At 43.5% G+C, this 95,430-nt stretch carries 84 protein-coding genes and 1 pseudogene (1 of these 85 cut by a window edge); 26 read left to right on the top strand and 59 right to left on the bottom strand.

From position 1 onward, the window contains the following. From NSA57_RS06140 to NSA57_RS06100, 9 genes and pseudogenes are all read left to right on the top strand, one after another. Window positions 1-509 (top strand): HNH endonuclease (locus tag NSA57_RS06140; protein WP_306814050.1); only part of this gene is annotated, 509 nt, incomplete at its 5' end. Window positions 510-626: 117 nt separating this feature from the next. Next, window positions 627-737, top strand: a pseudogene (locus NSA57_RS19930) (peptidase P60); the annotation flags it as partial. A gap of 16 nt (window positions 738-753) precedes the next feature. Beyond that, a complete protein-coding gene (locus NSA57_RS06130) occupies window positions 754-1,656 on the top strand; it encodes a conjugal transfer protein (protein WP_195659740.1) in 903 nt (300 codons plus the stop codon). Between the two features lie 200 nt (window positions 1,657-1,856). Beyond that, window positions 1,857-2,678, top strand: coding sequence for a MerR family transcriptional regulator (locus NSA57_RS06125; protein ID WP_195659741.1), 822 nt, complete (start codon window positions 1,857-1,859; stop codon window positions 2,676-2,678). A gap of 80 nt (window positions 2,679-2,758) precedes the next feature. After that, complete coding sequence (locus NSA57_RS06120) at window positions 2,759-3,742, top strand: serine hydrolase domain-containing protein (protein ID WP_195659742.1); 984 nt, start codon at window positions 2,759-2,761, stop codon at window positions 3,740-3,742. A 35-nt stretch (window positions 3,743-3,777) separates the two neighbouring features. Then, window positions 3,778-4,014 carry a hypothetical protein gene (locus NSA57_RS06115; RefSeq protein ID WP_195659743.1) on the top strand — a complete coding sequence of 79 codons (237 nt, stop codon included), beginning with the start codon at window positions 3,778-3,780 and terminating at the stop codon, window positions 4,012-4,014. Beyond that, the gene (locus NSA57_RS06110) at window positions 4,011-4,925 is read left to right on the top strand and encodes a helix-turn-helix transcriptional regulator (RefSeq protein ID WP_217740939.1); all 915 of its coding nucleotides are present in this window, start codon (window positions 4,011-4,013) and stop codon (window positions 4,923-4,925) included. Before NSA57_RS06115 ends, NSA57_RS06110 begins: the two co-directional genes overlap by 4 nt. 70 nt (window positions 4,926-4,995) lie before the next feature. Beyond that, complete coding sequence (locus NSA57_RS06105) at window positions 4,996-5,610, top strand: DJ-1/PfpI family protein (protein ID WP_076627786.1); 615 nt, start codon at window positions 4,996-4,998, stop codon at window positions 5,608-5,610. Between the two features lie 16 nt (window positions 5,611-5,626). Then, a complete protein-coding gene (locus tag NSA57_RS06100; RefSeq protein WP_195659744.1) occupies window positions 5,627-5,812 on the top strand; it encodes a cysteine-rich KTR domain-containing protein in 186 nt (61 codons plus the stop codon). Window positions 5,813-5,913: 101 nt separating this feature from the next. Here the strand turns inward: NSA57_RS06100 and NSA57_RS06095 are convergent, their stop codons facing one another. Continuing rightward, window positions 5,914-6,273, bottom strand: coding sequence for a helix-turn-helix transcriptional regulator (locus NSA57_RS06095; RefSeq protein ID WP_195659745.1), 360 nt, complete (start codon window positions 6,271-6,273; stop codon window positions 5,914-5,916). A 520-nt stretch (window positions 6,274-6,793) separates the two neighbouring features. Between NSA57_RS06095 and NSA57_RS06090 the strand changes: the two genes are divergently transcribed. From NSA57_RS06090 to NSA57_RS06070, 5 genes are all read left to right on the top strand, one after another. Beyond that, window positions 6,794-7,213 (top strand): RNA polymerase sigma factor, encoded by a 420-nt coding sequence (locus NSA57_RS06090; protein ID WP_195659746.1) that lies wholly within the window; start codon window positions 6,794-6,796, stop codon window positions 7,211-7,213. After that, the gene (locus NSA57_RS06085; protein WP_195659747.1) at window positions 7,210-7,443 is read left to right on the top strand and encodes a helix-turn-helix domain-containing protein; all 234 of its coding nucleotides are present in this window, start codon (window positions 7,210-7,212) and stop codon (window positions 7,441-7,443) included. The genes NSA57_RS06090 and NSA57_RS06085 overlap by 4 nt, the downstream gene beginning before the upstream one ends. Window positions 7,444-7,900: 457 nt before the next feature. Then, window positions 7,901-8,095 carry a hypothetical protein gene (locus NSA57_RS06080; RefSeq protein WP_004614488.1) on the top strand — a complete coding sequence of 65 codons (195 nt, stop codon included), beginning with the start codon at window positions 7,901-7,903 and terminating at the stop codon, window positions 8,093-8,095. 104 nt (window positions 8,096-8,199) lie between these two features. Then, window positions 8,200-9,420, top strand: a complete 1,221-nt coding sequence (locus tag NSA57_RS06075) for a tyrosine-type recombinase/integrase (RefSeq protein ID WP_195659748.1) — start codon at window positions 8,200-8,202, stop codon at window positions 9,418-9,420. Window positions 9,421-9,705: 285 nt separating this feature from the next. Next, window positions 9,706-10,158, top strand: a complete 453-nt coding sequence (locus NSA57_RS06070; protein WP_147599424.1) for an Hsp20/alpha crystallin family protein — start codon at window positions 9,706-9,708, stop codon at window positions 10,156-10,158. Window positions 10,159-10,214: 56 nt separating this feature from the next. Here NSA57_RS06070 and NSA57_RS06065 read toward each other — a convergent pair whose 3' ends face one another. Genes NSA57_RS06065 through NSA57_RS06050 form a run of 4 tightly spaced genes read right to left on the bottom strand, consistent with a single transcriptional unit; the run spans window position 10,215 to window position 15,707 of the window. After that, the gene (locus NSA57_RS06065) at window positions 10,215-11,282 is read right to left on the bottom strand and encodes a galactose ABC transporter substrate-binding protein (RefSeq protein ID WP_257464320.1); all 1,068 of its coding nucleotides are present in this window, start codon (window positions 11,280-11,282) and stop codon (window positions 10,215-10,217) included. A gap of 19 nt (window positions 11,283-11,301) precedes the next feature. Next, window positions 11,302-12,264: a sugar ABC transporter substrate-binding protein gene (locus NSA57_RS06060; RefSeq protein ID WP_257464319.1), complete on the bottom strand. Its 963-nt coding sequence runs from the start codon at window positions 12,262-12,264 to the stop codon at window positions 11,302-11,304. Then, window positions 12,261-14,063 carry a sensor histidine kinase gene (locus tag NSA57_RS06055; protein ID WP_257464318.1) on the bottom strand — a complete coding sequence of 601 codons (1,803 nt, stop codon included), beginning with the start codon at window positions 14,061-14,063 and terminating at the stop codon, window positions 12,261-12,263. Before NSA57_RS06055 ends, NSA57_RS06060 begins: the two co-directional genes overlap by 4 nt. A gap of 21 nt (window positions 14,064-14,084) precedes the next feature. After that, window positions 14,085-15,707: a response regulator gene (locus NSA57_RS06050; protein ID WP_257464317.1), complete on the bottom strand. Its 1,623-nt coding sequence runs from the start codon at window positions 15,705-15,707 to the stop codon at window positions 14,085-14,087. A 252-nt stretch (window positions 15,708-15,959) separates the two neighbouring features. Between NSA57_RS06050 and NSA57_RS06045 the strand changes: the two genes are divergently transcribed. The 3 genes from NSA57_RS06045 to NSA57_RS06035 are packed head-to-tail and all read left to right on the top strand — an operon-like array spanning window position 15,960 to window position 18,626. Next, window positions 15,960-17,126, top strand: a complete 1,167-nt coding sequence (locus NSA57_RS06045) for a trans-sulfuration enzyme family protein (RefSeq protein WP_147599417.1) — start codon at window positions 15,960-15,962, stop codon at window positions 17,124-17,126. A 16-nt stretch (window positions 17,127-17,142) separates the two neighbouring features. Continuing rightward, complete coding sequence (locus tag NSA57_RS06040; protein WP_257464316.1) at window positions 17,143-17,865, top strand: Na+/H+ antiporter NhaC family protein; 723 nt, start codon at window positions 17,143-17,145, stop codon at window positions 17,863-17,865. 2 nt (window positions 17,866-17,867) lie between these two features. Further along, a complete protein-coding gene (locus NSA57_RS06035; protein WP_257464315.1) occupies window positions 17,868-18,626 on the top strand; it encodes a Na+/H+ antiporter NhaC family protein in 759 nt (252 codons plus the stop codon). A 136-nt stretch (window positions 18,627-18,762) separates the two neighbouring features. Here the strand turns inward: NSA57_RS06035 and NSA57_RS06030 are convergent, their stop codons facing one another. Continuing rightward, complete coding sequence (locus tag NSA57_RS06030) at window positions 18,763-19,467, bottom strand: FadR/GntR family transcriptional regulator (protein ID WP_173753113.1); 705 nt, start codon at window positions 19,465-19,467, stop codon at window positions 18,763-18,765. Window positions 19,468-19,493: 26 nt separating this feature from the next. Then, window positions 19,494-20,561 carry a substrate-binding domain-containing protein gene (locus NSA57_RS06025; RefSeq protein ID WP_147599411.1) on the bottom strand — a complete coding sequence of 356 codons (1,068 nt, stop codon included), beginning with the start codon at window positions 20,559-20,561 and terminating at the stop codon, window positions 19,494-19,496. A 432-nt stretch (window positions 20,562-20,993) separates the two neighbouring features. Here NSA57_RS06025 and NSA57_RS06020 point away from each other — a divergent pair, with 432 nt between their 5' ends. Further along, complete coding sequence (locus NSA57_RS06020) at window positions 20,994-22,136, top strand: DUF4317 domain-containing protein (RefSeq protein ID WP_257464314.1); 1,143 nt, start codon at window positions 20,994-20,996, stop codon at window positions 22,134-22,136. A 69-nt stretch (window positions 22,137-22,205) separates the two neighbouring features. On the opposite strand, the gene NSA57_RS06015 is transcribed toward NSA57_RS06020, so the two are convergent. From NSA57_RS06015 to NSA57_RS05945, 15 genes are all read right to left on the bottom strand, one after another. Next, the gene (locus NSA57_RS06015; protein ID WP_178709469.1) at window positions 22,206-23,498 is read right to left on the bottom strand and encodes an FKBP-type peptidylprolyl isomerase; all 1,293 of its coding nucleotides are present in this window, start codon (window positions 23,496-23,498) and stop codon (window positions 22,206-22,208) included. Window positions 23,499-23,568: 70 nt separating this feature from the next. Continuing rightward, window positions 23,569-24,348, bottom strand: a complete 780-nt coding sequence (locus tag NSA57_RS06010; protein ID WP_257464313.1) for a hypothetical protein — start codon at window positions 24,346-24,348, stop codon at window positions 23,569-23,571. Next, window positions 24,338-24,790: a DUF4869 domain-containing protein gene (locus NSA57_RS06005; RefSeq protein WP_257464312.1), complete on the bottom strand. Its 453-nt coding sequence runs from the start codon at window positions 24,788-24,790 to the stop codon at window positions 24,338-24,340. The genes NSA57_RS06010 and NSA57_RS06005 overlap by 11 nt, the downstream gene beginning before the upstream one ends. A 52-nt stretch (window positions 24,791-24,842) precedes the next feature. After that, on the bottom strand, window positions 24,843-28,160 hold the full coding sequence (gene mfd, locus NSA57_RS06000; RefSeq protein WP_257464311.1) for a transcription-repair coupling factor: 3,318 nt from the start codon (window positions 28,158-28,160) through the stop codon (window positions 24,843-24,845). Beyond that, a complete protein-coding gene (gene pth, locus NSA57_RS05995) occupies window positions 28,157-28,735 on the bottom strand; it encodes an aminoacyl-tRNA hydrolase (protein ID WP_257464310.1) in 579 nt (192 codons plus the stop codon). The genes mfd and pth overlap by 4 nt, the downstream gene beginning before the upstream one ends. Before the next feature lie 10 nt (window positions 28,736-28,745). After that, window positions 28,746-29,696, bottom strand: coding sequence for a TIGR03943 family putative permease subunit (locus NSA57_RS05990; RefSeq protein WP_147599401.1), 951 nt, complete (start codon window positions 29,694-29,696; stop codon window positions 28,746-28,748). A gap of 19 nt (window positions 29,697-29,715) precedes the next feature. Next, window positions 29,716-30,885, bottom strand: coding sequence for a CobW family GTP-binding protein (locus tag NSA57_RS05985; RefSeq protein WP_257464309.1), 1,170 nt, complete (start codon window positions 30,883-30,885; stop codon window positions 29,716-29,718). A 136-nt stretch (window positions 30,886-31,021) separates the two neighbouring features. Continuing rightward, window positions 31,022-31,255 carry a hypothetical protein gene (locus NSA57_RS05980; RefSeq protein ID WP_022068010.1) on the bottom strand — a complete coding sequence of 78 codons (234 nt, stop codon included), beginning with the start codon at window positions 31,253-31,255 and terminating at the stop codon, window positions 31,022-31,024. Window positions 31,256-31,460: 205 nt separating this feature from the next. Beyond that, entirely contained in the window at window positions 31,461-33,347 is a 1,887-nt protein-coding gene (gene glgB / locus NSA57_RS05975; RefSeq protein ID WP_022068009.1) for a 1,4-alpha-glucan branching protein GlgB, read from the bottom strand. A gap of 28 nt (window positions 33,348-33,375) precedes the next feature. Then, entirely contained in the window at window positions 33,376-34,728 is a 1,353-nt protein-coding gene (locus NSA57_RS05970; protein WP_257464327.1) for an alpha-amylase family glycosyl hydrolase, read from the bottom strand. Continuing rightward, window positions 34,728-35,057, bottom strand: a complete 330-nt coding sequence (locus NSA57_RS05965; protein ID WP_022068006.1) for a nucleotidyltransferase family protein — start codon at window positions 35,055-35,057, stop codon at window positions 34,728-34,730. The genes NSA57_RS05970 and NSA57_RS05965 overlap by 1 nt, the downstream gene beginning before the upstream one ends. A 342-nt stretch (window positions 35,058-35,399) precedes the next feature. Further along, on the bottom strand, window positions 35,400-36,770 hold the full coding sequence (locus NSA57_RS05960) for a polysaccharide deacetylase family protein (RefSeq protein ID WP_257464308.1): 1,371 nt from the start codon (window positions 36,768-36,770) through the stop codon (window positions 35,400-35,402). Window positions 36,771-37,002: 232 nt separating this feature from the next. Next, the gene (tig, locus tag NSA57_RS05955; RefSeq protein WP_257464307.1) at window positions 37,003-38,289 is read right to left on the bottom strand and encodes a trigger factor; all 1,287 of its coding nucleotides are present in this window, start codon (window positions 38,287-38,289) and stop codon (window positions 37,003-37,005) included. A gap of 39 nt (window positions 38,290-38,328) precedes the next feature. Beyond that, window positions 38,329-39,690, bottom strand: coding sequence for a polysaccharide deacetylase family protein (locus NSA57_RS05950; RefSeq protein ID WP_257464306.1), 1,362 nt, complete (start codon window positions 39,688-39,690; stop codon window positions 38,329-38,331). A 101-nt stretch (window positions 39,691-39,791) separates the two neighbouring features. After that, entirely contained in the window at window positions 39,792-41,309 is a 1,518-nt protein-coding gene (locus tag NSA57_RS05945) for a polysaccharide deacetylase family protein (RefSeq protein WP_257464305.1), read from the bottom strand. 498 nt (window positions 41,310-41,807) lie between these two features. Between NSA57_RS05945 and NSA57_RS05940 the strand changes: the two genes are divergently transcribed. Further along, entirely contained in the window at window positions 41,808-42,257 is a 450-nt protein-coding gene (locus tag NSA57_RS05940; protein ID WP_257464303.1) for a hypothetical protein, read from the top strand. A gap of 50 nt (window positions 42,258-42,307) precedes the next feature. Here the strand turns inward: NSA57_RS05940 and NSA57_RS05935 are convergent, their stop codons facing one another. The 9 genes from NSA57_RS05935 to NSA57_RS05895 form a co-directional block, all read right to left on the bottom strand. Then, entirely contained in the window at window positions 42,308-42,754 is a 447-nt protein-coding gene (locus tag NSA57_RS05935; RefSeq protein ID WP_257464302.1) for a YwiB family protein, read from the bottom strand. A gap of 9 nt (window positions 42,755-42,763) precedes the next feature. After that, a complete protein-coding gene (murI, locus tag NSA57_RS05930; protein WP_257464301.1) occupies window positions 42,764-43,585 on the bottom strand; it encodes a glutamate racemase in 822 nt (273 codons plus the stop codon). 71 nt (window positions 43,586-43,656) lie between these two features. Then, window positions 43,657-43,872, bottom strand: coding sequence for a hypothetical protein (locus NSA57_RS05925; RefSeq protein WP_138270418.1), 216 nt, complete (start codon window positions 43,870-43,872; stop codon window positions 43,657-43,659). Window positions 43,873-44,002: 130 nt separating this feature from the next. Continuing rightward, complete coding sequence (locus tag NSA57_RS05920; RefSeq protein WP_147599385.1) at window positions 44,003-45,676, bottom strand: GerAB/ArcD/ProY family transporter; 1,674 nt, start codon at window positions 45,674-45,676, stop codon at window positions 44,003-44,005. Continuing rightward, window positions 45,673-47,160, bottom strand: coding sequence for a spore germination protein (locus tag NSA57_RS05915; protein ID WP_257464300.1), 1,488 nt, complete (start codon window positions 47,158-47,160; stop codon window positions 45,673-45,675). The genes NSA57_RS05920 and NSA57_RS05915 overlap by 4 nt, the downstream gene beginning before the upstream one ends. Before the next feature lie 123 nt (window positions 47,161-47,283). Then, a complete protein-coding gene (locus NSA57_RS05910; protein WP_147599381.1) occupies window positions 47,284-47,985 on the bottom strand; it encodes a GntR family transcriptional regulator in 702 nt (233 codons plus the stop codon). 53 nt (window positions 47,986-48,038) lie between these two features. Beyond that, window positions 48,039-48,902, bottom strand: a complete 864-nt coding sequence (gene ispE, locus NSA57_RS05905; RefSeq protein ID WP_257464299.1) for a 4-(cytidine 5'-diphospho)-2-C-methyl-D-erythritol kinase — start codon at window positions 48,900-48,902, stop codon at window positions 48,039-48,041. A gap of 148 nt (window positions 48,903-49,050) precedes the next feature. Further along, window positions 49,051-50,607 (bottom strand): DUF3794 and LysM peptidoglycan-binding domain-containing protein, encoded by a 1,557-nt coding sequence (locus tag NSA57_RS05900; RefSeq protein ID WP_257464298.1) that lies wholly within the window; start codon window positions 50,605-50,607, stop codon window positions 49,051-49,053. Between the two features lie 19 nt (window positions 50,608-50,626). Beyond that, a complete protein-coding gene (locus NSA57_RS05895; RefSeq protein ID WP_257464297.1) occupies window positions 50,627-51,031 on the bottom strand; it encodes a protease complex subunit PrcB family protein in 405 nt (134 codons plus the stop codon). A gap of 143 nt (window positions 51,032-51,174) precedes the next feature. Here NSA57_RS05895 and NSA57_RS05890 point away from each other — a divergent pair, with 143 nt between their 5' ends. Continuing rightward, a complete protein-coding gene (locus NSA57_RS05890) occupies window positions 51,175-51,915 on the top strand; it encodes a lysophospholipid acyltransferase family protein (RefSeq protein WP_173753389.1) in 741 nt (246 codons plus the stop codon). A gap of 85 nt (window positions 51,916-52,000) precedes the next feature. Next, the gene (locus NSA57_RS05885) at window positions 52,001-53,146 is read left to right on the top strand and encodes an aldo/keto reductase (protein ID WP_257464296.1); all 1,146 of its coding nucleotides are present in this window, start codon (window positions 52,001-52,003) and stop codon (window positions 53,144-53,146) included. 138 nt (window positions 53,147-53,284) lie between these two features. On the opposite strand, the gene NSA57_RS05880 is transcribed toward NSA57_RS05885, so the two are convergent. From NSA57_RS05880 to NSA57_RS05870, 3 genes are all read right to left on the bottom strand, one after another. After that, window positions 53,285-53,977: an HNH endonuclease gene (locus tag NSA57_RS05880; RefSeq protein ID WP_257464295.1), complete on the bottom strand. Its 693-nt coding sequence runs from the start codon at window positions 53,975-53,977 to the stop codon at window positions 53,285-53,287. Further along, window positions 53,974-55,206 carry an AAA family ATPase gene (locus NSA57_RS05875; RefSeq protein WP_257464294.1) on the bottom strand — a complete coding sequence of 411 codons (1,233 nt, stop codon included), beginning with the start codon at window positions 55,204-55,206 and terminating at the stop codon, window positions 53,974-53,976. The genes NSA57_RS05880 and NSA57_RS05875 overlap by 4 nt, the downstream gene beginning before the upstream one ends. Window positions 55,207-55,291: 85 nt before the next feature. Continuing rightward, window positions 55,292-55,819 carry a spore maturation protein gene (locus NSA57_RS05870; protein WP_138270409.1) on the bottom strand — a complete coding sequence of 176 codons (528 nt, stop codon included), beginning with the start codon at window positions 55,817-55,819 and terminating at the stop codon, window positions 55,292-55,294. A gap of 187 nt (window positions 55,820-56,006) precedes the next feature. Here NSA57_RS05870 and NSA57_RS05865 point away from each other — a divergent pair, with 187 nt between their 5' ends. Both NSA57_RS05865 and NSA57_RS05860 read left to right on the top strand, forming a co-directional pair. Further along, on the top strand, window positions 56,007-56,636 hold the full coding sequence (locus tag NSA57_RS05865) for a DUF2975 domain-containing protein (protein ID WP_257464293.1): 630 nt from the start codon (window positions 56,007-56,009) through the stop codon (window positions 56,634-56,636). Between the two features lie 12 nt (window positions 56,637-56,648). After that, window positions 56,649-56,864, top strand: coding sequence for a helix-turn-helix domain-containing protein (locus NSA57_RS05860; protein ID WP_022067135.1), 216 nt, complete (start codon window positions 56,649-56,651; stop codon window positions 56,862-56,864). 175 nt (window positions 56,865-57,039) lie between these two features. Here the strand turns inward: NSA57_RS05860 and NSA57_RS05855 are convergent, their stop codons facing one another. The 18 genes from NSA57_RS05855 to NSA57_RS05770 form a co-directional block, all read right to left on the bottom strand. Next, window positions 57,040-58,368, bottom strand: a complete 1,329-nt coding sequence (locus NSA57_RS05855; RefSeq protein ID WP_147599355.1) for an MATE family efflux transporter — start codon at window positions 58,366-58,368, stop codon at window positions 57,040-57,042. A 196-nt stretch (window positions 58,369-58,564) separates the two neighbouring features. Beyond that, window positions 58,565-59,875, bottom strand: a complete 1,311-nt coding sequence (locus tag NSA57_RS05850) for a nickel pincer cofactor-dependent isomerase, group 22 (RefSeq protein ID WP_257464292.1) — start codon at window positions 59,873-59,875, stop codon at window positions 58,565-58,567. Next, a complete protein-coding gene (locus NSA57_RS05845) occupies window positions 59,872-60,249 on the bottom strand; it encodes a DUF1667 domain-containing protein (protein ID WP_257464291.1) in 378 nt (125 codons plus the stop codon). Before NSA57_RS05845 ends, NSA57_RS05850 begins: the two co-directional genes overlap by 4 nt. After that, the gene (locus NSA57_RS05840; protein ID WP_257464290.1) at window positions 60,243-61,478 is read right to left on the bottom strand and encodes an NAD(P)/FAD-dependent oxidoreductase; all 1,236 of its coding nucleotides are present in this window, start codon (window positions 61,476-61,478) and stop codon (window positions 60,243-60,245) included. Before NSA57_RS05840 ends, NSA57_RS05845 begins: the two co-directional genes overlap by 7 nt. Further along, a complete protein-coding gene (locus NSA57_RS05835) occupies window positions 61,475-62,932 on the bottom strand; it encodes an NAD(P)/FAD-dependent oxidoreductase (RefSeq protein ID WP_257464289.1) in 1,458 nt (485 codons plus the stop codon). Before NSA57_RS05835 ends, NSA57_RS05840 begins: the two co-directional genes overlap by 4 nt. A gap of 203 nt (window positions 62,933-63,135) precedes the next feature. After that, window positions 63,136-63,747: a nucleoside recognition protein gene (locus NSA57_RS05830; RefSeq protein WP_147599346.1), complete on the bottom strand. Its 612-nt coding sequence runs from the start codon at window positions 63,745-63,747 to the stop codon at window positions 63,136-63,138. A gap of 241 nt (window positions 63,748-63,988) precedes the next feature. Beyond that, on the bottom strand, window positions 63,989-66,445 hold the full coding sequence (locus tag NSA57_RS05825) for a glycogen/starch/alpha-glucan phosphorylase (RefSeq protein ID WP_257464288.1): 2,457 nt from the start codon (window positions 66,443-66,445) through the stop codon (window positions 63,989-63,991). Further along, window positions 66,442-69,612 carry an isoleucine--tRNA ligase gene (gene ileS, locus NSA57_RS05820; protein WP_257464287.1) on the bottom strand — a complete coding sequence of 1,057 codons (3,171 nt, stop codon included), beginning with the start codon at window positions 69,610-69,612 and terminating at the stop codon, window positions 66,442-66,444. The genes NSA57_RS05825 and ileS overlap by 4 nt, the downstream gene beginning before the upstream one ends. Window positions 69,613-70,065: 453 nt before the next feature. Then, window positions 70,066-70,881 (bottom strand): ATP-binding protein, encoded by an 816-nt coding sequence (locus NSA57_RS05815; protein ID WP_257464286.1) that lies wholly within the window; start codon window positions 70,879-70,881, stop codon window positions 70,066-70,068. Between the two features lie 150 nt (window positions 70,882-71,031). Continuing rightward, entirely contained in the window at window positions 71,032-71,316 is a 285-nt protein-coding gene (locus NSA57_RS05810; protein ID WP_257464285.1) for an AlbA family DNA-binding domain-containing protein, read from the bottom strand. A gap of 155 nt (window positions 71,317-71,471) precedes the next feature. After that, complete coding sequence (locus NSA57_RS05805) at window positions 71,472-72,950, bottom strand: C69 family dipeptidase (RefSeq protein ID WP_173752513.1); 1,479 nt, start codon at window positions 72,948-72,950, stop codon at window positions 71,472-71,474. A gap of 202 nt (window positions 72,951-73,152) precedes the next feature. Then, entirely contained in the window at window positions 73,153-74,325 is a 1,173-nt protein-coding gene (gene mmsB, locus NSA57_RS05800) for a multiple monosaccharide ABC transporter permease (RefSeq protein ID WP_173752514.1), read from the bottom strand. Between the two features lie 3 nt (window positions 74,326-74,328). Then, window positions 74,329-75,867 (bottom strand): multiple monosaccharide ABC transporter ATP-binding protein, encoded by a 1,539-nt coding sequence (mmsA, locus tag NSA57_RS05795; RefSeq protein ID WP_173752515.1) that lies wholly within the window; start codon window positions 75,865-75,867, stop codon window positions 74,329-74,331. A gap of 66 nt (window positions 75,868-75,933) precedes the next feature. After that, the gene (gene chvE, locus NSA57_RS05790) at window positions 75,934-77,007 is read right to left on the bottom strand and encodes a multiple monosaccharide ABC transporter substrate-binding protein (RefSeq protein WP_257464284.1); all 1,074 of its coding nucleotides are present in this window, start codon (window positions 77,005-77,007) and stop codon (window positions 75,934-75,936) included. A 183-nt stretch (window positions 77,008-77,190) separates the two neighbouring features. Further along, a complete protein-coding gene (locus NSA57_RS05785) occupies window positions 77,191-78,246 on the bottom strand; it encodes a substrate-binding domain-containing protein (protein WP_257464283.1) in 1,056 nt (351 codons plus the stop codon). Window positions 78,247-78,250: 4 nt separating this feature from the next. After that, entirely contained in the window at window positions 78,251-79,846 is a 1,596-nt protein-coding gene (locus NSA57_RS05780; protein WP_173752518.1) for a helix-turn-helix domain-containing protein, read from the bottom strand. Next, window positions 79,847-81,349, bottom strand: a complete 1,503-nt coding sequence (locus NSA57_RS05775) for a sensor histidine kinase (RefSeq protein WP_330671303.1) — start codon at window positions 81,347-81,349, stop codon at window positions 79,847-79,849. Window positions 81,350-81,352: 3 nt separating this feature from the next. Continuing rightward, window positions 81,353-82,378 carry a sugar ABC transporter substrate-binding protein gene (locus NSA57_RS05770; protein ID WP_173752519.1) on the bottom strand — a complete coding sequence of 342 codons (1,026 nt, stop codon included), beginning with the start codon at window positions 82,376-82,378 and terminating at the stop codon, window positions 81,353-81,355. A gap of 328 nt (window positions 82,379-82,706) precedes the next feature. On the opposite strand from NSA57_RS05770, the gene NSA57_RS05765 reads away from it, so the two are divergent. Beyond that, on the top strand, window positions 82,707-83,966 hold the full coding sequence (locus tag NSA57_RS05765; RefSeq protein ID WP_178709834.1) for a D-alanyl-D-alanine carboxypeptidase family protein: 1,260 nt from the start codon (window positions 82,707-82,709) through the stop codon (window positions 83,964-83,966). On the opposite strand, the gene NSA57_RS05760 is transcribed toward NSA57_RS05765, so the two are convergent. The 3 genes from NSA57_RS05760 to NSA57_RS05750 all read right to left on the bottom strand — a co-directional run bounded on the left by NSA57_RS05760 (window position 83,960) and on the right by NSA57_RS05750 (window position 87,576). Beyond that, complete coding sequence (locus tag NSA57_RS05760) at window positions 83,960-84,904, bottom strand: 3'-5' exonuclease (protein WP_173752521.1); 945 nt, start codon at window positions 84,902-84,904, stop codon at window positions 83,960-83,962. The genes NSA57_RS05765 and NSA57_RS05760 overlap by 7 nt on opposite strands. A 39-nt stretch (window positions 84,905-84,943) precedes the next feature. Further along, a complete protein-coding gene (locus NSA57_RS05755; protein ID WP_257464282.1) occupies window positions 84,944-85,894 on the bottom strand; it encodes a nucleoside hydrolase in 951 nt (316 codons plus the stop codon). Window positions 85,895-86,082: 188 nt separating this feature from the next. Next, the gene (locus NSA57_RS05750; protein WP_257464281.1) at window positions 86,083-87,576 is read right to left on the bottom strand and encodes a S1C family serine protease; all 1,494 of its coding nucleotides are present in this window, start codon (window positions 87,574-87,576) and stop codon (window positions 86,083-86,085) included. 421 nt (window positions 87,577-87,997) lie between these two features. Here NSA57_RS05750 and NSA57_RS05745 point away from each other — a divergent pair, with 421 nt between their 5' ends. Further along, entirely contained in the window at window positions 87,998-88,417 is a 420-nt protein-coding gene (locus NSA57_RS05745) for a 4Fe-4S binding protein (RefSeq protein ID WP_330671302.1), read from the top strand. Window positions 88,418-88,480: 63 nt separating this feature from the next. On the opposite strand, the gene NSA57_RS05740 is transcribed toward NSA57_RS05745, so the two are convergent. Next, window positions 88,481-91,780 carry a YhgE/Pip domain-containing protein gene (locus NSA57_RS05740; protein ID WP_257464280.1) on the bottom strand — a complete coding sequence of 1,100 codons (3,300 nt, stop codon included), beginning with the start codon at window positions 91,778-91,780 and terminating at the stop codon, window positions 88,481-88,483. A 358-nt stretch (window positions 91,781-92,138) separates the two neighbouring features. Here NSA57_RS05740 and NSA57_RS05735 point away from each other — a divergent pair, with 358 nt between their 5' ends. After that, a complete protein-coding gene (locus NSA57_RS05735) occupies window positions 92,139-92,720 on the top strand; it encodes a TetR-like C-terminal domain-containing protein (RefSeq protein WP_257464279.1) in 582 nt (193 codons plus the stop codon). A 163-nt stretch (window positions 92,721-92,883) separates the two neighbouring features. On the opposite strand, the gene NSA57_RS05730 is transcribed toward NSA57_RS05735, so the two are convergent. The 3 genes in view from NSA57_RS05730 to treC are tightly spaced (at most 13 nt apart) and all read right to left on the bottom strand, a layout consistent with a single transcriptional unit that may run on beyond the window. Further along, window positions 92,884-93,960: a glycoside hydrolase family 30 protein gene (locus tag NSA57_RS05730; protein ID WP_257464324.1), complete on the bottom strand. Its 1,077-nt coding sequence runs from the start codon at window positions 93,958-93,960 to the stop codon at window positions 92,884-92,886. Then, on the bottom strand, window positions 93,888-94,220 hold the full coding sequence (locus tag NSA57_RS05725; protein WP_257464278.1) for a hypothetical protein: 333 nt from the start codon (window positions 94,218-94,220) through the stop codon (window positions 93,888-93,890). The genes NSA57_RS05730 and NSA57_RS05725 overlap by 73 nt, the downstream gene beginning before the upstream one ends. A 13-nt stretch (window positions 94,221-94,233) precedes the next feature. After that, on the bottom strand, window positions 94,234-95,430 hold the 3' portion of the coding sequence (gene treC / locus NSA57_RS05720; RefSeq protein ID WP_257464277.1) for an alpha,alpha-phosphotrehalase. It continues 441 nt past the right edge of the window; 1,197 of the gene's 1,638 nt are visible here — the last part of the coding sequence; its start codon lies beyond the right edge, outside the window; its stop codon occupies window positions 94,234-94,236.

The following is a 95,430-nucleotide window of genomic DNA, read 5'->3' as shown; positions in this document are numbered from 1 at the left end:
CTATTTATAATGCAGAATTAAGAGGTATCTGTAATTATTATGGGTTGGCAAGCAATTTTAACAAGCTAATCTATTTCAATTATCTTATGGAATATAGCTGTTTGAAAACACTTGCAGGAAAGCACCGTTCCAAAGTTTCTAAAATTAGAGCTATGTATAAAGACGGTACAGGCAAATGGGCTATTCCTTATGAAACTAAAACAGTAATAAAGAAAATGTATTTTGCGAATTATGCTGACTGCAAAGGAAAGAAGTTTACTGATATTGTTCCACAAACAGCTAAAAATTATTCCCATGACGTAACAACATTAGAAAGCCGATTAAAGGCGAAGATATGTGAAGTATGTGGGTGTACGGAAAGTGACAGATACGAAATTCATCATGTAAACAAGGTTAAAAACCTTAAAGGAAAATCAGAATGGGAAAAGATAATGATAGCCAAAAGACGGAAAACAATCGTGGTATGCCACAAGTGTCACATGGCTATACATCATGGCGAAAAGAAATAACCTGTAACGGAGCAAAGATGGAGAGCCGTGTGCATTGAGAAATGCAAGCACGGTTCGGGGAGAGGACTGCACAAACCTACCCTAGAAATAAGGAAAGGCGGTGCTTTCCTACTCTACTATGTGGGAAATAACCAGATGTACCATGCAGGCGACCCGATAGGGTATGCAGACCTCAATAGTAGTTACTGGCAACAGCACTTAATCGGTGCAGGACGAGTAAAACAATAGAAAGGACTTAGAAACTATGTTTAAGAAGAATAAGAAACAGACAGAAAATGTCAAAGAAAAAAAGGTGCGTACTGTCAAGGTAGGCACACATAAGAAAACCGTGATTGCATTGTGGGTGGTGCTTATCGCAAGCGTGAGTTTTGGGGTGTATAAGAATTTTACGGCTATCGACCAGCACACGACCCATGAAAAAGAAGTCATTGAGCTTCGCTTGCAGGACACCAACGGGATAGAAAATTTCGTGAAGAACTTTGCAAAGTCCTATTACACATGGAGTAACAGCAAAGAAGCTATCGAAGCAAGGACGCAGGCAATCAGCGGTTATCTGACAAAGGAATTGCAGGACTTGAATGTGGATACCATTAGAACGGATATACCGACCAGCTCCACGGTTACAGATGTGATTGTTTGGAATATCGAACAGTCGGGAACAGACACTTTTTCTGCTACCTACGAAGTAGATCAGCAGATAAAAGAGGGAGAACAGACAACAGCGGTCAAGGCAACCTATACTGTAAAAGTCCATGTGGACGCTGACGGGGATATGGTAATCGTTCAGAGCCCTACCCTTGCACCAGCAATCGAAAAATCAGACTTTGAGCCAAAGACGCCAGAAACAGACGCAAGCGTGGACGCTGATACCGTGAACGACGCTACCGCTTTTCTGGAAACATTTTTTAAGCTGTACCCGACAGCCACAGAAAAAGAGCTTGCCTATTATGTATCGGGAAATGTGCTTGAACCTATCGGCAGGGACTACCTTTATTCTGAATTGGTAAACCCAGTATTTACAAAGGACGGGGACAATGTGAAAGTCAAGGTAGCTGTGAAATTCCTTGATAATCAGACAAAGGCGACGCAGGTATCGCAGTATGAACTTGTGCTACATAAGGATAGCAACTGGAAGATTGTAAGATAACAAGTTGAGTAAAGGCTTGCACGTTACTTTTTTAGTGGCATACAAGCCTTTTTATGAAACTAAAAAATAGTTGGAAATTCATTTCTTATCGTGTTATTTTAGGTGTAAGTGGGGGAATAGCATATAGAATTATCACATTGACTTTACCCTTACGGCAAGGTGTACTATAAGTGTGGAAGTAAGTTGAAAGGAGGAGATTTATGTTATCTATAGGTGAATTTTCAAAGATATGTAAAGTTTCTACAAAAACACTTCGTTATTATGATGAAATCGGACTTATAAAACCCAGTAAAATCAATCAAGAGAACGGTTATAGATATTATTCCATTGAGCAATTAGAAACTATGTTATTTATTAACCGTCTAAAACAATATAATTTTTCTTTGGAAGAAATTAGAGCGATTATTACATCGGAAGAAATACCAAATGAAAAATTATCCATAGAACTTTATAAGAAAAAGGTAGAATTAGAAAAACAAATACAGATATATTCGCAAATTGCAGAACGGTTAAATGAAGATATAGCAGTTTTGAAACAAGGAAAATCAATCATGTCTTATTTGAATAAGATTGATGTACAACTTGTTGAATTACCAGTTATGTATTTGGTTTCTATTCGTAAAATGGTTTATAAGTTTGAAATGGAAGAACAATACGCTTATTGTTTTAATTCAATATTAAGGAAAATTCAATATGACAAATTAACCGTCACTGCTCCGCCTATGGTACTTTTTCATAGCGATGAGTTTACTCCTTTGGGATTAGATACAGAATTTGCTATTCCAGTAAAGCAATTTGTTACGGGAACAAGAGATTTTTGTCCGGGACTATGTTTAAAAACAACTCTACATGGCGGATATTCTAATTTGCCATCTATTTATACGAAACAATGTAAATGGGCAGAACAGAATGGTTATGAAAACAATGGTCCCCTTTATGAAGTTTATATTACTGACCCAACACAAACTTCAAATGAAGATAACCTAGTAACTGAAATTTATTATCCGGTAAAAAAGAAATGAGCAAATATATATCAAAGACTTAAATTTTGTGGATGGATATTTCATATATGATAACGCGAAATGGAGATGAGATTGATACTATGAATAGAAAAGAACTACACGATTTTATTGAAGAAAAACAGCCTAATATCTGTCAAATATCATGCTATAAAGACGGTAAAGAAGTTTATTCTGATGAATGGAATAATTATAAAAAAATAGATACTTGCCATGTTATGTCTGCAACCAAAAGTATTGTGGCATTACTTGTAGGAATAGCACTTGATAAAGAGTTTATAAAAAGCATAGACCAACATGTACTAGACTTTTTCCCCGAATATAAAATTAAAAGGGGGGAAAAAACAATTCAACAAGTTACAATCAAGCATTTACTGACTATGACTGCACCTTATAAGTATAAGTATGAACCGTGGACTAAAATTTGTTCAAGTGATGATTGGACGGTTTCAGCTTTAGATTTTCTGGGTGGAAGAAAAGGATTGACTGGACAATTCAAATACTCAACTTTAGGCATACATATACTAACTGGTATTATATCAAAAACGAGTGGTATAAAAGTTGTTGACTTTGCAAATAAGTTTTTATTTGAACCTATTGGAGTAGAAAAACATATAAATTATTTAGCGGAAACTGCCGAAGAACATAAACATTTTACTATATCTAAAGAACCGCAAAAAAATATATGGTTTTGCGACCCAAAAGGAATAGGTACGGCTGGATATGGTTTATGCTTTTCTGCAATAGATATGGCGAAAATCGGACAACTTTGTTTAGATAAAGGTGTTCATAATGGAAAACAAATTGTATCATCTAAATGGATTGAAGAAATAACAAAACCAAATTATAAATGCGGAGAAGAATTTAGAAATATGTCTTATGGGTATCTTTGGTGGATTGTAGATGAAAATAAGCGTATATATGCAGCCATAGGAAATAGTGGGAATGTTATCTATGTAAATCCGTTGAAAAACATAGTAATAGCAGTTACTTCATATTTTAAACCAACAATATTTGACCGCATAGATTTTATACAAAAGTACATTGAGCCGTTTATTTCAATTTAATTATTTCAATACTCATTATTAGGAGGGAGTTGTAAATGACAAGGCTAAGAAAACGGGAAATAAAAAAGGCTTTGAAAACAGGTGCAAAAGCAGGTGGTATGTCGCTAGTTGATATTCGGACTAATATTGAAACAACGATTGATGAAGCTATGAACAGCACCGATCCAGAGGTACACGAAAATTTCAAAAAGTATTTTGGAAACAAGCGTCCTACACCAGAGGAATATATTTATATAATTACAAAGAAAACAGTTAAAGGGCTGAAAGTATGAAAATAGAACGTCTGATAGGAATAATCTTTTATTTAATAAATAGAGAGTGCGTAACAACAAATGAATTAGCACAAAAGTTTGAAGTATCTCGCAGAACGATTTTACGAGATATTGATACACTAACTCTTGCCGGTATTCCGATTTATTCTGAATTAGGTGTAAATGGTGGCTATATAATAAATAAAGATTTTAAGATTGATGAAAAAATTATTGACAGCAACAATAAAGAATATATTTTGCTTGCTTTAAATAGTCTAAGAACTGTTTACGGAAATAAAAAAGTCATTGAAACTTACGAAAAAATGAAGCATCTCTATAATGATGTGAATATCAATGCACTTCCAGATGTTGATTTCTCTGTTGTAACTGAAAGTCCACAAATTATGAGGTGCGTAGACTTAATCAATAAAGCAACAAAAGAACAGCGAACTATAAAATTTACATATACTAATTCAGCAGGAAATACAAAAAAAGTTTTTCTAAACCCATTACATACATATTATAGGTGGTATTCCTGGTATGTTTTTGGATATGATACCTTTAAAAATGATTATCGTATGTTCAAAGTGGTAAGAATGAAAAATATTTCTTTAACAAAAGAACTTTTTCAAACAAAAGATAATATAGCTGACCTTTTATCTGATTTTGAAAAAAGACGCAATCAGACAAATATTATGGTTACTCTATCTTATAAACAAGAAATAGACACTTTAGTTAATGAATACTTTAAAGGGAAAATTGTTGAAACTGTCAACGACTGTTTTATAAGAGAAATTGAGATTAAAGAAAATGATTTTATGACATTCTCAATCCTTTTGGGACTTTGCGATAAAGTAAAAATATTATCCCCTCAAAAATACAAAGAAAAGGTATTAGCTCATATCAGCAAAATAAAGAAAAATTTCACTTAATAGTGACATACATTTGTCACTATTCCTGCTATATAATTTTCTCATATCGAAAATATGAGGAGATGTGAAAATGAAAAAAGTATATGTATATTTATTAGACGACATGGCAGAATGCGAAATTGGTTATATTTTACAAGCGTTCAGTATGGAAAAATTATTAAAAAATGGAACTAAAGAATTTGAAGTAAAGACAGTTGGTTTTAATAAAGAACCCGTCTTAACTTTAGGTGGATTAACAATTGTTCCAGATTATACTATATCAGAAGTTGATTTCAACGCTAGTACAGCTCTACTTTTACCGGGTTCTTCTACTTGGGGAAGTAAAGAAAATCAAGAAATATTGGAAAAAGCACAAGAATGTTTAAACAAAAATATTTTAGTAGGTGCTATTTGTGGGGCAACACTCGCACTTGCTGATTATGGTATATTAGATAAATTTAAACACACAAGTAATTCTCTGGAGTATCTAAATTTCTTTTCAAAAAACTATGCAGGACAGAGCTCGTATGTTTGTTCTAATTCCGTTTTAGACAGAAACTTAGTGACAGCAAGTTCGGCAGGTTCATTAGAATGGACGAAAAATATTCTAAAGAGCCTTAATGTATATTCTGACAAGAAAATTACTGCTTTTTACAATTATTACTCGACAGGAAACGTAAAATACTATGATGAACTTTTAAAATAAAGGTGGTGTTTCTGTAATGAAACAATCATGGGAATTATGCCCCATTTGCAATAGTAAGACACGCACAAAGGTACGAAAAGATACGGAATTGATAAATTTCCCATTGTTCTGTCCAAAGTGCAAAATGGAAACTTTAATCAATATAAAGCATGGAAAAGTAACTATTATCAAAGAGCCAGACGCTAAGACGCAGAGCCGATAATTTGTAGGTTATTGTAACTTATAGATTGTCGGTTCTTATTTGCTACCTGCGGAGCAGATCAGCAAATAGATAATGCAAAAAAGGGGAAAACAAGAAGCTGATTACTTCTTGCTCTCCCTGCTTTTCAAGATACCGTCAATCGTACCTTGAATGATTTTTAATTCGCTATCACTCAATAAATCAAGAGATGTTTCTATTTGACGGCGAGCTGTGCTTTTTACAACTTTCTCTGTTGGATAGAAATATTCATCAACCGATATATTGAACATGGTAACTAAATCATGGAATAATTGAAAACTTGGGTGTGAACCAACATTTTCAATATCTGCGATATGCCGTTCCCCATAGAACACTTTATCGCCTAAATCATTACGAGAAAGCCCTGCTCTCTCACGGGCTTCTCTGATTGCCAGTCCTAAAGGTCTGAAATCAAAAGTCTGTGTTTCTTTTGCTTTTCTCATTTTAAATCACCTAGCATGAGTTTATACTTCATGCTGTATATTTAGAATGTGTTAAAATTGCATATAGTATGCAGTAATAATTCAAAAGCTGTTATCGTGTGCGGTAAATAAAAAAAACCGTTCCCAGATAATATACTTTTGTGCGTCTTGAAAAATAACGGGACGGTTTTGGATATAACCAGAACTGTCCTTTTTTATTGGGAGTATATAAGGTATGGCTCTGGTTAAAGGGGGCTATACCATGATTGCATACGGAAGAACGCTTCGTCGTTCTCAACTGGATAAATATTTCAGTCCGCTATTACAATCATTATACCCTTTATATGAATTAAAATTTCATATCACTAGCATTTATAAAACAGTCCATTTGTGTAATTACACATTGTCGGGCTGTTTTTGTTTTTCAGAAAAATTTTTTTGAAAATCTTGGTAGTTTGCCACCTCTCTTGGTAGTTAGGGTGCGGAAAGGGGGAAATAAACAAAAGTTTATTTCAATCCAGCACGGAAAGGAGGTGAGCAAATGAAAACATCTTCTTTCAAACAAGCCATTGAAGCACAGTTTGATTGCCTTTCAAAAAAAGTGATTAAACGTGCAGTAAAGAAAGGCTACCGTGATATGAAAAGACGTGAGAAGCACGAATGTTTATTTTCAGATATTCCAGATTATGAACAATCACGTTTTGGAGAATTGGATAAATACGAAAGTGATTATACTGTATTTAACATCTTAGGCATTGAAGTATGGATTGAGGACGACCAGTTAAGCGAAGCCCTTAAAACATTGACAGAGAAGAAACGCAACATTATTTTGTTGTCCTACTTTATGGATATGTCGGACAGTGAAATCAGCGAATTTATTAAAATTCCCCGTTCTAACGTCCAGTATCACAGAACAAAAACACTTGAAGCAATGAGAAAAATTATGGAGGAACGCAAATGAAAAAATATGAACATCTGCCTTTTGAGATTATTTTATCAGCAACAGAGGGCGACCCAGAAGCGATTGAAACAGTTATGAAATTTTATGACGGCTACATTTCCAAACTGTGCCTGCGTAAATTGTATGACGAATACGGTAATGTCTGCATGGTGGTGGACGCTGAATTAAAAAACAGAGTTCAGATAGCGTTACTTGATATGCTGATGAATTTTGAAATTGTAGTGATGTAATACATACAAGTGAAGTCTGGCACGTCCCCCTTTCCTGCCACTTCACTTGCCATTCTATTAAAATCAAATTTAAAAATTGATTTTAATAGGCTGGATAGCCGATAGTTCTTTGACAACTGAATAAAGCAGACAGATACGTTTGTGAGATAGTGAGCCACGGGGACTGTACGCCATAACCTTTTCAAAAGAAAGCGAGCGACCCACGCAGTGATCCGAGAGCGACTATTGGAAAAGTCGTTTTGCCACGACCTATCCTCACAGAATAATGATACGTCCGCATGGTGCGGTTCTGCCCACAAGAATGGGAATTGTTGAGATACTAACGGAGCTTTCCAAAGCCGTCTGCCTGCTTATGTAACTTATAAAATAGACACACAGTAAAGGGGGTGTTACATTATGACTAATGATACTGATGTGTTAAATGATGTAATGTTCCAGCGAGGTAAGGTGTTGGAATATGAATAAAACGAAGATAAGAGCAACGGAACAGCCGATTGCTGTTGATATAGAGGGACTGTCTGCTATGTTATCTTGTGGTCGTGCTACTGCAAGAAAAATAGGAGAACAGGCAGGAGCAAAAATTGTGATAGGTCGCAGGGTTCTTTATTCCATAGAAAAGGTTAAGAAATACTTGCTATATTTGGAAGAATAGAGCGATTTTCTATTTATGTTCTCTGGCGTGTGTAGTATAATAAGAAAGGACAAAGCACGCTGTGAGAACAAGAAAAGAGGCTTTTTCAGAAAGGAATGGTTCTCATGGCAATTAGTAGAAAAGACCCAAAAGGAAGAAAATTAAGAGAGGGCGAAAACTGGCGTAATGACGGAAGATACAGTTATCGTTATACAGATGTAAGAACAGGCAAGAGATTGACAGTCTATGCACAAGATTTACCAGAGCTTCGGGAGAAAGAGAAGCAGATTGCAAAAGATATGGAAGATAACATACTGACAGACGGAGCAATCAAAAAAATGACGCTCAACACGTTATTTGAGCGTTATATGGCAACTCGTGAGCTGGCTGATACTACAAGAGTTAGTTATGTTCGTGCTTGGGAAAACAGAGTAAAAGACGAGATTGGAAATATTAAAGTTGTTCAGCTTTTACCCTCACATATCAAAGCGTATTATGCGAAACTTTCCAAAGCTGGATATGCTTATTCTACAATCAAGTATATTCACAACCTGCTTTATCCTGCATTAGAAATGGCTGTTGATGATGATATTATCCGAAAGAACCCTGCAAAGAGTTCCATTAGCGATTATGGAAAACCAGCAGAGGAAAAAGAAGCCTTAACTGTTTCTCAACAAGAAAAGTTTATGGAGTTTGTAAAACAGAGCAATGTCTATAACACATATTATCCCATGTTTACCATAATGATTGGTACGGGGTTAAGGTGTGGGGAGTTGATTGGTCTTACATGGAAAGATATAAACATCAAGGCAAAAACGGTTAATGTAGACCACCAGCTCATATATAAGAATTTAGGCGATGGTTGCAAGTTCCATATCTCAACACCAAAAACGGAGTCGGGTATTCGTATTATACCTATGACACAAGAAGTTGCAAAAGCCTTTGAGGAACAAAGTAAAATCAATTTCATGCTTGCAAAGGATAAGAGCATTGAGGTGGACGGGTATTCGGGGTTTGTCTTTACAGCGAAATCGGGCAGACCGCTTATGCCGAATGGCGTAAATAGTGTTTTATATAACATTGTAGACGCATATAACAAAACCGAAGTAGAGAGAGCAAAAAAAGAGCATAGGAAAGCAGAGCTGTTACCAAAGTTTTCAGCTCATGTAATGCGTCACACAGCTTGTACCAGAATGGCAGAGTGCCGTATGGACGTAAAAGTTCTTCAATATATTATGGGACACGCTCATATAGATGTAACAATGGAAGTGTACAACCATATTGGAGAGCTGACAAGGATTGAAAATGAGATTGCAAGACTAGATAGTATGGTGTTAAATGCTTGACACCACAAAAAGAAAAATTGGTGTCAAATTGGTGTCAAAACAGAAAAAATCACAATTTCAAAAGAAATAAGATACTGCAAACCATTGATTTTAAAGGGTTTGCAAAAAAATAACAAAAATATTAGCACTCACCTCTTGACTCTGCTAACAATAAGTGTTATATTACATATAGAACAAAGGAAAGGAAATAAAAAGATACAAAACCTGCATCTTTAATTTCCTGAAACCTCCCGGTTCCGTAATAACACATATTAACATAGATAATAAAAAAAGGAGAGATGACTTATGTTAATGCCTAGTATTTTTGGAGAAAACTTATTTGATGATGACTGGATGAACTTTGGATTCAATGACAACTTCTGGGGAAAGAAAAATCCATTATATGGAAAACATGCTCAGAACATGATGAAAACAGACATCCGTGAAAAAGACGACAGCTATGAACTTGATGTTGATCTGCCAGGCTTTAAAAAAGATGAAATCAAAGTTCAGCTGAAAGACGGCTATCTTACCTTATCCGCTGCCAAAGGTCTTGACAAAGACCAGCAGGATAAACAGGGCAATTACATCCGCAGAGAGCGTTATGCAGGCACTATGAGCAGAAGCTTCTTTGTAGGAGAGGATGTTGCCCAGGAAGATATCCATGCCAAATATGAGGACGGCATCCTGAGGCTTTCTGTACCAAAGAAAGCGCCGAAAAAAATAGAAAACACCGGCTATATTTCAATTGAAGGCTGATGCTTTCATCTTCTCTTTATTCTCCGGGGTCTTTCAGACCCCGGTTTTTATATACCTTATTCTGACTGGCGGCTCTGTATCTCACTTACATTCTCAGCCGTTACTTTCTGATAGGGAAGACGAATATATTTTCCATCCTGAAGCGTATATTCAGGACTGAGATCCTTTTTCAGAATAAGAGAGCCCGCCAGCTCCAGCATTCCCCGGGCCTGTCCTTTTGCATCATTCAGAACAGTGCCAAGAAGCTCTCCCTTTTCTACGGCCTTCAGCCCTACATCTGTTCCGTCAACTCCCAAAATCACCGGCCAGTCGTCTGACTGACTGTCCATTCCCCGGGCCTTAAGAGCATCGGCAGCCCCTAGCGCCATATCGTCGTTATTGGCAAGTATCACTTCAATTTCAGATCCATAAGAATTAAGAAACGGTGTCATTTTAGTGGATGCCTGATCCCTGTTCCAGTTGGCAATCTCATCATCAAGCTTTTCTACTGTGTATCCGCTTTCTGTAATTTTATTGATTACAGACATACTGCGTACCATGGAATCATTATGTCCTGCCTCGCCTTCCAGCATCACATATTGAAGAATGCCGTCCCCGTTTGTGTCAATAGATACAAAATCCTGTTCGCATTGTTCTACCAGGATTTCTCCCTGAAGCTGCCCGGATTCAAAAGCATCTGCCCCTACATAATAAAGCTCCTCCCAGCGTTCCAGATCTTCTTCCACCAGCTCTCTGTTAAAAAATATCACTGGAACATGATTACTTTTTGCTTTTTCAATAATGATGGAAGCGTCCGTTCTGTCAACCAGATTAATGCATGCAAGATCACATCCTTCTTCAATAAAATTTTCCATTTGATCATTTTGAGTAAACTGACTCTGATCTGCATTCTGAATATTCAAAGTAATGGAAATTCCCCAGTCCTTTTCCTTTTCTCTGGCATATGACTGAAGCTGGGAAATGATTTCTGACATAAATGTATCATATTGATCGTACACACTGACACCGATCTTTATGCTCTGCGGCTGTATTTCCGCAGTCTTTTTGCTGCCCGAACATCCGCTGAAAACTACTGTCATACAGCATATTCCTGCCAGGACCCATGTTCTTTTTTCCCTGTTCACTTTCCCTTCCTCCTACGGATCAGATATCCGAGAACAGCAAACGTTCATTTTCATCTTCATACAGAGATTTCTTTGTTACTGTTCTGTATCTGATGCTGGTATTTTTCTCTATCCACTCTTTTTTCTTATTTTCTACCAGGCAGGTAAGCCCCTGATATCCCATGTTAAATTCATTTTGATAAACCAGCATGGAAATATCTTCGTTATCCAGAGCATTTACCGTCTGAGCAGTGTTTCCTGTCCCATATATCCTGCAGATATTTCTATTTTCCCCCCGGGTCTGACTGCTCTCTTTCCACAATGCAGCTGCCCGTTCTGTTGTACTTTTATCCAGAGTTACCAGATAGGAAATCTGGTCAAAAAGACTGGCGCTGAACTCTCCGCCAAGACTGCTTATCAGCACACTCTGTTCTGCCTGCTCCAGTGTATCTTTCAGGCCTTTATAGCGCAGGCTCACACTGTCCCTCTGCATATTTTCTGTTATGATCGTTACCTTCCTGGGGTTTCCTGTCTGTTCCATATCCTGAAGAACAGCCTCCCCCAAGGCCTTTCCCATAGCATAATCATCAGACCGGATCACAGGAAAAGAATCTCCTGCGCCTGTTTCCACAAAAATAATCGGAATAGAAATCATCATATTTTCCAGGACTTCCTGAATCTCCCGGCTGTTTACAGCAGCCATTAAAATACCTGAACTTTTTCCGCGGATCTCCTTATTTACTTCCTTTATCTGATCTTCTGCCGTATCATTTTCTGAAAGATAAATATAATTTACATCTACGTTCAGATCTTCTTCTGCCTGCATGATTCCCTGAATAAGAGTTCCCCATTCATCCTCTGTATTCTGATAAAGAATCACTGAATAAACATCCGAAGACTCTTTTTTCCGGGCAAAAACCCCGTAGTAATACAGGCCGCCCAGCGCGGTCACAGCAGCCAAAAGGAGCGCCAGACTTTTCCACTGAAACCGTTTCTTTTTCATTGTCTGTCCCCCTTCTCCACACTGGAAGCCTCTTCTGTTTCGGGAAGATGAATACGCACGGTTGTTCCTTCATCCGGCTCACTTTCAATTTCCAGTCCGTACTCTGTTCCAAAATAAAGCTGAATACGCTGATGTACATTTTTCAGCCCTATGCCCGATCCTCTGCTCCGGGTTTCAGATTCCTCTGTCAGAAGTCCGGCCACCTGCTCTTCCGGCATTCCCGGACCATTATCCTCAACTTCTATAAAAAGCTCCTGATCCTTTGTATAAGCCCTGATATAAATTTCTCCCTCGCCGTCCATATATTCCATACCATAATAGATTGCATTTTCGATCAGCGGCTGAATGATCAGCTTAATTGTTCTGTACTTTTCAATCCCTTCTTCAACCTCAAAAAAGGAAGTGAATTTGTTCTTATATCTGTACTTCTGGATATCCAGATAGCTTCCTGCATGCTGCAGTTCTTCCCCTACTGTAATGATATTTCTTCCTCTGGAAAGGCTGATCCGGAACAGCTTTCCAAGAGCATGAACCATAAATACAGCGTCCTGATAGCGTTCGCTTTCTATCATCCACATAATAGAATCCAGGGTATTATAAAGAAAATGAGGATTGATCTGAGACTGAAGGGCATCCAACTCGCTTTTTCGCTTTTCTTCCTGCTCCTTTACAATATCATCCGTCAGTTTCCGCAGCTGATCTACCATAGAACGGATGGTCTTTCCCAGATGCTGAATTTCCGAAGAACCTCCAATATAAATTTCAGGTTTCTGATCCACCCCGATAGCTTTCAGAGAATTTTCCAGTTTTTTCAGAGGTTTGACAATTCGTACAGCCACAAACCGATTGGCAAATATCATCAGACATACAGCCAGGATAATAATGATCACAGCCATAATTTCCGTTCTGTTAAAATCCTTAAACAGCCTGTCTGTGGGTGTCACGCTGACAATTTTCCAGCCGGTATAGCCTACGGTTTTTACCACAACTGTCCGGTCTTCGCCCAGAAACCTTTCTTCATATACACCGTCCTCATAGTGACTGGCTACTTTATTATTTTCTTTCAACATATTGGAAAAAATAAGGTTCTGTTTGGGATGATAAATAATCTCACCATCACTGTTAATAAGATAAACATACCCCATATCCTGGCTGTTGATCTCTGTAAAAAGCTGACGTATTCCGCTGAAATTCATGTCAACCAGCAGAATCCCACCGGATATTTTGCCTTCTGTGGTAAGCTCAACTCCCCTGCTTAAAGACACTACCCAATAATAGCGTCCATTGCTGTTTTCAAAAATATTCTGCACATGAAGCTCTGAAAAATGAAGATTCTCCATTTTATTCTGGGCGCTGGTAAACCAGCTCTGCTGTGTGACATCTACATTATTTTTTACGTTTCCCACAGGCACTGCCCCCAGCAGCTCACCATTCTCCGAAAAACATGCAATGCTTACAAGACTGTCTTTATTTACCTCATAAAGAAGGTTCAGTTCATGAGAAATATCGTCTTTGCTCATGTCTACTTTTTTGATCACATTATAGTACATGGCGTCAGAAATACGCATCATGCTCCGGAGATAATTATTCAGATTGATCTCAACCTGATTTACAAGCTGACGGGTATCATTCAGCATCATTTCCTTTGCTGCTCTGCCATAACTCTGATAAAGAAAAACGCCAATAAATACCATTCCTATGAGAGCGACCAGGGTAAAAGAAGCTGAGATCACAAACTGCAGATCCCGGCGTTTTATATAGCCAACAAGCTGATTCCATTTATTTTTTATGTACTTCATAAGCTGATAACTCTTTTGACCTTAATCTGTATTTTTCTCCTTTTCGCACATTTCTGCCCTGTATTTTGACGGGGAAATTCCATACTGCTTTTTAAATACATAGCTGAAATAATTGGGCTCCATATACCCCACTCTGGACGCAATGATATATGTTTTATCCTCTGTTGTACGAAGAAGCTCCAGCGCATGTTCCAGGCGTATCTTTGTCAGATAAGCAACAAAGCTCATGCCCACTTCTCTTTTAAATATCGTAGAAAAATAAGCTGCGCTTACATTCAGACAACGGCACAGACTGTCCGCCGAAAGGTCGCTTTCTTTATAATGTTCCTCAATATATGCCTTTGCCTGCTCCGTAAGTCTTGCTGCCGAATCCCGCCTTTCATGCCTGAGGACATGCCGCAGATTGGTGCACACTTCCTGAAGCCATCCCTCCAGTTCATCCACTGTTACCATCCTGTAAAGCTCCTGCCATGAGCCTGCATGTTCCCCGAAAATCTGATTGGGATGAAGTTTATACGCGCGCCCGATCTTCATAAGCTCAGACAAAAGTTCCATAAAAAGAAGCTGATACTGTCCCGGAGAGATCGGTTCCTTCCGGATACTGTCCATAATCTGAGCAATGGCTGCATTTGTTTCGTCCCTGTTTCCCAGCTTCACTGCATGAACCAGGTTCTGAAACTCATGCTCTGTGACAAGGATATTTTCTTCCGAGCAGGGCTCAATATCATTGATATAAAGCACCTGGCCGCTTCCCAGAATACTTCTGTATTCCATGGCGTTTACTGCCTCTTCATAAGAAGTATGCAGAGCGTCTGTATTGGCGCAGATCTGTCCCACAGCAGCTGTCACAGATGACTTCAGAACACGGAAGCCCATTTTGCAGATCTGGTCCAGATGATAGAGAACCTGATCGATTTCTTCTCTTTCATCCAGCATAAAAATAACAATTACCTGATCCAGAAAAGCCGTACTGAAAAACCGGGTTCTGTTCTTCAGATAATCCTGAACCATATCCTTTAAGGACAGCGTAAACAGCTGTGCCGGCTGCGGCTGCTCTTCTCTTGGATTTACATCCATATACAGTGCAGCTACCACATAAAAAGGAGAATCCAGACATATTTCATAGGTTTCCATCATAGCTCTGGCCCGTTCTCCTGCAATCCGTCCTTCCAGGATCCCCATAACAAGCTGCTCCCGCATGGCAGGAAGACTTTTTCGATAATACTCTGACAGCCTGTTCAGATTCCTGTATTCATCATACTCCTGATCCAGCTTTTTCCGGACTTTTGAAAACGCAGCCTCCATATCTCCTGCGCTGATCGGCTTCAGAAGATATTCTTCTGCTTCCAGGTGAACCGCTTCTCTGGCAAACTCGAAATCATCAAACCCGGAATAAATGATCACTTTCATATTCCGGTAGCTCTGCTTCAGATTTTTGCACAAAGTAAGTCCGTCCATATAAGGCATTTTAATATCTGTCATAACCACATCTATATGAAGCTGCTCTGCCATTTCCAGGGCTTCCTGACCATTTTCTGCGGTTCCCGCCAGACAGAATCCCAGCGCTTCCCAGTCGATTTTTTTCTTCATTGCCTGAAGAACGTCAGCCTCATCATCCACCAGCAAAACATTATATAATTCCATAAAATTTCCTCCACATTATAAAAATATTATACCATGGTAAGCCTGTTTTATAAACGGATTTTTGAGTGCGGCAAAATCTCTTCCTGGATTCCTTCACCTTAAAAACGCACAAATTTTATCATTGGTTTTTGTATCTTTTTTACAAAAATCAAAAATATTTTTTTCAAATATTGACAAAAAATTGAACAAAGTCCATAATATGCTTATAAATTGGTTCAACCAATGAACCATTGTACCAAAGGAGGAAGCACAATGACAGATAACCAGGATTTACTGGCAATGACTCATCTTGGAGAAGATCCCTCCAAATACATGAAATCTGTGACACCGCCGATTTTTATGAACTCCCTTCATGTATTTGATTCTGTGGAGGATTACTTCTCTGTGGACATTTTCAAAGATGAGTATTACTACGGAAGGGCGTCTAATCCAACCGTAACTATTCTTGAAAAGAAGCTTGCCGCGCTGGAACACGGAACCAGAGCCGTTGTTTTTTCTGCAGGAATGGCTGCCTGCGCCGCGGCAATCCTCGCTGTATGCAAAACCGGAAGCCATGTGATCTGTATGAAGGCAAGCTACGGACCTGTACAGCATCTTCTCAATGATTTCCTGAAAGAAAAAATGGAGATCAGCGTAACCTATGTTGACGGAACTGATCTGAAAGATTTTGAAAATGCAATCCGTCCGGAAACAGATCTGATCATTCTGGAAAGCCCGTCTACCCTTATTTTTTCAGTTGTAGATCTTGAGGGAGTTGCAAAGCTTGCTCATGCACACGGCATTAAAACCTATATCGACAACACCTATTCCACTCCTGTTTTTCAGAAGCCTCTTGATATGGGAATCGATATTGTTATGCACACTATGACAAAATATATCGGGGGACACAGCGATCTGATCGGCGGAGTTCTGATCTCCAGGGACGATGAATTCATGAAAAAAATCATGGTTCAGAGAGATTGGTTCGGAGGTGTACTGGGACCTATGGAAGCATGGCTTGCAATCCGCGGTCTGCGTACCCTGGATGTGAGAATGCAGAGACATTATGAAACTGCTATGAAAGTAGCTGAATTCCTGGAAAATCATCCAAAGGTAAAACATGTATACTATACAGGATTAAAATCTCATCCTCAATATGAGCTTGCACGTAAGCAGCAAAAAGGAGAATGCGGTCTGATGAGTATTGAAATTGACGGCTCCGCAGAGGATACCGCAAGATTTGTAGACAGTCTGAAGATCTTTGAGCGCGGCTGTTCCTGGGGTGGCTTTGAAAGTCTTGCTATTGCCTATACTTATAACTGGAGTGAAGAAGAACAGGCTTTTCATAACCTGAACAGAAGCATTGTAAGACTTCACTGTGGACTGGAGGGAGCTGAAAATCTGATCGCAGATCTTTCACAGGCTCTTGATAAAATCTGATTGAGAGGACTTAATTATGGGAGAGAATACCAACGGAAAAACTAAAAAAACACCGGGGCTCGGACTTGCGCTTCTGCCGCTGGCGTTCATGTTTGTAGTATTGTTTTTGGGGTTAATTATTTTCAGCATAGATATTAAGATCTTACTTCTTATCTGTGCGGCTTTTACCATTGTTTTATGTCTCTTTCTGGGGTATACCTGGAAGGATGTGGAAAATGAAATTGTAGATAAGCTGGCAAAGGCTTTTCCTGCTATCATGATTCTGATCACTGTAGGACTGATGATCGGCGCGTGGATCGTCAGCGGAACTATCCCGTTCCTGGTTTATATCGGACTTCAGATCATTAATCCGAAATTTATCATTGTAACCTCTTTCCTTGTGACAGTGATTCTTTCTGTCAGCACAGGAACCTCCTGGGGCGCTGCCGGAACTGTAGGAGCAGCTCTCATGAGCGTGGCTGCCGGCATGGGCGCTCCTCTTCCGGCAGTAGCAGGCGCCATTGTTGCAGGCGCTTATTTTGGAGATAAAATGTCTCCGCTCTCCGACAGCACCAATATGTCCGCCATTGCCAGCGGAACAAACCTTTATAAACACATCGGGCATATGTTCTACACAACAATCCCCGGTTTTGTCATCAGCTGCGTGGTTTATGTGATTGCCGGAATTTCTTTTGCCGGAAGCGGAGAAATCTCACAGGTTGACTCTATCATCACCACTTGGCAGAGCTTTTTGACCTGAGTATGCCGGTAGGCCTTCTGCTGCTTGTACCGCCTGTAATTGTTGTTGCAGGCTCCCTCTTAAAGAAGCCTACCATTCCTGTTATGATGATCTCCTCTGCCGTAGCAGTAGTGATCGCAATGACAGTTCAGGATTTTTCCTTCCAGACCTGCGCAACAAGTATGGTAAGTGGATTCAAAATGGAAATGTTTACAGATCCGTCTCTGAATCTTGCAGGAATTGTCCAAGAAGTTCCAAACCTTCTCCAGAGAGGCGGTATGGCTTCCATGATGAACACAGCGCTGATGGCATTCTGTGCTTTTGGATTTATCGGAGCGCTTACTGTTTCCGGATGTCTGGATGTGATCCTCAGCCACATCATGAAGCACATTCATGGTACCGGACAGCTTATTACTGTTACTGCTCTTCTGGGCGTGATCATTATCACTGTAATCGGAGAGGCCTCTGTTACCTTCCTGATGATCGGAGGACTGTTCCGGGAAGAATATATTAAACGTGGTCTTGAAACAAAGAATCTTTCCCGTACACTGGAAGACAGTATCACCGTTGTGGAACCGCTGGTTCCCTGGTCACTGGCAGGCGTTTACATGACCTCCACTCTGGGAGTTCCTACCGCGCAGTATGCTCCATGGGCATGTCTGTGTTACACAGGTGTTATTTTTGCCATTATCTGGGGCTTCACCGGATTTGGTATTGCCAAAATTAAAAAAGGCGGAGATAACTACGACGAATATGTGGAACTGACAGGAAAAGAATTATAAAATAAACAGACAGGAACCGACATTGATATCAAATAGGTTCCTGTCTGTTTTTATAACCTGCTGTTTTTCCAGAATCTGTTCCGGTAAACGATTCTGTCTAAAACCAGCACACTTCCTATATAGTACTCCTGTCCAACTATTTCTGTCTGGAATGATCGATCAGACTAAATCCATGCTCCAGGATTTCATCAACAGCTGCCAGAGCCGCCGCAGAATTAGAATTAAAAATCGCTTCTGCAAGCTGAAAATGCTGCGGGATCGTTGCAAGCCACACAGAATCATTTTCACCATCAGCATTCTCCCGCTGTACAAAACGCCTGTCACGGATTCCCTGGATCACCTGATGCACAGCCTTATTTCTTCCCATTTCATAAAGCTCTGTATGAAAGCTGTAATCCAGCGTGTGGCTGTAGATATTTCGGGAATACTTTTCCATAAGCTCAGACGCAATAGAAACGAGCTTTTCTTTTTCTTCCCTGGTTCCTCTGCTGATTGCATTCAGAACCGCCTGATGATCCAGAATCGTCTGAAGTTCCTGAAGCTCTTCTGTGGTACATTCTGTTAAACGGACAGAAATGGCGCTGTGTTCTCCATACGGATCCTTTACAAAAACTCCACTTCCTGTTTTTACATAAATAAGTCCTCTGTCTTCCAGAATACGCAGACCCTCTCTCACAGAATTACGGCTTGTCTGAAGCATTGCCGCCATATCCCGTTCAGAGGGAAGCTTATCATCCGGCTGCAGATTATTCATTTTTATGTAACTGTAAACAGCATCCGAAATTTTAAGATAAAGAGAATCCTTTTCAACGGGTTTCAATAAAATATCGTTTTTTTTCATATTCTCCTCTTTTTCACCTAATTGCATTATGAATTAACAAGTTCCAGAATCTCTTCTGCATTCTCCTGTGTCACCTTTATGTAATCAATCAGAGTAACAGGCTCTGTTTCCTCGCCCTTCAGAAACTTAACAGCAAGCTCTGCCGCCCCGTAGGACTGGCTGAAATAGTCATTAAAAACCGTGCCTGTAAATTCTCCGTCAACAACGCTCTGAACTGCTTCTTCCAGGGCATCCACCCCTGTCAGGTAAATATCCTCTCCTACTGTTCTGTCTGCCTCCCGGATTGCTTCTAATGCGCCCAGAGCCATAGCGTCGTTATTGCAGAATACCACTTCTATATCATTTCCAAACTCGTCAAGGGCTTCCTCCATGATCTTCTGTCCCTGTGACTGGCTCCAGTCTCCTGTCTGAGCCAGAAGCTCCCTGGTTTCCACTCCTGCTTCTTCCAGAGCCTTAACAGAATACGCTGTTCTGTATTGAGTATCTATATTTTCCGGCTCCCCCTGTATCATAATATAGGAGACTTCTCCATCGCCGTTAATATCGCCCTGATTCTCTGTTACCGCAATTTCCTCTCCCTGAAAAATACCGGACTGCCTTGCATCTGCGCCAATATAAGCGGCCTGGATTCCTTCCTGCTCCCATCTTTCCATTTCCAGAGAATCCGGCTGACGGTTTATATAAACAACGGGAATTCCCTCTTCACTGCAAAGCTCTGTGATCTGTGGAGCCGCAGATGCGTGCACCAGATTCAGGATCATCACATCTGCCTGATCTTCAATAAATCCTTCCACCTGCTCTGTCTGCCTGTCCTGGTCATTTTTTCCATCTTCAATCAGGATATTTTCTTCTTTAAAGCCCAGTTCTTCTGTCAGATAACGTACAAGCTCTGTCCGATACAAAGTCATAAAGGTATCTTCAAACTGATAAATGGAAATCCCGATCTTTGTATTTTCTGTATCTATGCCCTCCATATCCGGCTTTTGCACAGCGGTCTCTTCCGTTTTCTCTGCAGCCAGAATCAGATCTGTTCCTGTAAATGCTGATGTAGCCGTCACCGTCAAGAACACCGCTGCCAGTATCTTACGTTTCATTTCATTTTCCTCCCTCAAAGCACCCGGAACTTTGTTTCCCGGTATCTTTATTTTAACAGTATTGCTGTCAAAAATACATATGTTTTTTAGCGTTCCCGGGATTTTGGTATTCCGGACTGCAAGAGTAAATTCCGCCTTTTCCAGGACATGGGGACAAAAGCTTCCTGTCCCGGTAAATTACTTGCAGAAGAAAAACCCGTGTGTTATATTAAAACAGAAAGAACAGAAGACATCTGTCTTTATCATGATACTGTATTTGCAGCCGTTTCTATTTCTGTAGCGGCTGCTTACATTTTTCTGAAAAACTTTTATCATACAGAACTGTGAATGGTGTCAACAAACACAAAACACGCCCTGGTGTAAAGTTCTGGCTACGTTACCGGGCACAAGATACCAACCTGAATACACACATACAAAGGAGATTCCCAGCCTATGAACAAAAAAGAAATATCTGAAATAAAAAAACAGTTTACCCCTGACTGCTGCTGTATCACCCGTATCTGCGGCTGTTATGTAGACGGGGAAAAAAACAAAAAAACAGAGCTGAAAGAAGCTTTCCTTTCTCTTTCTGAAGAGGAAGCTTTTAAATACTTTGAAATTTTCAAAAAAACTCTTTCCGGCACCATCGGAAAAAATCTGATCAATATGGAATTTCCCCTGGAACAGGAAAAAGAAGGAGGAACCCAGGAATTCCTTCTGAAGCTCCGGGGAAGCAAGCTTCAGGATCCTGCACTTCTGGAGGAATTTTATGATAAGATCATCCAGTTCTACGATTATGGGGAAAACTACTACATTATATTGATCCATGCAGTTTACGATATTCCCGGCAAGTCCTCTGACGGCATGGAAATGTTTGATGCCTCTGACGAGATCTACGACCATATTCTCTGCAGCATCTGTCCGGTAAAACTTTCCAAGGCAGGACTTTGCTACAATGCGGAAACAAACAATATCGAGGACCGCATCCGGGACTGGATCGTGGAAATGCCTGATCTTGGCTTTCTGTTTCCTGTATTTAATGACAGAAGTACAGATATCCACGGGCTTCTCTATTATTCAAAAAATGCAGAACAGCTGAGAAGTACCTTTGTGGACGAGCTTTTCGGCTGCGTTACTCCTCTGTCTGCAGGAGGCCAGCGGGATTCCTTTAATGCCCTTGTAGAGGAGACCCTTGGCGAAGACTGCGCCTATGACACAGTTATAAATATCCATGAAAAATTAAATGAGTGGGTAGAAACACAAAAGGATGCTCCGGAACCGGCTGTACTGACAAAGCCGGAAGTGAAGCGGCTCTTTGAGGAATGTGGTGTGGAAGATGAAAAGCTGGAAGCCTTTGATTCCTGCTATGAGGCCACTGCCGGAGAAAATGCATCTCTCATGGCTTCCAATATTACCAACACCCGGCGGATGGAGATCAAAACCCCTGATGTGGTGATCCATGTGGACCCGGACCGTGCAGAGCTTGTGGAAACAAAGATCATTGACGGCAGAAAATGTCTTGTGATCCCCATGGAAGGGGATGTGGAGATTAACGGAATCCATGTGTCTTTTAAAGAAGACCCTACTCTTCATTAATTTTCTCCGTAAAAAAGGATATCACAAAAGGCTGTCTGCCAATCGTGATATCCTTTTTCTAAAATCGTGTTACTTTTCTGCCTCTTCAGTTGGCTCAGGAGTAACTGTTGTCTTTACAGTATCTTCTGTCCCCTCTTCTTCAGCTTTCTCTGTTTCAGTTTCCTCTGCGTCACTTTCCGGCGCTTCTGTTGGTTCCTCTGCGATTTCCTCAGTTTCTTCTTCCGCAGGCTCAAGAACCTGATCCTCTGCCGGGGTTTCCTCAGAAGCATCTTCTGCTTCCGGTGTTTCTGAAGGCTCGGCAGTTGTACCGATCACAAATTTATGGTTGTCCTTCAGTTCCAGAGTTTTCAGAACCTTTTTATCCTCTGTGATCTCAGCTTCTTCTAACCATTTATCTGTTGTTTCTGTATAGAATTCAGTCTGTTTCTCATCAAGAATGGACGTTTTTTTATTCTCAGTAGCTTCCGGATCATTTACTTTGTTCAGTCTTACAACATAAAAAGCAGTGTCTGTTTCAATTACATCCTGAGCAAGCTCTCCGTCTTTGAGAGTTCTCAGCACGGAAATAACCTCTTCCGGGTAGCCGGAGGATGTGAGATCAGCTTCGCCTTCTTCCTTATCCTCTTTCTTTTCGTTTGTATCAAAGGTTCCTTCCAGAGCATTGTAGTCCTCACTGACAGCTTTTACTGTTTCGTCAAAATCAGCTTCCGGATCCTTTTTCATTTCATCAAGGATTTTCTCAGCGTCTTTCTTTTTCGCCTCAATGTCTTTTTCTTCCAGATCGGCAGTGCTGATGCTTACATAGGTAAAGGATGACTGCTGGGCTTCCTCATCCGGGATCTCTGTGTCCACTTCAGCTATAATGGCATCGTGCATTCTCATCTGATAGGTACGCAGCTCCAGATATGTTTTTATCTGATCCTCTGTAACAGAAAGAGTCTCGATAGTCTCCTTGCTGTTGGCTTTCATAAACTGTGATGCAGCCTCTGCAATGGCTTTCTGATCGTCCTCAGTTACTTCAACCTTGTAATCAGCTGCCTTTTCTTTCAGAAGATACAGAGTCTCCAGATCCTTCAGAGAATCCTTAACTGCCTGTTCTCCGTAGGTTCCGCCTTCTTCTGCCTCAGATTCCCAGATAGAATATCCGCCCTGTCCGCCCATAAGGCTTGCGTACATTGCTTCCGCCTGAGCCTGACTCTGACGGACCATAATGCTTAATACTCCCATGGGAATATCGGTTTCGTTTACTGTGGCAACTGTCTGAGTTCCATCTAATTTCTTTTCACCGCAGCCGGCAAGCATTCCCATAGTCATTACGCCTGCAAGCACGGCAACGGCTGCTCGTTTTGATCTTTCTTTCATATTTTCCTCCATTGTAGCCTGACTTCATTGCTACAAGTATAATCTTTTTTCACCCTGAGAGCAAGGAGAATCACAAAATTCCATGATTTTTCACACATTTTGCACAGATTCCCTTTCTAATCTCCTCCGGAAACCATCCTGTAATTCTTCTGTTATCCTCAGAGCCGAAAAACTCCAGACATTTTTCTATCATAGCTCCAAATGCTGCTCCGTCTGCAATAACAAGAATATCTCCTTCTCCCATTCTGCGGACGGTATTGATTATATTGCCATTACCATTTGCACTGATAACCTGCCTTTCCTTAAAAACCTTCGAGAAAAATTGGTATCCTGAATTACTATCCTCGGTCACAATATTTTTTAAAAGATTGTTTCCTGCTTCCGGATAATTACTGTACAGTTCCTTTAGCTCATGATAGGATTCCTTTATATCAGTCCTTTTTCCATCTGTTATAATTTCATAAATCTCATGAATACTGTAAGGAAGCACAGTAATAGGAGCTCTTGTAACTATTACAAAATAGTTCCCTGAATGCTTTACAAAATCGGCAAACTCTTTTCCAAACACAAAATTGTTATTTTCCTCAATAAAAATCACTGTGTTTTTTAAAGGAAACAGGTCATCCTGCCAGTCACGTCCAACCTCACGTCTAAGATAAACATAATAATCAACATCTGCAGACACTGAGTATCCTGATTCTCTTCCCACTCTCAGATATTCATAAAGAATGTGAAGAAGAGTAGTTTTTCCTGTAGCACTGTCTCCTTTAATTACAGTAATATTTCTTTTTATAGTAAAATCAAAAATGGCTTTCCTGCTTTTAGCGCAAAAGTGATAACTACCATTCATCCAGCATTCCCTCCGCTTCAAGGAGTCCTCTTACATATTCACTTCTGTTATGGACAATCCTGCCTGTATTCATAATCTGAATCTCAAACTCTCCTTCAAACCTCATAATATGTCTTAAAAAAACAGTCAAATCTTTTTTCTCTGCAATCTTTAAGACCCACTTTGCACAATTATTGCCACAATTAGACATATTGTAAATGAAGGAGTCATCCTTCAGCATCAGAATCAGAACTTTAACTCCTCCTGATAATTCCCTGGGAGTAATTGCTCCCAGAACCGGGCTCTCAATAATATGAGGTGTTAAAACTTCTGAATGGTCAACATCTCTGATCATTTCCTTTACAAGATCATCCTCCAGCCATTCATCTTCATACACATTATCAAAGTACGCCGGAGCATCATTCAAATATTCAATTCCTGTGTTATACCATATTTTCAACATATTTTCAGATCTGCCTTTCCGATGTCACAAACTGTTACTGTTCACAGATTCCCTACTCCTCCACCAGGCGGTTCAGCTCTGTAAGGAAATCTGTCAGAGCTTCCAGCGGTCTTCCCTGAGGTGTATAGATAAATTTCGGTTCCTGCTCTGCCTTAAACTGCAGGCCTCTTCTGTATTTCTGCATAAGAGCCGGGATTCCTGCCGGATCTATATGCGCTTTTTCGTAAAGAGTGATCCTCATGTCGCTTCCAAGCTGCTTGATCTCTGTTACATAAGAGCGATGGGCCAGAGCCTTCATTCTTGCAATGGCAAGGAGGTTCAGCACTGCCTTCGGCATTTCCCCGAAGCGGTCCAGAAGCTCTTCCAGCATATCGTCATAATCCTGCTGACTTTCGATTCCTGCGATTCTCTTATAAATATCCAGCTTCTGATATTCGTTGCTGATATAGGTATCCGGAATAAAAGCGTCTATGGTAAGGTCAATGGTAGTTTCAAAGTCCTCCATTGTATGAATGCCCTTGGCTTCCTTGACAGCCTCACTGAGCATCTTGCAGTAAAGGTCATAGCCAACTGCATTCATATGTCCGTGCTGCTCTGCGCCCAGAAGGTTTCCTGCGCCACGAAGCTCAAGGTCGCGCATGGCAATCTTAAATCCGCTTCCCAGATCTGTATATTCCCGGATGGCAGAAAGCCTTTTTTCTGCAGTTTCCTTCAGCATGGTGTTTTTCCGGTACATAAGAAAAGCATAAGCGGTTCTGTTTGACCTTCCGATCCGTCCCCTTAGCTGATAAAGCTGAGAAAGTCCATACCGGTCTGAATCATGGATGATCATGGTATTCACATTGGAAATATCAAGGCCTGTCTCAATAATGGTTGTGGAAACCAGTACGTCAATGTCTCCGTTGATAAATGCAAACATTACGTTTTCCAGTTCCCGCTCGCTCATCTGCCCATGGGCAAAATCCACTCTGGCATCAGGCAGAAGTCTGGACAGTCTCAGGGCAACCTCTGCAATATCATTGACGCGGTTATATACATAATATACCTGGCCGCCCCTGCGAAGCTCACGGTTTACCGCTTCTCTTACTGTTTCCTCATCATACTCCATAACATAAGTCTGAATGGGGACACGATCCATAGGCGGCTCTTCCAGAACGCTCATGTCGCGGATTCCGATCAGGCTCATATGAAGAGTTCTTGGAATCGGCGTGGCAGTCAGAGTCAGAACATCAATATCCTTTTTCAGCTGTTTGATCTTTTCCTTGTGGACAACGCCGAAGCGCTGCTCCTCATCAATGATCAGAAGCCCCAGGTTCTTAAACTCCACATCCTTTGAAAGGACTCTGTGAGTTCCCACAATAATGTCAACCTGGCCTTTTTTCAGATCACTGATCGTTTTTTGCTGCTGGGCTGCAGTGCGGAACCGGCACAGGAGATCCACTCTTACCGGAAACTCTTTCATTCTCTGGACAAAGGTATTATAAACCTGCTGTGCAAGGATCGTGGTTGGCACAAGGTAAATTACCTGGCGGCTTTCCTGAACAGCCTTAAAGGCGGCGCGGAGAGCAACCTCCGTCTTTCCGTAGCCTACGTCGCCGCACACAAGGCGGTCCATGATCTTGGTGCTTTCCATGTCTTTTTTTGTATCCTCAATGGCAGCAAGCTGATCCTCTGTCTCCTCATAGGGGAACATTTCCTCAAACTCTCTCTGCCACACTGTATCCGGACCGCACACATAGCCTTCTTTTTCCTGACGCACTGCATAAAGCTCCACCAGCTCCTTTGCAATGTTCTGAACAGCGCCCTTTACTTTTGATTTTGTCTTTTTCCACTCCTGGCCTCCCAGCTTGTTCAGCCTTGGAGTTCTTGCAGCCTCTGCCCCGGAATATTTCTGAAGAGCGTCCAGCTGAGTGGCAAGAATATAAAGGTTGCTTCCTCCACGGTACTCGATCTTGATATAATCCTTTACGATCCTGTCTACCTCAACCTTTTCAATTCCCTTATAAATTCCAAGTCCGTGCTTTTCATGGACAACAAAATCCCCGATGGACAGCTCAGAAAAGTCCTGGATCCTCTGACCGTTATAGTTTTTCTTTTTTTTACGCGGCTTCTGCTCTTTGCCGAAAATATCAGTTTCTGTAATAACCGCAAACTTTACAAGAGGATACTCGAAGCCTTTTCTGGCATGGCCGTAAACCACCATGATCTCTCCGGGATTGAGGATACGCTCGCCGTCCTGTCCATAAAAGGCGTTCATCCCCTGATCCTGAAGATCCTTTGCCAGACGCTCTGCCCTTGTGCGGGAGCCTGACATAAGAATGATCTGATAGCCCTGATTTTTGTACTGCTGAAGATCCTTTACAAGAAGCTCAAAGCTGCTCTGATAAGAGCTCATGGATTTTACGGTCAGATTGTGCTTTCCGGTAATGTTCCACCCTGCTTTTTGGGGCTCCAGAGCAGAAAGTGAAACACAGTTGCGTTTATTCAGCTTATGGCAGACCTCTTCCCAGGAACACATCCAGCCCTCAGAAAGATTCTGCTCTCCTTTTTCCTGACGGTTGCGGCAGCTCTGACGGAATTCCTCCTCCACCGCCTTTGCATTTTCGGAAAGACGGTTCGGCTCGTCCAGAAATATCATTGTCTTTTCCCGGTCAAAATAGTCAGGAAAAGTCAGACCGCTTTTTTCTGTCTGCTGTTCCGCCGCCGGATAAATGGTAATCTCTTCCAGATTTTCCAGAGATCTCTGGCTCTGAGTATCAAAGCTTCGGATTGAATCGATCTCATCCCCCCACAGCTCGATTCTCCAGGGATTTTCTTCTGTCAGAGAATAAATATCAATGATCCCGCCTCTCACCGAGAACTGTCCCGGCATCTCAACCTGTCCCACACGCTCGTAGCCCATGCTTACAAGAGAAGTCTTTAATTTATCAATGTCAAGCTGGCTGTCATTGCGGAAATAGAGAAGCTGCTTCCGGATTTCCTCCAGAGGAGCGAGAAAGTCCATACATCCGTCCACACTTGTAACCACTGTGATCTCTTCTGAAGTAAGAAGAGCCCGGATCACCTGCATCCTCTGCCGTATCAGCAGATTTCCGTGGATATCCGCCTGAAAAAACAGAAGATCTCTTGCCGGATAATAATAAACATTTTTGTCATAAAAACGATAGTCCTCATAAATCTGCTTTGCGCTGCGCTCGTCCTCAGAAATGATCAGATGACATGGAAAAAGCCCGGAAAGCCCATATATCATATGTGCTTTCTGGGACTCCATACAGCCGCTGACAGCCAGGACGCCACGGTTATCTTTTGCCTGTTCCCGTATTTGTTCCATCTCTGCAAGATTCTGCAGAGGCTGCAAAAATGCTTTCATACGACCCCCGTCTTTTTGTTAAACTCATTCATTGCCGCATCTGTTCCTCTGGAAAGAATCATTTCCACAGCCTTACAGGCTCTTTCCTGCGCCTCGTCCACCAGTTTGCGCTCCTGTGTGGAAAACCTTCCCAGTACATGATCTGCCAGATCCCAGCCCTGAGGCTTGGCTCCTACGCCCACCTTGATACGCACAAACTTCTGCGTTCCAAGCTGTCTGATCAGATCTTTGATCCCGTTGTGTCCGCCTGCGCTTCCCTGCTTGCGGATTCTTAGCTGTCCCGGCTCCAGATCAATATCGTCATAAATAACGATCATCTCTGTTTCCGAATCAATTTTAAAATAATTTGCCATATCCCGCACCGGGCCGCCGCTTAAATTCATATAAGAAAGTGGTTTCATCAGAAGTACCTGCTCTCCCCCGATGATTCCCTTTCCGTACATGGCATTGAACTTGACGCCGCCCTGGGGAATCCTGTGTTCCTCCACCAGACGGTCGATCACATCAAAGCCCATGTTGTGCCGGGTGGCTTCATACTGCCTTCCTGGATTTCCCAGACCAACTACTAAATACATGCCGCTCTCCTTAATTAAAATATACCATTTCTTCTTCCAGAGGTTCACATGGCTCTACAAAATCTGCGTAAAGCACGATTCCCTCTCCCTGATATTCCATACGGTTTTCAATTCCCACTTTTGCAGTGACTTCTACCCACTGACCCTGCTGAAGCTTCGGCGCAAAAGCGCTTTTGCACACATAACCAAGGAAAGTTGTATCGTCTGCACAGCAGGTCATTGCCGTACGGCCCGGAACAAAGAATTTACTTCCCATTCCTCTGGGCTTCATTACTCTTGCCTTAAACTTCACAGTTTTATTTACATAAGTTTCCGGATGATCCATAGCGTCCACAAACCAGATTCCATAATCCTCCGGCAAAATATCGATCACAGGAGCATTGACATCAAAAGGCATCTCATCCTGGAAAATATCGTCAAGCTCGCCTTCCTCGTCCTCAAAAATAACTTCCGCTCTCTGATTTGCCACCTTGATCCCTCTTCTGTAGGTTGCAAGAGGATCCTCTTTTTTGCAGCGGTTAAACACAACCATATCGCTGTTTCTTACCATATCCATAAAAATGGATTTCATATTTGCCATATACATCTGGAAGGTGCTGGCATCTACGCAGGTGATCTGCTGCTCCACGCCCCAGCCCTCCGGCTTCTGCATTTTTTCAAAGTTGCTTACAAGCCACATGCCGTTGTACTCAATGATCACCCGTTCCGGCTGGTACAGAATATTCATGGCAGCAAGGCGGTCTGTCGTAAGGTCTTCTTCTTTTTCAATGATCTCCACTACGGTATTGCTCATTTCCAGAACAGCCTTATCGTATTCCACTTCCCCTTCTTCACAGAGAATCAGAAGAGTAGTTCCTTCTGTATAAAAATAATCCTGCTGCAGGGTAAAATTCAGGAAAGAGGTTTTGCCGCTTTCCAGAAAACCCGTTATCAGATAAATCGGTACTGTAATCTCGTTCATTTATTCCTCCTGATCTGCCTTATAATCCAAAGATCTCAGCCAGTTTTTCCTCTTTTAATTTGGAACCGATAACGCAGAGACGGCCTGTATATTCCGGCGCGCCTTCACGGATCTCTGTTTCTTCCGGAACCATATCGAAATAGATCCAGGTTCCGTCCTCAGCCGGAAGCATTCCTTTTGCACGAAGAATCACGCCATACTCCTCTGACTCAGAAAGAACGGCAAGAATCTTTTCCAGACTCTCTCTGGAATACTTCTTAATCGTCTCACGTCCCCAGCTTGTAAATACCTCGTCTGCATGATGATGGTGGTGATCATGATGATGTCCGCAGCCGCACTCATGGTCGTGATGATGCTCATGCTCTTCATGATCGTGTCCGCAGCCGCACTCATGGTCGTGGTGATGTTCATGCTCTTCATGATCGTGTCCGCGGCCGCACTCATGGTCGTGATGATGCTCATGCTCTTCATGGTCATGCCCGCAACCGCACTCGTGATGATGCTCATGCTCTTCATGGTCATGATGACCGTGCTCATGTACATGTCCGCACTCCGGGCATACCTCTTCTTCCATCATCTCCTGCTCCAGGGATACCGGATTTTCCATTACCTCAAGAAGCTTCTTTCCGTCCAGATTTTCAATAGGTGTGGTAATGATAGCCGCTTTTTTGTTCAGACTGCGGAGAAGCTCCATGGACTGCATTGCCTTCTCTTCATCCACAATGTCTGTTCTGCTCATGATAATGGCTCCTGCATACTCTACCTGGTTGTTAAAGAACTCACCAAAGTTTCTCATATACATTTTGCATTTTTTGGCATCTACCACTGTTGTATAGCTGTTCAGCGCAAGACCAGTTTCTTCCTGGACATCCTGCACAGCGCGGATCACGTCAGAAAGCTTACCTACGCCTGACGGCTCGATAAGGATTCTGTCCGGATGATATTTGTCAATCACTTCTTTCAGAGATGCTCCGAAGTCTCCTACAAGAGAGCAGCAGATACAGCCTGAATTCATTTCACGGATCTCAATTCCTGCCTCTTTCAGAAATCCGCCGTCAATACCGATCTCTCCAAATTCATTTTCAATCAGAACTACCTGCTCGTCCTGGAAAGCTTCTTTCAGAAGTTTTTTAATAAGAGTTGTTTTTCCAGCTCCGAGAAAACCTGAAATAATATCAATTTTTGTCATGATTTTGCCTCTTTTCTGTTTTTGTTTTCAACGTACATTTGACCAGGAAGCAAAAACACCCCCTGGTCGCAGCCACTTATATATGCACACAACGGGGACATGAACCTGTCATGCCCCCGCTTTTTGCTTCATAATATCAGCCGTTGATCATAAAGTTTAACAGCTTATCGATATCTTCTTTCTCATATGCAACGATTTCCAGCTCCGGAATCTCTCCGCCGGAAAAAATGTTTGCCAGAGATACGTACTGGGACAGTTTGGATTTCAGGTTCAGTCTGTCTCCCTCTCCTGTTACAAGTTCAACTTTACCGTTACAGCTATCTACTACTTCAAAAAATTTGTCTACATCTTTAATATTGGATACTTTCATTTTTATTCTCCTTTCAGAATTTCTATTATCGGTTCTTCGTCATAAGTAATTGTCTGTTCCTTCAGACGCGTACAGTATAACGCATCTTTTTATAAAATGCAATGGTTTTTCTGCCAAAAAATCTGACAAAACATTACTTGTTTTTTATATCCGGAAACCGGTCAAAATATATTCCAAGTCACCTTAAACGATAGCATTTTTATATTTAATATGTAAATACCGCTACTCCGTATGGCGCAAGGGGATATGCAAAAGAGAATTCCCGGTTGTCACACTCTTTGGATTCCGCCTTAAAAGTCTGTGGTTTTTCCAGAAGTCCGTTCTCATCCATGATCAGCTTATACTGTTTTTTCTTCGGAACGCCCACTCTGTAATCGCTTCTCTCTACCGGTGTGTAATTAACCACAAATAAAAGATTGTTCCTCTTTGTAGGAGATTTGCGCACAAAGCTGAAAATACTTCTGTCTCCGTCATCTGCATTGATCCACTCAAAGCCTTCCGGATCATTGTCCGCTTTATACAGCGCCGGATATTTTTTGTACATATGAAGAAGTGTTTTTACAAAGGACTGAAGATCTTTGTGATTCTCCTCTCCCAGAAGGTACCAGTCAAGTTCCCTTTCCTCGCTCCACTCACGAAGCTGTCCAAACTCCTGCCCCATAAACAGAAGCTTTTTGCCCGGATGGAAAAACATAAATGCATAGGCGGCCTTCAGGTTCTTAAACTTATCATCCGGATACCCGGGCATCTTGTTCAGCATGGAGCACTTCAGATGAACTACCTCATCATGAGAAATAACCAGAATGTACTTTTCACTGTAGGCATAGGTCATGGAAAACGTCATTTTATTATGGTTGAATTTACGGAAGTACGGATCTGTTTTCATGTACTCCAGAAAGTCGTTCATCCATCCCATGTTCCATTTCAGGGAAAATCCAAGTCCGTCATCCTCTGCCTTGCCTGTTACTTTCGGCCATGCAGTTGATTCCTCTGCGATCATCACGGTTCCGTGATTTCTTCCCAGCACAACCGTATTCAGGTGTTTAAAAAATTCAATGGCTTCCAGATTTTTATTGTCCCCGTACTTGTTGGCAACCCACTGTCCGTCCTGCTTGCCATAGTCAAGATACAGCATGGAAGCAACTGCATCCACACGAAGTCCGTCCACATGACATTCCTCAACCCAGAAAAGAGCATTTGCTATAAGGAAATTCTTAACCTCCGGGCGGCCGTAATTGTAGATCTTTGTACCCCAGTCGGGATGCTCACCCTGGCGCGGATCCTGATGTTCGTATACGGCTGTTCCGTCAAAGTTCGCCAGACCGTGGGCATCTTTCGGGAAATGTCCCGGAACCCAGTCAAGAATAACGCCGATTTTGTTTCTGTGCAGATAATCTACCAGATATTTAAAATCCTGGGCACTTCCATAACGGGAGGTAGGCGCATAATAGCCGGTTACCTGGTAGCCCCAGGATCCGTCAAAGGGATGCTCTGCGATTCCCATCAGCTCCACATGAGTATACCCCATATCCTTTACGTATTTTGCCAGCTCATGAGCAAACTCACGGTAATTGTAAAATCCGTTTTCATCCTCATTTTCCACTGCATGTTTTCTCCATGAACCCGGATGCACTTCATAAATGGACATGGCATCTGTATTTTCATCAAATTCCACACGTTTTTTCATCCATGTAGAATCTTTCCATTTATAGTCCCCGATATCTGCAACCTTTGACGCGGTTCCCGGACGAAGCTCTGCTTCATTGCCATAAGGATCTGCCTTGTAAAGCTCCTCGCCGTGCATTCCCACAATAAAAAACTTATAAAGATCTCCGATCTTTGCCCCCGGCACAAATACCTCAAACACACCGATAGGCCCTGCCTTTACCATTGGGTTTGCCTCTGTATCCCAGCTGTTAAAATCGCCAACTACAGAAACAGACTGAGCATTTGGCGCCCACACCGCAAAATAAACTCCTTTTTTTCTTCCCTGCGTTGTGGGATGCGCACCAAGTTTTTTATAAATATCATAGTGTGTTCCCTGACCAAACAAATACTGGTCTAACTCTGAAAAATGCATTTTCTCTCCCATCCGGACATACCTCCCTTAATCCCTGTTTCTATTTCAATTTATAAATCTGACTTTCCCCCGGCGCCAGTGTCACTCTGAGACTGCCGTCCTGAAGTTCCGGCTCCCGGCCGTCAATAAGGCTTGCCCATGACTTTCCGCTCAGAGGTTCCCTGATGCAAAGCTCCGCAGGCCTGTCATCATTATTCACTGCCACTACGATCCCTTCTTCTCCCAGTATTCTTGCAAACGCATACTGCCGGTTAGTCAGAAGAAGCTCCTGATATCTGCCGTCCGCAAGAGCTGGTTCCTGGCTGTGGATCCTGCCAAGAAGCGTCACCCACTTAAGAAGCTGCGGATTATCCGGATGCAGAAGTGCTTCCTCAATATCAACTGCCGGACGAAGAGGATCGTCATTTCCGCCTTCTTTACGTCCCTGTATACCCCATTCAGATCCATAGTAAATGGAAGGGATTCCCGGAAGTGTAAATAAAAGCGTATATACGGTGAAAATATGCTCCGGAACATTGAGCTTGGATGCGATCCTGTCCACATCATGATTGTCCACAAAGGAATAAAGCCGAAGTCCTTTGTATATTCCGCCGTTTTCATCAAATTCTCTCCGGATAGTATGAGCGATCTCAAAATAATTGTGGTCGTTATGACCGGAATAAAGCCCCTTGTGAAGCTCATAATTTGTCACGGAATTCAGCATTTCCGGTTTTACATAGCGGCTGTAATCTCCGTGGATCACCTCGCCCATCAGCCAGAAATCCGCTTTCTTTTCATTGGTAAACCGCCTCATTTCTTCCATAAAGGAAAACTCCAGACAGTCCGCGCAGTCAAGGCGGATTCCGTCAATATCAAACTCATGGATCCAGAAGCCGATTACATCCAGAAGATATTCCCGCACCTTCGGCTCCCGGAGATTGAGATTTACCAGTTCAAAACAGTTTCTCCATGCCTCATAGCCAAATCCGTCATTATAAGGCGAATTCCACCCAAAATTGATTCCCTTGTACCAACCGCAGTACTGAGACTGTTCTCTGTTTTTCTGAATATCCTGAAAGGCAAAGAACTCTCTTCCTGTATGGTTAAATACACCGTCCACTACAATTCGTATATTCATTTCGTGGGCTTTTTCCACGAAGCCTTTAAAGTCCCGGTTGTCTCCCAGACGCCTGTCCACCATGCGGTAGTCTTTTGTATCGTATCCATGAGATGTTGATTCAAATAACGGCCCGATATAGATTGCCGTACATCCCAGTTCCTTTATATGAGGGAGCCATTTCATCAGATCCTGAAATCTGTGAACCGTCTCCCCTCCTTCATTTCTTCTTGGTGCTCCTGTCATTCCGATCGGATACATGTGATAAAACACTGCGTTTTCATACCACTTTCCCACTAAGCTGCCCTCCAAAGTACAATTCCCTCCTCCTCAATGTTTTTATAAAACGGAAGAATTTTTCCCCATTTTTTCATACGTTCTTCAGGAATATCAACAATAGAGAACACTTGATTAAATCGAATATCAAGCTCCGCAGCCCAGTTGATGAATTTATCCTTTGTCTCTTCATCTATTTCATTTGTTATAATAATCGCAATATCAACGTCACTTTCTTCTGTTGCTTCATTCCTGGCAACAGAACCAAACAGAATGATTCTGGAAATCTTATCCTGAAAAATTTCTGTTAATCCGCTTATCAATTCATTTACAATAATAGATGACAGCATATGATCACCCCCAGATTTGATCCGCAATTCCTCTATCCATATTATACCCAAGTTTCCCGGGCTCTTCAACTGCATTTTGTATTGTTTCAGACATTCTGCCGGTAATCCTGTTGCTGTCTGCACGATTCACATTCTCACAGATCGTTTTTGATTTACCGGAATGAGCAGGGTAAAATATGCTGTTTTCCCGGTAAATAATCCCACCCCAAAACTTGACATAGAGCCATAAAAAACTGCGTAGCAGACATTATCATCTGTTACGCAGTAAAAATCCGTTTTTTATGTATGAGTACCATACCCTGTATTTGTTTTTATATGTTTTTCATGTACAGTCAGAAAGCGTTAGTAATATTCTTCTTCGCCGCCGTCATCATGATAGTTTTCGTCATAGGATGCGTCTCCGCTTCCGTCTGAATAGTCCTCTCCGGAACCGTCCTCGCCGCTTCCATCTGACATATCGCTGCCTTCACCGGAGCCCTCCTCACTGCTGCCGTCAGATATGTCACTTCCGTCTCCGCCTTCTGAAGCAGTTTCCGCATTGAGAAGCGGACCGTCATAGCCAGCTACCAGTCCCTTGGACAGACTGCTGTCCCAGAAATCTGCATAGGAGGCATTCTGAAGCTCCACGCCCTTTGCCTTCGCAAGCTCGCTGACTGTCATCAGCTTATAGCCTTTTTCCACCAGCTGAGGAATCAGCTGAAGGGCAGCCTGCACAGAAGTCTCATGAATATCATGCATTAATATGATGGAACCGTCTGTCAGATCTCCGTTCATAACTGCATCAACAGTTGATTCCACATTCAATGTCTTCCAGTCCAGAGTATCCAGGGACCACATGAAAAACGGCTTCTGTACCAGATCGAATTCTCTTTGGCCAGCCGCGCCGTAAGGAGCACGGGCTACTGTGGATTTCTGTCCGCAGGCTTTCATCAGAGCTTCATCCGTTTTCTGGAATTCTTCTATCACAGCCTCATCAGAAATGCCCGGAAGGGTTGCCTCCGGGTGATCCCAGCTGTGGTTTCCAAGCTCACATCCGATATCCGCCATTCTCTGTACAGTGGATTCCCAGCCTGATACATTCTGTCCCAGCATAAAGAACGTTGCATGAGCATTGTTTTCTTCCAGACAGTCAAGAAGCTGGTCTGTATACTCTCCCGGTCCGTCATCAAAGGTCAGGGCAATACGCGGCTTATGTTTCTCAGGATTATAGGAACCGTCCTCATTAAAGTACAGATCATCAAATCCCTGGCTTACCCAGCCTGTCTGTATGTAACCATTATCGTCAAAGGAATATGTCTGTCCGTCAATCTCCTGCATTCCCCCGGCATAATAGGTTCCGTCTGTATTCTGATACCATTTGCCATTTTCGTCCTCATGCCACCCGGAAGTCAGATCCGAAGCACTGGTAACATGAGATACACTTGCCAGAGGCATCCGGATGGCCTTTGTTTCGTCTGTGGTTACTTCTTCTTTTGTTCCTGTTGTTTCTGTCTTTCCCTCATCTTCCGTATTATCAGCATCTGCTGCCACCTGCACGGGTTCAGCTGCATCCTTACCGCTGATCTTATTTGCAACGGGCAAAATCACGCCCTTTATGATAAATACTACTACCAGCACCACAGCCAGTACATAACCGCCAAGCTTCATCATTTTGCGGCGTCGAAGCTGCTGCTGCTTTTTGCGCATCCTTTCCTGCAAAACTCTTTTATCCATTGTTTCCCACCTGCTATTATATCAATCTGTCCTTGTTTGTCCTGTCTATCATACTGCATTTTTTACAGAAATACAATAGCGCTCCCCGTGCATTTTCCATATATTTATAAAACTTTTCTAAAATCATCCAGTTTCCTGAAATTCACCTGTCAGCAGAGTGTATCCTGCTGTCCGTTTTCCGGATCGATACAGACCGCAGACATTGTCCTGCCTCTGTCTGAAGATCTTTGAGTTATTCCTGTAAAGCAGCGTCCTCGTCCGCAACGTGCTCACCTGTAGCATTTCCGGCATCCTCTGTCTGAGTATCGTAAGCGCCCTCATCTGTTACTGCATCTTCATTTTCTGCAAGCTCATCGCCGCCGCCTACTTTCTCATCTACTTCCGCCTGATCCACAATAAACTGCTCCACTCTCAGAAGAGCCCGTGTCTCATTCACTTCCCGCTCCCCGTAAAGCTCTACCACTTCACTGAGGTTTGTGGCGCCGTACTGCTGAAGAAGCTTCTTATCCAGCTCTTCTTCCTCTTTGTCATCTACGCTGAGGTTTTCTTCATCCATAATATACTGAACGATCAGATTCTGCTTTACCTTAACTTCTGCATACTCTCTGCAGGCTTCCTCATATTCTTCTTCTGTAATTCCCTGTGATCTCAGGAATTCGCTCATATCCATCTGCGCCTGCTCAATATACTCGCCATTCAGTTCTTTATAAGCTTCTATGGCTGTCTCAATATCTTCTTCAGGATATTCTATGATCTCAGAGCTTTCAAAAACCTGGTTCCATGCATCTGCATAAAGCTGATTCTCAGCAGCTTCGTTGACACCATCCTCAAGCTCCTTCTGAACAGCCGCTCTGTATTCGGCCACAGTTTTACTGTCTGTATTTGCTGCAACCCACTCATCTGTAAGCTCAGGAGTTCTGCGGATGCTCTGAACAGTCACCTGATATACTGCAGACTTGCCGGCAAGCTCACTGTCATAGTAGTCTTCCGGGAAAGTCAGATTCAGCTCCTTTGTCTCTCCGGCTTTCATGCCGACAATTCCTTCATCAAAGCCGTCTGCCACAGCTCCCTCTCCGATCACAAAATCATAATCTTCTTCAGAGCCGCCCTCGAAGCTTTTGCCGTCAATAGTTCCGGTGAAGCTGACTCTCACCTGGTCTCCGGACTGGGCTGTTGCGTCCTTCACTTCCTCTGCCTTATCCTGCAGCCGGAATTCAATCTCTGTATCCACCTCAGGATCAGAAACAGGTTCTACGATATTATTAAGCTTCAGCCCTTTATATTCGCCTACAGTAATATATTTGGAAATATCACTGACGGAAACAAGTCTGACCTCAGCTTTTTCCTCTTCCTCTTTTTTGTCTTCTTCTGATTTTGTCTTATCTTCTGCCTTATCTGTCTTTTCCGCGCTGCTTTCTGTTTTTTCCGCAGCAGGTTTTTCCGCATTCTTATCTGAGCAGGCAGACGCACTGAATACCATACACATTACCAGCATTGCCAAAACTGTTTTTTTCTTCATAAGTTGCTCCTTTCTGATGCCTTATATTCATTTATTCTGTCACATTTCAGGTACCGGAGTAGGTCTGGAAGAATCCCATACTTCCGATACGTCAAACAGATCGCTGAGCATTTCCGGGTTATAATACATCCGGTATCCGTCCAGATTTCTTCTTCCCTGGCGAAGATACTGGTCGGAAAGCTGTACAAAGTACTGGCTGGAGTCTACATTGCAGTAATAATGATAGCCTCTGCTCTTATAATACTGGAATTTCGGATTGTCAGAAGAGTATCCCTCCCAGCCGCCGATATCAGCCCCGAATGCAAAGATGATCGTATCTGTTTTTCCAAGAATCGGAGCCACATAAGCCTCCCATTTCTCATTGTCTGCCTTCAGTTCCTCAGCAGAGGAATCCGTTGCGTTCTTGTGTCCCCAGGTATGGCTTGCAAACTCCCATCCGTTGGCTTTCATGGCATCGGCAACCTTTTTGGCTGCTGCCACGTCTGCCTCATAATCAAAATCAGGATTTTTTTCCAGAAATTCTCTCTGATTATCCTGAAGATTCTCCTTTGTCTTATAAGCGATATCTGTCCGATATCCCAGAACGCCGTTGTATCCTGTCATTGCCAGAATGCCTTTTCGTCCGTGATAGGAAAAATCAGGATGCTGCTTCACAAATTCATCGATCAGAGGCACCATATCATAATTGCCTACCGATACTGTACCGTCATCCTCAATATACTCGTTTTTTACTTCCCCGTTCTCATCCAGAACAAGGCGGGAAGCATATCCGTCCCCATCCATATAATGATAATAGCTCACGTCATCCTGAGACAGTACAAACGGAATCTTCCCCTTGGGAAGCATGATCTTTCCGCGGCTCATGGAGCCGTCCTCATTCACTGTAGCCATATCGTGAGGACTTACCATTACATAGCCCTTGTCATACATGATCTGAATGATCTTGTTGAACTCGTCTATGGTTGTCATAACCTGATTATAACCGCCTGAATCAGAATCTCCGTCAAAAGCTTTGGAAGTATCTTTCACAAGAGTGTGAAAAAACACATGGGTGATCTTTTCAATGGGATATTCCACCAGAGCAGCCCTTGCCACCTGGCATTTTGCGGCTATGTCCATATAGTCTTTGTTTTTTTCAAAGTCCTTCTGGCTTTTCAGAAGCTTGATGGCCTCGTCATAATTGTACTGGGCATACATGATCTTTGCCTGCTCCAGAACAGACTGTGAACTGTTTTTATTTTTTGTTTTCTTCTCTTCTGTTTTCTTTTTATCCTTTGATGCAGACACCGGCATATATGTCTTTGATGTGATTTCCTGCGTGTTCCCGTTCCAAACCGGCATACTTCCGCTGCCTGCCGCAACTGCTGCCGCAATCGTCAGTGCCAGAACTGCTTTTTTCATTTCTGGATTTTCCCCTTTCTTCTGTTTCCCCTTCCGGCCCCCTCTGACCGGTATATAAATCCGCCGGACACACTCATCCGGCGGATGATATATTTTTATCTTTATCCCATAGGCGGTACCGGAGTCGGTCTGCTGGGATCAAATACTGCCTTTGCGTCAAAAAGATCCTCCAGAAGCTCCGGATTATAGTACATTCTGTATCCGTCCAGATTTCTTCTTCCCTGACGGAGATAGCGGTCCCTGATCTGTACAAAATATTTACTAGAGTCCACATTACAGAAATAATTATAGCCTGCGCTTTTCAGATATTCAAACTTGTCTCCCGAATAATCTTCCTGAACAGTCAGATCTGTTCCAAAAGCAAAAATAATAATATCTGTTCCGCCAATCAGCGGATCTACATTTTCTTTAAATTTCTCGGTATCCGTCTGCAGATGAGCCAGGTCAATCTGTCCTACGTTCTGGTGACCCCAGGTATGGCTTGCAAACAGCCATCCATTGGCCTTCATGGCGTCTGCCACCTTCTTTGCCTCTTCCCGCTCTTTTTCCAGGCTGAACTCCGGATGGGCATCCAGCCACTCCACCTTATTGGCGTCCAGATCATCCGGCCGCGTCTCATAGCTGATATCTGTTCTGTAGCCAAGGATTCCGTTATAGCCTGTGAGAGCTATGATTCCCTTTGCTCCTTTGTAGGAAAAATCAGGATGCTGCTCCACAAACCGGTCGATCAGTGGCACCATGTCATAGTCACCTACTGAAACTGTTCCGTCATCCTCCACATATTCATTGCGAACCTTGCCCTCAGCATCCACAACAAGCTTTGTGGCGTAGCCGTCTCCGTCCATGTAATGGTAATAGCACACATCATCTTGAGACAGGACAAACGGAATTTTTCCCGGCGGAAGAAGGATTTCTCCCGGAGTTATATTTCCGTTTTCGTCAGCAATAGCCATATCTTTGATGCTGACCATAACATAGCCCTTGTCATACATAGTCTGAGTGATCTTATTAAACTCATCTATAGTCGTCATAACCTGATTGTAGTCCCCTTCTTTATAATCACCGTCAAATGATTTCGCCGGATCCTTGATCAGCGTATGATAAAAAACATGAGTTACCTCTTCCAGAGGCCAGGAAACGCAGGTGGCCTTTGTCTCCTCGTATTTTTTTACTGCAGCCTGAAAATCCGCATTCTTGTCATAACTGCTGTCGCTTTTGAGAAGCTGTACAGCCCCGCCATAATCATACTGGGCCGCTTTCAGATTCGCCTCTGCCAGAAGGTCTGTCTGCGCAGAAGCCTCTGCCGTTGCTTCTCCCCCGCCTTTTTTGTTTTCATCTTTATTGGACGCTGTGCCGGAACCGCTGCTTTTTGTAATGACAAAACGTGTGATCCCGCTGACTGCGCCAACTACTACAACAAAGGAAATCACTGCTGTGGCGCCCAGAACCGCCAGCTTCTTCCAGCGCTCCCTTTTCTGCCTGCGCAGCCTTCTCTCCCTTCGCAGCTCACGGAAATAGTCGTCACGTTCCTCTTCGGTCATGGCCTCCAGCTGCCTGTTCCTCTCGTCCTTATTTTTCTCACTGTGCATATTTCTCTTTCCCCTGCCTCGCTCTTCCATAGTAACTCCTGTCCATTATTTTTCTGTAATTTTTAATATACCCAATGTAAAATCCTTTATTCCGGTATCACAACAGTCAGGAAATTTTACTGTTCACTCCTTTCCCGGAAGCCTGGTCAAAGTATCCTGCAATTTACATTCGATGAGGGTATTTTTCCTTTATTTTTCGGTTTTTTATCAATACATCTTGTGAAATATTACCTGTGAACAGCTGCCAAAAATCGTCAAATTATGTCACTTTGCTTATTATAACTTTTTATCCGTATAATTTCCACTGTTTTCCCCTAATATAAACTAATTTCTTATAATTTTTATCTAAACAGTTTCTCCTGGATCTCCATTCGGGATTTTACTGTAATTTTGCCCGAAACTGTTTGCCTTTTAACCGGATTAATGATAAAATATACTTCGCATGACAGGAATTCTCTCTGAAGGACATGTATGTCCGCCTGTATCTGATTATAAGAGGGAAAAATATACATATTGAGGAGGGTATCTATGAATACACTTACCATCGTCCTGCTTGTCATCCTTGTTGTTCTCGTTGGCGTACTGATTGCCCTTTATTTTTTTGGAAAAAAGGCTCAGAAAAAACAGGAAGAACAGCAGGCACAGATTGAAGCTGCAAAACAGACTGTTTCCATGTTGGTAATTGACAAAAAACGACTTCGCATAAAAGAATCTGGTCTCCCGCAGATGGTGATCGATCAGACACCGAAGATGATGCGTCGTACCAAACTGCCTATCGTCAAGGCCAAGATCGGTCCGAAGATCTCTATTCTGATAGCAGATGAAAAAATTTACGAACAGATTCCTGTAAAAAAAGAAGTAAAAGCTGATATCAGCGGTCTGTACATTGTAGGTGTACGCGGTATCCGCGGTCATCTGGATACTCCGCCGGCCAAGAAAAAAGGCTTCTTTAAAAGAATGTTCAGCAAAAAAAATTAAAAAGCACAAGGCAGCTGTAAGAAATTTCCTACAGCTGCCTTGTATTTTATTTACAGTACAAAATCCTTTGAATCGGCAGGCTGAGCCTGCACAGAAAGGTAACAGTCCGCCACATGCTCTTCATTCATGTCAAGGGCATAATCAACCTTCATATTAATGTTATTGTCACTTTCATTCAGCTCCATTCCGGTGGCAACAATCCCCATCTGAAGTGTTCCGAACGGAGTGGTATAAAAGGTCATATTCTTTTTTCCCCGCTCAAATACCATATGTACATTGACCAGGCCCTGTTTCCTGACCTCCATGCTCTGAGGTGACATTTTTATGTAATTTATCGTAGGTTCTGAGCCTTCATCCAGAATTTCCTCATATCTGAGATAATGGCTTCCGTTGCGAAAATAATACTGGCCGGGTACAACAAGCTCTATGGGCTCCTGTTCCTCTCCCACTTCCATCATCTGAAGTCCCCGCACATGTATGAGTACATTTTTATCCATAAATGCCTCCTAATATTTTTCAATGTCGATCTTTTTTGTCATTTCCACATCATAGGGAAGAATCGAGCCTGCAAATGCCCGGAACTTCTCCGCAAGGTCACTGACATAAAAACGATATGGAAATTCTTCTGTTTTCCCTCCTGTATTAAGGAGCTCTTTTTTTTCAAGAAGAGAACGAAGCTCCAGGGCTGTCTCGTAAGCCGGATTGACCAGCCGTACTTCCTCCCCCATAAATTCCCGGATCACAGACCGGATAAGCGGATAATGGGTACAGCCCAGGATCAGTGTATCCACATCTTTATCTTTAAATTCCTGAAGGTATCTGGCCGTGACCTCTGCAGTGACCGGATCGTGAAGCCATCCTTCTTCCACCAGAGGAACAAACAGAGGACAGGCTTTGCCGATCACCGTGATCTCCGGATCCAGCTTTTTCAGATAAGATGCATGAATGCCGCTGTCAACAGTTCCTACTGTACCGATCACACCTACTCTTTTGTTCTTTGTCTCCGCTGCAGCCACTCTGGCTCCGGGCTCTATAACGCCCAGGATCGGAACATCAAATTCATCCCTCACTGCCTCCAGGGCAAAAGCGCTTGCCGTATTGCAGGCGATCACAATTGCCTTGACCTGCTGCTCCATAAGAAAATGAATGATCTGTCTGGAATACCGGATAATATTCTCTCTGGACTTTCCTCCATAGGGTACTCTGGCTGTATCTCCAAAATATACGATTTTTTCTGACGGCAGATTCCGCATGATCTCACGGGCCACTGTCAGCCCGCCCACTCCGGAATCAAATACACCTATGGGCGCGTCTCTGTCTGGCTTCATAAATATAAGTCTCCGTTTCTGCACTGGTAGGACTGCGGAGCTTTTCCGCAGTCTCTGGTTTTTATATCATATCACCATTCCAGCACTTCCGCAAGCCAGAAGGAAATCTTTCGGGGGCTGTCTCCGCTTCCCTCCGAAAAGCAAAATTCCGGATACATGGTTCCCCACCATGCAGATGCAGCCGGATACTGTGGCAGCCTGAATCCTCCTGCCACCAGAATCGCAGCAGCCATTGCAGCAAGTATTGAAACCGTCAGACGGTTTTTTCTGTCTCTTAACCATTCCATTAGTCTGTACCTCCAAAATTGTTCCTGTCCACAGCATTATCATCTGTGAACCTCTGACCAGAATTCACTATTCAGAGTATAGACAATTTACGGCTTTCTATTCCGGTAAGATACCTGTTTTTAAAGGTTCTCAGCTCTTTTCCAGATATACCTGCAATTCTCCGTTTTCCATAATGATACGTGGAATTTCCACAAGAGCGCCGCTCTCATACCACTGATGATAAGCCTGCCTTAATGTCACCCCGTCTTTCTGCTGGGACGGCAGACGGTTTTCCAGAAGCCCGGTAAGATATTCTCCCGCAGAGGTTCCTCCGCTTTCCCGTGATAGCACTGCTTCCGGGTCTTCTGTCCGGAAAATATAAACATTTTCACCAACAAAGGGCTCTTCCTTAAGATATTCCATAAATATTTTCCAGCCTTCCCCTTCCAGAAGTCTGTCTCCCATAATGATCACCTGCAGATGGCTCATATCCAGATATTTTTCCTGAGAGCGGTCATAGATCCTTTCTATTTCATAAAAATCACTTCCTGTTATAGAAAGCACAGCCTCACTTCCTGACTCCTCCTGTTTCTCCTGCCCGGTAGCCTGAGGAAGATCCGGCATTCCATAAATAAGAGAAAACTCTGATTCTTCACTGTTTACTCCCAGTGCAAGAGGATACATTCTTTTTTCCGGCTCTATGGCTGCACATCCGCTGAAAAACACCACGAAGCAGAGGCCGGCTGCCAGCGCTACTTTTTTCTGTCGCCTGCGTTTTCCTCTCAGCGCCATAAACACCTGGATCAGAAGCAGACCGGGAACAAAGATGCGGCTCAGATAAAAGTCAAAGATTTGCCGGATTCCCGTCCCCTGAAATTTTATCAGGGACAGCCCGAAGATCACTGCAGGCAGCCACAGTTTCCCGCTTCCCATACGGGTCCGGTCGAGGATCCTGTGTCCGTAATGGAACAGACTGCCCAGGGCAAACAGAAGACTGTATAAAAGAAATCCCATCCACAGTACATCAAATCTTGCCAGTACATTTCCCGGAAGATCTGCCCCTGCCAGAAGGGGAAGAACCGGATATGCTTCATTTCTGAATCTCTGCCATCCAAGCACTGACGGGATCAGTACAAGCATTCCCATCAGGATCCCTCCCAGAGTAACAATTCCGAGGACCACAGGCTTTCCTGCAGTTCCTCTTTTTTCTACATCCTTCAAAAGAAAGGGCAGAAGCCCGATTCCGGAAAATGCTGCAAGGATTCCATAACAGCTTTTTAAAACCTCTTTTCCCTGCAGAACAGAAGCTTCTGTCATTTCTGTAAAATATTCCGGCGTGATCTGCCACAGACAGAGAACCATCATCAGTAAAACTCCGCCCAGAAGAAGTCCGCCTGACACCTCTGCCATTCTTCCTCTTCTCTGCATACCTTTATGGGTTCCAAAGCTGCAGACCGCTGCCGCCAGAAAAGAAATCACAATTCCCGGAATACCGGTGATCAGAACAGCCGGAACCAGCTCATCCATCAAATCCAGAAGATATGCGCCTGTCAGCGCCACATAGCTCAGAAAAAACACTCCTATGATCCTGCCGCCTGCGGCTCCAAAGGTTTTAATCGGATCCGTGTACCAGGGCGTCAGTCTTCTCAGAAAAAAGCTGTAGATCACCAGAAGCACCAGAGCAGCCGCCACTCCCACAATCCCTGATATCCCTGTGACGCGGTTTTCTCCGGGAAGACACAGAAGAAAAGGAGCCAGAAACGCCAGAACCATCTGCCGGTACAGCTGTCGGTGCGAAATTCTGTTATTTTCTGCAAATTTCATGATTTTTCCCTCCTTTTCAGCCTCAGACTCTGTTCCTGTCTGGCATAAAGAGGGCGGATCCGGCGCTTACGGAAGGGAAGCCTCAGAATCCCATCCCCAACATCCTTTATGGGAGATTTTTTTACAAAAGGCAGAAGATAGGGAATTCCAAAGCTTAACAGTCCTGACAGATGAGCTGCCGTCAGGTAGATTCCCAGCACAATGCCAAAGATCCCCAGATATCCTCCCAGAAACAGAAAAACATATTTCAGAAGCCGGAAAGCAGAGGCAAACTCCTCATTTGGAATCACCATTCCCCCTAGGGCCGTAAGGGCTACGATCATCACAACAATCGGACTTACCAGATTTGCGCTGACAGCCGCCTGTCCGATGATCAGACCTCCTACGATTCCAATGGCATTTCCCAGAGAACCGGGAACGCGGACGCCTGCCTCCCTTATAAGTTCAAAGGACAGTTCCAGAAACACAAGCTCCACAACACTTGAAAAGGGCACTCCCTCCCTGGCCTCTGCAAAAGACAGTAAAAGGTTTGTGGGAAGAATCTGAGTGTGAAACCGTATCACTGCCAGATAAAGCCCGGGAAGAAGCACCGCAGTCATCAGCGCCAGATAGCGCAGAATCCTTAAAAACGACGCCATTTCAAAGTGGTGATACCAGTCCTCGCTGCTTTCCATAAATCCGTTAAAGGAGCTTGGAAGAATCAGGGCATAAGGCGTATTGTCACAGATCACTACGACTTTTCCGTTAAGAAGCTCCTGAGCCGCCCGGTCCGGCCGTTCTGTTGTCTGATACTGAGGAAAGGGCGAATACCAGGCTTCCTCGGTAAGCTGCTCCAGCATTCCGCTGTCCAGGATCCCATCAATCTCAAATTCCTCCAGACGGTCTTTGATGGCCTGCAGAAGCTCCTGGTGAACCAGATCTTCAATATAAAGAAGCTGGAGCACAGTATTGGAACGGACTCCGATGCTCATTTCCTCTACTTTCATTCTTGTATCCCGAAGCCGTTTCCTCACAAGGGCGGAGTTTGTTTTTACAGAATCGGAAAATCCTTCTCTGGAACCCCGGAGAACCTTTTCTGTTTCTGCTCCCGACACTCCCATATTTGGATAGCCCTTACTGGAAATTTTCATTGCCCGGTCATAACCGTCCATAAAAAAAATGGCGTTTCCTGCAAGCATAGCCGCCACGGCATCTTCCATGTATTCAAATTTTTTTACATCTGCGATTCCCAGACTGTTGTTTCTCATAAACTCCTGAATCTGTTCCGGTGAGCTTTCCCAGAAATGGTTAATCATTTTTCCAATAGCCGAATCATCCAGCATCATATTGGAAACTGCCACCTCAATATATACCATCAGACAGTCTGTTTTTCCCATAGTTCCAATACGCATGGGGCGGATCAAAATATCCGCGCAGTTTTTACAGCGCTCTCTTATATATGCTTCATTGTCCTTCAGCCTGGAAGAAATTTTTGTTTTTCCCATATACAACTCCTGCTACATCGTCTGCAAAAAAGAGGACACTTCCTCTTCCAACTCTCTAAATCATGGTAAATAAAAAGAGAGATACCATTTGTACCTCTCTTAGAATAACCATATTTTTCAGTTTTATTTACGATCGGATGCCTTTTCCCTGATTTCCGTCTCCTCCCGGATAGAGCATACAATGGCCTCTCTCTGATTTTCTATATGGCGGAAAGAGATCTCCTGGGCTTTTTTTACATCTCTTGCCCGTATCGCCTCATAAAGCTCCTTGTGTTCCTTAACCAGAAGATTCCTTGTCTCTTCATCCTTCAGATACTCTACACGATATCTGTAAATCTGCTCCCGGAGATTGTTCAGCACCTGGTTCAGACGGCGGTTGTCTGAAGACTGGTAGATCACCTCATGAAAGGCCACGTCTGCCTCTGCAAGCTTTACCAGATTTCCCTCAGCCATTGTTTTTTCAAACTCCTCCGCGGCATCCCACAGCTGGGCTAACTGCTCTTCCGTCATACGGGCGCAGGCTTTTTCTATGGAAAGATTTTCAAGGGCAATGCGAACCTCCAGAACATCATTGAGATCCTTTTCTGTAATATTTGCAACCTGAGCGCCTCTTCTGGGGATCATCACCACAAGACCTTCCAGTTCCAGCTTCCGCATGGCTTCACGGACCGGAGTTCTGCTGACTCCCAGACGGTCTGCCAGAGCGATCTCCATCAGTCTTTCTCCCGGCTTCAGCTCTCCCTTGAGAATTGCCTTGCGCAAAGTATTAAATACAACGTCTCTCAACGGCAGATACTCATTCATATCAACAGAAAAATCATTCATCCTTTGTATTTCCTCCTTATCACTGATGTCTCCGGAATATCTGAATTGCGCGCTTACTCAGAACGGTTATAGATCCGTGAAGCAAAAACTGTTTTTGCCAGACCGCTCTTTTTCAGAGCCTCTGATGCGGCAAACATTTTTTCTCTGTCCTCAAAAATACCAAATACAGTAGGGCCGCTTCCGCTCATCATTGCCTTCAGCGCTCCTCTTTCTTCCATAAATTTCTCAATCTCGCCGATCACCGGATATTTTTCCATAATTCCCGGCTCAAATACATTCTCCATTTTTTCTGTTATGGAGCGCAGATCCTGGTTTCGGATAGCCGCGATCATTCCGTCAATATCCGGCCGTCTCTGAATGGCGTCCAGCCTCAGATTTTCATATGCTGTTTTTGTGGAAACATTGATGCCCGGTTTTCCGATCAGCACATAGCACTCCGGCATTGGCGGCAGAGGCGTTAATTTTTCACCGATCCCCTCTGCCAGGGCAGTGCCTCTCATCACACAGTAAGGTACGTCTGCCCCTACCTGAACAGCCCTTTTCATAAGCTCCTCCTGGCTGAGACCCAGACGGAACAGACGGTTCACTCCCACAAAGGCTGCGGCTGCATCCGAACTTCCTCCTGCCATTCCTGCTGCTACGGGAATGGATTTGGTAAGCTTCATGGAAAGCCCCTCTTCCACATGAAATTCATCCATAAGAATCTTTGCAGCCTTATAGACAAGATTTCTCTCGTCTGACGGAACATAGGGCAGGTTGGAGCGCAGGGAAATTCCCGGTGCCTGTTTTTTCCTGATCTCCAGAGTATCATACATACGCACAGTCTGCATGATCATGCGCACCTCATGATATCCGTCCTCCCTTTTGCGGATCACATCAAGTCCAAGATTGATTTTTGCCATTGCCCTAAGACGCATAAGCCATTCCTCTGTCCTTTCGTACTTTATCTTTTATACTTTTTATTATGCACTGCCGTAAAAGCTGTGGACAGCAGCGTTTTTTTTCTGTACTTTGTATACAATTCTTTGCAAATATTTTATATGATTTTTACAGGAATTTCAATAGTCATTGTTCCACTTTTTTTATAAGGAGCAGAGGCTGCCCCACAGAGATCTCTCCGTCCTTCAGTTCATTGACTGTACTGATCTCCTCCACTGTAGTATAAAATTTCTTTGCGATATCCCAGAGAGAGTCTTCCGGTTTTACCACATAAACAGTAATTCCCGGCATTGCCCGCACCTTTTCCTCATCCAGAGGCTGCTCCTCCACCTTATCTATGACCATTGTTTCCTGGCAGCTCATAACAAGAAGATTCAGGCTCACAGTTGCCCTGATCTCTATTTCATCACTGTCCACCATGGAAGTGGCAAGCTGTTCCAGATCTGCATGAAGATAATACACACTCTGCTCTGTGATTCCGCCTGCTTCCACCGTCTGAGTAAAGGGAATCATGGTCTCCATGGAATAAAACGGCATATCGTCATTTCCCACAATATAAAGGATTTTAAGCTGAACAATACCGTCTACCTGCACGCCGCCCTCTACAATCCTTGTTTTATCCACCTTCACCTGTCCCTGGCTGTGACAGATCTGAAGGATCTTCCCTCTGGTTTCCTTCATTTCGATCCTGTCGGACAGCCTGCACTTGGAAAAATTCCGGATCAGCAGACTTTCCAGAGCCTCTGTTTTTCCTTTTGGAATACACTGGCGCAAAGGCGTATATACATCCAGGACCACCTCATGCTCTTCCTCCCGGTAAAGCTTCATATCCACTTCCAGTACCATATCTGCGATCAGAAGCCGTTCCTCCCCGTCAGAATCCGGCTTCACCTCCACTGACTGGCTGATCACGGCAGCCTCCATATTGGGGATCATATCTGCCGTACATCCCGGACACTCCACCTCCCCGGAAAACGGAACCGAATATTCCAGCCACTGGTGCGTCCTTCCCTCATCGTCTCCGGTATAAAGAACAAATACATACAGCTCTCCCTTTGCCTTTACTCTGTCCTCTTCAGGCCGAAGATCAAGGCCCCGGACTTCTGCAGTGTGCCACAAAAGCTCTGCTACATTGGGCTTATTGGAGGATAAAACAATCTCCTCCTTTTTGCGCAGAGTGTCCTTTTTATGTACGGCAAGACTTAAAAGCTTCATGGGCTTCTTTTTTACGGAAACAGTTTCATCGTCCACAGCCACAGGCAGACGGATTCCTGCCAGCTCATCCACAACTGCATAAAATGTCACTACTGCCTTTATGTTCAGCTTTCTGGAATGGATCAGATGAAGACTCAGATCCTCGATCTCCCATTTCAGGCACATTTTATCTCCGCTTACAATTCCCTCCAGATTCAGTGTCTCTTCCACAGGAAGCTTCGCAGAAAGACTGTACACTCTTCCTTCCTCTTCCCCCACATAAAGAAGATCTACATTGAGGCTTCCGCGGACAAAAGCGTGCCCGTCATTTAAACGGACCTCCTCCACCTCCACCTCTCCTTTATTCTGGATCATTCGTCCGATATCCGGCTTGACATCCGGAACATTGTAATCAGCATCAAAGGTTACCTGACTGGTTGCCCGGCTTTTTACCCGCAGCGTCTGAATATCTTCTTTTTTTAATTCCACTTTTCTTTTCCTCCTGTCATTATTGAAACTGTACCGGTTCCTTCCGGTACTGTATTTTTACTGCTATATACGGATAGGACGGCGCTCCGCTCTGTTCTTCTGCAGAGGGACCCATCAGCTTTGTCTCAAAAAATACAGCTGTGGAAGAAGCTGAAAGCTCTTTTACCTGAATGCTGTATCCGCCGCTCATCTGTTTTCCGTAGCCTCTGATCAGATAAAGCTCTTTTCCGCTCTGATATGTGACCCTGAACTCTGAAGCCTTTTTTTCTTCCACAAGTGAAGCCGCTTCCTCAGGAAGCTGTTCCGGTTCCACCACCTCATACTCAAGAGGCGTTCTTTTTTCTTCCTCGATGCGCACCAGCCGGCAGCCTCCCAGAGACAGAATCAGAATCAGATAACAGACCAGAAGGACTGTCTTTTTCATAATGCCACCCCAATCCGTTCCTTGATAAGTATTGTATGTAATTGCCAAAAGATTTATTGCAACAATTTCATTTAATTTGTATAATGTTACTATTAAGGCAGCCGCACATGATATGGGCTGCCGTATACGAAAGAGGTACGATTATGATTCGCTTTTTACTTGTTGCTGTCATTGTGATCGGATTTCTGATTCTTTCCATTCCCGTTCTTATTGTGGAATGGATCATCGGCAAATTCTCTCCCATGACAAAAGAAATCAGTTCTCTCCGGCTGATCCAGGGCGCTTTTAAATTTATTCTGTGGGTTGCCGGAACAAAGATCACTGTGATCGGCGAAGAAAATGTCCCAAAAGATACTCCTGTGCTTTACATCGGCAATCACAGAAGCTATTTTGACATTCTTCTCACCTACAGCCGCTGTCCTATCCGCACCGGCTATGTGGCAAAAAAAGAAATGGAAAAGATTCCGCTTCTGTCAAACTGGATGAAATATCTGCACTGCCTGTTTCTTGACCGTAAGGATATCAAGCAGGGGCTGAAAACCATCCTCACTGCCATTGAAAAGGTAAAGTCAGGAATTTCCATCTGTATTTTCCCGGAAGGCACCAGAAATAAGGCAGAGGACGAAACAGAGCTTCTTCCCTTCCATGAGGGAAGCTTTAAGATTGCCTCCAAATCAGGCTGTCCCATTATCCCCATTGCCATGAACAATACGGCAGAAATCTTTGAGGCACATTTTCCGAAGATCAAGCCCTGTCATGTGATCGTGGAATACTGCAAGCCCGTTTATGTAAAGGATCTGGACAAGAATGACCAGAGACATCTTGGAGAATACACCCAGAACATTATTCTGGAAACAATTAAGAAAAATAAAGAGCTTGTATAAGCTGTTCATTACATGCGGTCCGGACAAAATCCTCTGAAAAGCTGATTTTTCCGGAGCCGCATTATTTTTAAAGGAGGAAAACATTATGAAGTACCGTACACTTGGAAAAACAGGTCTCAATGTCAGTGAGATCGGTCTCGGAGGCGAATGGCTGGAACGCCACAACACAGAAGAGGTAAAAGAGATCATTGACGTCTGTCAGAAAGAGGGCATCAACATCCTGGACTGCTGGATGTCCGAGCCAAATGTCCGCTCCAATATCGGAAATGCCATCAAAGACTGCAGGGACAAATGGATCATTCAGGGACATATTGGTTCCACCTGGCAGAACGGCCAGTATGAACGTACCAGAGATCTGGACAAGGTTGATGAAGCTTTCCGGGATCTTCTTACAAGAATGCAGACTGATTATATTGATCTGGGCATGATCCACTTTGTTGACAGCCCTGAGGAATTTAAAGAGATCATGTCCGGCGAATTTATTGCCTATGTCCGGAACCTGAAAGAAGCCGGAACTATCCGCCACATCGGAATGAGTACCCACAATCCCACAGTGGCAAAAACAGCCGCTCTTCATGGCGAAATTGAAATGATTCTGTTCAGCATCAACCCGGCCTTTGACCTTCTGCCTCCAAGTGAAAATCTGGACGATTATTTTGTGGAAAAATACGCGGACGGCCTGAACCGTATTGATCCGGAAAGAGAAGAGCTTTACCGTATCTGCGAACAGGGAAATGTGGGAATCACTGTTATGAAGGGCTATGCAGGAGGACGTCTCTTCGATGCGAAAACCTCTCCCTTCGGCGTTGCGCTTACACCTGTCCAGTGCCTCCACTATGCGCTGACCCGCCCGGCTGTGGCAAGCGTTATGGCCGGCTTCGATTCACCTGAACACGTATATCAGGCAGTTGCCTATGAGACTGCCACAGATGAGGAAAAAGATTATGCAAGCGTACTTGCAAACGCTCCCCAGCATGCCTACGCGGCAGGACAGTGTACCTACTGCGGTCACTGCGCTCCCTGCCCTGCCGGAATCGACATTGCCATGGTGAACAAGCTTGCGGATCTGGCGCGGATGCAGAAGGAGGTTCCCCCCACAGTCCGCGCCCACTATGAAGCACTGGACGCCAATGCCTCCCACTGCCTGGAATGCGGCGGCTGTGAGGAAAGATGCCCCTTCTCCGTACCTGTCATTGAATGGATGCAGAAAACCCGGGAGCTTTTTAGTTAAGACCGTTTAAGTCTGCTACCGGGAACCAGTTACAGCAAACACCCTCCTGTTTGAATGAGTATATTGTTTGTTAGTATTTCATATACATCATTCCGCAGAGGGTGTCTTTGTTTTATGCCATATTTTATATCTGTTCATTTAATTTTTATGTAATGCAGTTATATCCTCATATAATTCCGGGAAAATATTTTTATTGTCTCTGATCAGCCAGCGTTTAAATGCCGCAAAGGAAGAGCTGTCCCTCAGTTCCTTTCTTAAGAGACATCTCAAATCCCCTTTTTCCTGCTCATCCTCTTCTTCCTGATATTCCCGAACATATTCTTTGAACTCAGAAAGCTCTTTTCTCAGTGCCCGTCTTAACACCTTTGCCTCTATCTGTTTTTGAGGAGTTGAACCATAATACACTTCCTGAAGCAGTTTTACCGTATTCTCCGTCTCTGTACGAAAATCCAGACTTTCAAATATCAGTCTCTCTTCTGTTCCAAAATATCCTTTTTTACGAAAAGCAATAAAATCTTCTATGTTTTCTTTTGTGCAATCCAAAATAGGAGTATACTTATCGTTCTTAATGTTATTACAATGCGCACAGGACCAGAAAAGATTGTTCCAATCATATTTTAAATCTACATTTCCATGATGGGGCATTAAATGCTCTATCTGAAACGACGTAGTTTGCTTATTTTCACAGATATAGCATTTTCCATAAAACATTTCCCGCAGGGCCGCATTAACCTCCGGAGTATTATAAGAACTGTTTTTAATTTTTGCAGTCTTAAGAGCTTCAATGGCTTTTATTGTTTTATCTGTTTTTCTGCGTTTAATTTTTATCATAAACCATTTCCTTCAATCTCTTCAAACCGCTCTCTTGCTTCACCGGACAAGCCACGGGGAATATTTTTAAGCTCAATACGCAACTTTGCCCGTTCTGCCCTCTCATCATCAGTGAGTTCTTCCTTTTGTTTCAGATACTGATATCTGCAAATCCTTTCTCTCAGTTTATCAGAATACTCATCCGCATCAAAATATCCCTCTGCCAGTCCCTCTGCAGAATAGGATGACAAATCTTCCATTTCAATACAGCGTTCCAGATCATAAGCTTTAGCATTCGAAACTGAGTTAAGAATGTACGGAGAATGTGTTGTAACAATAAACTGAATCCTCGGAAAGAATTTTATGAGAAATGGCAAAATTTTTCTCTGCAATTCTATATGAAGATGAGTTTCCAGTTCATCGATCAGCACAATTCCCTCTGCATCATAACTACTGAGTTTATTTCCCAGAATCCAGTTCTTATCCATTCTTAACATAAGATCTGAAACTATATGAATTACAGAAGAATATCCATCTGACAATTCATCCAGACCAAACGGCGTTCTTCCCTTCTCACAAATTTTAAAATCATATTCTTTGTAATTATACTCCAGCGTAATTGAGGGAGCATCCAGTAAGGTTTTCAGCGCATCTACAAAGCGATCAAACCAGGCCTGGATTCTTTCCGCATTTTCCAGATCTCCTTCGTTTCTGGCATAAGACTGTTGTGTTTTCAGATGAACCATATATTTGTGCAACAGCTTTCCCGGCTCTGAATTTATGCTGTAAGCTTCATTCAGTTTAATATCCTCCACACCCCGAGAGCGAAGGATTTCTGTTTTTCTGTTTGCCGGAAAGAATGCTGTCACAAATTCCCCCTGACTGTACAGCGCATCCAGATCTTCAGATTCATTAAAGCGGATATCTACACCATCTCTGTATTTTTTTATCAAATCCATCCCCAGATTGTATTGTTGTTTTATTTCATATTTTTCTTTTTCTGTCTGTACCGCCTTCAGGCTTTCCTCCAATTCCAAGCTTTGGGGAATATAAATATCATTTAACCTGTTTAATTTTCCGTCATTAATAGCCTGCAAATACTTTTGAACCGCAAGTAGCAGGGAGGTCTTTCCCGAACCATTTTTACCCGTAATAATCAAGTGCTGTCTGTTTTCTGTATTTAATGAAATTGATATATCTGATAAATGCCGCAGCTGATTAATTTTAATTTCTGTAATATAATGCTGCATCTTCATTCTCCCTTCAGAATTCTATAGTATTCATTATATTTCACTTTTTCAGGTAATTCAATCCCTCTTATTTGTTGTCCGATAATTACATCACACATGTCACGATCCACACGGAAGCTGCCATCCCGGCAAGCGTAGCAACAAGTGCGCCTGCAAGAGTATATCTTGTTTTCTGTATACCCACAGAGCCAAAATACACGCTCATGCAGTAAAACACACTTTCTGTGGAGCTGAGCATCAGACCAGCCATCAGCCCCACAGGAGAATCTGTCCCAAATTCTTTAAAAATATCCAGAAGCAGTCCCGTGGCTGCGCTGGACGAAAACATTCTTACAATTCCAAGAGGAACGATCTGCGGCGGAATACCTGCCGCAGACGTTGCCTTTCCCAGTATTTCCCCCAGAAAATCAAGGAAGCCGGAGGCTCTGAGAACGCCTACTGCAGTCATAAGACCGACCAGCACCGGAACCAGACCTTTTACTGTTTTCAGCCCCTCTTTTGCACCTTCCAGAAAGTCACTGTATATATCTCTTTTAGAAAGAAGCCCGTATCCCACCACATAAAATAAAAGAAACGGTATCATAAACCCGGAAATATAGGAAATAAACTTCATAAATTCTCCAGTTTTTCTGTTTATGATACCTTATGAAATATGTCCTCTTTTTATGTATGCCAAGATTCCAGAAGATATTTTTAATGATAAACGATAAATTTTTATTGACATTTACAAGTCACTTTGATATATTGAAATCAACGATAAACATTAAATCTTATATGGTAAAAGAAAGGAGCTGGCTTCTATGAATAAAATAATTTTTTCAGAAAAATCCTCCCTGTCACTGAAAAACAAGTCCTTAGCCACCTGTCAATATGCCGCTGTTTTTCTGAAAGGTATTTTGCTGCTTCTTCTTTTGGCTATGTTTTATTTAATCCTGCTCCCTGTTCTGGCAAAAGCAGGACTGGTTCCCTTCCATTATGAATATACAGACAATTATCACCAGTTTTTTACCTGGTCAGATGCATGGTGTACAGGATTCTCCCTGCCCTCTGATCTATCAGGCCAGATTGCAGATCCTCTGAATGGCTATCTGATTTATGGTATTCTTGAAAGTATCCTGACCCTTCTTCCTGTTATGATCGTTCTTCTTTTTGTAAAACGGATCCTGGACAGAACCCTGAAGGAACACACACCATTTACTCGAAAAACGGAAAAAGATCTGCGGGTCATTTCATGGATTCTGATCATCATGGCTCTGTTTAAAAATACTTTGTATTACAGCCTGATCGAAAAGTTTCTCTTCGATTCTGTCTTTTTCCGCTTTCCGGATATCAGCGGTGAAATTTTGGTAATGGGAATCCTTGCCCTGATCCTTTCAGAAATTTTCCGGTATGGTATTGATCTTCAGGATGAAGCTGATATGACAATATAAGGAGATGGAAAAATGGCAATTATTTTAAGACTTGACCGGGTGATGGCAGACCGGAAAATTTCTCTGAACGAGCTGGCAGAACGGGTAGGCATCTCCAACGTTAATCTTTCCAATCTGAAAACCGGAAAGGTTCGTGCAATACGCTTTTCCACCCTGAATGCCATATGCAGGGAGCTTGACTGCCAGCCGGGAGATATTCTTGAATTCTCTCCGGATGACCCTTCCTGACTTTCTCTGTTCTGTCGTTTAAGCTCATAACTATAAATAAAACTTCCCGGAAATCACCTGCCTCCGGGAAGTTTTTTATCTGTAATATTTTTCTGAATCTGGAAAAGAAACAGTAAATCAATCTCTTCTTTACCTTCTCATGTTTCCATGGGACAGGTCATTTCCATATAAATATTCAGGCTTTTTCTGTACCTGGTTTCCTTCCTGCACTCTTTAACAGAACACATACTGCAAATATTGTCACTATTCCCTCTGTTACAGGGTAGGACAGCCACACGCCCTGCATTTCAAACACTGCTGAAAGAATAAAGGCAGCAGGAATGATGACAACCAAACCTCTCAGAACAGAGATCATCTGAGCCGGAAACGCCCGTTCCGTAGAGGTAAAAAACATGGCCGAAACAATATTAAAGCCCACAAATGGCACAGCCAGGAAGTAAAGCTTCAGCCCCTCTTCCGCAATCTTCTGAAGCTGCATATCGTTTTCGCTGTTAAAGACAGATGTGATCGGCGATGCAAACAGGAACACGATTCCGTAGATTACCGCTGCTGTTCCCAGAAGGGTTATAACGGCATAACGAAATATTTTTCCTGTATTTTCCGCATCTCCGCTTCCGTAAGAGCGGCTGGCAATAGGCTGCATTCCCTGAGCGATTCCGGTAAACATGGATGTTACCACAAGAGATATATTTGTTACCACTCCATAGGCAGCCACACCCAGATTTCCCCGGATTCCCAGAATAATAAAGTTAAATACAATAATCACAATACCGGAAGCCAGCTCTGAAATAAGGGATGGTATACCCAGTGAAAAGGTGGTTCCCGTTAATCTGATATCCGGCTTTGCAGGACTGAAATGGAAGTTATTTTTTCTGCTTATCCAGTGTTTCGACAGCACGCCGACACTGATCACAGGAGCCAGTCCTGTGGCAAAAACAGCACCGAAAATTCCCATTTTCATTGGAAAAATAAACACATAATCCAGTATGATGTTTGCAAAGCTTCCTGTCAGCATCGCTGTCATTGCAAGTCCCGGATTCCCATCGTTACGGACAAAACATAAAAGAAAATCATTTGTCATAAAAGCAGGTGCAAACAGAAGAACTACCATAAGATATGTTTTTGTCATTTCAAAAATTTCCCCGTCAGCGCCAAGAAGAGACGTGATATTTCCGGAAAAGCCAAGTCCCATAAGGACAAAGATCAAGGCAAAGATCCCAACCAGATACGCGGTATTCGTAAAGATCCTGTTGCCCTCCTGTTCCATTTTCTGCCCCCGGAAAATAGAGTATTTTGTGGCTCCTCCCATTCCCAGCATCATACCGCAGCCATGTACAAAGCTGTACACGGGAATGGCAATATTCAGGGCAGCCAGACCGTCAGAGCCCAGTCCTCTGGCAATAAAAAAGGTATCTGCCAGAATATAACAGGACAGCCCGATCATTCCCAGAACATTCAGGCTGGTATATCGCATAAATTCTCCCAGACATGATGTTTTTTTCATATTCCCTCCTGTTGTTTTTTATTTCCCCCTGTTTCCAACACACCTGTCCGGCAAAACAAAAACGCCAGTATTTTCGCTTTCTAAGACCTACGGCGAAAAAACTGACGTCTTTATCCTCTTACCCGGTGGCAGAGGGATCGTTTCTTTTATTTAATCTGAAAGGTATGATATCACATCCCGGGAGACCGGTCAAGCATTAAATCCTCACCGGTGTAACCACATTGTCCTCCTCGTCAAACTCCAACGGCGCAGGCTCATCCAGAGCCTCCACTCCCGGATACTTCCCGGCTTTCACATCATCATAGTAAGCCTTTGACAGCATAATGGTGTCAATATGAAGACTGTTGGCAATTCTCACCATGCGTACAGGTGCATCTCCAAGTCCGTTACAGGTACAGATGCACAGCTGGATCGCCTCCCTGTCCGTTGCCGTCACACAAGGAATATGGGCAGAAGCCAGTACTGTACTTGTAAGGCAGTTTGGATACATTTTTTCAATATCCATTTCCTCAAAAATCTTGTTTGTAATAGCGCTTGCAAGACCACAGCCCAGAGCGTTTCCATGGGACTCCTTGCTGAGATTCAAAAAGCAGGTTCTCTGAACCTGAATACCACCCTTTGCAAACTCTGTGGAAAAGGTTCCTGTAATATTTGGATCCACTCCGGTACCGCTGAAGTTCTTTCCGATCTTGTCCACAACCAGCACGTCCCCTTCGCCTACGATCAGTTTCGGCATATTGGAAAACGCATATTTCAGAAGCTCCGCCTCTCTCTCCAGAATATTCTCCGGCAGAATTGCCTCGATCTTACAGGTTTCATCATAAGCATTCTCAATGCAGGGAATGGCAAAAAGAACAGGCGCTTTTTCAAGGACAACAGCGGCCATCGTGGGAATATTCTGAGCTATTTTACCCATTCCGTCACTGTGGACCACCTGGGCCCCCACCTGCTTGCCAAGTCCTACGGTCATCATTTTGCAGGGACCGCTTTCGTGGGTTCCCCGGAAAGCATTGTGGGGCTTCAGCCTGCAGGAAACAATGATCCCGTCTGATTCATAGGCATTTTTGTCTATAACAACTCTGCGTCCCAGACTGGAATAGCCCAGCTCCACAACCTCCATAGAAGAACGGATAGGACATCCCATTGTTTTTTCTGTGATTCCGAAGCTTTCCAGAATCTCAACCTGCCCCTCTGCCGTAGCTCCTCCGTGACTTCCCATTGCCGGTACAATAAAAGGAGATGCGCCTTTTTGCTTTACAAAATCAACTACTGCTTTTGTGATAATATCCACATTCCGGATTCCGCGGCTTCCTGCAGTAACAGCAATACTCATTCCCGGTTTGATCTTTTCCGCAAACTGAGGCTGTGCCATTTCCCGGAAAACAACTGCTGGAATATCCTTCGGAGCAATTACCTCACGGGGAAAGGTCTGCCTTGCATGAAACATTTCCGGAACAGGAACATCCTTCAGAAGCCTTGAGACGGTTCCTCCCTTTACTACCTTCATAGCTCTTCCGCCTTTCTCTTTACGTTTTTTGTAATAATTACGTCAGAGCCGGTTCCCAGTACATCCTGAAGCACGATCTGGCCAATGGAAACAGGTGCCGTAACTTTTATCTTTCTGATCTCCGCCATCACAGGAAAAATATCCTTTTTGGGAATCGGGGCATTAAGACGCACACTGGCCAGAGGCAGCTCTCCATTCTCAACCAGAACAGAGGAGGCAATATTTCTCACAGGATTTGTCACCTCGCGGACAGCGTATTCCTTTCCTCTTTTACAGTTGTTCCCGGTAACTTTTTCCACCCGTCCCTCAGGGAGAACCTCTGCCTCCAGAGAACAGCCCATAGGGCACATAATACAGGTAAACTGTCTCAGCATATCACATTCACCTCCAAAGGAGCTTCTCCGTTTAGCTTTTCCGCCTCAACAGGAATCTGGATCATTTCAGCCGGAAGAGCTTTTTTAAATTTATAGCGTTTTACAGTTTTTCCATCCTGAGTAATTTCAATAGCTCCATCCTTCATCGGACGGCGCACACGCATGGCAAGACGGAAGGATTTTTTGCCGCTGACCTTCTGGGGAATGGTGTGAGTTACGTTTCCGTCTGTTTTTATATCAAGCTCACAGGGAGGAAGTCCGCCTTCACGGATATACCGGGCCATGGCGTCTGCCAGCTTTTCTGCCTCCATAGACACAAAATCCACCAGATCATGAACATGAAGTACATTTCCTGCTGCAAAAATCCCTTCCACATCTGTCTGGTAGTTTTCATCCACAACAGCACCCTTACTTCGATCATCCAGAGTAACGCCTGCTTCAAGAGAAAGCTCATTCTCAGGAATCAGCCCTACCGAAAGAATCAAAGTATCACAATGGTATGTTTTTTCCGTTCCGGGAACAGGCTGAAGCTTCTCATCTACCTGGGAAACCACAACCCCCTCCAGGCGGTCTTTGCCCAGAATATCTGTTACCGTATGGCTCAGATAAAGAGGAATGTCATAATCTCTCAGACACTGCTCAATATTTCTGGGAAGTCCGCTTGCATAAGGCTGAAGCTCAAACACAGCCTGCACATGAGCCCCCTCCAGAGTCATTCTCCTTGCCATGATCATTCCGATATCGCCGGAACCCAGGATCACAACCTCCCGTCCGACCATTTTATTCTGAAGATTGATATAGGACTGGGCAACGCCTGCTGTCCACACGCCTGCAGGACGTTCTCCCGGAATGCTGATAGCTCCCCGGGTTCTTTCCCGGCAGCCCATTGCCAGCATCACGGCTTTTGCCTGTATCTCAATGATCCCCTCTCTGGATGCAGCATATACCTTTTTATCACCGGTAAGCCGGATTACGGTAGCGTCTGTAATATAGGGAATTTTCAGCTCCTCCACCTGATCGATAAAGCGCTGTGCATACTCCGGTCCGCTTAAGGTTTCCCCGAAGCGGCTGAGCCCGAAGCCGTCATGAATGCACTGCTTCAGAATCCCGCCCAGACTGCTTTCTCTTTCCAGAATCAGGATATCGGTAATTCCTTTATGATAAAGCTCTACGGCTGCCGCAAGCCCTGCCGGACCGCCGCCGATGATCACTGCGTCTGCCTGTCTCATTTTTCATCCCTCACCTTTCCCGTAAACATGTACGAATTTTTTCTGGAATAACGAATCTGATCTTCTGAAATTCCAATCTCCTTCTGTATCAGATCTGTAATTCTTGTTTCACAGTAACCTCCCTGGCACCGTCCCATAGTAGCCCGGGTACGGTTTTTGATTCCGGTTACTGTACAGACTCCCAGAGGATTATGGACAGCCTGAAGAATTTCCGCCCTTGTAACTGTTTCGCAGCGGCAGATCACTTCCCCATAATCAGGGTTCTCCTTCACAGCCTGCTCTTTTTCCTCAAGGGACATATCCAGAAAACGGCGAATACCCTTTCTTCGGGGATTAAAGCTTTCGTTTACAGCCGGATGCTCTTTTTCCACCAGCTTTGCCACAGCCCTTCTTGCAAGAGGCAGGGCGCAGGTGATTCCCGGTGATTCAATTCCCACAAGATTTACCGTACAGGGATTTTTTTCATCTGCTTCCAGCATAAAATCAAGAATTGCGCCTGTTTCCGGATCATAACGTTTCCATCGGATTCCGGAAAAATTGCGGATAAAATATTCCCGCTTCATTTCTTTAAACACCTTCCGGCCGTCCTCAAAAAGTCCGTCCATGTGCTCCTTCGTCACCTTATAATCCTCAGACTCCTCTACCACATAGGAATCCGGACCTACCAGAACATTCCCGTCTACAGTAGGCGTTGCATGGGTGGAAAATCCTCCTTTATCATTTGGAGCCGGATAAATGGGAATTTTCATTTCTTTTCCGGCTTTTTTGTCAAGAACATAATATTCTCCCTTAAATCCTTTAACCGGATAGTTCGGATACCCCAGCATTTCAGAAATCTGCGAAGCATACATTCCTGCGCAGTTAAACACCCACCTGACGGAAACATCCTCTGCCGGTGTATGAATAATATAGCGTTCATCCCTGCGCTCAATTTCCAAGACCCTGTGATCAAAAAGAAATTCCGCACCGTTCATGCAGGCATTTTCCGCCAGGGCAATGGTATACTGCATAGGATCAAGAATTCCGGAGGACGGCACATACATGGCAAACTCGCCGCCTGCGTTGGGATCGATCTCATTAAGGCGCTTTTTGTCGATCATTTCCATGCCCCTGACACCGTTTTCCTCGCCGATGACCTTGTATTTCAGAATATTTTTTCGATCCTTTTCATCAAAGCCAACTACCAGCTTGCCTGTTCTTTTAAATGGAATATCCAGCTCCTCTGCCACCTGGTCAAACTCCCGGTTTCCCTCCACAGCACACTCCGCTTTCAGAGAGCCCGGCCTGTAGGTAAAACCCGCATGAAGCATTCCTGTATTTCTGCCTGAATTTCCGCAGGCAACATCCAGTTCCTTTTCCAGGACACAGATGCTTAAGCTGTACCTGGACAATTCCCTTGCCACTGCACATCCCACAACACCTGCTCCGATCACTGCCACATCAAAGCATTTCATCTTTTTCACTCCTCGCTTTTCGTTCTGTGTTTTTAACAGAAGAATCCTGCTTTTCTCCGTTATTATCAGTTATCTTGCACAGTCTCATTATATAGAATCATATATTATTAGTAAAATTGATTATTTTACTAGCTCTCTAAGTTTTTTTAATAGTGATATTTCAGACCTCAAAATAGCAGAACAGAATTTAAAGACAGCTCAATTCATCCCCTTTTTCCGTCCATGATCTTACAGAACACCACCGCCACCGCCGTACTCACTGCTGTAGCCAGTATGGCCGGGCCGACAATAGCAGCCGGATCAGCGCTTCCGTATTTTGTTCTGTATGCGATCATATTTAGCGGGATCAGCTGAAGAGAAGAAACGTTTATGATCATAAAGGTACACATGGCAGAACTTGCTGTACGTGGACTGCGTCTTCCTGTTTTTCCATACCTTCTGCACTCCTCCTTATTCAGACGGTCCAGTTCCTCCATTGCTTTTAGTCCTGCGCTGGTGCTTGCCCAGGAAATCCCAAAAAGATTTGATAAAAAATTCAGAGAAATATAATGACAGGCCGGGGAATCCGGTTCCAGACCGGGAAACAAAAATTTAAGAACAGGTCTCATCCTGCCTGCAAGCTGCGACACCAGCCCGGCATTTTCCGCAATTTTCATGATACCTGTCCACATGGCCGTAATTCCTGCCATTGTAATACAAAGACTCACCGCCTCCCCTGATGAAGAAACAACTGCTTCTGTCACAGCCTGAAGATTTCCTGCAAAAGCGCCGTACAAAACGCCAATAAGTATCATTCCGCCCCATAAATATGTCATACCTTTATCCTCCGGGACTTTCTCCACATATCTTATGACACACAAAAAACATTTTATTCCCACAGATCATATCTCGGAAATCAGACTCTCCCAAAACTGTTTCTATGGAAATAAGCCTGACCCGTCTTTTGAAAAGCACACCGGAATGACGCCACAGCAGTTCCGTTTACACAACAATTCTGTAAACACTACAGGCAGCCTGCTATGAAAAGCAGACTGCCTGTAAATAAACGAAATATTATTATTTAATAATTACTTTGTCCAGATGCCACATATCATCTACATACTCCTGAATAGTGCGGTCAGAAGTAAATTTTCCGCTGCAGGCAGTGTTCATCATTGCCATTCGAGCCCAGCGTTTTTCATCTCTGTAAGCCTCTTCCACTTTTTCCTGAGCTGCTGCATAGGCTCTGAAGTCAGCCAGGATAAAGTACTGGTCAGCTTTGTCATAGCCGTTTCCGCGAAGCAGAGAATCATACAGATCTCTGAACAGCTCTGTATCATGAGAGAAGGTTCCGTTGATCAGTTCCATAAGCACCTGGCGGATCTCACCGTCTGTATTGTAGATCACATTCGGATCATAGCCGCCATTATTCTCATAATTGATTACCTCGTCAGAGCTGAGGCCAAAGATAAATGCATTCTCTTCGCCTACTTCCTCAACAATTTCCACATTGGCGCCGTCCATGGTTCCGATTGTAGGAGCTCCGTTCAGCATGAACTTCATGTTTCCTGTACCGGAAGCTTCTTTACTTGCAGTAGAAATCTGCTCGGAAACATCTGCTGCTGCAAAAATCATTTCTGCATTGGATACACGGTAATTTTCAATAAATACAACTTTGATCTTGTTGTCAATGGATTTATCATTATTTACAACATCCGCAACTGAATTGATCAGTTTGATGATCTTTTTCGCACGAGCGTAGCCTGCTGATGCCTTTGCTCCGAAAATAAAGGTTCTCGGATAGAATTCCATACCCGGATTTCTTTTGATTTTATCATAAAGATAAATCACATGCAGGATATTCAGAAGCTGACGTTTGTATTCATGAAGTCTCTTAACCTGAACGTCAAAGATGGAATGAGGATCTACCTCAACGCCATTGTGCTCCAGAATATATTTTGCAAGGCGAACCTTGTTCTGGTATTTGATGTTCATAAACTCCTGCTGCGCTCTCTCATCATCCACATAAGGCTTCAGCTTGCTGATCTGAGAAAGGTCTGTGATCCAGTCCGGACCGATATGATCTGTTACCCAGTCTGCCAGAAGCTGGTTTCCGTGAAGAAGGAAACGTCTCTGTGTGATACCGTTTGTCTTATTGTTGAATTTTTCCGGCATCATCTCATAGAAATCCTTCAGTTCCTGATTTTTCAGGATCTCTGTATGCAGTCTGGCAACACCGTTTACAGAAAATCCTGCAACAATGGCAAGATGAGCCATTTTTACCTGGCCGTCATAAATAATGGCCATTTTCTTGATCTTCTCATAGTTGCCCGGATATTTTGCCTGGATCTCAAGGATAAATCTGCGGTTGATCTCCTCAATGATCTGATATACACGGGGAAGCAGTCTGGAGAACAGCTCGATAGGCCATTTTTCCAGCGCTTCGGACATAATGGTATGATTGGTGTACGCAACACATTTTGTTGTAACCTCCCATGCCTCGTCCCATCCGAGACCTTCCTCATCCATAAGGATACGCATCAGCTCTGCAACAGCTACTGTAGGATGAGTATCGTTCATCTGGAATACAACTTTTTCATACAGCTTACGGATATCGCTGTGATTTTTCTTGTACTTCTCGATTGCAGCCTGAAGACTTGCGGAAACAAAGAAGTACTGCTGTTTCAGACGCAGCTCCTTACCTGCCATATGGTTGTCGTTAGGATAAAGCACCTCAACGATATTGCGGGCAAGGTTTTCCTGCTCTACAGCTTTCTTGTAATCACCCTTGTCAAAAGAATCCAGTCCGAAGTCTACGATCGGCTCTGCATCCCAGATGCGGAGAGTATTTACGATCTTATTGTTATATCCCAGGATTGGCATGTCAAAAGGCACTGCCTTTACTGCCTGATATCCCTCATGGATAAATCTGTTTGATCCGGTTGCTGGGTCATATTCCACACGGACATATCCGCCAAAGTGAACCTCCTTGGCATATTCCGGACGGCGCAGTTCAAAAGGATAACCATTTTTCAGCCAGTTATCCGGAACCTCAAGCTGGAAACCATCCTTGATCTCCTGCTTGAACATACCGTAACGGTAACGGATACCGCAGCCATAGGCACAGTAATTCAGAGTTGCAAGAGAATCCAGGAAGCAGGCTGCCAGACGTCCAAGACCGCCGTTTCCAAGAGCCGGATCCGGCTCCTGATCTTCAATTACATTGAGATCAAGACCCAGTTCCTCAAGAGCTTCCTTTACCTCGCCATAGGCTGTCAGGTTCAGAAGATTGTTGCCCAGAGCGCGGCCCATAAGGAACTCCATGGACATATAGTATACGATCTTCGGATCCTGTTTCTGATATGCATTCTGTGTCTCAAGCCAGTTGTCAATGATAACATCCTTTACTGTATAGCTGACTGCCTGAAAAATCTGTTCCTGAGTCGCCTCTTCAAGGGTTTTGCGATACAGAAATTTTACATTTTCTTTTACGCTTTCTTTAAAAGCCTCTTTTTTGAACTGCTTATCTATCATTTCTTTTTCCTCCTACTTTCTGGTGTTACACCAAGAACTACATTCTCTTTGTTAATGCTCCATTCTTTTACATAACCATCAGTTTCGTTCAGAGTGATCTCCTCTGCCAGAACCTCAGACATGATTTCATCCCTGTGGTTTTCCATAATATCCATAATGCACTGATTATCTTTTGCATAAACATGGATCTTATCCATAACCTCAAAGCCAGCCTCTTTTCTCATTGTCTGAATCTTACTGATGATTTCCCGTACAAATCCTTCCTCGATCAGTTCCGAAGTCAGGTTTGTATCAAGAACTACAGAAGTATCTCCGTCTGTTTCTGTTACATATCCCTCTGTCTGAGCTGTCTCGATCAGAAGATCTTCTTCAGCCAGCTCAACCTTGTTTCCGTCAATATCCAGAGTAAGAAGTCCTGTCTCCTTCAGTTCTTTCATAGCCTCTGTTCCATTAAGCTCTGTAAGAGCTGTGCGGATACCGTTCAGAAGTTTTCCGTATTTTGGTCCCACTGTGCGAAGCTGAGGCTTGAAGCTGTAGGAAATAAAGGATTCAACGTCCTTTGCAAATTTTACTTCTTTTACATTCAGCTCATCTGCAATGATATCTGTATAGAACTGATCCATTTCCTTCTCAGCCTTTACAAACATGGTTCCGATAGGCTGACGGTTCTTGATATTTGCAGTATTTCTTGCTGCACGGCCAAGAACAACCACCTTCAGAAGAGCTTCCATGTCATCCTCAAGCTCTTTGTTGATCCATTCCTCTTTTACCTGCGGGAAATCACAGAGATGGATACTTTCCGGAGCAGACGGATCTACGCTTCTTACAAGGTTCTGGTACATATCCTCTGTCATAAACGGAATCATAGGAGCTGCAGCCTTAGAGATTGTCACAAGAGCTGTGTACAGGGTCATGTATGCATTGATCTTATCCTGCTCCATTCCCTTTGCCCAGAAACGCTCACGGCTTCTTCTTACATACCAGTTACTCATTTCGTCCACAAATTCCTGAAGTGCTCTTGCACTCTCCGGAATCTTGTAGGAAGCAAGGTTTTCGTCAACAGCTTTTACCACAGAATTCAGCTTGCTGAGAAGCCATTTGTCCATAACCGGAAGGCTGTCATAGTCCAGATTGTATTTTGTCGGGTCAAACTCGTCAATATTTGCATAAAGCACAAAGAACGCATAAGTGTTCCACAGAGTGCTCATGAATTTACGCTGTCCTTCCACAACAGCTTTGCCGTGGAAACGGTTCGGCAGCCACGGAGCGCTGTTGATATAGAAATACCAGCGGATAGCGTCTGCGCCGTATTTTTCCAGAGCGTCAAAAGGATCTACCGCATTTCCTTTGGACTTACTCATCTTCTGTCCGTTTTCATCCTGAACATGTCCCAGAACAATAACATTTCTGTAAGGAGCCTTGTTAAACAGCAGGGTAGACTCTGCCAGAAGAGAATAGAACCATCCTCTTGTCTGGTCCACTGCCTCGGAAATAAAATCTGCCGGGAACTGCTGCTCAAACAGATCCTGATTTTCAAATGGATAATGATGCTGCGCAAAAGGCATTGCTCCTGAATCAAACCAGCAGTCAATAACCTCCGGTACACGGTGCATGGTTCCGCCGCACTCCGGACACTTCAGAGTGATCTCGTCAATATACGGACGGTGAAGTTCCACAGTTTTTGCCTTCTCATCACCGCTCATCTCAAAGAGCTCCTGACGGCTTCCGACAGAATGCATATGTCCGCATTCACACTGCCAGATATTTAAAGGTGTTCCCCAGTAACGGTTTCTGGAAATACCCCAGTCCTGAACATTTTCCAGCCAGTCGCCGAAACGTCCCTTACCGATATTCTCCGGAATCCAGTTGATGGTATTGTTGTTGCGGATCAGGTCTTCCTTCACTGCTGTCATTTTAATGAACCAGGACTCACGCGCATAGTAAATAAGCGGTGTGTCACATCTCCAGCAGTGCGGATAATCATGCTCAAATTTCGGCGCGTCAAAAAGCTTGCCTTCTTTGTCCAGGTCAACAAGTACAAGGGGATCTGCTTTCTTTACAAATACACCTGCATATGGAGTTTCTTTTGCCATATTTCCCTGTCCGTCTACAAACTGTACAAACGGAAGGTTGTAATCGCGTCCCACACGGTTATCGTCCTCACCAAATGCCGGAGCAATATGAACGATACCGGTACCGTCGCTCATGGTAACATAGCTGTCACATACTACGAAATGCGCTTTTTTCTTCTGCTTTGCCGCTGCTTCTCTGGTGCACTCCCAGAGAGGTTCGTACTCTTTATATTCCAGATCTTTTCCCTTATAGGTTTCCAGGATCTCGTATGCTTTTTCATCCTCTTTTGCAAGCTTGCCCAGAACCTTGTCCATAAGGGCCTCAGCCAGGTAATAAGTATAACCGTCTGCTGCCTTTACCTTACAGTAAGTCTCATCCGGGTTTACGCAGAGCGCAAGGTTGGACGGCAGTGTCCACGGTGTGGTTGTCCATGCAAGGAAATATGCCTCCTCGCCAACCACTTTAAAACGTACAATAGCAGAACGCTCTTTTACAGTCTTGTAGCCCTGGGAAACCTCCTGTGCAGAAAGAGGAGTTCCGCAGCGCGGGCAGTAAGGCACGATCTTAAATCCTTTGTAAAGAAGATTTTTGTTCCAGATCTCTTTCAGAGCCCACCACTCAGACTCAATGTAATTATCATCATAGGTTACATACGGATGATCCATATCTGCCCAGAAACCAACTGTAGAAGAAAAATCTTCCCACATTCCCTTGTATTTCCAGACACTTTCCTTACACTGCTGGATAAACGGCTCCATACCGTAAGCCTCGATCTGTTCCTTGCCGTCAAGGCCAAGCTTTTTCTCTACCTCAAGCTCTACCGGGAGACCGTGAGTGTCCCAACCTGCCTTACGCGGAACCATACAGCCCTTCATTGTACGGTATCTTGGAATCATATCCTTGATAACACGAGTCAGTACATGGCCAATGTGAGGCTTGCCGTTAGCGGTTGGCGGTCCGTCATAAAAGGTATAGGTTTCTCCTTCCTTACGGCTGTCCATACTTTTTTCAAAAATTTTGTTCTCTTTCCAGAACTGTTCCACCTTTTTTTCACGGTCAACAAAGTTCAGGTTCGTATCTACCTTCTGATACACGATTGCTTCCTCCTTATAAATAAAAAAACTCCCGTCCTGTAAAAGGACGAGAGCTGGATCTACGCTTCTTCGCACCACCTGTTACACAATACGGGCAGAATTCTGCCGATATCTGTCCCACTTAACGGCGGGAACACCGTCTGTCCCTACTTTTTCTCAATTTCGGGAAAGAAACTCCGGAGTGATCTTCAGCCGTTCTTACTTGCACCGGGCTTCCACCTGTCCCCGGCTCTCTGCAGCGTTCTGTGCGAACTTCCCCATCTGGCACTGCCTGACACGAAAATCCTGCGGCTTACTGTCTCCATCACTGTTTTTACATGATTATATGTGCCTTTCTATTATAAAATGGACAAAATCTATCTGTCAAGCCCTTTTTCCGGGGTTTTCACCTGTAAACAGCAGCTGCTGTTCACAACCTTTACAAATGCCTCCTGAACAATAAACTACAGCCGCCTACAAACTATATTTAGTTCCCCTGCCTTTGCCTGTAACCTTAATATAATCCTTTTCTTTTAAATGCTCAATCAGCCTCAGAACTTTAGATTTCGTATAACCTGTTGCCTTCACAATCTCACTGCTTGACAATTGTTTTCCATTCTCCAGTACATTTATTATTTTTTCTTCATCACTTGTAATATGATACTGGTTTGTTATCACAGGCAATATGACACTGATCACATTATCTGTAATTTCAAACTTTGGCTTAATTTTTGCATTTTCATAAGCAAGCAAAATGCGTCTTACCCCTGTTCCGAACATTTCTATATAGTGCATTCTGAAAAACACGTTTCCCAATACAGGATTTCTCAAACAGGAGATATCTCCCCTCATATATTCTTCTGCTGTTATTCCTCTCGGAAGTCCTCCTGGAGATTTAATCTCAATCTTATCAGGAAATAACGATATACGAATATGAGAATTCATGCTCCAATCCCTGTGAATCAAAGCGTTTGCTACTGCCTCCCGGTAAGCATTTTCCGGGATCAGATCTACCTTCTTACGTTCTATTTCGGATATTTCTTCATATTGATAGTATCTTCTGATCATAGCCAGAGCAGAATTATATTGTTTTAATACCGATGTCCCTGAAATTGTTTCTCTGTCCATTATTTCATTTATGGAATTTCCAAACCTGGCAATATCAATTCCATAAAAATCGTTTTCATCTGCTAACAGGGCAGCTGCGTTATTAAACTTTCTGTCCTTCGTAAAAAGTCCAAGGGTACGTAATATATCTTCTGAAACAACACTGATATCCATTTTTTCCATTAACTTGTTACTTAGCTTCTGAAAAGTCAGATCCTCTCTTCCACACGCCAGTTCTTCAAAATATAAATTACTTCCCTGTAAAACAAGCTGTTTCAGTTCTGCCTGATCCACCTCCAAAGACGCTGTATCACTTCTCCTGTATGCTTTTCCTTAATATAAATATGGTTTATACTGTCCCTCATGTATGATCAGCCTGATTATATTTTGTAAATCATCTGTCTCTATCTCAAAATCCGGTTTTGGAATAATGCTGTCATTTATTCTATTTTCTATGTCCAGGCATGTCTGCTGAAGATTTTTGATTCCACATACAGAGCCATCATCATTGACTCCAAATAAAATCATACCCTCTCCAAAATTACTGTACGCACTGACAGTTTTTAAAAATGAATTAGTGACTGCAGACTTAAATTCTAAATTTTTATTCTCTTTCATTTTACTCCACACCTCCAGATTCCTTTTATTTATCGTATCACTCTCAAAACGCAAATGCAACGTAAAAAAATACGTTGCATTTGCGTTTTAACATTTTATTATTATAAGCTTTTCCAAATTATTCCGGAATTCTCCTGTCTTATTCAGGATTTCTTTTATGCATCGCTTCTGGAAAATCCATTTCTCATCAGGCAGCTTGAAGTAAACAGAACCTTATCCAGCAATTCTGTTGTTTTTTCCTGAATAAAATCAGAAATTTCCTGATTTGCAGCTTCAAAAAACGCCTTTTTATCCTCAGGCTCTTTTTCCTGAAATTCCTGATCAAATTTTCGGATCATTTCATATAACTTACGGTCTACTGAAAGCTGATAACGCTCAATATTGGACTGATTTTCATAGAAATGCGCGTCAGCCAGCGCCCCGATAATACGGTTTACCCAGTAAAAATTCTCTGTTGTTGGCTTCACATAAGCCTTTGAAAGATATTCGGGCATTTTGTCCACTCCCGGGTACACCGGAATCATAGCGTTAAACACATTGGAACCCAGAGCAACCCACTGAAGAGCTTTCAGATCCTCGGGCATGTAGGGACGGATCTGCACAAGTCCAAGAGCATTATTCCTGCTGATACCGATAGGCCTGTACTTACCTGCTTTGGCATCCTTTCCGTAAACATCATAAGGAGTTCCCTGATAATAATTGGAAAGTATCCATTTTACTTCTTCCAGGGTGATCTTTTTTTCCGGAACAAGAGACCAGGGGAGATCATCATCCTCCGGCCCAAACTCCGCTTCCGGTCCGTCCCAGGCAAAGGTTCTGGGGTTAAAATACCGAAGCATCACCCAGGCACGGGGAGTATTGTAAACATGGTCTGCATCCTCATGGGATCCAAAGGCTGTTCTGGGGTTAAACTCTTCCTCAGAATCCATACGCACGTCCAGATGATTCTCCTGAATCAGCTTTTTCAGCCCGGGGGAACACATATGGTTTTCTTTTTTGCCATAAGCATCTTCCAGATCAAAGCTGTCTGTGCCAAGCTGGTTTGGCATAACCACATACTCGTTATCAGGAACTCTTTTTGCGATCCAGTTGTGACCGCCAATTGTCTCCAGCCACCAGATTTCATTTTCATCCTGAAAGGCAATTCCGTTCATCTCATAGGTTCCGTAAGTTTCCAGAAGCATTCCCAGACGTTCCACGCCCTCTCTTGCAGAAGAAATATAGGGAAGAGTAATTGTCACCATATCCTCCTCTCCGATACCTCCCACAGTTTCCGGTTCATCGCCCTCAGCCTTTTTGTAGCGCACCAGAGGATCCCCTCCGGCCACTCTGGCATTGGTGGTAAGAGTTTCTGTTGCTGTCATGGAAACATTTTTTTCATTGACACCGTAAGCGCCCCATATTCCCTCCACTGTATCGCTGTTTGGAAGGTATGTATACTGCAGCGGAGTCTCCGGAAGAGGGATTTCCACATGGGAAAGCACAGATTTATATACCTTTGGCTGATCTTCCGGCTTCATCACTTCCAGCCTCTTGGCGCAGAACTCTCCTGACGGAGAATCCTCATTTCTCGCAACAATAGTGGAACCGTCATAGGTTGCATTTTTTCCAATTAAAATTGTAGTACATGGCATAATTGTTTCCTCCCTGGTGTCTTATAAACTTTTTCTCGAAAAATGTCGAATGAGTTAATCTTATTGTACCATCTCTTTTTTGGTTTTTCATCTCCTTTTCAAAAAGTAATATGTATACAAACCGCCCCCGGCGCCGACAGTTTCCCATCGGTCCGGGGGCAGCTTCCGATTTCACACGAAACCGGCTTTTGATTCTGTTGTTTTATTTTACAATAAAAGATTTTCTCTTACTTACAACATCAAAGATAACTGCTGCCAGAAGTACAAGGCCTTTAACCACCTTCTGCATGTTCTGGTCGACGCCCATGATACTCATACCAAGGTTCAGGACACCCATCAGAAGAGCGCCAATGATAACTCCGGGAACAGTTCCTGTTCCGCCGTATGCGGAAGCACCGCCGATAAAGCAGGCGCCGATTGCATCCATCTCAAAGTTTGTTCCTGCTGTAGGGTTGGCAGAGTTCAGACGGGCTGTTGTGACCATACCTGCAACTGCTGCCAGGAATCCCATGTTCAGATAAGCCAGGAAATAAACTCTGTTTGTATTGATACCGGAAAGCTTTGTTGCTTTCTCGTTGCCGCCTACTGCATAGAAATAACGACCCACTGTAGTCTTTGAAGCAATGTAGGTATAAACTGCAATTACAAGGACAATCCATACCAGAGAGTTCGGAATACCTTTGTACTGTGCCAGACGGAACATAAATGCCAGAACTGCTGCACAGATCACGATCATTTTAATCAGCACACCGCCAAAGGGCTCTACACGATAACCTTTTTTAGCTCTGGAAGCCCGTCCCTTCAGTACCATAAATACATAAAGGACACAGACAACCACACCAACAAGGAAACAGGTCATGTTAAAGCCTTCCATTCCGAAGAAATCCGGAATATAGTTGTTAAACAGTGCAAGGAAATTGTCCGGCATAGGAGCCAGAGTCATACCTTCCAGAACAACATTGGAAAGTCCCCGGAATACTAACATTCCTGCAAGGGTTACAATAAACGGTGGTATTCGCACATAGGCGATCCAGAATCCCTGCCATGCTCCGATAAGAAGACCTACCAGAAGCATAACAATGATTGACAGATACGGGTTCATTTCGTTTGTCACCATCATTTTTCCGCCTACGGCGCCAACGAAGCAGACAACGGAACCTACAGACAGGTCAATATTTCCTCCTGTCAGAATACAGAACAACATACCTGTTGCAAGAATAAATACATATGCGTTCTGTACGATCAGGTTATTGACATTCTGGGGAAGGAGCATTTTTCCTCCGGTATTCACTGTAAACAGAATGATTACCAGTGCCAGCACAATAACCATCGTATATTTTTTCAATACTTCAGAAAATCTGATCTTGTTTTCCATGGCTTATTCTCCTTTGCTTGATTTCAGAATACGTGACATGATGTTTTCCTGGGTAGCTTCCTGTCCGCTGACCTCTCCCACGATTTTTCCCTCGTTCATGATATAGATCCTGTCAGACATACCAAGAACCTCAGGAAGCTCAGAAGAAATCATGATTACAGATTTGCCTGCTGCAACCAGGTCATTAATAATACAGTAGATCTCATATTTTGCGCCTACATCAATACCACGGGTGGGCTCGTCAAGAATCAGAATATCCGGTTCTGTAAACATCCACTTTGCCAGAAGAACCTTCTGCTGGTTTCCGCCGCTGAGGTTTCCCACGTTCTGCTCTACAGTAGGACATTTTGTTTTCAGCTTCTCTCTGTACTCGTCAGCCACCGCATATTCTTTGTCATTATCAAGAACCCCGCGTTTGCTTACATTCTTCAGATTGGCAAGAGTAGTGTTGATCTTGATGGGACTTGAAAGGATCAGTCCGTTGCCCTTTCTGTCCTCAGTTACATAGGCAACTTTATGTTTAATAGCATCTGTGACCGTGTTCATTTTAACTTCTTTGCCGTCAATAAATACCTGACCGCTGATACCTGTACCATAGCTTTTTCCAAAAATACTCATGGCAAGCTCTGTACGTCCTGCACCCATCAGTCCGGAAATACCTACTACCTCACCCTTATGTACCTTAAAGGAAGCATTGTCCACTACCTTTCTCTCAGAATAAAGAGGGTGATGAACCGTCCAGTTCTTAACCTCCATGGACACGTCTCCGATTTTTACATGGGGACGTTTCGGAAAACGGTCAGTAAGCTCACGTCCTACCATTCCCTGAATGATACGGTTTTCTGAAATGTCGTCTGTTTTTTTATCCAGAGTTTCGATTGTGGAGCCGTCACGGATAACTGTGATCTTGTCTGCCACATAAGAAATCTCATTAAGCTTATGAGAAATAATAATGGATGTCATACCCTCTTTTTTGAATTTCAGAAGGAGCTCCAAAAGCGCTTTTGAATCATCTTCATTCAGAGAAGCGGTAGGTTCATCCAAAATCAGAAGCTTCGCATGTTTTGCAAGCGCCTTGGCAATTTCCACAAGCTGCTGCTTTCCAACGCCTATATCCTTGATCAAAGTACGGGAAGATTCTTCCAGTCCTACTGTTTTCAAATATTCATCTGCTTCTCCGTAGGTTTCATTCCAGTTAATAGAGAATGCAGGTCCCTTTTCGTTTCCGAGATACATGTTTTCCCCGATCGTCATATAGGGGATCAGTGCCAGTTCCTGATGAATAATAACAATCCCTTTTGCTTCACTGTCCTTAATATTTGTAAATCTGCAGATCTCACCGTTGTAAATAATGTCTCCCTCGTAGGAACCGTAAGGATAAATTCCGCTGAGAACATTCATCAACGTAGATTTTCCTGCCCCGTTCTCACCTACCAGAGCATGGATCTCTCCCTCTTCAACCTTCAGATTTACATTGTCCAGTGCCTTTACACCCGGGAAAGTCTTGGTAATATTTTTCATTTCCAGAAGTATTTTAGCCAATGATATCCCTCCCTAAATTTGAAATGATAAGGGGGCGGAGGCCGCCCCCTTATGAATCATCATGTTTTATTTAATCTGATCCTCTGTATAGTAACCGGAATCAATAAGAATTTCTTTGTAGTTGTCAGCGGTTACAACAGTTGGCTCGCAGAGGTATGTGGGGATAACGCCTGTTCCGTTGTCATAGCTTTCTGTATCATTTACTTCTGCTTCTTCACCACTCAGAACAGATGTAACCATCTTTACAACCTGATCTGCCAGCATACGTGTATCTTTGAAAATATCCATAGACTGTTTTCCTGCTACAAGGTTCTTAACGTTTGCCATATCGCAGTCCTGACCTGTGATCACCGGATACTCTCCTGTGTAGGAAGCTGCCAGAGAGTTCTGTACGCCAAGGGATGTAGAGTCATTGGAGCAGAGAACTGCGTCAAGATTTGTTCCATCTGTATAGTTACCTGCAATAATCGTATCCATTCTGTCCTGAGCCTTAGCGGAATCCCATGCCTGAGTTGCGCATTTCTCAAATTCTGTCTGTCCGGATTTTACTACAAGGACACCTTCGTCAATGTATGGCTGAAGTACGTCCATTGCGCCGCTGAAGAAGAATTTTGCGTTGTTGTCATCCGGTGCGCCTGCAACCAGCTCAATATTGAACGGGCCTTTTTCCTCTTTCAGATTCAGAGCCTCTTCAATGTACCCGCCCTGTTTCTGTCCTACCATGTAGTTATCAAAGGTTGCATAATAGGAAACTGCATCAGATTCCATCAGAAGACGGTCATATGCGATAACTGGGATACCGGCCTCTTTTGCCTGGCTTAACGGCTCTCCCAGAGAACTTCCGTCAATAGATGCAATAACAAGAATATCGCAGCCGTTGGAAATCATATTTTCAACCTGAGATACCTGAGTAGCAACCTCATTAGAAGCATACTGAAGATCTACTTCATAGCCGGCATCTTCCAGAGATTTCTTCATATTTTCTCCGTCCTGATTCCATCTCTGAAGATCCTTTGTCGGCATTGCAACGCCAACCAGCTTTTTGTCATCAGCCTTTACTTCTGTCTGCATTCCCGGAACTGCCACGAATCCGGCTGCCATAACTACTGTCAGAAGACCTGCAAGAACTTTTCTCTTCATAATGAATTCCTCCATTTTCTTTAATTTTTTTTTCGTTCCTTTTGATGTTATTACTATAGCACAGGTCTGTCTGGAGTTAGTTGGCAAACTCCTGTAAATTTTTTGGAAATTCAAAAATGTCCTGTAAGATACAAGACATTTTTGCAACAAAAATATGCTATTGACAATTTTTATTGTGCAATATTACTGATCCTGCACATTCAGGTACACATCATCCCTACTGTGTACTCCTCCGTCAATGATCACTTTATCCATGTTTTCTCTTGTGACAGCCACCGGCTCCAGAAGACAGCAGGGAATGTCATACTTTCCGTCATTCATGGTTGTTCCATCCAGCTGCGGCTTCTCTCCCTGGGCCAGCTTCACTGCCAGTTCCGCAGCAAGCTCCGCAAGGCTCTCTACAGATTTATAAGCCGTCATGGTCTGGGTTCCTTCCACAATTCTCTGACAGGCTGCAAGATCTCCGTCCTGACCTACCACTGCAAGGCTTCCCGCCCGTCTTGTTTCTGCAAGGGTATTGACCACCTGGCTTGCAATATCGTCATTGCCGCACATAATTCCCTTTACATCCGAAAACTCCTTCAGCCCCTCATTCAAAGCGTCCACCGCCTGTTCTGCCAGCCAACCCTGACAGTTTGTCCTATAGACCACTTCTATTTTGCTGCCTTCTAATCCTTCTTCAAACCCTTTTCTTACCAGCTTTACGTTGTTATCCTCTTCAGGACCCTGTATCATAAATATCTTTCCGCCTTCAGGAATATTTTCAACAAGAACCTCTGCCATATATTGTCCTACCTTTTCATTGTCAAAAGAGATATAAAGATCTGTGTCTGCATTCTGGATCAGACGGTCGTATGATATAGTAGGAATACCCGCTGCTTTTGCCTCCAGCATGACTTCCGAAATTTCCATACAGTCTGCTGCCACCACAACCATCACGTCCACCTTTTTCTTTATAAGATAGCGGATCTGTTCAATCTGTTCTTCTACATCTCCATTTGCGTTCTGTACGTTTACCTCTGCACCTAGATTATCTGCGGCAGCCACAAACGCGTCTCTGTCCCGCAGCCATCTTTCTATAACAAAAGAATCAAAACTTAAGCCTATGGTAGTTTTATTTTCTTCTTCGATGCTGACTGCTTTTTTTTCTATTTCCTTTCCCTGCTCCCTTTGACCACAGCCCGCCAGAACTATAAGAGCAAGAATCCCGATGATCCAGACGCCTGTTATCTTTTTCATATATTTATCCCAGCCTTTCTCTGTATTCGCTTGGCGTAACTCCCTCATACTTCTTAAAAATCCTGCTGAAATAATTGGGATCACCGTAGCCTGACGCAGTGCAGATTTCCTTAATAGAATAGCTGGAATCCTTCAGAAGCTCTTCCGCATTTTTCATTCTTACCTTTGTAAGATACTCAATAAAGTTTTCTCCTGTTTCCTGTTTAAAAAGTTTGCTGAAATAATAGGGACTGATATCCACCACTTTCGATACCTCGTCCAGAGTAAGATCCTTCTGGAAGTTCTCTCTTATATATTCTTTTGCCTTTTCCATAACAGATTCCGACGGCTTCTCTCTTGCGCTTCCCACATTTCTGCTGATTTCCCTGGTCTGTTCCCAGAGCCATCTTCCGATCTCCTCTCTGCTTTTCAGCTCCTGAAGCTTCTGTACGCTGTTTTCCTTCTGATTAAATTTTCTTCCTGCGCCTCCCGTTGCCACAACCTTCTGTTCCAGCCTAACGGTCAGTTCCAGAGCTTTTATTTTCATTGCTCCCATATTTCCATTATAATGATCCTCCATCCAGTCCAGCAGCTCCTCCGCGCCCTGTGAGCTTCCCGGCATGTCTCTCTTTAACACCTTCTGGATATACCTTGTTTCCAGTTCTTCCGGGCAATCCTCCCCGGTCTTTTCATTTGTGGGAATATCATTAATATGAACTACGTGACTGTCTGTTTCTCTCAATGCCTGAACTGCTTCCGAATATGATTCCCGAAGATTCTGCTCCTCCCTGATCCTTCCTATTCCGGCGCGAAACCGGCTGTCTATCCTTGTTTCCAGCTTATACACCATATTTCTTGTTTTTGTAAGGATATGAACACGTTCATCATAATCAATAGTTTCATTCTCATATGGCACAAGAATCACCACCCGGTTTCCCATTACAGGACCTACAAGACAGTGAAAAAACTCTCTGGCGGTTTCCCGAAGCTCCGGGTAAAACTTTTCCGCACGTACCCCTGCGCCTACTGCATTTGTCAGCTCACCGTTTTCCTGGCTGTCTCCAAATTCCACCACGATCATAAATCCATACTTCTCCTGGATTCCAAGAAGCTGCCTGTAATTATCATTATAATTATGAAAGCTGTCCATCAGAAGAATGTTATATAAGTACCCGCTTTCCAAAATAGGGATTACGGTTTCCAGCTTTTCCCTGATCTCCAGGTCGTCGCTTCTTTTCTGTCTGTCCTCGTCCACCTTTTTCATGGCCTTCATACAGACGTCGATCACTACTCTTTTATTTACAGGCTTTGTCAGGTATTCCAAAACCCCAAGGTTGATTGCTTCTTTTGCATAACCGAATTTATCATAAGCAGAAATTACAATAAAAATAATATTCTTATTTGTCTTTTGGATTTCTTTCATAGCCTGGATCCCGTTCAGACCCGGCATCTGAATATCCATAAAGGCAATATCCGGTCGGAATCTTTCCGCCAGTTCCACTACTGCCCTGCCTGTTTTTGCCGTGGCGATTTCACACTCTCCGCCAAAATTAGACGTAATAATATTTTTGAGGGCTTCCAGCATAATTCCCTCGTCGTCTGCCAACATGATCCTGTACATCTATTTCTCTCCTCCTGTTCTTGGAAGGGTCAGTATGATTTCCGTTCCCATATTCTCTCCCGGACTGTTTATCTCCACCAGATTCTTTTTATCATAATAAAGCTCCAGGCGGCTGATCACATTATTCATTCCCACGCCTGTAGAATCAGACTGTTCTCCCGTATCTTCCATACATCCGTCCAGAACTTCCCTGATCCTTTCCTCGCTCATTCCTTTTCCATTATCCTTCACCCGTATCAGGATATTATCTTCCAATCCGGTAATTTCCAGAAGAATTTTTCCTTCCCAGTCAATATTGCGGATTCCGTGATTGACTGCGTTTTCTACAAGGGGCTGAAGGATCATACTTGGAACCCGGCACTCCATAATACTCTCGTCCACCTTTTTTGTAAAATGGATATCTCCTGCAAACCGTACGTTTAAAATATAAATATAATTTTCTACAGCTGTAAGCTCTTCTCCAAGACTGGCGTCTTCCAGTCCCTTTTTTACATTATACCGGAAAAAGTCAGCCATCTTTTCCACAAAGATGCAGGTTTTTTCCGCATCCTCCAGCATGGCAAGCTGGACTCCCGCATTCAGGGAATTAAAGAGAAAATGAGGATTGATCTGTGACTGCAGATATTTTAACTGCGCCTCCTTCAGATGATTTTTCATCAGAAGCTCTTTTTCCATCATCTGCTGTTCTTTTTCCATGCTTTCTTTTGTTCTTACCACATATTCTCCCAGACTTTCTACCATGGTATTAAAAGCCCTTGTTACAACTCCCACCTCGTCCAGAGAATCTGTTTTTGTCATTTTTACGTCAAAATTCCCCTGTCCTACCAGGTGTGCAATTTCCGCCAGATTTGCCAGAGGCTCGATCATTCCTTTTGTAATGGCAAAAAGCACCAGCGCGCCGATCCCCATCATTACCGCCATAAGCACAAGGCTTGATATTTCCAGATAGCGAAGGGCTTCCCGAAGGGCTTGGTAGCTGGATGAGTTATTCCGAAACTGCTGGCTGTTCAGCTGATAAATATATGAATTAATATAGCCGTAAAGTTCCTGAGACTGGTCGTAGATCTCTTTGTACTTTTCTACGTTACGTCCTCTTTTGGCCGCAACTCCTTCCCCGGTAAGAGACAGATAGGTTTCTGACATCTGCCTGATATTCCGTTCCAGAAGTTTTGTGGGATTGGAAGAAATCTGACTGCTTAGATTTTCCAGAAGATATCTGTAGTCCTGTTCACATCTGTAATAATTTTCCAGAGAATCTGAGGTTTTTACACTCAAGTAGGAATAAAGAGCCTGCTGCACGTTCTCCAGAGAAGCTGACAGATCTGTAAGATCCACGTTACTGGAATACACAGTGTCCATCCGCCTGATCGTCTTATTTACCTGCTCGTAAAGTATCATATTGATCACAAGCATCATAACCATAATACTTCCCACCGCCAGGATCATTTTTGTGGCCAGAGGAATATCTCTCCATCGTCTTCTTTTTTTCTTTTCTTCTTCCAATTATTATTCCTCCCCACTGTCTGTCGGCATTGCGTCACGGATATCCTCTTTTGTAAGAAACTGAAGTTCAACGTTATAATAGGAATTTACCCGTCCTTCCTGCTCAAATTCCCACAGGGCTTCCACGCAGTTTTTTCCCATTTTTGCCGTATCAAGGGTACTGGTAACAGGGATCAGCCCCTTTTCTACAGCCTTCTGGATCGTGTCGGAAACATAATATCCAATGATCTTTATCTCGCCAACCATATTAAAATCAATCATTGCCTGGTATGCGCATTCGGTTGTAATCTCATCCATACATACAAGAATCTGGGGCGGTCCCTCCGGCGCCTGAAAAATCGACCGTATCACTTCTTCAATATCAAACTTGTTATCCGAAGTCATGCTTTCCGCTTTGACATCTATCTTCTGTCCATGATCTTCTTCCATAACCGCTGTACTGATCTGACTGTAGATCTGGCTTTTTTCAAAATTTCCGTTTTCGCTGTCCATAAGAACAAGAACAGATTTTGTTTTTTCATCAAGAAGACCTGCAATCTGCTTCCCATATGCCTGTCCCACCTGATAATCATTTGGGCCTACAAAGCTCTGCCGGCTGCTGTCAGGCGCGTCGCTCATAATGGTGATCACAGGAATCCCTGCCTCTACCGCCTTATTTATCTCCGCTTTCAGGCTTTCTTCTCCGTTAAATTCCAGAATGATCCCGTCTGCTCCTGCAGCAATACTAATCTCCATATAGTCAATTTCATCATAGCCGTCTCCCATATCCCTTGCATGAAACTGTACATAAGCGTCATGCTCCTGGGCAGCTTCCAAAGCGCTCTCGTACACTGCCTGCCAGAACTCATTTTTGCCGCTTCCCACGATCATTTCATACTGTTTGTCATAATTCCTTGTTTCCTCAGCTTCCTCCAGACCGCTTTTTTCCCATACACTTTTATAGAAATTGTTTGTAAAAAACACAAAAAACCCCACTATAAAAATACCAAGCAATATCAAAGCCGTTTCTCTGTTTCCCGTCTTTTTCATGGTGCCTCCATTTTTTGTCATAAATAAATCAAGATATCATTCCGCAATTTATGAAAATTATATACTTTTTTCCAGATATTTTAAACTTCTTTTTTGACCGATCCGGGTCCTCTTTTTGATATCTCAGGATTTTGACAATATCACTCAGGACCTCTCACCAAACAGTAATCTGTAAATTACTTTTTATGGGGCATTTTGGCCCGGTTACTGTGAACAGCTGCCGGACTTCCAAGATATGGCTACAATCTCAGATATAAGTATGGTATACTATAGGGGATAAAATGCAAAGAATAATACTTAATATAGAATAATCAGAAAGGTTCTGAACATGAAAAACAGAAAAATAAAACATATCAGAAAAATACTCTGCGGATTTCTGTGTACTGTGATTGCCGTTTCTCCCGCAGTTTCCGCTTCCGCAGCAGAATATGATGAGTATGGAGCTCCTATTGTAACTGCCACGCCCACTCCGGTTCCTCACACAGAATACTATGAGCAGGCTCCTGATACAGACAGTATTGAAGGCTGGCCTCAGGGACCGAAAATCGAAGGAGAATCTGCCATTCTGGTGGATATGGTAACAGGCGCAGTGCTCTATTCCAAAAATGCAGACAAGGTTCAGTACCCTGCCAGTATTACAAAGATCATGACCTCTCTTCTGGCAGCCGAACATCTGAACATGAAAGACAAAATCGTAATGTCGCAGTCTGCAGCCTATGGAATCACCATCAGCGACAGTTCCAGCATTTACGCTGATACCGGAGAGGAATTTACCACAGAACAGGCCATGATGGCAGTTATGCTCCAGTCAGCCAATGAAATGACTCTTGCCCTTGCGGAAGAGACCTCCGGCTCTGTAAAAAAATTCGTGGAACTGATGAATCTCAAGGCAAAGCAGCTGGGATGTACAGGCACTCATTTTAACAATCCCAACGGACTGCCTGACGAGCTTCATTATACAACCGCCTCCGATATGGCAAAAATCGCACGGGCTGCCTGGTATAACCCTACTTTTCGGAAATATACCACCACGACCTATTATGAGATACCGCCTACCAACAAATTTGCTGAAACACGGTATCTTCTGAACCATCACAAAATGATGAAAGGCAACACCTACGCCTATGAGGGCGTTATGGGAGGCAAAACCGGATACACAGACGCTGCGGGCAATACCCTTGTCACATACGCAAAAAGAGGAAACATGCGTCTTGTTTCCGTTGTAATGAAATCCATTAACGGAGCCTATGCAGATACAGCCGCGCTTCTGGATTATGGTTTTAATAACTTTACCAGAACAGCTGTAAAAACTGAACCGGAAACCATGTCTGTATCTTATCTTCCTGCAGAAAAATATATCCTGAAGGATTATAAAGACTGTACCCTGTGTCACCGGTATCAGGTTCCGTCTGTAACGCTTCCCAACGGAGCGGATATCAGCACACTGAATTCCAGCCGAAGCCTGTGCAAAAACTCCGTGGGGCTTCCAATTCTGGAAATCACATACAGCTTCAACGGACAGAGGACAGGTTGCGCAAAGTATTATTTTGAAACCCTGCTATCTGACCGGCTTATTTCATCTCACTGATTCTTTGTTCTGCGTTTTTTGCGGAGGGAGTCCCGTTTCTCACGGAGTTCCTCCGCTTTTTCTTCACTTACCCGTTTCAGAGTTTTTACTGCATAAAATGTGCCCTCATCTGTTTTTCTGATGCGAACCTTTCCTTTTATGCTTCCATGCTTCTGACATACAGAAATACTTTCATATATTCTGGAATTATTAATAAACCATCTCAGCTTTCTTTTTGCAGGAAGATGGCATACCGGACACCGGGTACTGGAAACCTCCCGGTCCCTTATGATCTTTTCCCGGTCCGTAAACTGTCTGGAAATATATTTGTCATAGGTAGGATAAGAAATGTAAATTTCCTGCTTTTTATTTCTCGGCGCCTGATACGTATCAACTGAATAATAAGGCAGGACCTCTGACATATCAAGTCTGCAGAAAACCTCAGCCGTATATTCTGCATCCTCCAAAGCTCTGTGAAATCCCCTTTCCTTTCTGATTCCCAGGGTATCTACTGCATATTCCAGCCCCCTTCGCAGCTTCATATTTTCGTGAAACCAACTGAAAAGTTTCTGAATATCATAGTAAGTCACCGGACCCGGAAGAAGCTCCAGAAGATCATAATATTTAAGATTTCTCTGAAGCTCAGTCAGATCCTGCATTCCCCAGGTACAGAAAACAAAATCCTCTCCGCACCAGTCCAGAAAGTCCCGGATTGCCTGAGGAAACGGTACTCCGTTCATAAGGTCTTTATAATCCACATGTACTACGCTGTGGATGCTGTCATGGATCCACTTATACACCTGGGGTTTGATCAAAGTCTGAAACTCTCCGGTTTTTTCTCTTTTTTCATTGAGCCTGACCGCCCCGATCTCTATGATCTCAAAGGGCATCCGCTCATCCGATCCGCTTTTTCCCTCCGGACTCTGGTTCCACTCCAGATCAAAAATTATATAATTCATTTATTTGCTTCCTTTATTTTATTTACGGAATATAATGCTTCAGCGCTGTCCCAGCTCATACAGAGAAGTGATCAGAATCTCCCGGAACCTGTCTTTATCCGCCTCAGTCAGTACAAAAGCATTGGCATCCTCTTCCTCATGCTGCCACCAGCGGAAGCCCCCCAGTACCGCACCCCGGGCGCTTCCCTCAGAACAGTCTACGGTCAGGATTTTCTGACTTCCCTTAAATATCTCCGGATGAAGAAGATACATCACAGGAACCGCATCATGTACGCTGGTTTCCCCTCTGTATTTTTCTGATGTGTTTTCCAGAGAATAACCCAGCATATCTCCGCAGAGCTTTGCGATTCTGTTTCCTGACTGACACAGCTTCAGAATCTGATTTCTTGACAGAGTACACTGTTCTGTCACATCCAGACCGCACATAACAAGAGGAACTCCCTCGTGCAAAACCATATACGCAGCCTCGGGGTCTGCAAAAAAATTAAATTCTGCCGCATCTGTAACGTTTCCTCCTGACAGGGAACCGCCCATAAAAACGATCTCCTGTATCTTTTCTTTTACTTCCGGAAAAATCCTCAGAAGAAAAGCAATATTTGTCAGAGGGCCTGTGGCAATGATCGTTGCCTGCTCTCCCTCAGGAAGTTCTCCCAGAACTCTGCGGATAAAAAATATTCCCTTTTCCGGCTCCGGTGCTTTTCCGGAACACGGAAGAACACAGTTCCCGATCCCGCTTTCTCCATGAGTTTCCGGCGCAAAATACGTTTTTCGCATGACAGGCTTTTCCATTCCCCGGGCCACCGGAACTGATAATCCGTAAAATTCTGCCAGATTCAATGCATTTGCTGTTACTTTTTTTATATCCTGATTTCCGCTTACAGTTGTAATTCCCAGAATCTCCAGTTCTTCTCTGTGAGCTGCTGCCAGAGCAAGCATAACCGCGTCGTCCACCCCTGGATCACAGTCAATGATCACGTTTCTTTTTTTCATATTCTGTCACCGTTTTCCACATATATTCATCTGCGGGAACCTGCTTTTCCACATTTTCCCGAAATCTCTGTGTTTAAGTATAACAGACCTGCCCTGCCGTTTCAATACAGCACAGAAAAGACCGGCTGATCCTGCCGGTCCCTTCTGTGCTTATATATTTATATTAATGGAAAAACTGTGTCTGCAATTTACCAGATGTCGCCAAAGAACTCATTATAGGTTTCTTCATCCTCTGCACTGTTTCCAAACTCATCCAGGATACTTTCTTCCTGTGACGGCTCCTGTGCTGCTGTATCAGAGGCTGCCGACTCCTCAGAGGTTCCCTCATCAAGAGTAACTGTTACCTTCTTTTCCTCATAACCTCCGTTTCCGAGAACCTGAAGCGTTACTTCAACCTCTTCACCCGGCTCATAGTACTGAAGCATATCAACCAGGGCTTCAATGCTGCGGACTCTCTTGCCGTCGAACTCTGTAATAATATTCTTTTCCTCGATTCCCGCCTTGTCAGCAGCTCCGTCCTTGATCACTTCTGCAACCAGAACACCTTCCGGAATATCATAAACCGCAGATGCTTCTTCACTTACTGAGCTGCCTGTAATGGACAGGGCGCCGTGTTTCTCCACCTTATCCCTCGGTGTCTCATTCATGAGATTCTCAAGAATATCAGATACGTCTGTAATGGCAATGGCATATCCCATACCCTCGACCTCTGTGGAAGCAAGCTTTGCAGAATTGATTCCCACAACCTCTCCGTTCATGTTCAGAAGAGCTCCGCCGCTGTTTCCGGGATTAATAGCCGCATCTGTCTGAATCAGGTTTACACCGTCAGAATTTTCATCTGCCTGTCCGGAATCATCCAGTTTACGGTTTTTGGCGCTGACAATACCTGTTGTTACAGACTGTCCGTATCCAAGAGCATTTCCGATGGCAACTACCTGCTCGCCTACTCTCAGATCATCGGAGCTTCCCACTGTGGCAACCTCGATCTGCTCCATGGTATCTTTGGAAATATCAGAAAGAGCAACCGAAACAACTGCAAGATCCTTATCTGCATCATAACCGTTTACAATTGCCTCATAAACCTCGCCGTCAATACAGGTAACAGATACCGTATCTGCACCCTGGATTACATGATAGTTTGTTGCGATCAGAAGAGACTCGTCATTTTTTCCCACAATGATACCGGAGCCGCTTCCCTCAACCTCCTGTTCCTGAGTGGTAAATCCTCCGAAACCAAAGTCTCCGATATAGGTCTGAACCTCCTGCACAGATTTGGTGTTAATGGCAACTACGGATTTCATTGCCTCTGCCGCAATATCAGATACGTCCAGACTTCCCTTTACTTTCTGTTCAGAATCCTCTTCTGCCTTTTCATCCTTATCTTTGGAATCCTCTGTTTTTTCCTCAGTCTTTTCCGTATCCTTATCGTCTGATTTCTTCTTTGTTTTCAAAAGTGTGGTTTTATTTTCGTCCTTATCCGATGCCTGTACAATGTTGCTGAAATCCCAGCCGCTTACAGCGCTGACGCCTTCAAATGCAAGGCCTCCTGCCAGAACAGCGCAGAAAGCAATTCCCGCTCCCTTTTTAAAGCTCATTTTTTTCTTATCTTTTTTGTTGTCCTGGTCATTATTATCATTTATGTTATTAAGATTATCATTCATGTTGTTGTTCATATTCTCCATAATCAATTCCCTCCTGAAAATATCTCTGTTTTCCTTTTGATGGTCTGAGTATAAAAAAAATTTGTGTTTACTTTGTGGGAAAAATGTGAGGAATCTGTTAAATGTCCCTTTTTATTATCATACCCCATTCTTCAGACTAACACCAGACCTTCATAAAAAATATCCAAAATATCCGTTATAAATTGCAGATCACTCCATTCACAGCAGCGTGGTCAAAATGTATTCCAAATTACTTCCAATAATGGCATTTTGCCCTGCATGTATCTGGATTCCGGCAAAAATATGCCAGAACGCCTCACCAGATATTCCCTTTAAACAATCATCTTCAAATGTATTCTTTGTGAAAAAAAGCACAAAACAAATTGTAGATATACAGAAAGAATGATATAATGTAACAAGCTGAACACAGCAGATGATGAGTATGGTAAAAACAACAAAAAGCGGAGGTAAGGTAATGAAAAAACTGACAGTAAAAAAAGGCGCCACCTGTATGGCATGTCTGGAATGTGTAGAGGCCTGTTCAAATGCTTATTACAAGGAATCTAATGTATTAAAATCCTGCATTCAGATTGTAGAACGCAAGGGAGAGCCAAAGCCAATGGCATGTCCTCAGTGCGGAAAATGCGCAGAGGTCTGTGAAGCAGGCGCAATCACTCAGAACGCAAAAGGCGTATACATGGTAAACAAAAAACTGTGTACCGGCTGTGGAAAATGCGTGGAAGCCTGTCCGTTCGGCCTGATGGTAAAGGCTGAGGACAAACCAACCGCATCCAAATGTACAGCCTGCGGTATCTGTGTAAAAGCCTGTCCAATGGAAATTCTTGAGGTCGTTGAGAAATAATACATAATTGCTGAAAAACGCTGCAATCCTCAGTTGATTCCGGATTGCAGCGTTTTTCTTTTTTTATGCTACTCCATGTGCTTCCAGCCAGTCATAAAGAACCTTCTTTCCGCTCTTTCTGGCATGTGCCATATGGTTAAACTGTAAAATCGTCAGTACTGTAAATATAATTGCCAGCACAAGCAGTACAACAGCTGCTGTTCCTATACTTTCGCCTCCTGCAATGGTGCTTCGGAATGCATTGACAGTATAGGTAAAAGGCAGGTAATTATGAATCTTTGCCACAAAGGAAGGTGAAATCTCTACCGGATAGGTTCCTGCCGAACCTGCAAGCTGAACTACCATAAAGATCAGCATCAGGAAGCTTCCCACCTTGCCGAAGGTAATATTAAAGAAATACATAATAGATGTAAATGCCACAGCTGCCAGACAGGAGAAAAGAACTGTCTTCGTCATTTCTGCCGGTGTGAATCCGTCTATCAGGTGAAGCAGAACGATCAGAAGAACTCCCTGAAGGACTGCTACCGGATAAAGAACCGACGCCTTACTTGCCCACCATGCCAGGCCTGATTTTAATTTTCCTTTGTACTCTGTCAGAGGATACATCAGACAGAAGGCGAGACAGCCTACCCACAGACCTACAGACATCATATAAGGAGCCATGGCGTGACCATTATTCTCCACTGTTGTCATCTGTGTTTCTTCCTCTTTAACCGGTGCGGCAAACATGCTTATCATATCATCATTGGCTTTTGTTTCTTTTACCTGCTTTGCGCCGTCGCTGAGACTTGTCTGCAGGGTTTCTGAACCGTCGCTTAATTTTTTGATTCCGTCTCCCAGTTCCTTTGAGCCGTCATAAAGCTGTGAAGAGCCGTCCTGGATCTGTCCTGCGCCGTCAGCGAGCTGGTCAGCGCCGCTGTTCAGAGTACTGTTGTTTTCAACCAGCTTACTGGTTCCGGCTTTCAGAGTTTTGGTGCCTTCTGCAAGCTGCGCGGCTCCTGATGCAAGGGTTCCGGCTCCTGATGCAAGCTGCTGAGTTCCTGAGGTAAGAGCTTCATTATTTCCTGCCAGTGTTCTGACTCCGGCTGTATAGGTTTTGATTCCTTCACTTAAAGTACCGACTCCGGCTGCCAGATCCCTGCCTCCGGCTGTCAGCTGACTGATGCCTCCTGTTACGGTGCTGCCTGCTGCTTTCAGAGTTTTTGCTCCTGTTGTCAGAGCTTTATCATTGGCTGTCAGCTGTGCAAATCCTTCATTCAGAGCCTTTACACCTGCAGCTGCCTTCGGGAAATCTTTTGTTCCCTCTTCCAGTGTATCGAGAGCAGAGGCTACCGCTCCCACACCCTGATCTACTTTCTGAGATCCTGCATAGAGCTGTCCCACAGCAGTTGTCACCTGATTGATGGGATCCGCTGGGATTGAAGGAATATTTTCTGCTCCGGCTGCCATTTTCTGAGCGCCGGCTTCCATCTGATCCGCGCCCGCCTTCATTTCTCCTGATTTTGTTCCAAGAGTCTCTGCACCCTTTTTCAGTCCTTCTGCCGCTTCATTCAGCTGTCCTGCTGTTCCATTTAAGGTTTCCTGTACGCCTGCCAGCTGCTGTGAGGCTGCGTCTGCAATCTGCTGTGCCTGTGCTGTATAGGCAGAAGCATCCATGTTTTCCACATTGTTCTGTACTGCATCTACTCCGGATACACCGGAAGCAGAATTGCCAAGCATTCCGATCACAGCATTCAGGCTTGCTGCGGAAACCATTCCGTTTTCGTCGGCTGAACCCTGGATTCCCTGAATGGCTACCTGGGCGCCTGCCATAGATGCCTGCATACCTGATATCTGCTGGTTTGCCGCCTCGATCTGTCCGTTTGCAGAAGCAATCTGTGCGTTTGCCGCATCAATCTGTGATCTTGCCGCATCCAACTTTCCATTTGCATCCTGAGCACACTGATTTACAATGCCAGTCACTCCGTTTACTGCATCTGCCACAGGCCTGGATGCATTCTGAACCTGGGCTGCCACAGAAGAAATCCCCTGCCCTGCCTGAGTGATCACGCCTGCCGCATTTGTCATTCCCTCTGCGGCCTGGGTCATTCCGGCAGAAGCAGTAGTCATTCCTTTGCCTGCGCTTTCCATTCCGTTTTTCGCTTCATTTAAACCGGCTGTCAGCTTTTTGATATTTTCTGCTGTCAGGCTGCCGCCCAGCTCTTTCAGCTGTCCGTACAGTTCCCCTAAACCGGATTCCAGCTGCTGAGTCCCTGATTTCAGAGAGCCCTCTCCTTTGGAAATAGAACTGTTCAACTGTGAAATGCCTGAAGATACCTGACCGATTCCCTCCAGTGGTGAAAGCTGTTTTGCTCCGGCTGCAAGCTGATCTGCTCCGGCAACATACTGTGTCACTCCGTCTGCAAGAGTATTTGCTCCGCTTACATACTGTGTAGTTCCATCCTTCAGGGTATCAAGACCTTTTTTCAGAGTCTCTGCTCCTTCCTGAAGATCTGCTGTTCCGGCTGTCAGCTGTGCAGAATTTGCGTCAAGCTTTGCAACGCCGTCTGTATAATCCTTAACGCCCTGATTCAGCTTATTTACACCGGCTGTAAGCTCAGGAACCTTTGCTGTCAGAGTTCCCACTCCATCATTCAGCTGTGTAGCTCCGTCATCTACCTGCGCCACACCGTCCGTATATTCTTTCAGACCTTCTGTCAGAGTATTTGCTCCATCCTTAAAGGTAAGCGTGCTGTCCGCCAGCTTTTTCAGATTGTCTGTAATGGTTTTATTTCCGTCAGAAGCATCTCCAAGTCCGTCCTTCAGTTCCTTTGAACCATCGGCAGCCTCCTGCATACCGTCTCCAACCTCTGTAATCTGGTCAAAAACTGTCTGAGTATAGGTTTCTGTTACCTGAGAAGCTACCTCGTCACGGATTTTTACAACAGCGCTCTCGCTCATTTTGGAAGCAATGTAATTGGTTCCCGGATTTGTTTCATATTCCAGTTCCATTTTCTTTGGCTTCTCATCCATCAGAGTAGAAGCATTCTCAGAAAAATCTTCCGGAATGGTAATTACCATATAATATGTACCATTTCTCAGGCCCTGCTCTGCATCTTTACTGTCCACAAAATGAAAATCAAGGGAATCATTATCCCTCAGGGCATCTTCCATATCACTGCCCACACTTAAAGTTTTTCCCTCGTATTCCACTGATTTGTCATTGTTGACTACTGCTACAGGAAGGTTATCCAGACTTCCATATGGATCCCACATGGATTTCAGGAACAATCCTGCGTAAATGACCGGGATTATGATAATAGCCATAACAACAACTACCAGCATTTTGTTCTTCAGCAGATTCTTCCACTCATTTTTGATCATAGCTGTTCCCTTTCTTTCATGATATATTTTTATATAGAAATTACTTTATTTAAACAGATCAGACACTTTCTGCCGTACAGAATCTGCCTGATTCTGTTGATTACATTATATTCTGTTAATCAATCATTGTTCTATTAATAGCTTATATTCTATTAACCATTTTTATTTCTATTAATAAACAATATGTTGCTTTTCTTTACAAAACGTATTATACTAAAACTGAAAAAAAATACAAGCGACAAAAAAAGAGCTTAATATTTACTAATCGACATTTTTTTATATTTTGTCTACTAAACATAAAATTTGACATTTCTACCAAAACAATGCCCTTTTTTGCAAAAAGATTGGAGGTTTTTTCATGGCTGAAAAAGTTGACCGAAGAGTCAGAAAAACAAAGATGCAGCTCAGGCAGGGACTTGCCCGCCTGATGCAGAAAAAAAGTATCAAAGAAATCACTGTAAAGGAACTGGTAGACGAAGTGGATATTAACCGCTCCACCTTTTACCTGCATTATACAGACATCTACCAGATGCTTGAAAAAATTGAAGAGGAAGCTATGGCAGACATCCGGGAAGCTATGGAGGGCTGTCCCGACGACTGCACAGAAAGGGAAAAGATCATTCCCTTTCTTGCCCGTTTTTTCTCCATTATGGACAGCAACCGGGATCTTTCCCTGGCGCTTCTGGGACCTAACGGAGACATGGATTTTGTGGAGCGGATTGAGACACTGATCGCTAACAAATTCCTGAAACAGAGCAGCTTTCCGGCTACTGACAGCGAGATACGCTATGCCTATGCCTTTTGTCTCAGCGGCTGTATCGGAATGATCAAAACATGGCTGTCCAGAACAGAGCATGAATCTCCGGAAGCCATGGCAGAGCTTACCTATCACCTGATCGACAACACCACTCAGGAATATATTCAGAATTATATCCGGTAAGCCGGATAAGTAAGCGGTTGTTGCGGAAAATGCAATGACCAGTCCTCACGATACAAGGAAAGAAAAAACAGATCATCCAAATAAGGCACAGCCAACGTTTTTATCCGTGGGCAGTGCCTTATTTTATCTGCAAATCATTTCTGTATTATTCCGAAAATTTTTATCATTCGTATTCTATTGTGCAGGTAGTGACGGACTGGGGAAGAACATTTAAAGTCCCAGTCTGTCCATGAAGCCTCAGATTTACAGGAAGCTGTTTTTCTGTCCGGTTCAGAAGAACCAGAATGATGCTTCCGTCTGTATTTTTATAGGCAACAGACTCTATCTTATCTGTGTATACAGAATGGGCGATCCGCACGCTTCCGGGACGCAGATAATGGGAGATGTGATAAAAACAGTCAAGGGTCGGCTGGGGGAGCAGCCGTTTCTTTCCTTTATGGAAAAGACAGGGAGCGTGACAGTAATTTCCAACATAATTAGGACCGCCCTCTTCATCCAGACAGAGATTCCAGTCATGAAACATACTCATTCCATGATTGAGGTCCCCGATCAGCTCATGAAGAAGAGAAAAAGCGCCCTCTGTCACATCATCTGACCGGAATTTGCAGTATTCCAGGCAGCTTTCGGAAAGGATCAGCTTCAGTCCGGGAAATCGTTTCCGCACCAGCTCCATTTCCTCAAAATGATCTCCGCTGTACCAGTGAAAGGCCATTCCGGTGATCATTTTTTCTGTTTCACTGTCAATGGTTTCCACCGCCCGTTCATAAAGCCGTTCCTTATTATGATCCCAGATGTAGATTTCAATTTTATCCAGCCCATGTTTTTTCAGCGCAGGATAAAGAGCTGTTTTCAGAAACTCCCTCTCCTCCTCTGCACTGTACAGGCAGGAATCCCATTTCTGTACTGCGTTGGCCTCGTTCTGAATGGACATTCGTTTTACCGGAAAGCCCTCTGCCTGCAGGGCAAGGATGTACTGGCAGATATATTCAGCCCAGTCCGGATAGTATTCCCTTTTCAGATGTCCGCCCCGCTGGCGCTGTCCGTTTGTTTTCATATATTCCGGCGGAGACCAGGGAGAAACCATGATCTCCGGCTGCTCCTCACAGACTGCAAAAATATCTTTAAGCATTGGAAAAATATATTTTCCCGCTCTCTGGACCGCCACCTTTACGGGTTCTTTTTCCACAAGTGAATCATAGGTCTCCAGAGAAAAATCACAACTGTCAACAGGAACACGCAGAAGCCGGTAGCCAAGTCCCTCTTTATGAAATATGTAGAAAGGACTTCTTTTTTCTGCTCCTCATTCATCAGAGAATACACATATGCCGCTGCATCTGTCACTGCGCCCCCGAAGCCCTCAAATACTTCCCAGGAAAGCTCCGGGTGCAGGTTGATCACCTGATTTTCTGTATTTTTTTCATCTGGGCTCAATCTGCCCTGCTGGGTATAATGACCTGTTCCGCCTCCGGCAAAGCAGGTAGTAAGCGCTTTAAATTTCATAGTATGCCTCTTTTCAGCGGAGGAACATCACTGCCTCATAAGGTCTTAAAACAAGCTCCCTGGGGCTAATCTCCTCTCCGTAATTAGAAAGAATGCTCTTGCAGTCTTCCGGAATGGAATACGGTACCTTTACTTCACCGTCAAAGAAATTACAGAACACATAAAGCTCTTTTCCCTGATACTCACGTTTGTATGCAAGGATTTCTTTATCCTCGCGAAGAAGAGGTGTCACAGCGCCTTTCTGGATCACAGGAAGCTCTTTTCTTAACTTCACAAGCTCTTTATAATACTGGAAAACAGAATCCGGCTCATGTCTGCTCTCTGTGTTGATCTCTTTGTAGCGATCACATACTTTCAGCCACGGAGTTCCCTTAGTGAAGCCTGCGTTCTCAGAAGCATCCCACTGCATTGGGGTACGGGAGTTGTCTCTGGACTTGGCGCCCAGAATACGGATCACTTCCTCCTCGCTCTTACCCTGAAGCTTCAGGATATTATAATAGTTCAGGCTTTCAATATCCATATACTCGTCAATAGAGGTATAGCCGGCATTTGTCATACCGATCTCCTCTCCCTGATAAATATAAGGTGTTCCCTTCAGACCGTGAATTGCTGTGGCAAGACATTTTGCAGATTTTACACGGTATTCCTTTTCATTTCCGATTCTGGAAACAATTCTCGGCTGATCATGGTTGCACCAGAACAGAGCATTCCAGCCGCCACCCTTTTCCATTTCTTCCTGCCAGGTAAACAGATGCTTTTTCAGATCATGGAAGCGGAAAGGCTCGATCTCCCATTTATTTCCGGAAGGATAATCCACTTTCAGGTGATGGAAGCTGAAGATCATGGACAGCTCGTTAGATTCCGGGTTGGAATAGCGGATACTGTTTTCCAATGTGGTAGAAGACATTTCTCCTACAGTTACCACATCGTCATATTTTCCAAAGGTATTCTCGTTCAGCTCCTGAAGATACTGGTGGATTTTTGGTCCGTCTGTATAGAAACGATGTCCGTCCCCTTCCAGATCATCCTCATAAACGTCCGGCTTGGAGATCAGGTTGATCACATCGAAACGCAGTCCCTTTACCCCCTTTTCCAGCCAGAAGTTTACAGTATCATAAATATCCTGACGCACCTCCGGGTTTTCCCAGTTCAGGTCTGCCTGGGTTACATGGAACAGATGAAGGTAATACTCATCTGTTTCCGGAAGGTA

The sequence above is a fragment of the Blautia caecimuris genome, assembly GCF_024622975.1.
Lineage (GTDB): Bacteria > Bacillota > Clostridia > Lachnospirales > Lachnospiraceae > Blautia_A > Blautia_A caecimuris.
The sequence above is the reverse complement of the archived record's forward strand: the minus strand, read 5'-3'. Positions and strand labels throughout refer to the sequence as shown.

What these genes read in the sequence shown, in the direction of transcription:
- NSA57_RS06130 (WP_195659740.1), top strand. Translation starts at nt 754, where the DNA reads ATGTTTAAGAAGAATAAGAAACAGACAGAAAATGTCAAAGAAAAAAAG.
- NSA57_RS06125 (WP_195659741.1), top strand. Translation starts at nt 1,857, where the DNA reads ATGTTATCTATAGGTGAATTTTCAAAGATATGTAAAGTTTCTACAAAA.
- NSA57_RS06120 (WP_195659742.1), top strand. Translation starts at nt 2,759, where the DNA reads ATGAATAGAAAAGAACTACACGATTTTATTGAAGAAAAACAGCCTAAT.
- NSA57_RS06115 (WP_195659743.1), top strand. Translation starts at nt 3,778, where the DNA reads ATGACAAGGCTAAGAAAACGGGAAATAAAAAAGGCTTTGAAAACAGGT.
- NSA57_RS06110 (WP_217740939.1), top strand. Translation starts at nt 4,011, where the DNA reads ATGAAAATAGAACGTCTGATAGGAATAATCTTTTATTTAATAAATAGA.
- NSA57_RS06105 (WP_076627786.1), top strand. Translation starts at nt 4,996, where the DNA reads ATGAAAAAAGTATATGTATATTTATTAGACGACATGGCAGAATGCGAA.
- NSA57_RS06100 (WP_195659744.1), top strand. Translation starts at nt 5,627, where the DNA reads ATGAAACAATCATGGGAATTATGCCCCATTTGCAATAGTAAGACACGC.
- NSA57_RS06095 (WP_195659745.1), bottom strand. Translation starts at nt 6,273, where the DNA reads ATGAGAAAAGCAAAAGAAACACAGACTTTTGATTTCAGACCTTTAGGA.
- NSA57_RS06090 (WP_195659746.1), top strand. Translation starts at nt 6,794, where the DNA reads ATGAAAACATCTTCTTTCAAACAAGCCATTGAAGCACAGTTTGATTGC.
- NSA57_RS06085 (WP_195659747.1), top strand. Translation starts at nt 7,210, where the DNA reads ATGAAAAAATATGAACATCTGCCTTTTGAGATTATTTTATCAGCAACA.
- NSA57_RS06080 (WP_004614488.1), top strand. Translation starts at nt 7,901, where the DNA reads ATGAATAAAACGAAGATAAGAGCAACGGAACAGCCGATTGCTGTTGAT.
- NSA57_RS06075 (WP_195659748.1), top strand. Translation starts at nt 8,200, where the DNA reads ATGGCAATTAGTAGAAAAGACCCAAAAGGAAGAAAATTAAGAGAGGGC.
- NSA57_RS06070 (WP_147599424.1), top strand. Translation starts at nt 9,706, where the DNA reads ATGTTAATGCCTAGTATTTTTGGAGAAAACTTATTTGATGATGACTGG.
- NSA57_RS06060 (WP_257464319.1), bottom strand. Translation starts at nt 12,264, where the DNA reads ATGAAAAAGAAACGGTTTCAGTGGAAAAGTCTGGCGCTCCTTTTGGCT.
- NSA57_RS06055 (WP_257464318.1), bottom strand. Translation starts at nt 14,063, where the DNA reads ATGAAGTACATAAAAAATAAATGGAATCAGCTTGTTGGCTATATAAAA.
- NSA57_RS06050 (WP_257464317.1), bottom strand. Translation starts at nt 15,707, where the DNA reads ATGGAATTATATAATGTTTTGCTGGTGGATGATGAGGCTGACGTTCTT.
- NSA57_RS06045 (WP_147599417.1), top strand. Translation starts at nt 15,960, where the DNA reads ATGACAGATAACCAGGATTTACTGGCAATGACTCATCTTGGAGAAGAT.
- NSA57_RS06040 (WP_257464316.1), top strand. Translation starts at nt 17,143, where the DNA reads ATGGGAGAGAATACCAACGGAAAAACTAAAAAAACACCGGGGCTCGGA.
- NSA57_RS06035 (WP_257464315.1), top strand. Translation starts at nt 17,868, where the DNA reads ATGCCGGTAGGCCTTCTGCTGCTTGTACCGCCTGTAATTGTTGTTGCA.
- NSA57_RS06030 (WP_173753113.1), bottom strand. Translation starts at nt 19,467, where the DNA reads ATGAAAAAAAACGATATTTTATTGAAACCCGTTGAAAAGGATTCTCTT.
- NSA57_RS06025 (WP_147599411.1), bottom strand. Translation starts at nt 20,561, where the DNA reads ATGAAACGTAAGATACTGGCAGCGGTGTTCTTGACGGTGACGGCTACA.
- NSA57_RS06020 (WP_257464314.1), top strand. Translation starts at nt 20,994, where the DNA reads ATGAACAAAAAAGAAATATCTGAAATAAAAAAACAGTTTACCCCTGAC.
- NSA57_RS06015 (WP_178709469.1), bottom strand. Translation starts at nt 23,498, where the DNA reads ATGAAAGAAAGATCAAAACGAGCAGCCGTTGCCGTGCTTGCAGGCGTA.
- NSA57_RS06010 (WP_257464313.1), bottom strand. Translation starts at nt 24,348, where the DNA reads ATGAATGGTAGTTATCACTTTTGCGCTAAAAGCAGGAAAGCCATTTTT.
- NSA57_RS06005 (WP_257464312.1), bottom strand. Translation starts at nt 24,790, where the DNA reads ATGTTGAAAATATGGTATAACACAGGAATTGAATATTTGAATGATGCT.
- mfd (WP_257464311.1), bottom strand. Translation starts at nt 28,160, where the DNA reads ATGAAAGCATTTTTGCAGCCTCTGCAGAATCTTGCAGAGATGGAACAA.
- pth (WP_257464310.1), bottom strand. Translation starts at nt 28,735, where the DNA reads ATGTATTTAGTAGTTGGTCTGGGAAATCCAGGAAGGCAGTATGAAGCC.
- NSA57_RS05990 (WP_147599401.1), bottom strand. Translation starts at nt 29,696, where the DNA reads ATGAACGAGATTACAGTACCGATTTATCTGATAACGGGTTTTCTGGAA.
- NSA57_RS05985 (WP_257464309.1), bottom strand. Translation starts at nt 30,885, where the DNA reads ATGACAAAAATTGATATTATTTCAGGTTTTCTCGGAGCTGGAAAAACA.
- NSA57_RS05980 (WP_022068010.1), bottom strand. Translation starts at nt 31,255, where the DNA reads ATGAAAGTATCCAATATTAAAGATGTAGACAAATTTTTTGAAGTAGTA.
- glgB (WP_022068009.1), bottom strand. Translation starts at nt 33,347, where the DNA reads ATGGGAGAGAAAATGCATTTTTCAGAGTTAGACCAGTATTTGTTTGGT.
- NSA57_RS05965 (WP_022068006.1), bottom strand. Translation starts at nt 35,057, where the DNA reads ATGCTGTCATCTATTATTGTAAATGAATTGATAAGCGGATTAACAGAA.
- NSA57_RS05960 (WP_257464308.1), bottom strand. Translation starts at nt 36,770, where the DNA reads ATGGATAAAAGAGTTTTGCAGGAAAGGATGCGCAAAAAGCAGCAGCAG.
- tig (WP_257464307.1), bottom strand. Translation starts at nt 38,289, where the DNA reads ATGAAGAAAAAAACAGTTTTGGCAATGCTGGTAATGTGTATGGTATTC.
- NSA57_RS05950 (WP_257464306.1), bottom strand. Translation starts at nt 39,690, where the DNA reads ATGAAAAAAGCAGTTCTGGCACTGACGATTGCGGCAGCAGTTGCGGCA.
- NSA57_RS05945 (WP_257464305.1), bottom strand. Translation starts at nt 41,309, where the DNA reads ATGGAAGAGCGAGGCAGGGGAAAGAGAAATATGCACAGTGAGAAAAAT.
- NSA57_RS05940 (WP_257464303.1), top strand. Translation starts at nt 41,808, where the DNA reads ATGAATACACTTACCATCGTCCTGCTTGTCATCCTTGTTGTTCTCGTT.
- NSA57_RS05935 (WP_257464302.1), bottom strand. Translation starts at nt 42,754, where the DNA reads ATGGATAAAAATGTACTCATACATGTGCGGGGACTTCAGATGATGGAA.
- murI (WP_257464301.1), bottom strand. Translation starts at nt 43,585, where the DNA reads ATGAAGCCAGACAGAGACGCGCCCATAGGTGTATTTGATTCCGGAGTG.
- NSA57_RS05925 (WP_138270418.1), bottom strand. Translation starts at nt 43,872, where the DNA reads ATGGAATGGTTAAGAGACAGAAAAAACCGTCTGACGGTTTCAATACTT.
- NSA57_RS05920 (WP_147599385.1), bottom strand. Translation starts at nt 45,676, where the DNA reads ATGAAATTTGCAGAAAATAACAGAATTTCGCACCGACAGCTGTACCGG.
- NSA57_RS05915 (WP_257464300.1), bottom strand. Translation starts at nt 47,160, where the DNA reads ATGGGAAAAACAAAAATTTCTTCCAGGCTGAAGGACAATGAAGCATAT.
- NSA57_RS05910 (WP_147599381.1), bottom strand. Translation starts at nt 47,985, where the DNA reads ATGAATGATTTTTCTGTTGATATGAATGAGTATCTGCCGTTGAGAGAC.
- ispE (WP_257464299.1), bottom strand. Translation starts at nt 48,902, where the DNA reads ATGCGTCTTAGGGCAATGGCAAAAATCAATCTTGGACTTGATGTGATC.
- NSA57_RS05895 (WP_257464297.1), bottom strand. Translation starts at nt 51,031, where the DNA reads ATGAAAAAGACAGTCCTTCTGGTCTGTTATCTGATTCTGATTCTGTCT.
- NSA57_RS05890 (WP_173753389.1), top strand. Translation starts at nt 51,175, where the DNA reads ATGATTCGCTTTTTACTTGTTGCTGTCATTGTGATCGGATTTCTGATT.
- NSA57_RS05885 (WP_257464296.1), top strand. Translation starts at nt 52,001, where the DNA reads ATGAAGTACCGTACACTTGGAAAAACAGGTCTCAATGTCAGTGAGATC.
- NSA57_RS05880 (WP_257464295.1), bottom strand. Translation starts at nt 53,977, where the DNA reads ATGATAAAAATTAAACGCAGAAAAACAGATAAAACAATAAAAGCCATT.
- NSA57_RS05875 (WP_257464294.1), bottom strand. Translation starts at nt 55,206, where the DNA reads ATGCAGCATTATATTACAGAAATTAAAATTAATCAGCTGCGGCATTTA.
- NSA57_RS05870 (WP_138270409.1), bottom strand. Translation starts at nt 55,819, where the DNA reads ATGAAGTTTATTTCCTATATTTCCGGGTTTATGATACCGTTTCTTTTA.
- NSA57_RS05865 (WP_257464293.1), top strand. Translation starts at nt 56,007, where the DNA reads ATGAATAAAATAATTTTTTCAGAAAAATCCTCCCTGTCACTGAAAAAC.
- NSA57_RS05860 (WP_022067135.1), top strand. Translation starts at nt 56,649, where the DNA reads ATGGCAATTATTTTAAGACTTGACCGGGTGATGGCAGACCGGAAAATT.
- NSA57_RS05855 (WP_147599355.1), bottom strand. Translation starts at nt 58,368, where the DNA reads ATGAAAAAAACATCATGTCTGGGAGAATTTATGCGATATACCAGCCTG.
- NSA57_RS05850 (WP_257464292.1), bottom strand. Translation starts at nt 59,875, where the DNA reads ATGAAGGTAGTAAAGGGAGGAACCGTCTCAAGGCTTCTGAAGGATGTT.
- NSA57_RS05845 (WP_257464291.1), bottom strand. Translation starts at nt 60,249, where the DNA reads ATGCTGAGACAGTTTACCTGTATTATGTGCCCTATGGGCTGTTCTCTG.
- NSA57_RS05840 (WP_257464290.1), bottom strand. Translation starts at nt 61,478, where the DNA reads ATGAGACAGGCAGACGCAGTGATCATCGGCGGCGGTCCGGCAGGGCTT.
- NSA57_RS05835 (WP_257464289.1), bottom strand. Translation starts at nt 62,932, where the DNA reads ATGAAATGCTTTGATGTGGCAGTGATCGGAGCAGGTGTTGTGGGATGT.
- NSA57_RS05830 (WP_147599346.1), bottom strand. Translation starts at nt 63,747, where the DNA reads ATGACATATTTATGGGGCGGAATGATACTTATTGGCGTTTTGTACGGC.
- NSA57_RS05825 (WP_257464288.1), bottom strand. Translation starts at nt 66,445, where the DNA reads ATGATAGATAAGCAGTTCAAAAAAGAGGCTTTTAAAGAAAGCGTAAAA.
- NSA57_RS05815 (WP_257464286.1), bottom strand. Translation starts at nt 70,881, where the DNA reads ATGGAAAAAATGGATATCAGTGTTGTTTCAGAAGATATATTACGTACC.
- NSA57_RS05810 (WP_257464285.1), bottom strand. Translation starts at nt 71,316, where the DNA reads ATGAAAGAGAATAAAAATTTAGAATTTAAGTCTGCAGTCACTAATTCA.
- NSA57_RS05805 (WP_173752513.1), bottom strand. Translation starts at nt 72,950, where the DNA reads ATGCCATGTACTACAATTTTAATTGGAAAAAATGCAACCTATGACGGT.
- mmsB (WP_173752514.1), bottom strand. Translation starts at nt 74,325, where the DNA reads ATGGAAAACAAGATCAGATTTTCTGAAGTATTGAAAAAATATACGATG.
- chvE (WP_257464284.1), bottom strand. Translation starts at nt 77,007, where the DNA reads ATGAAGAGAAAAGTTCTTGCAGGTCTTCTGACAGTAGTTATGGCAGCC.
- NSA57_RS05785 (WP_257464283.1), bottom strand. Translation starts at nt 78,246, where the DNA reads ATGAAAAAGATAACAGGCGTCTGGATCATCGGGATTCTTGCTCTTATA.
- NSA57_RS05780 (WP_173752518.1), bottom strand. Translation starts at nt 79,846, where the DNA reads ATGTACAGGATCATGTTGGCAGACGACGAGGGAATTATGCTGGAAGCC.
- NSA57_RS05770 (WP_173752519.1), bottom strand. Translation starts at nt 82,378, where the DNA reads ATGAAAAAGACGGGAAACAGAGAAACGGCTTTGATATTGCTTGGTATT.
- NSA57_RS05765 (WP_178709834.1), top strand. Translation starts at nt 82,707, where the DNA reads ATGAAAAACAGAAAAATAAAACATATCAGAAAAATACTCTGCGGATTT.
- NSA57_RS05760 (WP_173752521.1), bottom strand. Translation starts at nt 84,904, where the DNA reads ATGAATTATATAATTTTTGATCTGGAGTGGAACCAGAGTCCGGAGGGA.
- NSA57_RS05755 (WP_257464282.1), bottom strand. Translation starts at nt 85,894, where the DNA reads ATGAAAAAAAGAAACGTGATCATTGACTGTGATCCAGGGGTGGACGAC.
- NSA57_RS05750 (WP_257464281.1), bottom strand. Translation starts at nt 87,576, where the DNA reads ATGGAGAATATGAACAACAACATGAATGATAATCTTAATAACATAAAT.
- NSA57_RS05745 (WP_330671302.1), top strand. Translation starts at nt 87,998, where the DNA reads ATGGTAAAAACAACAAAAAGCGGAGGTAAGGTAATGAAAAAACTGACA.
- NSA57_RS05740 (WP_257464280.1), bottom strand. Translation starts at nt 91,780, where the DNA reads ATGATCAAAAATGAGTGGAAGAATCTGCTGAAGAACAAAATGCTGGTA.
- NSA57_RS05735 (WP_257464279.1), top strand. Translation starts at nt 92,139, where the DNA reads ATGGCTGAAAAAGTTGACCGAAGAGTCAGAAAAACAAAGATGCAGCTC.
- NSA57_RS05725 (WP_257464278.1), bottom strand. Translation starts at nt 94,220, where the DNA reads ATGAAATTTAAAGCGCTTACTACCTGCTTTGCCGGAGGCGGAACAGGT.